Source organism: Streptomyces sp. NPDC045701, assembly GCF_056432045.1.
This window is the reverse complement of the sequence record NZ_JBWKJV010000001.1, coordinates 1-111109: the sequence shown is the minus strand read 5'-3', so window position 1 is coordinate 111109 and position 111109 is coordinate 1. Positions and strand designations below refer to the sequence as shown.

The 111109-nt window shown below is 72.4% G+C and carries 109 protein-coding genes, 4 tRNA genes and 3 pseudogenes; 40 read left to right on the top strand and 76 right to left on the bottom strand.

Annotated elements, in window-relative coordinates:
• Positions 1–106: 106 nt before the first annotated feature.
• The 6 genes from AC07DW_RS00580 to AC07DW_RS00555 all read right to left on the bottom strand — a co-directional run bounded on the left by AC07DW_RS00580 (position 107) and on the right by AC07DW_RS00555 (position 4054).
• Positions 107–1060 (bottom strand): SCO4651 family lipoprotein, encoded by a 954-nt coding sequence (locus tag AC07DW_RS00580; protein ID WP_478855707.1) that lies wholly within the window; start codon positions 1058–1060, stop codon positions 107–109.
• A gap of 152 nt (positions 1061–1212) precedes the next feature.
• Positions 1213–1941, bottom strand: coding sequence for a 50S ribosomal protein L1 (gene rplA, locus AC07DW_RS00575; protein ID WP_336319458.1), 729 nt, complete (start codon positions 1939–1941; stop codon positions 1213–1215).
• An 81-nt stretch (positions 1942–2022) separates the two neighbouring features.
• Entirely contained in the window at positions 2023–2457 is a 435-nt protein-coding gene (gene rplK / locus AC07DW_RS00570; RefSeq protein ID WP_478855427.1) for a 50S ribosomal protein L11, read from the bottom strand.
• Positions 2458–2617: 160 nt separating this feature from the next.
• Positions 2618–3514, bottom strand: a complete 897-nt coding sequence (gene nusG, locus AC07DW_RS00565) for a transcription termination/antitermination protein NusG (protein ID WP_478855426.1) — start codon at positions 3512–3514, stop codon at positions 2618–2620.
• A gap of 77 nt (positions 3515–3591) precedes the next feature.
• The gene (secE, locus tag AC07DW_RS00560) at positions 3592–3879 is read right to left on the bottom strand and encodes a preprotein translocase subunit SecE (RefSeq protein WP_478855425.1); all 288 of its coding nucleotides are present in this window, start codon (positions 3877–3879) and stop codon (positions 3592–3594) included.
• Positions 3880–3981: 102 nt separating this feature from the next.
• Positions 3982–4054, bottom strand: a tRNA-Trp gene (locus AC07DW_RS00555).
• A 193-nt stretch (positions 4055–4247) separates the two neighbouring features.
• Between AC07DW_RS00555 and AC07DW_RS00550 the strand changes: the two genes are divergently transcribed.
• Together AC07DW_RS00550 and AC07DW_RS00545 are read left to right on the top strand one after the other, a co-directional pair.
• Positions 4248–5474 carry a pyridoxal phosphate-dependent aminotransferase gene (locus AC07DW_RS00550; RefSeq protein ID WP_478855424.1) on the top strand — a complete coding sequence of 409 codons (1227 nt, stop codon included), beginning with the start codon at positions 4248–4250 and terminating at the stop codon, positions 5472–5474.
• A 116-nt stretch (positions 5475–5590) separates the two neighbouring features.
• Entirely contained in the window at positions 5591–6622 is a 1032-nt protein-coding gene (locus AC07DW_RS00545; RefSeq protein WP_478855423.1) for an adenosine deaminase, read from the top strand.
• A gap of 122 nt (positions 6623–6744) precedes the next feature.
• Here the strand turns inward: AC07DW_RS00545 and AC07DW_RS00540 are convergent, their stop codons facing one another.
• The 6 genes from AC07DW_RS00540 to AC07DW_RS00515 all read right to left on the bottom strand — a co-directional run bounded on the left by AC07DW_RS00540 (position 6745) and on the right by AC07DW_RS00515 (position 9507).
• The gene (locus tag AC07DW_RS00540) at positions 6745–7800 is read right to left on the bottom strand and encodes a UDP-N-acetylmuramate dehydrogenase (protein WP_478855422.1); all 1056 of its coding nucleotides are present in this window, start codon (positions 7798–7800) and stop codon (positions 6745–6747) included.
• A 290-nt stretch (positions 7801–8090) separates the two neighbouring features.
• The gene (locus AC07DW_RS00535) at positions 8091–8519 is read right to left on the bottom strand and encodes a MaoC family dehydratase (RefSeq protein ID WP_478855421.1); all 429 of its coding nucleotides are present in this window, start codon (positions 8517–8519) and stop codon (positions 8091–8093) included.
• 4 nt (positions 8520–8523) lie between these two features.
• Positions 8524–8979 (bottom strand): FAS1-like dehydratase domain-containing protein, encoded by a 456-nt coding sequence (locus AC07DW_RS00530; protein ID WP_478855420.1) that lies wholly within the window; start codon positions 8977–8979, stop codon positions 8524–8526.
• An 85-nt stretch (positions 8980–9064) separates the two neighbouring features.
• A complete protein-coding gene (rpmG, locus tag AC07DW_RS00525; RefSeq protein WP_003948671.1) occupies positions 9065–9229 on the bottom strand; it encodes a 50S ribosomal protein L33 in 165 nt (54 codons plus the stop codon).
• An 88-nt stretch (positions 9230–9317) separates the two neighbouring features.
• Positions 9318–9390, bottom strand: a tRNA-Met gene (locus AC07DW_RS00520).
• Positions 9391–9434: 44 nt separating this feature from the next.
• Positions 9435–9507: transfer RNA gene (locus AC07DW_RS00515), tRNA-Thr, on the bottom strand.
• Positions 9508–9889: 382 nt separating this feature from the next.
• Here AC07DW_RS00515 and AC07DW_RS00510 point away from each other — a divergent pair.
• Together AC07DW_RS00510 and AC07DW_RS00505 are read left to right on the top strand one after the other, a co-directional pair.
• Positions 9890–11122 (top strand): amidohydrolase family protein, encoded by a 1233-nt coding sequence (locus AC07DW_RS00510; RefSeq protein WP_478855419.1) that lies wholly within the window; start codon positions 9890–9892, stop codon positions 11120–11122.
• Between the two features lie 34 nt (positions 11123–11156).
• Positions 11157–11813, top strand: a complete 657-nt coding sequence (locus AC07DW_RS00505) for an SDR family oxidoreductase (RefSeq protein WP_478855418.1) — start codon at positions 11157–11159, stop codon at positions 11811–11813.
• A gap of 98 nt (positions 11814–11911) precedes the next feature.
• Here AC07DW_RS00505 and AC07DW_RS00500 read toward each other — a convergent pair.
• Positions 11912–11993, bottom strand: a tRNA-Tyr gene (locus AC07DW_RS00500).
• A gap of 203 nt (positions 11994–12196) precedes the next feature.
• Between AC07DW_RS00500 and AC07DW_RS00495 the strand changes: the two genes are divergently transcribed.
• The 3 genes from AC07DW_RS00495 (at position 12197) to AC07DW_RS00485 (ending at position 14053) form a co-directional block, all read left to right on the top strand.
• A complete protein-coding gene (locus AC07DW_RS00495; protein WP_064069978.1) occupies positions 12197–12685 on the top strand; it encodes a YajQ family cyclic di-GMP-binding protein in 489 nt (162 codons plus the stop codon).
• A gap of 187 nt (positions 12686–12872) precedes the next feature.
• Positions 12873–13373: a methylated-DNA--[protein]-cysteine S-methyltransferase gene (locus tag AC07DW_RS00490; protein ID WP_478855417.1), complete on the top strand. Its 501-nt coding sequence runs from the start codon at positions 12873–12875 to the stop codon at positions 13371–13373.
• A gap of 17 nt (positions 13374–13390) precedes the next feature.
• Positions 13391–14053, top strand: a complete 663-nt coding sequence (locus AC07DW_RS00485; protein WP_478855706.1) for an alpha-ketoglutarate-dependent dioxygenase AlkB family protein — start codon at positions 13391–13393, stop codon at positions 14051–14053.
• Here AC07DW_RS00485 and AC07DW_RS00480 read toward each other — a convergent pair.
• On the bottom strand, positions 14045–14314 hold the full coding sequence (locus AC07DW_RS00480; RefSeq protein ID WP_478855416.1) for a GlsB/YeaQ/YmgE family stress response membrane protein: 270 nt from the start codon (positions 14312–14314) through the stop codon (positions 14045–14047). The genes AC07DW_RS00485 and AC07DW_RS00480 overlap by 9 nt on opposite strands.
• Before the next feature lie 86 nt (positions 14315–14400).
• On the opposite strand from AC07DW_RS00480, the gene AC07DW_RS00475 reads away from it, so the two are divergent.
• Positions 14401–15615, top strand: coding sequence for an APC family permease (locus tag AC07DW_RS00475; RefSeq protein ID WP_478855415.1), 1215 nt, complete (start codon positions 14401–14403; stop codon positions 15613–15615).
• A gap of 131 nt (positions 15616–15746) precedes the next feature.
• Here the strand turns inward: AC07DW_RS00475 and AC07DW_RS00470 are convergent, their stop codons facing one another.
• The 13 genes from AC07DW_RS00470 to AC07DW_RS00410 form a co-directional block, all read right to left on the bottom strand.
• The gene (locus tag AC07DW_RS00470) at positions 15747–16139 is read right to left on the bottom strand and encodes a YccF domain-containing protein (RefSeq protein ID WP_478855414.1); all 393 of its coding nucleotides are present in this window, start codon (positions 16137–16139) and stop codon (positions 15747–15749) included.
• Positions 16136–16999: a zinc metalloprotease HtpX gene (gene htpX, locus AC07DW_RS00465; RefSeq protein WP_478855413.1), complete on the bottom strand. Its 864-nt coding sequence runs from the start codon at positions 16997–16999 to the stop codon at positions 16136–16138. The genes AC07DW_RS00470 and htpX overlap by 4 nt, the downstream gene beginning before the upstream one ends.
• 147 nt (positions 17000–17146) lie before the next feature.
• Complete coding sequence (gene mscL / locus AC07DW_RS00460) at positions 17147–17602, bottom strand: large conductance mechanosensitive channel protein MscL (protein ID WP_478855412.1); 456 nt, start codon at positions 17600–17602, stop codon at positions 17147–17149.
• Positions 17603–17637: 35 nt separating this feature from the next.
• The gene (locus AC07DW_RS00455) at positions 17638–19170 is read right to left on the bottom strand and encodes an NADH-quinone oxidoreductase subunit N (RefSeq protein WP_478855411.1); all 1533 of its coding nucleotides are present in this window, start codon (positions 19168–19170) and stop codon (positions 17638–17640) included.
• Complete coding sequence (locus AC07DW_RS00450) at positions 19167–20720, bottom strand: NADH-quinone oxidoreductase subunit M (protein WP_478855705.1); 1554 nt, start codon at positions 20718–20720, stop codon at positions 19167–19169. Before AC07DW_RS00450 ends, AC07DW_RS00455 begins: the two co-directional genes overlap by 4 nt.
• A gap of 27 nt (positions 20721–20747) precedes the next feature.
• A complete protein-coding gene (locus tag AC07DW_RS00445; RefSeq protein WP_478855410.1) occupies positions 20748–22784 on the bottom strand; it encodes an NADH-quinone oxidoreductase subunit 5 family protein in 2037 nt (678 codons plus the stop codon).
• Entirely contained in the window at positions 22781–23170 is a 390-nt protein-coding gene (gene nuoK / locus AC07DW_RS00440; RefSeq protein WP_478855409.1) for an NADH-quinone oxidoreductase subunit NuoK, read from the bottom strand. Before nuoK (AC07DW_RS00440) ends, AC07DW_RS00445 begins: the two co-directional genes overlap by 4 nt.
• Positions 23170–23721, bottom strand: a complete 552-nt coding sequence (locus tag AC07DW_RS00435; protein WP_478855408.1) for an NADH-quinone oxidoreductase subunit J family protein — start codon at positions 23719–23721, stop codon at positions 23170–23172. Before AC07DW_RS00435 ends, nuoK (AC07DW_RS00440) begins: the two co-directional genes overlap by 1 nt.
• Positions 23718–24359, bottom strand: coding sequence for a NuoI/complex I 23 kDa subunit family protein (locus tag AC07DW_RS00430; RefSeq protein ID WP_478855407.1), 642 nt, complete (start codon positions 24357–24359; stop codon positions 23718–23720). Before AC07DW_RS00430 ends, AC07DW_RS00435 begins: the two co-directional genes overlap by 4 nt.
• On the bottom strand, positions 24359–25327 hold the full coding sequence (locus AC07DW_RS00425; RefSeq protein ID WP_478855406.1) for a complex I subunit 1/NuoH family protein: 969 nt from the start codon (positions 25325–25327) through the stop codon (positions 24359–24361). The genes AC07DW_RS00430 and AC07DW_RS00425 overlap by 1 nt, the downstream gene beginning before the upstream one ends.
• Positions 25324–26547: an NADH-quinone oxidoreductase subunit C gene (locus tag AC07DW_RS00420; RefSeq protein WP_478855405.1), complete on the bottom strand. Its 1224-nt coding sequence runs from the start codon at positions 26545–26547 to the stop codon at positions 25324–25326. Before AC07DW_RS00420 ends, AC07DW_RS00425 begins: the two co-directional genes overlap by 4 nt.
• Positions 26544–27119, bottom strand: a complete 576-nt coding sequence (locus AC07DW_RS00415) for an NADH-quinone oxidoreductase subunit B (protein ID WP_478855404.1) — start codon at positions 27117–27119, stop codon at positions 26544–26546. The genes AC07DW_RS00420 and AC07DW_RS00415 overlap by 4 nt, the downstream gene beginning before the upstream one ends.
• Positions 27110–27520, bottom strand: a complete 411-nt coding sequence (locus AC07DW_RS00410; protein ID WP_189550597.1) for an NADH-quinone oxidoreductase subunit A — start codon at positions 27518–27520, stop codon at positions 27110–27112. The genes AC07DW_RS00415 and AC07DW_RS00410 overlap by 10 nt, the downstream gene beginning before the upstream one ends.
• A 181-nt stretch (positions 27521–27701) precedes the next feature.
• Between AC07DW_RS00410 and AC07DW_RS00405 the strand changes: the two genes are divergently transcribed.
• From AC07DW_RS00405 to AC07DW_RS00385, 5 genes are all read left to right on the top strand, one after another.
• Positions 27702–28850 carry a sensor histidine kinase gene (locus AC07DW_RS00405; RefSeq protein ID WP_478855403.1) on the top strand — a complete coding sequence of 383 codons (1149 nt, stop codon included), beginning with the start codon at positions 27702–27704 and terminating at the stop codon, positions 28848–28850.
• 311 nt (positions 28851–29161) lie between these two features.
• On the top strand, positions 29162–30475 hold the full coding sequence (locus AC07DW_RS00400; RefSeq protein WP_478855704.1) for a sensor histidine kinase: 1314 nt from the start codon (positions 29162–29164) through the stop codon (positions 30473–30475).
• A 251-nt stretch (positions 30476–30726) separates the two neighbouring features.
• Positions 30727–31386 (top strand): response regulator transcription factor, encoded by a 660-nt coding sequence (locus tag AC07DW_RS00395; protein WP_478855703.1) that lies wholly within the window; start codon positions 30727–30729, stop codon positions 31384–31386.
• 287 nt (positions 31387–31673) lie between these two features.
• Positions 31674–33647: a 2-oxoacid:acceptor oxidoreductase subunit alpha gene (locus AC07DW_RS00390; protein WP_478855402.1), complete on the top strand. Its 1974-nt coding sequence runs from the start codon at positions 31674–31676 to the stop codon at positions 33645–33647.
• Positions 33640–34689: a 2-oxoacid:ferredoxin oxidoreductase subunit beta gene (locus AC07DW_RS00385; protein WP_478855401.1), complete on the top strand. Its 1050-nt coding sequence runs from the start codon at positions 33640–33642 to the stop codon at positions 34687–34689. Before AC07DW_RS00390 ends, AC07DW_RS00385 begins: the two co-directional genes overlap by 8 nt.
• A 36-nt stretch (positions 34690–34725) precedes the next feature.
• Here AC07DW_RS00385 and AC07DW_RS00380 read toward each other — a convergent pair whose 3' ends face one another.
• Positions 34726–35118: a winged helix-turn-helix transcriptional regulator gene (locus AC07DW_RS00380; protein WP_478855400.1), complete on the bottom strand. Its 393-nt coding sequence runs from the start codon at positions 35116–35118 to the stop codon at positions 34726–34728.
• Positions 35119–35212: 94 nt separating this feature from the next.
• Between AC07DW_RS00380 and AC07DW_RS00375 the strand changes: the two genes are divergently transcribed.
• Both AC07DW_RS00375 and rarD read left to right on the top strand, forming a co-directional pair.
• Positions 35213–36076, top strand: a complete 864-nt coding sequence (locus AC07DW_RS00375) for an SDR family oxidoreductase (RefSeq protein ID WP_478855399.1) — start codon at positions 35213–35215, stop codon at positions 36074–36076.
• Positions 36077–36259: 183 nt separating this feature from the next.
• Positions 36260–37240: an EamA family transporter RarD gene (gene rarD, locus AC07DW_RS00370; protein ID WP_478855702.1), complete on the top strand. Its 981-nt coding sequence runs from the start codon at positions 36260–36262 to the stop codon at positions 37238–37240.
• On the opposite strand, the gene AC07DW_RS00365 is transcribed toward rarD, so the two are convergent.
• Both AC07DW_RS00365 and AC07DW_RS00360 read right to left on the bottom strand, forming a co-directional pair.
• The gene (locus AC07DW_RS00365) at positions 37237–37638 is read right to left on the bottom strand and encodes an SRPBCC family protein (protein WP_478855398.1); all 402 of its coding nucleotides are present in this window, start codon (positions 37636–37638) and stop codon (positions 37237–37239) included. The genes rarD and AC07DW_RS00365 overlap by 4 nt on opposite strands.
• Positions 37623–38234, bottom strand: coding sequence for a CGNR zinc finger domain-containing protein (locus AC07DW_RS00360; RefSeq protein ID WP_478855701.1), 612 nt, complete (start codon positions 38232–38234; stop codon positions 37623–37625). Before AC07DW_RS00360 ends, AC07DW_RS00365 begins: the two co-directional genes overlap by 16 nt.
• Positions 38235–38276: 42 nt before the next feature.
• Between AC07DW_RS00360 and AC07DW_RS00355 the strand changes: the two genes are divergently transcribed.
• On the top strand, positions 38277–38729 hold the full coding sequence (locus tag AC07DW_RS00355; RefSeq protein WP_478855397.1) for a VOC family protein: 453 nt from the start codon (positions 38277–38279) through the stop codon (positions 38727–38729).
• Between the two features lie 379 nt (positions 38730–39108).
• Entirely contained in the window at positions 39109–40473 is a 1365-nt protein-coding gene (locus tag AC07DW_RS00350) for a M28 family metallopeptidase (protein ID WP_478855396.1), read from the top strand.
• Positions 40474–40609: 136 nt separating this feature from the next.
• On the opposite strand, the gene AC07DW_RS00345 is transcribed toward AC07DW_RS00350, so the two are convergent.
• Positions 40610–41797: a LolA family protein gene (locus tag AC07DW_RS00345; protein WP_478855395.1), complete on the bottom strand. Its 1188-nt coding sequence runs from the start codon at positions 41795–41797 to the stop codon at positions 40610–40612.
• 121 nt (positions 41798–41918) lie between these two features.
• Positions 41919–42929, bottom strand: a complete 1011-nt coding sequence (locus AC07DW_RS00340; protein ID WP_478855394.1) for a polyprenyl synthetase family protein — start codon at positions 42927–42929, stop codon at positions 41919–41921.
• A 213-nt stretch (positions 42930–43142) separates the two neighbouring features.
• Between AC07DW_RS00340 and AC07DW_RS00335 the strand changes: the two genes are divergently transcribed.
• The 3 genes from AC07DW_RS00335 to AC07DW_RS00325 all read left to right on the top strand — a co-directional run bounded on the left by AC07DW_RS00335 (position 43143) and on the right by AC07DW_RS00325 (position 47273).
• Positions 43143–45257, top strand: coding sequence for a CocE/NonD family hydrolase (locus AC07DW_RS00335; protein WP_478855393.1), 2115 nt, complete (start codon positions 43143–43145; stop codon positions 45255–45257).
• Positions 45258–45300: 43 nt separating this feature from the next.
• Positions 45301–46527: a fumarylacetoacetase gene (fahA, locus tag AC07DW_RS00330; protein ID WP_478855392.1), complete on the top strand. Its 1227-nt coding sequence runs from the start codon at positions 45301–45303 to the stop codon at positions 46525–46527.
• 134 nt (positions 46528–46661) lie between these two features.
• Entirely contained in the window at positions 46662–47273 is a 612-nt protein-coding gene (locus AC07DW_RS00325) for a hypothetical protein (protein WP_478855391.1), read from the top strand.
• A 3-nt stretch (positions 47274–47276) separates the two neighbouring features.
• On the opposite strand, the gene AC07DW_RS00320 is transcribed toward AC07DW_RS00325, so the two are convergent.
• The 16 genes from AC07DW_RS00320 to AC07DW_RS00245 all read right to left on the bottom strand — a co-directional run bounded on the left by AC07DW_RS00320 (position 47277) and on the right by AC07DW_RS00245 (position 65187).
• On the bottom strand, positions 47277–48086 hold the full coding sequence (locus AC07DW_RS00320) for a dioxygenase family protein (protein ID WP_478855390.1): 810 nt from the start codon (positions 48084–48086) through the stop codon (positions 47277–47279).
• A 41-nt stretch (positions 48087–48127) separates the two neighbouring features.
• Positions 48128–49093, bottom strand: a complete 966-nt coding sequence (locus AC07DW_RS00315) for a helix-turn-helix transcriptional regulator (protein WP_478855389.1) — start codon at positions 49091–49093, stop codon at positions 48128–48130.
• Positions 49094–49205: 112 nt separating this feature from the next.
• Entirely contained in the window at positions 49206–50870 is a 1665-nt protein-coding gene (gene nuoN / locus AC07DW_RS00310) for an NADH-quinone oxidoreductase subunit NuoN (RefSeq protein WP_478855388.1), read from the bottom strand.
• Positions 50867–52438: an NADH-quinone oxidoreductase subunit M gene (locus AC07DW_RS00305; RefSeq protein WP_478855387.1), complete on the bottom strand. Its 1572-nt coding sequence runs from the start codon at positions 52436–52438 to the stop codon at positions 50867–50869. Before AC07DW_RS00305 ends, nuoN begins: the two co-directional genes overlap by 4 nt.
• Before the next feature lie 5 nt (positions 52439–52443).
• The gene (nuoL, locus tag AC07DW_RS00300) at positions 52444–54384 is read right to left on the bottom strand and encodes an NADH-quinone oxidoreductase subunit L (RefSeq protein WP_478855386.1); all 1941 of its coding nucleotides are present in this window, start codon (positions 54382–54384) and stop codon (positions 52444–52446) included.
• Between the two features lie 11 nt (positions 54385–54395).
• Positions 54396–54695: an NADH-quinone oxidoreductase subunit NuoK gene (nuoK, locus tag AC07DW_RS00295; RefSeq protein ID WP_189554133.1), complete on the bottom strand. Its 300-nt coding sequence runs from the start codon at positions 54693–54695 to the stop codon at positions 54396–54398.
• The gene (locus tag AC07DW_RS00290; RefSeq protein WP_478855385.1) at positions 54692–55543 is read right to left on the bottom strand and encodes an NADH-quinone oxidoreductase subunit J; all 852 of its coding nucleotides are present in this window, start codon (positions 55541–55543) and stop codon (positions 54692–54694) included. The genes nuoK (AC07DW_RS00295) and AC07DW_RS00290 overlap by 4 nt, the downstream gene beginning before the upstream one ends.
• A complete protein-coding gene (gene nuoI, locus AC07DW_RS00285) occupies positions 55540–56166 on the bottom strand; it encodes an NADH-quinone oxidoreductase subunit NuoI (protein WP_478855700.1) in 627 nt (208 codons plus the stop codon). Before nuoI ends, AC07DW_RS00290 begins: the two co-directional genes overlap by 4 nt.
• Positions 56153–57514 carry an NADH-quinone oxidoreductase subunit NuoH gene (gene nuoH / locus AC07DW_RS00280; RefSeq protein ID WP_478855384.1) on the bottom strand — a complete coding sequence of 454 codons (1362 nt, stop codon included), beginning with the start codon at positions 57512–57514 and terminating at the stop codon, positions 56153–56155. Before nuoH ends, nuoI begins: the two co-directional genes overlap by 14 nt.
• Positions 57511–60009: an NADH-quinone oxidoreductase subunit G gene (locus AC07DW_RS00275; protein ID WP_478855383.1), complete on the bottom strand. Its 2499-nt coding sequence runs from the start codon at positions 60007–60009 to the stop codon at positions 57511–57513. Before AC07DW_RS00275 ends, nuoH begins: the two co-directional genes overlap by 4 nt.
• The gene (gene nuoF / locus AC07DW_RS00270; RefSeq protein WP_478855382.1) at positions 60006–61349 is read right to left on the bottom strand and encodes an NADH-quinone oxidoreductase subunit NuoF; all 1344 of its coding nucleotides are present in this window, start codon (positions 61347–61349) and stop codon (positions 60006–60008) included. Before nuoF ends, AC07DW_RS00275 begins: the two co-directional genes overlap by 4 nt.
• Complete coding sequence (nuoE, locus tag AC07DW_RS00265) at positions 61349–62191, bottom strand: NADH-quinone oxidoreductase subunit NuoE (protein ID WP_478855699.1); 843 nt, start codon at positions 62189–62191, stop codon at positions 61349–61351. Before nuoE ends, nuoF begins: the two co-directional genes overlap by 1 nt.
• 20 nt (positions 62192–62211) lie before the next feature.
• On the bottom strand, positions 62212–63534 hold the full coding sequence (locus AC07DW_RS00260; protein WP_478855381.1) for an NADH-quinone oxidoreductase subunit D: 1323 nt from the start codon (positions 63532–63534) through the stop codon (positions 62212–62214).
• Complete coding sequence (locus AC07DW_RS00255; RefSeq protein ID WP_478855380.1) at positions 63531–64259, bottom strand: NADH-quinone oxidoreductase subunit C; 729 nt, start codon at positions 64257–64259, stop codon at positions 63531–63533. The genes AC07DW_RS00260 and AC07DW_RS00255 overlap by 4 nt, the downstream gene beginning before the upstream one ends.
• Positions 64256–64810: a NuoB/complex I 20 kDa subunit family protein gene (locus AC07DW_RS00250; protein WP_478855379.1), complete on the bottom strand. Its 555-nt coding sequence runs from the start codon at positions 64808–64810 to the stop codon at positions 64256–64258. Before AC07DW_RS00250 ends, AC07DW_RS00255 begins: the two co-directional genes overlap by 4 nt.
• Positions 64811–64827: 17 nt before the next feature.
• Positions 64828–65187, bottom strand: a complete 360-nt coding sequence (locus AC07DW_RS00245; RefSeq protein ID WP_064070021.1) for an NADH-quinone oxidoreductase subunit A — start codon at positions 65185–65187, stop codon at positions 64828–64830.
• Positions 65188–65879: 692 nt separating this feature from the next.
• Here AC07DW_RS00245 and AC07DW_RS00240 point away from each other — a divergent pair.
• On the top strand, positions 65880–66725 hold the full coding sequence (locus tag AC07DW_RS00240) for a C40 family peptidase (protein ID WP_478855378.1): 846 nt from the start codon (positions 65880–65882) through the stop codon (positions 66723–66725).
• Here AC07DW_RS00240 and AC07DW_RS00235 read toward each other — a convergent pair.
• Both AC07DW_RS00235 and AC07DW_RS00230 read right to left on the bottom strand, forming a co-directional pair.
• A complete protein-coding gene (locus AC07DW_RS00235) occupies positions 66689–67975 on the bottom strand; it encodes a benzoate/H(+) symporter BenE family transporter (RefSeq protein ID WP_478855377.1) in 1287 nt (428 codons plus the stop codon). The two genes, AC07DW_RS00240 and AC07DW_RS00235, sit on opposite strands and share 37 nt — an antisense overlap.
• A 4-nt stretch (positions 67976–67979) precedes the next feature.
• Positions 67980–68888, bottom strand: a complete 909-nt coding sequence (locus AC07DW_RS00230) for an NAD(P)-dependent oxidoreductase (protein WP_478855376.1) — start codon at positions 68886–68888, stop codon at positions 67980–67982.
• 106 nt (positions 68889–68994) lie between these two features.
• Here AC07DW_RS00230 and AC07DW_RS00225 point away from each other — a divergent pair, with 106 nt between their 5' ends.
• A complete protein-coding gene (locus tag AC07DW_RS00225; RefSeq protein WP_478855375.1) occupies positions 68995–70005 on the top strand; it encodes a helix-turn-helix domain-containing protein in 1011 nt (336 codons plus the stop codon).
• On the opposite strand, the gene AC07DW_RS00220 is transcribed toward AC07DW_RS00225, so the two are convergent.
• The gene (locus AC07DW_RS00220; RefSeq protein ID WP_478855374.1) at positions 69971–71263 is read right to left on the bottom strand and encodes a geranylgeranyl reductase family protein; all 1293 of its coding nucleotides are present in this window, start codon (positions 71261–71263) and stop codon (positions 69971–69973) included. The genes AC07DW_RS00225 and AC07DW_RS00220 overlap by 35 nt on opposite strands.
• Before the next feature lie 98 nt (positions 71264–71361).
• On the opposite strand from AC07DW_RS00220, the gene AC07DW_RS00215 reads away from it, so the two are divergent.
• Positions 71362–71892, top strand: coding sequence for a GNAT family N-acetyltransferase (locus AC07DW_RS00215; RefSeq protein WP_478855373.1), 531 nt, complete (start codon positions 71362–71364; stop codon positions 71890–71892).
• A 42-nt stretch (positions 71893–71934) separates the two neighbouring features.
• On the opposite strand, the gene AC07DW_RS00210 is transcribed toward AC07DW_RS00215, so the two are convergent.
• The gene (locus AC07DW_RS00210) at positions 71935–72564 is read right to left on the bottom strand and encodes a TetR/AcrR family transcriptional regulator (RefSeq protein ID WP_478855372.1); all 630 of its coding nucleotides are present in this window, start codon (positions 72562–72564) and stop codon (positions 71935–71937) included.
• 118 nt (positions 72565–72682) lie between these two features.
• On the opposite strand from AC07DW_RS00210, the gene AC07DW_RS00205 reads away from it, so the two are divergent.
• Both AC07DW_RS00205 and AC07DW_RS00200 read left to right on the top strand, forming a co-directional pair.
• Positions 72683–73297 carry a flavodoxin family protein gene (locus AC07DW_RS00205; RefSeq protein ID WP_478855371.1) on the top strand — a complete coding sequence of 205 codons (615 nt, stop codon included), beginning with the start codon at positions 72683–72685 and terminating at the stop codon, positions 73295–73297.
• Positions 73294–74397 carry an NAD(P)H-dependent flavin oxidoreductase gene (locus AC07DW_RS00200; protein ID WP_478855370.1) on the top strand — a complete coding sequence of 368 codons (1104 nt, stop codon included), beginning with the start codon at positions 73294–73296 and terminating at the stop codon, positions 74395–74397. The genes AC07DW_RS00205 and AC07DW_RS00200 overlap by 4 nt, the downstream gene beginning before the upstream one ends.
• A gap of 44 nt (positions 74398–74441) precedes the next feature.
• Here AC07DW_RS00200 and AC07DW_RS00195 read toward each other — a convergent pair whose 3' ends face one another.
• The gene (locus AC07DW_RS00195) at positions 74442–75104 is read right to left on the bottom strand and encodes a hypothetical protein (RefSeq protein ID WP_478855369.1); all 663 of its coding nucleotides are present in this window, start codon (positions 75102–75104) and stop codon (positions 74442–74444) included.
• Positions 75105–75111: 7 nt separating this feature from the next.
• Here AC07DW_RS00195 and AC07DW_RS00190 point away from each other — a divergent pair, with 7 nt between their 5' ends.
• Together AC07DW_RS00190 and AC07DW_RS00185 are read left to right on the top strand one after the other, a co-directional pair.
• The gene (locus tag AC07DW_RS00190; protein ID WP_478855368.1) at positions 75112–76521 is read left to right on the top strand and encodes a hypothetical protein; all 1410 of its coding nucleotides are present in this window, start codon (positions 75112–75114) and stop codon (positions 76519–76521) included.
• Between the two features lie 7 nt (positions 76522–76528).
• Positions 76529–76843, top strand: coding sequence for a hypothetical protein (locus tag AC07DW_RS00185; protein ID WP_478855367.1), 315 nt, complete (start codon positions 76529–76531; stop codon positions 76841–76843).
• A gap of 50 nt (positions 76844–76893) precedes the next feature.
• Here AC07DW_RS00185 and AC07DW_RS00180 read toward each other — a convergent pair whose 3' ends face one another.
• From AC07DW_RS00180 to AC07DW_RS00165, 4 genes are all read right to left on the bottom strand, one after another.
• The gene (locus AC07DW_RS00180) at positions 76894–77589 is read right to left on the bottom strand and encodes a demethylmenaquinone methyltransferase (RefSeq protein WP_478855366.1); all 696 of its coding nucleotides are present in this window, start codon (positions 77587–77589) and stop codon (positions 76894–76896) included.
• 31 nt (positions 77590–77620) lie between these two features.
• Positions 77621–78220 (bottom strand): hypothetical protein, encoded by a 600-nt coding sequence (locus AC07DW_RS00175; protein ID WP_478855365.1) that lies wholly within the window; start codon positions 78218–78220, stop codon positions 77621–77623.
• 7 nt (positions 78221–78227) lie between these two features.
• Positions 78228–79442 carry a cyclic dehypoxanthinyl futalosine synthase gene (gene mqnC, locus AC07DW_RS00170; RefSeq protein ID WP_478855364.1) on the bottom strand — a complete coding sequence of 405 codons (1215 nt, stop codon included), beginning with the start codon at positions 79440–79442 and terminating at the stop codon, positions 78228–78230.
• A 108-nt stretch (positions 79443–79550) separates the two neighbouring features.
• A complete protein-coding gene (locus AC07DW_RS00165) occupies positions 79551–81242 on the bottom strand; it encodes a serine/threonine-protein kinase (protein ID WP_478855363.1) in 1692 nt (563 codons plus the stop codon).
• 287 nt (positions 81243–81529) lie between these two features.
• On the opposite strand from AC07DW_RS00165, the gene AC07DW_RS00160 reads away from it, so the two are divergent.
• A complete protein-coding gene (locus AC07DW_RS00160) occupies positions 81530–82099 on the top strand; it encodes a hypothetical protein (RefSeq protein ID WP_478855362.1) in 570 nt (189 codons plus the stop codon).
• 64 nt (positions 82100–82163) lie between these two features.
• Here the strand turns inward: AC07DW_RS00160 and AC07DW_RS00155 are convergent, their stop codons facing one another.
• A complete protein-coding gene (locus AC07DW_RS00155) occupies positions 82164–83123 on the bottom strand; it encodes a menaquinone biosynthetic enzyme MqnA/MqnD family protein (RefSeq protein WP_478855361.1) in 960 nt (319 codons plus the stop codon).
• A gap of 261 nt (positions 83124–83384) precedes the next feature.
• On the opposite strand from AC07DW_RS00155, the gene AC07DW_RS00150 reads away from it, so the two are divergent.
• From AC07DW_RS00150 to AC07DW_RS00140, 3 genes and pseudogenes are all read left to right on the top strand, one after another.
• Positions 83385–83588, top strand: coding sequence for a cold-shock protein (locus AC07DW_RS00150; protein ID WP_003967102.1), 204 nt, complete (start codon positions 83385–83387; stop codon positions 83586–83588).
• Between the two features lie 209 nt (positions 83589–83797).
• A pseudogene (locus AC07DW_RS00145) lies at positions 83798–84233 on the top strand (DnaJ family domain-containing protein).
• A 121-nt stretch (positions 84234–84354) separates the two neighbouring features.
• Complete coding sequence (locus AC07DW_RS00140; RefSeq protein WP_478855360.1) at positions 84355–85161, top strand: maleylpyruvate isomerase family mycothiol-dependent enzyme; 807 nt, start codon at positions 84355–84357, stop codon at positions 85159–85161.
• A 40-nt stretch (positions 85162–85201) separates the two neighbouring features.
• On the opposite strand, the gene AC07DW_RS00135 is transcribed toward AC07DW_RS00140, so the two are convergent.
• Both AC07DW_RS00135 and AC07DW_RS00130 read right to left on the bottom strand, forming a co-directional pair.
• On the bottom strand, positions 85202–85816 hold the full coding sequence (locus AC07DW_RS00135; protein WP_478855359.1) for a hypothetical protein: 615 nt from the start codon (positions 85814–85816) through the stop codon (positions 85202–85204).
• Between the two features lie 197 nt (positions 85817–86013).
• Positions 86014–87875 (bottom strand): annotated as a pseudogene (locus AC07DW_RS00130) (AMP-dependent synthetase/ligase).
• A 315-nt stretch (positions 87876–88190) separates the two neighbouring features.
• Between AC07DW_RS00130 and AC07DW_RS00125 the strand changes: the two are divergent.
• Positions 88191–89093, top strand: a complete 903-nt coding sequence (locus AC07DW_RS00125) for a MaoC family dehydratase (RefSeq protein WP_478855358.1) — start codon at positions 88191–88193, stop codon at positions 89091–89093.
• Here the strand turns inward: AC07DW_RS00125 and AC07DW_RS00120 are convergent.
• A complete protein-coding gene (locus AC07DW_RS00120; RefSeq protein WP_478855698.1) occupies positions 89059–89691 on the bottom strand; it encodes a TetR/AcrR family transcriptional regulator in 633 nt (210 codons plus the stop codon). The two genes, AC07DW_RS00125 and AC07DW_RS00120, sit on opposite strands and share 35 nt — an antisense overlap.
• 233 nt (positions 89692–89924) lie before the next feature.
• Between AC07DW_RS00120 and AC07DW_RS00115 the strand changes: the two genes are divergently transcribed.
• Entirely contained in the window at positions 89925–91088 is a 1164-nt protein-coding gene (locus AC07DW_RS00115) for a S8 family peptidase (RefSeq protein ID WP_478855357.1), read from the top strand.
• 111 nt (positions 91089–91199) lie between these two features.
• On the opposite strand, the gene AC07DW_RS00110 is transcribed toward AC07DW_RS00115, so the two are convergent.
• The 5 genes from AC07DW_RS00110 to AC07DW_RS00090 form a co-directional block, all read right to left on the bottom strand.
• Positions 91200–92573 (bottom strand): dicarboxylate/amino acid:cation symporter, encoded by a 1374-nt coding sequence (locus AC07DW_RS00110; protein WP_478855356.1) that lies wholly within the window; start codon positions 92571–92573, stop codon positions 91200–91202.
• A gap of 342 nt (positions 92574–92915) precedes the next feature.
• Complete coding sequence (locus tag AC07DW_RS00105; protein ID WP_478855697.1) at positions 92916–93170, bottom strand: DUF4229 domain-containing protein; 255 nt, start codon at positions 93168–93170, stop codon at positions 92916–92918.
• Positions 93171–93292: 122 nt separating this feature from the next.
• Positions 93293–93820, bottom strand: a complete 528-nt coding sequence (locus tag AC07DW_RS00100; RefSeq protein ID WP_478855355.1) for an N-acetyltransferase family protein — start codon at positions 93818–93820, stop codon at positions 93293–93295.
• A gap of 269 nt (positions 93821–94089) precedes the next feature.
• Positions 94090–95253 carry an aminofutalosine synthase MqnE gene (gene mqnE, locus AC07DW_RS00095; RefSeq protein WP_478855354.1) on the bottom strand — a complete coding sequence of 388 codons (1164 nt, stop codon included), beginning with the start codon at positions 95251–95253 and terminating at the stop codon, positions 94090–94092.
• Positions 95254–95375: 122 nt separating this feature from the next.
• Positions 95376–95831, bottom strand: coding sequence for an Lrp/AsnC family transcriptional regulator (locus tag AC07DW_RS00090; RefSeq protein ID WP_478855353.1), 456 nt, complete (start codon positions 95829–95831; stop codon positions 95376–95378).
• A 126-nt stretch (positions 95832–95957) separates the two neighbouring features.
• Here AC07DW_RS00090 and AC07DW_RS00085 point away from each other — a divergent pair, with 126 nt between their 5' ends.
• Positions 95958–96101: a hypothetical protein gene (locus tag AC07DW_RS00085; RefSeq protein ID WP_478855352.1), complete on the top strand. Its 144-nt coding sequence runs from the start codon at positions 95958–95960 to the stop codon at positions 96099–96101.
• Here the strand turns inward: AC07DW_RS00085 and AC07DW_RS00080 are convergent.
• Positions 96098–96769, bottom strand: a complete 672-nt coding sequence (locus AC07DW_RS00080; protein WP_478855351.1) for a UbiX family flavin prenyltransferase — start codon at positions 96767–96769, stop codon at positions 96098–96100. The genes AC07DW_RS00085 and AC07DW_RS00080 overlap by 4 nt on opposite strands.
• A 121-nt stretch (positions 96770–96890) precedes the next feature.
• Here AC07DW_RS00080 and AC07DW_RS00075 point away from each other — a divergent pair, with 121 nt between their 5' ends.
• Positions 96891–97508 (top strand): rhomboid family intramembrane serine protease, encoded by a 618-nt coding sequence (locus AC07DW_RS00075; protein ID WP_478855350.1) that lies wholly within the window; start codon positions 96891–96893, stop codon positions 97506–97508.
• Here the strand turns inward: AC07DW_RS00075 and mqnP are convergent.
• Genes mqnP through AC07DW_RS00060 form a run of 3 tightly spaced genes read right to left on the bottom strand, consistent with a single transcriptional unit; the run spans position 97498 to position 100336 of the window.
• Positions 97498–98418: a menaquinone biosynthesis prenyltransferase MqnP gene (mqnP, locus tag AC07DW_RS00070; RefSeq protein WP_478855349.1), complete on the bottom strand. Its 921-nt coding sequence runs from the start codon at positions 98416–98418 to the stop codon at positions 97498–97500. The genes AC07DW_RS00075 and mqnP overlap by 11 nt on opposite strands.
• Positions 98418–98888, bottom strand: a complete 471-nt coding sequence (locus tag AC07DW_RS00065; protein WP_478855348.1) for a hypothetical protein — start codon at positions 98886–98888, stop codon at positions 98418–98420. The genes mqnP and AC07DW_RS00065 overlap by 1 nt, the downstream gene beginning before the upstream one ends.
• Entirely contained in the window at positions 98885–100336 is a 1452-nt protein-coding gene (locus AC07DW_RS00060; protein ID WP_478855347.1) for a menaquinone biosynthesis decarboxylase, read from the bottom strand. The genes AC07DW_RS00065 and AC07DW_RS00060 overlap by 4 nt, the downstream gene beginning before the upstream one ends.
• 179 nt (positions 100337–100515) lie before the next feature.
• Here AC07DW_RS00060 and AC07DW_RS00055 point away from each other — a divergent pair, with 179 nt between their 5' ends.
• The 5 genes from AC07DW_RS00055 (at position 100516) to AC07DW_RS00035 (ending at position 106043) form a co-directional block, all read left to right on the top strand.
• Positions 100516–100935: a PLD nuclease N-terminal domain-containing protein gene (locus tag AC07DW_RS00055; RefSeq protein ID WP_478855346.1), complete on the top strand. Its 420-nt coding sequence runs from the start codon at positions 100516–100518 to the stop codon at positions 100933–100935.
• A 45-nt stretch (positions 100936–100980) separates the two neighbouring features.
• Positions 100981–101433 (top strand): nucleoside deaminase, encoded by a 453-nt coding sequence (locus AC07DW_RS00050; RefSeq protein ID WP_478855345.1) that lies wholly within the window; start codon positions 100981–100983, stop codon positions 101431–101433.
• Positions 101426–102355, top strand: coding sequence for an isopenicillin N synthase family dioxygenase (locus AC07DW_RS00045; protein ID WP_478855344.1), 930 nt, complete (start codon positions 101426–101428; stop codon positions 102353–102355). Before AC07DW_RS00050 ends, AC07DW_RS00045 begins: the two co-directional genes overlap by 8 nt.
• A 75-nt stretch (positions 102356–102430) precedes the next feature.
• Complete coding sequence (locus AC07DW_RS00040) at positions 102431–104497, top strand: hypothetical protein (protein WP_478855343.1); 2067 nt, start codon at positions 102431–102433, stop codon at positions 104495–104497.
• Position 104498: 1 nt separating this feature from the next.
• On the top strand, positions 104499–106043 hold the full coding sequence (locus AC07DW_RS00035; RefSeq protein ID WP_478855342.1) for a hypothetical protein: 1545 nt from the start codon (positions 104499–104501) through the stop codon (positions 106041–106043).
• 49 nt (positions 106044–106092) lie between these two features.
• Here the strand turns inward: AC07DW_RS00035 and AC07DW_RS00030 are convergent, their stop codons facing one another.
• The 6 genes and pseudogenes from AC07DW_RS00030 to AC07DW_RS00005 form a co-directional block, all read right to left on the bottom strand.
• Complete coding sequence (locus AC07DW_RS00030) at positions 106093–106608, bottom strand: SRPBCC domain-containing protein (RefSeq protein WP_478855341.1); 516 nt, start codon at positions 106606–106608, stop codon at positions 106093–106095.
• A 52-nt stretch (positions 106609–106660) separates the two neighbouring features.
• Positions 106661–107737 carry a c-type cytochrome biogenesis protein CcsB gene (gene ccsB / locus AC07DW_RS00025; protein ID WP_478855340.1) on the bottom strand — a complete coding sequence of 359 codons (1077 nt, stop codon included), beginning with the start codon at positions 107735–107737 and terminating at the stop codon, positions 106661–106663.
• Complete coding sequence (gene resB / locus AC07DW_RS00020; protein WP_478855339.1) at positions 107734–109413, bottom strand: cytochrome c biogenesis protein ResB; 1680 nt, start codon at positions 109411–109413, stop codon at positions 107734–107736. The genes ccsB and resB overlap by 4 nt, the downstream gene beginning before the upstream one ends.
• 4 nt (positions 109414–109417) lie before the next feature.
• Entirely contained in the window at positions 109418–110185 is a 768-nt protein-coding gene (locus AC07DW_RS00015; protein ID WP_478855338.1) for a cytochrome c biogenesis CcdA family protein, read from the bottom strand.
• A 14-nt stretch (positions 110186–110199) separates the two neighbouring features.
• Positions 110200–110805 (bottom strand): TlpA family protein disulfide reductase, encoded by a 606-nt coding sequence (locus tag AC07DW_RS00010; RefSeq protein ID WP_478855337.1) that lies wholly within the window; start codon positions 110803–110805, stop codon positions 110200–110202.
• 67 nt (positions 110806–110872) lie between these two features.
• Positions 110873–111109 (bottom strand): annotated as a pseudogene (locus tag AC07DW_RS00005) (hypothetical protein); the annotation flags it as partial.

The following is a 111109-nucleotide window of genomic DNA, read 5'->3' as shown; positions in this document are numbered from 1 at the left end:
CCGCGCCTCCCGGGCGCCTCGCCCCCGGGAGCGGCGTCCCGGAGGCGCACGCCGAGCGCATCCCCGGGTGGGCCGCCCGGGCCGCCGCCGGCGCGGGGGGCGTCGATCAGATGCCGCTCTCGGTGCCGTCGGCGCCCTGGCCGGCGCCGGCCGCGCCGAGCTCCTCCATCAGCTTCATGAAGTCGAACGTCTCGGCGGCCGGCGGCGCCACCACAGCGGCCCTGACCCCGTAGTCGGAGTAGTTGGCGGTGATCTTCACCGTGCCCTGGGGCATGGTCATGCTGAGGTCCATCTTCACCGGGAAGCCGTCGCCGTCGACCCAGACCTCGGTGTCGTAGCCCTTGATGCCCGACTTCTCGGCCTGGTCCACCAGCTCCTTGCGCTCCTTCTCGGTGAGCACGCCGAGCGATTTGTTGGACTTCACCATGTCCTGGAAGGTCAGGGTGCCCTTGTAATGCTGGGCCTCGACGCCGCCGATCTTCTCGGAGCCGACGTGCTTGAGGTTCGGCGAGTCGAGGAGCAGGGCGAGCTGCTGGGCCGGGGACTGGTTCATGTCCTCCAGGCCACGCGTCATCTGCCTCTGGAGCTGCTTGTCGCCGGACGCCTCGGCCAGCGCGCCCAGGTCCATCTTCATCCAGCGCTTGCCGTCCATCTCCTGGGCGGCCTTGGCGCCCAGGTCCATGTACATGGCGTCGTCGAGCCACCTCATCCGGATCCGGCCGGGCATGTCCGCGTCCGCCCCGGTGCCCGCCATGCCCTTCGGCATCTTCATGGTCATGTCCATGAGCGTGGGGTCCCACCCCATGACGCCCGACATCTCCATGGTGCCGGCGGCCTCGGCCGACCCGGACATCGCCACCGTCATGCGGACCCTGGCGGTCTTGGCCTCCGCCGTCTTCTCGTACGCGGCCCGGACGACCTCGGTCACGGTGTCCCGGGACTGGAGCTCGGGCACCCCCGTGGCTTTCTGGTCCCCCTTGCCGCCGTCCTGACAGCCGGCGATTCCGACCAGAACCGCCGCCACGACCGCCGTGATTCCCGCGCGCTTCCCCACAAACATGTGCACGTCCCCCACCCCTGTGTTCTCCCCTGTGAATGGGAAAACCCTAACGCCCCCCTCTGACAACGTGCCGGAAAACAAGCCGGCCCCCGCGGTTCCGGAGAACTGCGGGGGCCGGCTTCAGCACGCGTGCACCGCGGCTGCCGTCAGGATCAGACGGCGGCCGGGTCCTCCTCGACGAGGAGGTTGCGGGTGCGGTTGGCGTCCAGCGGGATGCCGGGGCCCATCGTGGTGCTCAGGGTCGCCTTCTTGATGTAGCGGCCCTTGGCGGCGGACGGCTTGAGACGGAGGATCTCCTCCAGCGCCGCCGCGTAGTTCTCGACCAGCTTCGTCTCGTCGAAGGAAACCTTGCCGATGATGAAGTGCAGGTTCGAGTGCTTGTCGACGCGGAACTCGATCTTGCCGCCCTTGATCTCGTTGACGGCCTTCGCGACATCCATGGTGACGGTGCCGGTCTTCGGGTTCGGCATCAGACCACGCGGGCCGAGGACGCGGCCGAGACGGCCGACCTTGCCCATGAGGTCCGGGGTGGCGACGACCGCGTCGAACTCGTTCAGGCGGTTGCCCTTGGAGATCTCGTCGATCAGTTCGTCGGAGCCGACGATGTCGGCGCCCGCGGCTTCCGCGGCCGCAGCACGGTCACCGGTCGCGAAGACCAGGACCCGGGCGGTCTTACCGGTGCCGTGCGGAAGGTTCACGGTGCCACGGACCATCTGGTCGGCCTTGCGCGGGTCGACGCCCAGGCGGAAGGCGACCTCGACGGTGCCGTCGAACTTGGTGGCGGCGGTGTCCTTGGCGAGACGGACGGCCTCGAGGGGCGCGTAGTTACGCTCCCGGTCGACCTTGGCGTCCGCGCCGCGGAGTGCCTTGCTGCGCTTCACTGCTTCTCCTGGTGTGGTTCAGGTGTGGAGTTGTGGTCGGGGCCAGCGCGTGGCCCTCCCACAGGTCGGACGGGGGGCTGCTCAGCCCTCGACCGTGATGCCCATGGAACGGGCGGTGCCGGCGATGATCTTCGCGGCGGCGTCCAGGTCGTTGGCGTTCAGGTCGGGCAGCTTGACCGAGGCGATCTCGCGGACCTGGGCGCTCGTGAGCTTGGCGACCTTGGTCTTGTGCGGCTCGCCGGAGCCCTTGTCCACACCCGCGGCCTTGAGGATCAGCTTGGCGGCCGGCGGAGTCTTGGTGATGAAGGTGAAGGAACGGTCGTCGTAGACCGTGATCTCCACCGGCACGACCATGCCACGCTGCGACTCGGTCGCGGCGTTGTAGGCCTTGCAGAACTCCATGATGTTGACGCCGTGCTGACCCAGGGCGGGGCCGACCGGCGGAGCCGGGTTGGCCGCGCCGGCCTGGATCTGGAGCTTGATAAGCCCCGTGACCTTCTTCTTCTTGGGAGGCATTGCTCTCTCCGGGTCCTAGTGAGAGTTTTCAGCCACCATCCGATGTCATCCGGATGGAGGCATACCGCACAACGATAACGGGTATCCATGCGCGGCCAAAAACCGAGCAGGTCAGAGCGGGCGCGAGACCCGGTCTGACCTGTTCGGAAACCTGTGGGGGTTAGTTCTTCTGGATCTGGTCGAAGCTCAGCTCGACCGGGGTCTCGCGGCCGAAGATCTCGACGAGGCCCTTGACCTTCTTCGAGTCGGCGTTGATCTCGTTGATCGTCGCCTGGAGCGTCGCGAACGGCCCGTCGGTGACGGTGACCGAGTCGCCGACCTCGAAGTCCAGCACCTGGACCTCGACCTTGCGGGCCGGAGCCGGCTTGCCCTCGGCCTCGGCGGCCTCGCGGGCGGCCTTCTCCTCGGCCTCGGGAGCGAGCATCTTGACGATCTCGTCCAGGGTCAGCGGGTACGGGTCGTAGGCGTTGCCCACGAAGCCGGTGACACCCGGGGTGTTGCGGACGACGCCCCAGGACTCGTTCGTCAGATCCATGCGGACCAGAACGTAACCGGGCAGCTTGTTCTGCCGGACGTTCTTGCGTTCGCCGTTCTTGATCTGGACGATCTCTTCCTCGGGGACCTCGGCCTGGTAGATGAAGTCCTCGACGTTCAGCGAGACGGCGCGCTGCTCCAGGTTGGCCTTCACGCGCTTCTCGTAGCCCGCGTAGGTGTGGATGACGTACCACTCGCCGGGAAGTCCGCGCAGCTCGTCGCGGAGCGCGGCGATCGGGTCGACCGGAGCCGCCGGCTCCTCCTCGACCTCGGCCTCGGCGGTCTCGCCGTCCGTCTCGTCGGCCTCGTCGACCGTCTCGTCGGCCTCAGCGGTCTCGTCGTCCTCGACCTCGTCCTCGGCCTCGACGAACTCCTCGTCCGCGTCCTCGGCCTCGACGTGGAGCGCGTCCTCGTCGGCGGCCTCGCCGACAGCGGCGTCCGCAGCTTCCGCCTGGTCCTCGTCGGCCGCCTCGACGACGTCGAGCTCGTCCTGGGCGGCCTCGTTCAGGTTCGGGTCAGACACGGTGGCTGCTTCTTCCTGGATACAGATGGGGTGGAACATGCGAAAAGGGGCGCCGGGGTGGGCGCCCTCCGCGGGAATCAGCCGAAGACGGACTTGACTGCTTCCTGGAAGCCGAGGTCAATCACGGTCACCAGACCGATCATGATGACGACGAAGACGATGACGACGGTCGTGTACGTCGTCAGCTGGCTGCGGGTCGGCCAGACGACCTTGCGCAGCTCGGCGACAATCTGACGGTAGAAGAGCGCGAGACGGCCCAGAGGGCCCTTCTTTCCGCGCTTGCCGCCCTTGCGGCCCTTCTTCTTCGACTCCTGTGCTTCGTCCTCGGCATCAGGCATGTCGATGGAGCCTACGGCATCCGTCACGTCTCTCACCTGATTCCGGGTCGGCCGTGCCGCGCCCGGGTGGAGCCGCACGGCGGTGCAATGAAGTACATACCTGCGCACACAACCTGGCGGTGTGTGTAGCAGGGCCGGAGGGACTTGAACCCCCAACCGCCGGTTTTGGAGACCGGTGCTCTACCAATTGAGCTACGACCCTTTGTCGTTCTCCCCCAACCTACCGCATCCCAGGAGGTGGTCGGTGAGGGCCAACGAGCAGAGAGTGTACGTGGTCGGCGCCGCCGCGTCGAACAGATAGCTGCCGACACGGCTCGCACACCGTCCGTCGCCCCGGTGTCCGCTCGGCGAAACCTGTGTGCCGCGCTCTTTCCCGGTCTGGGACGATGGGCCGCATGAGCGCTGCAACCTCTCCCACCGAGCGCCGGGTCTCCGCCCGCATCGGCGCGATCTCCGAGTCCGCGACCCTCGCCGTCGACGCCAAGGCCAAGGCCCTCAAGGCCGCCGGACGTCCGGTGATCGGCTTCGGCGCGGGTGAGCCCGACTTCCCGACGCCGGACTACATCGTCGAGGCCGCGATCGAGGCCTGCCGCAACCCGAAGTACCACCGCTACACGCCGGCCGGCGGTCTGCCCGAGCTGAAGACCGCCATCGCCGCGAAGACGCTGCGGGACTCCGGCTACGAGGTCGACGCCTCCCAGGTGCTGGTGACCAACGGCGGCAAGCAGGCGATCTACGAGGCGTTCGCCGCGATCCTGGACCCGGGCGACGAGGTCATCGTCCCGGCCCCGTACTGGACGACGTACCCGGAGTCGATCCGTCTGGCGGGCGGTGTCCCGGTGGAGGTCGTCGCCGACGAGACCACCGGCTACCGGGTGTCCGTGGAGCAGCTGGAGGCCGCCCGTACGGAGAGGACCAAGGTCGTCCTCTTCGTCTCCCCGTCGAACCCGACCGGCGCCGTCTACAGCGAGGCCGACGCCGAGGCGATCGGCCGCTGGGCCGTCGAGCACGGCCTGTGGGTGCTGACGGACGAGATCTACGAGCACCTGGTCTACGGCGACGCGAAGTTCACCTCGCTGCCGGCGATCCTGCCGGAGCTGCGCGACAAGTGCCTCGTCGTCAACGGCGTGGCCAAGACGTACGCCATGACGGGCTGGCGCGTGGGGTGGATCATCGGCCCGAAGGACGTGGTCAAGGCCGCGACGAACCTGCAGTCCCACGCCACGTCGAACGTGTCGAACGTCGCCCAGGCCGCCGCCCTGGCCGCCGTCTCCGGCAGCCTGGACGCGGTGGCGGAGATGCGGACCGCGTTCGACCGCCGCCGCCAGACCATGGTGCGGATGCTCAACGAGATCGAGGGCGTCTACTGCCCGACCCCGGAGGGCGCGTTCTACGCGTACCCCTCGGTGAAGGGGCTGCTGGGCAAGGAGATCCGCGGCAAGCGCCCGCGGACCTCCGTGGAGCTGGCGGCGCTGATCCTGGACGAGGCCGAGGTGGCGGTCGTCCCGGGCGAGGCCTTCGGCACCCCTGGCTACCTGCGGCTGTCGTACGCGCTGGGCGACCAGGACCTGGTCGAGGGCGTGTCCCGGATGCAGAAGCTGCTGGCGGAGGCGCGCGACTAGCCGTCGCTTCTCCGTGGATGGCGGGTCCCTTCCGGGGGCCCGCTTTTCCGTTCCCCGGAGCACCCGATCGGTGAAAGGGACTCCCGCGCGGGCGGGGGTTTTGGCAAGATCCCCAGATGGAGCACGTACGAGATCTGCGGTTGTTGCCCAAGGCCCATCTGCACCTGCACTTCACCGGGTCGATGCGGCCCGCGACACTGCTGGAGCTCGCCGACAAGTACGGCGTCCATCTGCCCGAGGCGCTGACCGGCGGGGAGCCTCCGCAGCTGCGGGCCACCGACGAGCGGGGCTGGTTCCGCTTCCAGCGGCTGTACGACCTCGCCCGGTCCTGCCTGCGTGAGCCCGAGGACATCCGGCGGCTGGTGCGCGAGGCGGCCGAGGAGGACGTCCGGGACGGGTCCGGGTGGCTGGAGATCCAGGTCGACCCCACCTCGTACGCGCCGCGCCTCGGCGGGCTGATCCCGGCTCTGGAGATCATCCTGGACGCGGTGGGAAGCGCCTCCCGGGAGACGGGCCTCGGCATGCGCGTACTGGTGGCCGCGAACCGCATGAAGCACCCGCTGGACGCCCGCACGCTGGCCCGGCTGGCCGTGCGGTACGCGGACCGGGGAGTGGTCGGGTTCGGGTTGTCGAACGACGAGCGGCGGGGGATGGCGCGGGACTTCGACCGGGCCTTCGCCATCGCCCGCGAGGGCGGTCTGCTGGCGGTGCCGCACGGCGGCGAACTGACCGGGCCCGCGTCCGTACGCGACTGCCTGGACGACCTGCGGGCGGCCCGTATCGGGCACGGCGTGCGGGCGGCGGAGGACCCGCGGCTGCTGCGCAAGCTGGCCGAGAGGGGCGTGACCTGCGAAGTGTGCCCGGCGTCGAACGTGGCGCTGGGCGTGTACGAGAAGCCCGAGGACGTCCCGCTGCGGACGCTGTACGACGCCGGCGTGCCGATGGCGCTCGGCGCGGACGACCCGCTGCTGTTCGGGGCACGGCTCGCGGCACAGTACGAGATCGCGCGCGTGCACCACGGTTTCACCGACGCGGAGCTGGCGGAGCTGGCCCGCCAGTCGGTGCGGGCCTCGGCGGCCCCCGAGGACGTCAGGGCGAAGCTGCTGGCGGGCGTCGACGACTGGCTGGCGGCCGGCCCGGCGGCCTGACGTGCGCGTGCGGCGCGTACGACTGGAAGCCCACGTCCAGCTCGGTACGGCGCCCGGCGCGCTCCGGCGCCAGGGGGCCGGGAGACGCCCTTCCGCCCCCCTCGCGGACGCTGCTCAGACGCTCACAGGGAGACGCCCACCGTCACCGGCTCGTTGACGAGCGTGACGCCGAAGGCGTCGTGTACGCCCGCGACCACCTCCCGTGCCAGGGCCAGGAGGTCCTCGGTGGTGGCCCCGCCGCGGTTGGTGAGGGCCAGGGTGTGCTTGGTGGAGATGCGCGCGGGTCCGGTGCCGTACCCCTTGGTGAAGCCCGCCTTGTCGATCAGCCAGGCCGCCGAGGTCTTGACCCTGCCGTCGCCGGCCGGGAAGGCGGGCGGGGCGGCGTCCGGGCCCAGGCGGTCGCGGACCCGGCCGAGAAACTCCTCGTACCGCGCCTGCTCCAGGATCGGGTTGGTGAAGAACGACCCGGCCGACCAGGTGTCGTGGTCCTCCGGGTCCAGGACCATGCCCTTGCCGGCGCGCAGCTTGAGCACCGTCTCGCGCGCGGTGGCGGCCGGCACGCGGTCGCCGGGCTCCACGCCGAGCGCGCGGGCCGTCTCGGCGTACTTGATGGGCGCGCTCATGCCCCGGGCGTCCTCCAGTGCGAAGCGGACGCGCAGCACGACGTACCGGTCGGGGTCGGCCTTGAAGCGGCTGTGGCGGTACGAGAAGGCGCACTCCGCGTTGGGGACGGTGACCGTCTCGCCGTCGCGGCGGTCATAGGCGACGACCTCGGTGATGGTGGCCGAGACCTCCTGGCCGTACGCCCCGACGTTCTGGATCGGCGTGGCACCCGCCGAACCGGGGATGCCGGCCAGGCACTCGATGCCGGCCAGCCCGGCCTCCACCGTGCGGGCCACGGCGTCCGTCCACACCTCGCCGGCCGCGAGCTCCAGCCGCGTGCCGTCCAGGGTGAAGCCACGGGTCGCGATGCGCAGGGCGGTGCCGTCGAAGCCCTTGTCGCCGATCACCAGGTTGGACCCGCCGCCGATGACCAGCAGCGGCGTCCCGGTCCGGTCCGCCTCGCGGACGGCGGCGACGACCTCGTCGTCGGTCGTGGCGGTGACGAGGCGGGCGGCGGGGCCGCCGAGCCGGAAGGTGGTCAGCGGGGCGAGGGGAGCGTCATGGAGTTCCTGCACGCGCCCAAGCCTACGGTGCGGCCCCGGCGCCCCCGGGAGGCCCGGCCCCGGCCGGCCGGACGCGGCGCTCGGGCGGGCCGGCCGCGTGGTGAAGGTCACCGAGCCGGCGCGCGGGGCGGCCGCTTGCCGCGGGCGCTCGGGGCGCGGGGGCTCGGGGCGCGGGGGCTGGGGCGCTCGGGGCGCGAGGGTGGGGGCGCGCGCGGGGGCAGGGCGCGCGCGGTACGCCGGGGCGCGGGGTGCCGCGCCGGGCGCCGCGGAGCGGGGGGCCGCCGCGGCGCCGGGGCGTCGGGTCAGGCGAGTCGCACGACCGCGCGGGACATGCCCAGCACCTTCTGGCCGGCGCTCATGGCGGTCAGGTCCACGCGCACCCGGTTGTCGTCCAGTTTCGCGGCGACCTTGCCGCTGACCTCGATGAGGGCGCCCGTCTCGTCGTTCGGCACGACGACGGGCTTGGTGAACCGCACCCCGTACTCGACGACCGCACCCGGGTCACCCGCCCAGTCGGTCACCACCCGGATCGCCTCGGCCATCGTGAACATGCCGTGCGCGATGACGTCCGGCAGCCCGACCTCCTTGGCGAACTTCTCGTTCCAGTGGATCGGGTTGAAGTCCCCCGAGGCGCCCGCGTACCGCACCAGCGTGGCGCGCGTCACGGGGAAGGTCCGCGCCGGCAGTTCGGTGCCGACCTCGACCTCGTCGAACGTGATCTTCGCGGTCATCGCCTCACGCCTCCTCTGCCGCCGCACGGGCCACGAGCTTGGTCCACGCGGTCACCACGTGCTCACCGGCCTCGTCCTGGACCTCGCCGCGGATGTCGATGATGTCGTTCCCGGCGAGCGACTTGATCGCCTCGATGGTCGACGTGACCGTCAGCCGGTCCCCCGCCCGTACCGGCCGGGTGTACGCGAACTTCTGGTCGCCGTGCACCACGCGGCTGTAGTCCAGGCCCAGCAGCGGGTCCTGGACGACCTCGCTCGCGGCCCTGAACGTGATGGCGAACACGAAGGTCGGCGGCGCGATCACCTCGGAGTGACCGAGGGCCTTGGCGGCCTCCGGGTCGGTGTACGCCGGATTGGCGTCCCCGACGGCCTCCGCGAATTCGCGGATCTTTTCCCGGCCTACCTCGTACGGCGCGGTGGGCGGGTAGGTCCGCCCCACGAAGGACTGATCGAGCGCCATGAACTCGCTACCTCCTGAGTATGTGTCGTCGAACAACGACACGAGGCCGCCCCCTGACGGGGACGGCCTCGTGTACGAGCCTGATTCAGCGCGTTTCGCGGTGCGCAGTGTGCGCGTTGCAGCGCGGGCAGTGCTTCTTCATCTCAAGACGGTCCGGGTTGTTACGCCGGTTCTTCTTGGTGATGTAGTTCCGCTCCTTGCACTCCACGCAGGCCAGCGTGATCTTCGGGCGGACGTCGGTGGCAGCCACGTGAGTGCTCCTTGGACGGACGTTGGACGGATGAACGCATAAAAGAGTAGCCGATCGAAGGACCGACCCCACAATCGGCTACCGTGTGTAGCGGTGACCGGACTTGAACCGGTGACACAGCGATTATGAGCCGCTTGCTCTACCGACTGAGCTACACCGCTTTGATACGGAGTCCCTCACCCGAAGGTGAGGGCTACCGCACCAGAGCCCCAATACGGAATCGAACCGTAGACCTTCTCCTTACCATGGAGACGCTCTGCCGACTGAGCTATTGGGGCGAGCGATGAAGACATTACACGGTCGGCCGCCGATCGCCCAAATCCGATTCGGGCGGCTACCCGCGGGCGGCCCGGCCACACCTCCGGCCACCCGCCGGCCGCCCTCCGGATCGCCCTTTCGGCCGCCCTCCGGACCCACCTCCGGACCCACCTCCGGCCCCACCTTCGCGCCCGCGCCGGCACTCCGGCCCCGGCGGCCCGTAGGCCACTCGCGCCCCACGCCGGTACGACTATTGCGCTCCTCCTCGATGGCCGACCGGACGGCCCCTAGGCTCGCCTCACGCTGCGTGATCGCACCAGTACACCCGTACACCGCGGAAGCGGCAGCCCCCGCCACGGACCCCGCCCGAGCCACCGAGCCCCCGAGCCCGCCAGGAGCCCGATGTCCTCCGACAGCCAGCAGCCGCAGCCGCCCGAAGGCGCCACCGCCGACGCCACCGCGCTGCTGCTGTGCGGCGCCCGCCTGACCGACGGCCGGACCGTGGACGTCCGGATCGGCGGCGGGCGCATCGAAGCCGTGGGCACCGCGGGCAGCCTGCCCACCCACGGCGCCCGGGTCGACCTCGCCGGCTACCTGCTGCTCCCCGCCGCCGCCGAACCGCACGGCCACGCCGACACCGCGCTCAGCGCCGACTCCCCCGGCCCCGTCTCGTACGCCACCGAGGACGTCCAGCGCCGCGCCACCGAGGCCGCCCTGCTCCAGCTCGGGCACGGCGCGACCGCGCTGCGCGCCCATGTGCGCATCGGTGACGTCCAGGGGCTCGGCCCCCTGGAGGCGGTCCTCCAGGCGCGGCGCTCGCTGCGCGGCCTGGCCGACCTGACGACGGTCGCCGTACCGCGGCTGCTGACCGGCGTGGCGGGCGCGGACGGACTCGCGATGCTGCGGGACGCGGTGAAGATGGGCGCCGGGGTGGTCGGTGGGTGCCCCGACCTGGACCCGGACCCGGCCGGGTACGCGGAGGCGGTCCTGGAGGTGGCTGCGGAGCACGGCTGCCCTGTGGACCTGCACACCGACGGCGACGACCCGGCGCGGCTCGCGCGGCTGGCGGCGATGGCGGGCGGGCTGCGGCCGGGGGTCACCATCGGCCCGTGCGGGGCCCTGGGGCGGCTCCCGGAGGACGTGGCGGGGCGGGCCGCCGACCAGCTCGCGGCGGCCGGTGCGACGGTCGTGTGCCTGCCCCAGGGGGGTTGTGGCGGTACGGAGGTACGGGGCGTCGCACCCGTGCGGCTGCTGCGGGCCGCGGGGGTGCGGGTGGCGGCCGGGAGCGGCGCTCTGCGGGACGTGGCCAACCCGGTGGGGCGGGGCGATCCGCTGGAGGCGGCGTATCTGCTGGCCTCCCAGGGCGGGTTGCGCCCGACGGAGGCGTACCGGGCGGTGAGCGGGGCCGCGCGGGAGGCGATGGGGCTGCCGGCCGTGCGGGTGGAGGCGGGGTTCCCGGCGGAGCTGCTGGCGGTGCGCGGGGAGCGGCTGTCGGGCGTGCTGTCGCTGGCGTACAGCAGGATCGTGGTGCACCGGGGGCGGGTGGTGGCGCGGACGAGTGCGGTGCGGGAGTACTGCGACTCGGCGGCGGCGCTCGAACTGCCGCGCCAGGGGCGGCCGGACGCCCGTCCGTGAGCACTTCGGGCCGCGACGTCGTACGGTCGGGAGCATGCGCATTGTCATCGCTGGAGGACACGGACAGATCGCCCTGCGGCTGGAGAGGCTGCTGTCGGCGGGCGGACACGAGGTCGCGGGCATCATCCGCGATCCCGAACAGGCGGACGCCCTGCGGGAGGCGGGCGCCGAACCGGTCGTGCTGGACCTGGAGTCGGCGACCGTGGAGGAGGTCGCGGAGGTGCTGACGGGCGCCGACGCGGTGGTGTTCGCGGCGGGCGCCGGGCCGGGCAGCGGCGCCGAGCGCAAGGCCTCCGTGGACCGGGGCGCGGCGGTGCTCTGCGCGGACGCGGCGGAGCGGGCGGGGGTGCGGCGCTACCTGGTCGTGTCGTCGATGGGCGCCGACGCGGACCGCGCAGGGGACGAGATCTTCGACGCGTACCTGCGGGCGAAGGGGGCGGCGGACGACCACGTACGGGCCGCGCAGGGCCTGGACTGGACGATCCTCAAGCCCGGCATGCTGACCAACGACGCCGGGACGGGCCTGGTACGGCTGGAGGCGTCGACCGGACGCGGTCCGGTGCCGCGCGACGACGTGGCGGCGGTACTGGCGGAGCTGGTGGAGACGCCGGCCACGGCGGGGCTGACGCTGGAGCTGATCAGTGGCTCGGTGCCGGTGACCGTCGCGGTGAAGGCGGTCGCGGGCGCGTGACGGCCGGCGGAATCCCGGCCCCGCCGACTCGGCCGGGTTCACCTTAACAAGACGGCCCCTGATCGCGTTTCCGCAGATCAGGGGCCGTTCTCATCGCGTGGCGGCGCCAGGATTCGAACCTGGGTAGGCTAAGCCGACGGATTTACAGTCCGCTCCCATTGGCCACTCGGGCACACCGCCATGGGATGTCGCGGAGGGCGACCGCTTTTCGGCGGTGCTCCTCGGCAACGACGTAAACGATACCTGATGTGCGGGGGTGCTTCGCCACCGGATTGATCAGCACTCGTGGCCGGTGGCATGGCTAGGCTTTGTGGTGGCGGTCCGGGGAGTCCGGACGTACCTCTACGCACTCTCTACGCACGCGACCCAAGGAGCCACAGGACATGGCCGACTCCAGTTTCGACATCGTCTCGAAGGTCGAGCGGCAGGAGGTCGACAACGCCCTCAACCAGGCGGCGAAGGAGATCTCGCAGCGCTACGACTTCAAGAACGTCGGGGCCTCCATCGCCTGGTCCGGCGAGAAGATCCTGATGCAGGCGAACTCCGAGGAGCGGGTCAAGGCCATCCTCGACGTGTTCGAGTCCAAGCTGATCAAGCGCGGCATCTCGCTGAAGTCGCTGGACGCCGGTGAGCCGCAGCTGTCCGGCAAGGAGTACAAGATCTTCGCCTCGATCGAGGAGGGCATCTCCCAGGAGAACGCCAAGAAGGTGGCGAAGATCATTCGCGACGAGGGCCCCAAGGGTGTCAAGGCGCAGGTGCAGGGCGACGAGCTGCGGGTCAGCTCGAAGAGCCGCGACGACCTCCAGGCCGTGATCGCGCTGCTGAAGGGGCAGGACTTCGACTTCGCCCTGCAGTTCGTGAACTACCGGTAGGACCCGGCCGCTTACCGCGTCGCCGCACGGCGGCGGGCGTGCCCGGGCGGATCGGGGGCGGACACGGCTCGGCCGGTCCGCCCCCGCCCTGTGCTCCGTGCGCCGTGGGGATCACCGTGTCCGGAAACCGCCAGCTCCCGGGCGGGGTCCGACGGAGACTGGTGGGGACCGAGGAAGGGAACGGATCATGACCGTGTACGCGTACGTCGACGGCCCGCTGGGCGAGATGCTGCTCGTCGGCGAGGAGTCCGCGGACGGTGGCGGCACCGCGCTCGCCTCGCTCTCCGTGCCGGGGCAGAAGGGCGGCGCGGTCGTCGGGGACGGGTGGCGGCACGCCCCCGGGGCGTTCACCGGTGTCGCCGCCCAGCTGCGGGCCTACTTCGCGGGTGGGCTCACCCGCTTCGACCTCGTGTACGCCGACACCGGCACGGACTTCCAGCGGCGGGTGTGGCGGGCGCTGGAGGACATCCCGTACGGCACGACCGTGACGTACGGGGAGATCGCGGCGCGCGTCGGTGCGCCGGGGGCCGGAGTGCGGGCGGTGGGGACCGCGATCGGGCGCAATCCGCTGCTGGTGGTGCGGCCCTGCCACCGGGTGATCGGCGCGGACGGGGCGTTGCGGGGGTACGCGGGCGGGCTGGAGCGCAAGGAGCGGCTGCTGGGGCTGGAAGGCGCGCTCGTCCGGTGACGGACGGGCTGTTCGCGATGGCTCGCGGGCCGGTGGAGGTCGCCCCCGGCGCGGTGCACGTGCCGGGGTGGCTGTCGGTGGAACGGCAGCGCGAGCTGGTCGAGGCGTGCCGCGCGTGGGCGCGGGGGCCGGTGCCGATGCGGCACGCGGTGGTGCCGGGCGGGGGTGTGATGTCGGTGCGGACGGTGTGCCTGGGGTGGCACTGGCAGCCCTACCGGTACTCGCGGACGGCCGGTGACGTGAACGGCGCCCGGGTGGCCCCCTTTCCGGACCGGCTGGCGGAGCTGGGGCGGGCGGCGCTGGTGGCGGCGTACGGGGACGGGGGGCCGGGGAGCTACGCCCCGGACGCGGCGTTGATCAACTTCTACGACGGGGCGGCCCGGATGGGCATGCACCAGGACAAGGAGGAGCGGTCCGATGCCCCGGTGGTGTCGCTGAGCCTCGGGGACCGCTGTGTCTTCCGGTTCGGGAACACCGTGACCCGGAACCGGCCCTATACGGACGTGGAGTTGGTGTCGGGCGACCTGTTCGTCTTCGGGGGTCCGTCGCGCTTCGCGTTCCACGGGGTGCCGAAGGTCTTCCCGGGCACGGCCGATCCGGCGGTCGGGCTGCGCACGGGCCGGCTGAACCTGACGCTGCGGGAGACGGGCCTCGCGTCCGGTCCCGGGCGCTCAGCGTGAGCGTGAGTGGCCGAAAAGGATGCGGTAGGCGATCAGCAGCACGAGCGATCCTCCGACTGCGGCGAGCCAGGTGGGGCCGTCGTAGAACTGGTTGCTGACGGGCCGGTCCAGGAAGCGTGCCGATATCCAGCCGCCGACGAAGGCGCCCGCGACGCCGATGAGCGTCGTGCCGATCAGCCCGCCGGGGTCACGGCCCGGCAGGAGCACCTTGGCGATGACGCCGGCCAGCAGTCCCAGGATGATCCAGCTGAGGATGTCCACGCCGTGAACCTGCCTTTCGTGCGGTGTTGTCCGGGAGGACGCCCGGGGTGCGGAGGGTGGTTGCCCGGATCAGTAGGGTGCGGCGCATGACACATGGGCTGCGGCGGTCGCTGGGCGTCTTCGACGCCGTCGTCATCGGACTGGGCTCGATGGTCGGTGCCGGGATCTTCGTCGCGCTCGGCCCGGCGGCGGGGGCCGCCGGGAGCGGCCTGCTGCCGGCGCTGGCGCTGGCCGGGGCGGTGGCGTACTGCAACGCGATGGCCTCGGCGCGGCTGGCCGCCCGCCACCCGGCCTCCGGCGGGACGTACGTGTACGGGCGTGAACGGCTGGGTCCTTTCTGGGGTTACCTCGCCGGCTGGGGGTTCGTGGTCGGCAAGACGGCTTCCTGCGCGGCGATGGCGCTGACGGTCGGTGCGTATGTGTGGCCGGGGCAGGCGCACGCGGTGGCGGTCGCGTCGGTCGTGGCCGTGACCGCCGTGAACTACGGGGGCGTGCAGAAATCGGCCCTGCTCACGCGGGTGATCGTGGCGGGTGTACTGGCGGTGCTCGTCGCGGTGGTGGTCTCCTCCCTGGGGTCGGGGGCGGCGGATGCCGGGCACCTGGCGCTCGGCGGGGACGCGTCGGCGGGTGGGGTGCTCCAGGCGGCGGGGCTGTTGTTCTTCGCGTTCGCCGGGTACGCGCGGATCGCCACGCTCGGCGAGGAGGTGCGGGATCCGGCGCGCACGATCCCGCGGGCGGTGCCGCTGGCGCTGGGCATCGCGCTGGTGGTGTACGCGGCTGTGGCGGTGTCCGTCCTCTCGGTGCTGGGGGCGCGGGAATTGGGCGGCTCGGTGGCCCCGCTCGCGGACGCGGCGCGGGCGGCCGGTGCGGACTGGCTGGTGCCGGTGGTGCGGGTGGGTGCGGCGGTGGCCGCGCTGGGTGCGCTGCTGGCGCTGGTCCTCGGGGTGTCCCGTACGACGCTGGCGATGGCGCGCGACGGCCACCTGCCCCGTACGCTCGCCGCCGTGCACCCCCGGTTCCGGGTGCCGCACCACGCGGAGCTCGCGGTGGGGCTGGTCGTCGCGGTGGTGGCGGCGACGGTGGACGTGCGCGGGGCGATCGGCTTCTCGTCGTTCGGGGTGCTGGTGTACTACGCGATCGCCAACGCCTCGGCGTGGACGCTCGGTCCGGGGCGGGTCCTCGCCGTGGGCGGGCTGGCGGGCTGCCTGGCGCTGGCGTTCGCGCTGCCCCTGTCGTCGGTCCTGGCGGGCACGGGGGTCCTGGCGGCGGGCGCGGTGATGTACGCGGTGCGGCGGAGCTGACGCACCGTACGCCTCATATTCGCGCGCGCCCCGCGGTCACGGCGCCGAACGCCGGATACTCGTGCTCGGTCATGTGTTCATGGTGCACCACGGCACTGACAATGACGGGGGACGGCCCGGGCGCCCTTCCGTCACCGGGTGGCGAACGGACGGTCGCTGGGCACGATCTCCTTGCCCAGCGGCAGCAGGGAGACGGGAATCAGCTTGAAGTTCGCGATGCCGAGCGGGATGCCGATGACGGTGACGCACAGGGCGATGCCCGTGACGACGTGGCCGAGCGCCAGCCACCAGCCGGCGAGGACCAGCCACAGTACGTTGCCGACGCAGGACGCGGCGCCCGCGTCACGGCGGTCCACGACGGTCCGGCCGAAGGGCCACAGTGCGTAGAGGCCGATGCGGAAGGCGGCCAGGCCGAAGGGGATGCCGAGGATCGTGACGCACAGCAGCAGGCCCGCGGCCATGTAGCCGAGGAAGAGCCAGAAGCCGCTCAGCACGAGCCATATGACGTTCAGTAGTGCTTTCACTGGCGACGACCCGCCATCTGTTCGAGTCGGGCGATGCGTTCCGCCATCGGCGGGTGCGTCGAGAACATCCTGGCGAACCCCTGGCCCGGCCGGAACGGATTCGCGATCATCATGTGGCTCGCGGTCTCGATCCTGGGCTCGGGCGGGAGCGGGAGCTGCTTGGTGCCGGCCTCCAGCTTGCGCAGGGCGCTGGCCAGGGCGAGCGGATCGCCGGTGAGCTGGGCGCCGGAGGCGTCGGCCTCGTACTCGCGGGAGCGGCTGATGGCCAGTTGGATCACCGAGGCGGCGAGCGGGCCCAGCAGCATGATCAGCAGCATGCCGAGCAGGCCCGGGCCGTCGTCGTCGTCCGAGCGGCCGACCGGGATCAGCCAGGCGAAGTTCACCAGGAACATGATCACGGACGCGAGGGCTCCGGCGACCGAAGAGATCAGGATGTCCCGGTTGTAGACGTGGCTCAGTTCGTGGCCGATGACGCCGCGCAGCTCGCGTTCGTCGAGGATCTGGAGGATTCCCTCGGTGCAGCACACCGCGGCGTTGCGCGGGTTGCGGCCGGTGGCGAACGCGTTGGGCGCCTGGGTCGGCGAGATGTAGAGGCGGGGCATCGGCTGGCGGGCCTGCGTGGAGAGCTCCCGGACCATCCGGTACAGCCGGGGCGCCTGGAACTCGCTCACGGGACGGGCCCGCATGGCCCGCAGCGCGATCCTGTCGCTGTTCCAGTACGCGTACGCGTTGGTGCCGATCGCCACGAGAAGCGCGACGACGAGGCCCGTACGGCCGAAGAAGCTGCCGATCAGGATGATGAGTGCGGACAGTCCCCCGAGGAGTACGGCGGTCTTCAGCCCGTTGTGCCGGCGGTGCACGGTACGCCCTCCAAATGGTGCGGCAGGGGGACCCTTTGCCTGGTGCTGGTCCACTGTTCAGTGGACCCTCCCGTACTGGTCAACGCCAGGCGGGCATGGCGGGTTCCCTTGCGCCCCGGGGGCAGGGGGGCGGGCCGTTCGGGTGACTCAGCGCTGCGCGGGCAGTCCGACCTTCTCCAGCGCTTCGGGGACGGGCTCGACCTCGCTGGTGCAGTGGGCGCAGCGGCTGGCGACGGCCGGGATCGCGGAGAAGCAGCGCGGGCAGTCGCGCACCGCCGCCCTGACGTCGGCGGGCTCGTCGCGCTTGAAGCGGGTCTGGATCTTCATCATCGGGAGGACGACGCAGAAGTAGAGCACGGCCGCGGTGATCAGGAACGCCAGAGCGGCGCTGATGAACAGGCCGTAGGGGAACTTGGCGTCGCGGACCGTGAAGTAGGAGTGGCTGAAGTCTCCGACGGTGCCCGTGGCGAGGCCGATGAGCGGGGTGATGAAGGCGTTGCTGAAGGCGGTGACGACCGCCGTGAAGGCCGCGCCGACGGCAAGGCCGATCGCCATGGAAATGATGTTTCCACGAAGGATGAAGTCCTTGAAACCGTTCAGCACGGCCGTGCTCCTCGATGGTGCGTGGGTCGAAGGGGTCAGAAGAGGGTGTCCGCGGCGAAGCGCAGGACGAGCTGGGGATAGCCCGACAGGACCACGCCGGCGGTGGCCGTCACGACGATGGCCACGGCGATGGCCGCGGGGACGGGCTGCTTCGCCGGGGCGGGCCGGTCCGCCGGGGCGCCCTCGGGCGCGCGGAACAGTACGGCCGTCCACTGCAGGTAGTAGTAGAGGGCGATGACCACGTTGACGCCCATCACGACGGCGAGCCAGCCCAGGCCCGCGTCGACCGCCGCCGAGAAGACGGTGACCTTGGCGAAGAGGCCGATGATGCCGGGCGGCAGGCCGGCCAGGCACAGCAGGAAGAAGCCCATGACGAGCGCGGCGCCGGGCCGGGTCGCGTACAGGCCCCGGTAGTCGGAGATCCGGTTCGACGGGTGGGTCCGGGCGACCAGCGCGGCCACAGCGAAGGCGCCGAGGTTCACGACCGCGTACATCAGGGCGTACGCGACGGTGGCGCCGATCTGGTCGTCGCCGGAGTACGCCGCCGCCGCGATCGGCACCAGCAGGTAGCCCGCCTGGCCCACCGAGGACCACGCGAGCAGCCGTACCGCGCTCCACGCGCGCGTGGGGGCCTGCCGGAGCGCGCCGACGTTGCCGACGGTCATGGTGAGCGCGGCGAGCACCGCGAGCGCCGGGCCCCACACGTCCGCGTACGTCGGGAAGGCGATGACGGTCACCAGGATGAGGCCGGTGAAGCCGACCGCCTTGCCGACGACCGAGAGGTACGCGGCGATGGGCAGCGGCGCCCCGACGTAGGTGTCGGGCACCCAGAAGTGGAACGGTACGGCGGCCGTCTTGAAGGCGAACCCGACGAGGGTGAGCGCGACGCCCGCCTTGGCGAGGTTCTCCAGGGGGGCCGGGACGTCGTCCAGGTTCTGGGCGATCTCCGTCAGGTGGAGGCTGCCGGTCGCGGCGTACACGAAGCTGACGCCGAGCAGCATCACGGCCGTGGCGGTGACGGAGGAGAGGAAGAACTTCAGCGCCGCCTCGCCGGACATGCGGTCGCCGCGCTTGAGGCCGACGAGTGCGAAGGCGGGCAGCGAGGCGACCTCCAGGGCGACGACCAGCGTCGCCAGGTCCCGGGAGGCGGGCAGTAGGGCGGCACCGGCGGCGGAGGAGAGCAGCAGGAACCAGAACTCGCCGGCCGGGAGCCTCTCCTTGGTGTCGTGGAGGGAGAGCAGCGCCGTGAGGAGGGCTCCGCCGAGCACCAGGAACTGGATGACCAGCGTGAAGTGGTCGGCGGTGTAGCTGCACGCGTCGGCGCCGGTGGTCAGGCAGAAGGTGCTCCGGTCGCCCTTGCGCAGCGGTACGAGCGTGACGACGGCGGCGACGAGGCCGGCGATCGCGCCCCAGCCGAGGAGCTGCTTGCGCGCCTGCGGCACGAAGAGGTCGGCGACGAGCACGACCAGGGCGACCACGGCGGCGACGGCCGGCGGCGCGACGGCGGCCCAGTCGACGGACTGGACCAGGTTGCCCGCGCCCGTGGCGCTCGTGGCGGCGAGGGTCACGACTTGCCTCCTGCGAGGAGCTTCTGCACGGCCGGGTCGGTCAGGCCGAGGAGGACCGCGGGCCAGAGGCCGGCGATGACGGTGAGGACCGCCAGCGGCGACCAGGCGGCGAACTCGTACCTCTGGATGTCCGGGAGCGCCGGCCCGTCGGCGGCGGGCCCGGCGCCCATGCAGACGCGGCGCACGACGACCAGGAGGTACGCGGCGGTGAGCAGAGTGCCGAACGCGCCGACGGCCATGAAGGTGAGGAAGGCGGGGCGGCTGAGTCCCTCGGCCGGCCGGAACGCGCCGAACAGCGCGAGCATCTCGCCCCAGAACCCGGCGAGGCCGGGCAGTCCGAGGGAGGCGACGGCGGCGAAGGCGAGAAGGCCGCCGAGGCGGGGCGCGCGTCCGTAGAGCGCGGCGCCGGTCGCTCCGGCGAGGGTGTCGAGGTCGGCGGTCCCGTACCGGTCCTTGATGGCGCCGACCAGGAAGAACAGCAGGCCGGTGATGAGGCCGTGGGCGACGTTGGCGAAGAGCGCGCCGTTGACGCCGGTGGGCGTCATGGTCGCGATGCCGAGGAGGACGAAGCCCATGTGGCCCACGGAGGAGTACGCGATCAGGCGCTTGAGGTCGCCCTTGGCGCCGGTGCGGGCGAGGGCGAGGCAGGCGAGCGATCCGTAGACGATGCCGGCGGCCGCGAACGCGGCGAGGTAGGGCGCGAGGGCGTGCATGCCGTCGGGTGCGATCGGCAGGACGATGCGGACGAATCCGTACGTACCCATCTTGAGCAGGACGCCGGCGAGGAGGACGGAGCCGACCGTCGGGGCGGCGGTGTGGGCGTCCGGCAGCCAGCTGTGCAGCGGCCACATCGGGGTCTTCACCGCGAGGCCGATCCCGATCGCGAGAACGGCGATGACCTGCACGGATGTGGTGATGTCGCGGCCGTTGTCAGTGGCGAGTGCCACCATGTCGAAGGTGCCGGCCTTCAGTCCGACGAGGAGCAGGCCGAGCAGCATGACGACCGAGCCGAGCAGCGTGTAGAGGATGAACCGCCAGGCCGCGGCCCGGCGGCCCTCACCGCCCCAGCGGGCGATGAGGAAGTACATCGGGATGAGCACCATCTCGAAGGCCAGGAAGAACAGCAGCAGGTCGAGGACGGCGAAGGTCGCCAGCGTGCCGGACTCGAGGACCAGCAGCAGGGCGACGAATGCCTTCGGGGAGGGGCCCGCGGGCATCTTGAAGTAGCTGTACAGCGCGCACAGGAAGGTCAGCAGCGCGGTCAGGACGAGGAGGGGGAGGGAAATGCCGTCGACACCGAGGTGGATCCGCACGTCGAGTGCGGGGATCCAGCTGATGTCCGTCGTGGCCTGCATCCTGGCCGGCCGGTCGTGGTCGAAGCCGATGGCGAGGACGATCGCCGCGGCGAGGATCACGCCGGTGACGGTCACGCCGTGGCGGAGCACGGCCTGCTCGGGGGACTTCCCCTTCAGCCCGGGCGGGGCGGGCAGGAGGGCTGCCGCGGCGCCGATGAGCGGGCCGGCGACGAGGAACGCGAGAAGGAACTGCATCACGGATTCGCTGATATCGAGCACGGCTCACGCTCCGGCGGCTACGAGGACGGCGGCGATCGCCAGGACGACGGAGCCGGCGAGCAGGGCGCTGAGGTAGGTCTGCACGTTGCCGGTCTGGGCGCGCCGGACGGCCCGGCCCAGCAGCTTGGTGCCGCTGCCCGCTCCGCGGACGTACGTCTCGACGACCTCGCGGTCGAGGAAGCCGACCAGTGAGGCGGCCGCCCTGACGGGGCGGACGAAGAGGGCGGAGTAGACGGCGTCGAGGTGGAAGCCGGCGGCGGCGTGGCGGTGCAGCGGTCCGAGCAGCAGCCGGCCGGGGTCGGCGGGGTCGGGTGCCGTCGACAGGGGCTCGGCGAAGCCGGTCGATGAGGGGTGGCGGCCGGGCGACGGGCGGGCGTCGCCGTACGCGGGCGTGTGCGTGGCGATCGCCTCGGCCTCGGCGGGGGCGGCGTCGGGGTGGGCGGCGACCGCTCCCACCGGATGCCGGCCGGCCATGGCGGTGGTGTGCCGCCAGGTGGCGTAGGTGACGAGCCCGCCGACGAGGGCGATGCCCGTGCCCAGCACGGCGGTGGTGAAGGTCGGGGTCAGGGCGTGGCCGTCGAACCAGCCCCCGAGCACGCCCACGGCCAGGCCGAAGGCGAGGGAGGGGACGGCGAGCACCCACAGCACGGCGTTCATGACGAGCGGCTGCCTGCCGTGCGCGGGGGCCTCGGTGCCCCGGCCGCGGAAGGCCAGCAGCCACAGACGGGTCGCGTACGCGGCGGTGAGGAGGGCGGTGACGAGACCGGACACCAGGATGATCCAGCCCGCCTCGGCGGGGGCGACGGTCCGGTCGCCCAGGGCGGTGTGCTCGGCGGCCACGAGGACGGCTTCCTTGGAGAAGAAGCCGGCGAAGGGCGGGATCGCGGCCAGCGCGAGCAGGGCGACCGTCATCGTCCAGTACGCGTCGGGGATCCGGGCGGCGAGCCCCCGCATGCGGGACATGGTGGCCAGCGAGTTCGTACCGGCGGCGTGGATGATCACGCCGGCGGCGAGGAACAGCAGCGCCTTGAAGGCGCCGTGCGACAGGAGGTGGAAGACGGCCGCGCCCCGGTCCCCCACGGCCAGGGCGCCGGACATGTAGCCCAGTTGCCCGATGGTCGAGTAGGCGAGGACCCGCTTGATGTCGTCCTGCGCGAGGGCGGCGAGTCCGGAGCCGACCATCGTGACCGCGGCCATCACGGCGAGCACGGTCATGGCGGCCGCGGAAGCGGCGAACACGGGAAGGAGCCGGGCCACGAAGTACACACCGGCGGCGACCATCGTCGCGGCGTGGATCAGTGCGGAGACGGGCGTCGGGCCGGCCATGGCGTCCGGGAGCCAGGTGTGCAGCGGGAACTGCGCGGACTTGCCGGCGACACCCGCGAGCAGCAGCAGCGCCACCAGGGTGGGGTGCTCGATGCGGCCGGTGGCGACGGCGCCCAGGATGCCGGTGATCCGGAACGTGCCGGCGTCGGCGGCCAGCGCGAACAGACCGATCAGGAAGGGGACGTCGCCGAGCTTGGTGACCAGGAAGGCCTTGAGGGAGGCGGCCCGCGCCTCGGGCGTCTCCCAGTAGTGGCCGACCAGGAAGTACGAGCAGATGCCCATGATCTCCCAGCCGACCAGCAGCACCATCAGGTCGCCGGAGTAGACGACGAGCAGCATCGCGGAGGTGAACAGGGAGACGAGCGCGGCGTACGAGGGGTAGCGCGGGTCGTCACGGAGGTAGCCCGTGGAGTACAGCTGCACGCACGAGGCGACGACGCCCACCAGGACGGCGGTCAGTACGGCGAAGCCGTCGAGGTGCAGGGCGAGGTCGATCGGCTCGGAGCCGGTCGGGGTGAGCTGGGTCGCCGCGTCGATCGCCTTGCCGCCGCCCTGCCGTACGGCGACCAGGACGGCGAGGACGAGCGCGGCGAGCGTCGGGAGCACGGCCAGCGGGCGCACGAACGCGGGGGCGGTGCGGCCCGACAGCAGCCCGGCGAGGGCGCCGAGGAACGGCAGGAGGGGGACGAGGACGGCGAGGGTCGTGGTGGTCACGCGGCGGCCTCCGCCTTCTCGTCGGGGCCCGCGTCGGGACCCGCGGTCCCGTCGTGACCGGGGGTCTGGTCGGGGCCAGGGGCCTCGGCGTTGTCACGGAGCTTGTCGATGTCCGAGGTGCCGCGGTTGCGGTAAACCATCAGGACGATCGCCAGGCCGATGCCGATCTCGGCGGCGGCGATGGCGATGGTGAACAGGGTCAGCGCCTGGCCCGCGTGCAGGGCGTCGCGCAGCCACACGTCGAAGGCGACCAGGTTGAGGTTGACGGCGTTGAGCATCAGCTCGACGGACATCAGGACCAGGATCGCGTTGCGGCGGGCGAGCACTCCGTACAGACCGGTGCAGAACAGCAGGACGGCGAGGACCGCCGGGTAGGCGAGGTGCATCAGTTGCCGCCCTCCCGCTCGCGGTCCCTGCGGGAGAGGACGATCGCGCCGACGAGCGCGGCCAGGAGGAGGACGGAGAGCGCCTCGAAGGGCAGCACCCAGTGCCGGAAGAGGATGGAGCCCGACACCTTGGTGGAGCCCTGCGCGGGCCCGTCGAGGTCGATCCAGGTGGCGCGGAACGCGTCGACGACCACCCAGATCAGGGCGGCAGCGGCGGCGACGGCCACGGCCAGGGCGGCGGGGCGGTTGCCCGAGTCGGCATCGGGTGAGCGGCCGATGGGTGCCCTGGTGAGCATCAGACCGAAGAGGAGGAGGACGACGACGGAACCGACGTAGATCAGCACCTGGACCCAGGCGATGAACTCCGCGGTGAGGAGGAGGTACTCGACGGCGAGCCCACCGAGCGCCACGACCAGCCACAATGCGGCGTGCACCAGCTGCTTCGTGGTGACGGTGACGACGGCGGCGCCGAGGGTGACGATCCCGACGAGGAGGAAGGCGATCTCGACGCCGGTGGGGGAAAGGAAGCCGTGGGTGGCGGCGAGCGTCACGCGGTCCCTCCCTCGGCCGGGGGCCGCTGCCCGTGCCCGTCGGTGCCGGAGGCGGGGGGTGTGACGTCGCCCGCCGCGGCGGCGGCCGGCTCGGCCCGGTCGGCCTCGGCGGCTTGGGCGGCTGCGAGCTTCTCGGCCGTCTTGCGGGCGGCGGCGATCTCCTTGGGCTCCTCGGCGCCGGGGTCGAGGGCGGGCGGTTCGGGAACCGTCCACATCCACTCGCGGAGCTTGTCCCGCTCGTGGGTCAGCTCGTGGATGTCGGTCTCCGCGTACTCGAACTCCGGCGACCAGAACAGCGCGTCGAAAGGACACACCTCGATGCAGATACCGCAGTACATGCAGAGCGCGAAGTCGATGGCGAACCGGTCGAGGACGTTGCGGCTCCGCTCACGGCCGCCGGGAGCGGCGGCGGGGATCGTCTCCTTGTGGGAGTCGATGTAGATGCACCAGTCGGGGCACTCACGGGCGCAGAGCATGCAGACCGTGCAGTTCTCCTCGAACAGGCCGATGACGCCGCGGGTGCGCGGCGGCAGGTCGGGCTGGGCGTCGGGGTACTGCGCGGTGTGGCTCTTCCTGGTCATCGTGCGGAGGGTGACGGCCAGCCCCTTGGCGAGGCCGGATCCGGGAATCGGAGCCATTACTGGATCACCACCTTGACGATGCCGGTGAGGGCGATCTGGGCGAGGGCGAGGGGGACCAGCGTGGTCCAGGCGAGCTTCTGCAGCTGGTCCTCGCGCAGCCGCGGGTAGCTCACCCGCAGCCAGATCACGATGAAGGCGAGCACGGCGGTCTTGAGCAGGGTCCACACCCAGCCCAGGCCCTCGGCCCCGAACGGGCCGTGCCAGCCGCCGAGGAAGAGGACGGTGGTCAGGCCGCACAGGACGACGATGCCGGCGTACTCGGCCAGCAGGAACAGCGCGAAGCGCAGGCCGGTGTACTCGGTGTACGCGCCGAAGATGATCTCGGAGTCGGCGACCGGCATGTCGAACGGCGGGCGCTGGAGTTCGGCGAGACCGGCGATGAAGAAGACGAGCGCTCCGGTGATCTGCCAGGGCAGCCACCACCACTCGAAGGCGTTGACGATGCCGGGCAGCGACACCGTGCCCGCCGCCATGGCGACGGACGCGGCCGCGAGCAGCATGGGCAGCTCGTAGGCGAGGAGCTGGGCGGCGGTGCGCAGGCCGCCGAGGAGGGAGAACTTGTTGGCGGACGCCCAGCCGGCCATCAGCGAGCCGAGGACGCCCACGCCCATGACGGCGAGCACGAAGAAGATGCCCGCGTCGACGACTTCTCCGACCGCTCCTTCGCTCGGGCCGACGGGGATGGCGACCAGGACGAGGAGGTACGGGAGGAGGGCGACGGCGGGGGCGAGCTGGAAGACGCGCCGGTCGGCGTCGGCCGGGACCACGTCCTCCTTCTGCGCGAACTTCACCCCGTCGGCGACGAGCTGGGCCCAGCCGTGGAACCCCCCGGCGTACATGGGTCCGAGGCGGCCCTGCATGTGGGCCATGACCTTGTGCTCGGTCTGTCCGATCACCAGGGGCAGGACCAGGAACACGGCGAAGACGACGAGCAGCCGGAGGGCGACGTCGAGTACGTCGTTCACGCGTCTCCTTCGGTGTTCGTGCGTCGGGTCGTTCGCGGGGATGTTCCTCCCCGCTCGGCGCCGTCGTCGGTCGTAGCCTCGGCGCCCTGCTCCGGCTTGGGCTCCGGATCCGGTGCCGCGTCCGGGCCGGTTCTCGGCTCCTGCCCCGGTGCCGCCTGGGGCGCGGGTCCGGAACCGGGCGCGGGCGCGGGCTTCGCTTCCGGCGCCGCGGACGGCTCGGGCGCGGGCGCAGCGGGAGCCGGGGCGGTCGCCTCGGGCGCGTCCGGTGCCGGGGCTTCCCGGGCGGGCGCGGGGGCGTCGCCGAAGGCGGGGCGCGGGTTGTTCCACGGGGCGTCCGCGCTGCGTGTGCGGGACGGGGGCGCCGGGGACGTCCCGGCGGCGGGTCCGGTGGCCGGACCGCCCGCGCCCGCACCGGCGGAGCCCGTACGGCGGGGGGCCTCCGGGGCGGCGGACTGGCTCGCCGAGCCGTCCGAGGCGCTGCGCGCGCGGCGCGGCGGGGCCGCCGCGGGTGCGGTGGCCTCCGGGGCCGCGGCGGTGGCCTCCGGGGCCTGGCTCGCCGACCCCTCGCCCGCCGTGCGCGTACGGCGGACCGGGCGGTCGCCGGCCGCCCGCGCGCCGCGGGCGGGGCGGGCCGGGGCGGGCGGGAGCTGGCCCTTCAGCGGGCCCCAGTCGTTCGGGTCGGGGACGCCCGGCGGCAGCATCTGGCGCCGCTTGGGTCCGCCGTGCTCGGACTCCCCGGGTTCCTTGGCCCCCGGCCACGCCTTGGCCACCCGGGCGGCCAGCACGAAGTCCTTGCGCAGCGGGTGGCCCTCGAAGCCCTCCGGCAGCAGCAGCGGCACCAGGTGCGGGTGGCCGGTGAACGTGACGCCGAACATCTCGTACGTCTCGCGCTCGTGCCAGCCCGCGCCCGCGTAGACGCCCACGGCGCTCGGCAGGACCGGGGCGTCGTGCGGGACGGTCGTCCGCAGGAGAAGCCGCCGTACCCCACCGTCTCCCAGGGCGACCACATGGGCGCAGACCCGGAAGCCCGTGGCGGGTTCGTCGACCGCGCTCAGCCAGTCGAAGTACGTGCAGCGCAGCTCGTCCCGGGCGGTCTCCAGCGCGGTGATCCAGGACGCGGCGGGGACGTCGACGGTCAGCAGGTCGTACGTGCGCTCCGCCGTGGCCCCGTCGCCGAAGAGCTCGCCGGCGGCGTCCGGAAGGCGGTCGTAGGCGTTCACGCCGTACCTCCCGGCGGGGGCACCAGGCCGCTGCGCAGCTGGCCGGAGGAGGGGCGTGCGTGGCCGTACCGCTCGCCGAGCGACTCGCGGGCGATCTTCTCCTGGAGCTTGAGGATGCCCTGGAGGAGCGCCTCCGGCCGCGGCGGGCAGCCGGGTACGTACACGTCGACCGGGATGATCTGGTCGACGCCCTTGGTGACGGAGTACGAGTCCCAGTAGGGGCCGCCGCAGTTGGAGCAGGCGCCGAAGGAGATGACGTACTTGGGCTCGGGCATCTGCTCGTACAGCCGCTTCACCGCGGGCGCCATCTTGTCGGTGACCGTCCCCGAGACGACCATGAGGTCGGCCTGGCGGGGGCCGGGGGCGAAGGGGATCACGCCGAGCCGGATGAAGTCGTGCCGCGCCATCGACGCGGCGATGAACTCGATCGCGCAGCAGGCGAGCCCGAAGTTGAAGACCCACAGGCTGTAGCGGCGGCCCCAGTTCAGGACCACCTTCATCGGCTCCGGCGCGAGGCGCGAGAGTGCTCCGAGCCTCTTCGGCTCGGGAAGATCGACAGGGGTCACGTCCATGTCAGGACGCCCTTCTTGTACGCGTAGAGCAGCCCCACGGCCAGGAAGCCGAGGAAGATGAACATCTCGACCAGCGTCGTGGCGCCGTAACCGGGTGCGGCGAAGACGGTCGCCCACGGGAAGAGGAAGATCGAGTCCACCGCGAAGATGACGTACAGAAAAGCGTAGACGTAGTAACGGACCTGCGTGTGGGCCCACCCCTCGCCCACCGGGTCGACGCCGCACTCGTACGTCAGCAGCTTCTCCGGCGTCGGCACGACGGGCCGCAGCAGCCGCCCGGCCCCGAAGGCGACCGCGACGAACAGCACGCCGATCAGGGCGAGCAGGCCGACGACCGAATAGCTCTGGAAGTAGTCGACGGCGAGTACGGCCGGTACGGCCCGTACGGTCGGTTCCGGCACGTCCGTTTCCCTCGCTCCCTGCCCTCGCGGCGATGCTTATGCGATCTGTACGCACGGGAGTCTAGGCCCTGGCTCAGCGCCGGTAATCAGCCGTGCCGCTCTTCAGGTGGGGTTATCCCTACTTCCCCTCCCCCCACGGACCCCATGGCGTGGGCGGGTCCCGCCCGGCAGGCTGGGCGGCATGACCGCACGCATCGCATACGACCGGCACGTCTGGAAGGAAGTGGCCCACCTTCTGGCCGACCTTCCGTTCGCCCTCCTCGGCTTTGTCTACGTGGTGTTCATGGTCGCCGTCGGTGCGGGGCTGTCGGTGACCGTCGTCGGACTGCCGCTGCTCGCGGCCGGTCTGGTCGGAGCGCGCCGGCTGGGCCGGGTGGAGCGGGCGAGGGCGAGGGCGCTGCTCGGTGTACGTGTCGAGGAGCCCAGTCCGCTGCCGCACCGGCCCGGCGGCGGCTTCTTCCCCTGGCTGTGGACGGTCCTGAAGGACTCCGTGGCGTGGCGGGCGGTGCTGTACGGGTTCATACGGCTGCCCTGGGGCGTGCTGACGTTCACCGTGACCCTGGTGGGGCTGCTCGTCCTGTGGCCCGTGCTGCCCTACCTCGCCCGGGCGTTGGGCAACGCCGACCGGGCGATGGTGCGGGGTCTGCTGTCGCCGTCCGACGAGCTGGAGCGGCGGATCGCGGAGCTGGAGTCGGACCGGGGGGTGGTCGTGGACACCGCCGCCGCCGACCTGCGCCGGATCGAGCGGGACCTGCACGACGGCGCCCAGGCCCGTCTCGTCGCCCTCGCCATGGGCCTCGGGCTCGCGAAGGAGAAGCTGCCGGAGGACCCGGAAGCCGCCGCCGCCATGGTCGACGAGGCCCACGGCGAGGTGAAACTCGCCCTCCAGGAGCTCCGCGACCTCGCACGCGGCATCCACCCCGCCGTCCTGACCGACCGGGGACTCGACGCCGCCCTGTCCTCCATCGCCTCCCGCTGCACCGTCCCGGTCGCCGTCAGCGTCGACCTGCCCGAGCGGCCGGCGGAGGCGATCGAGGGCATCGCCTACTTCACCGTCTCGGAGCTGCTCCAGAACGTGTCCAAGCACTCCCGGGCGCGCAAGGCGGCGGTCGATGTCTGGCGGGCGGACGACCGGATGCTGATCCAGGTCACCGACGACGGCCGCGGGGGCGCCCGGCTGGACGGGGGCACGGGCATGTCCGGCCTGGCGGAGCGACTGGGGGCGGTGGACGGCCTGTTCGTCCTGGAGTCCCCGGCCGGCGGACCGACGACGGTGACCGCCGAGTTGCCCTGGCGCCGCCGTGCGGCGTCCCGCCCCACCGCCCGCTAGCGGTGCCGGTTGCGGGCACGCCCCCGCCCGGCAGGGGGGATAACCCCCGGTCGAAGACGGACGCGAGCCTCATGGTGCCGGACCGCCCGGTCCAGCACGCTTGACGCACCGGGCGCATCCCGGCCCACCGCCCTCCTGCGCACTGCCGCGCAGCCCTGCGCACGGACTCCACGCACGGGCTCCACGGACGACCCCACGCATCGCCCCAGGTACGACCCCACGCACGGGGCACCACGCAGTCGGCACGGGCGGCGCACGCACCCCGCGGCTCCCGCGGTCCCGACGACGACGAGAAACGGATGGACGACCCGATGGCCCTGGCCCATGGACCGGAGACCCGGCACCACCGCCTCCCCGCGGCGCTGCGGGCGCCCTTCGAGGCCCGCACGTGGCGCGAGTTCGGCTACCTGGTGGTCGGTCTGCCGCTGAGCATCTTCTATTTCGCCTTGTCCATAGCCATGGTGTCGCTCGGCGCCGGTCTGGTGGTGACCTTCCTGGGCATTCCACTGCTCGCCGCCGCCCTCGTCATGTGCCGCGGCTTCGGCATGCTGGAGCGGGCGCGGGCACGGGGCCTGCTGGGAGTGGAGATAGCCGATCTCCCGCCGGTGCGCCGCCGGTCCGGTGGCGGGCTGATGGGCTGGGTGGGCGGTGTCCTCAAGAGCGGTGAGTCCTGGCGGCATTTCCTCTACTCGGTCCTGCACATGCCGTGGGCGATCTTCGCCTTCACCGTCGCGGTGACGTTCTGGACCTACGGCTGGGGTCTGCTGACGTACCCGCTGTGGCGATGGGTCTTCCCGGTGTACGCCGGGATGGACGGCCTCCAGCTGTACGGGGACGGGACGCACTCGTTCTTCCTGGACTCGCCGGTGGAGACGACCGTCACCAGCCTGTTCGGCCTGTTCTTCGTGCTCGTCACCCCGTGGGTGATCCGGGCTCTGGCGACGGTGGACCGGCTGATGGTGACGGGCCTGCTGAGCCCCTCCCGGCTGGCGACCCGCGTCTCCGAGCTGGAGTCGGACCGGGGGGTGGTCGTGGACACCGCCGCCGCCGACCTGCGCCGGATCGAGCGGGACCTGCACGACGGCGCCCAGGCCCGTCTCGTCGCCCTCGCCATGGGCCTCGGGCTCGCGAAGGAGAAGCTGCCGGAGGACCCGGAAGCCGCCGCCGCCATGGTCGACGAGGCCCACGGCGAGGTGAAACTCGCCCTCCAGGAGCTCCGCGACCTCGCACGCGGCATCCACCCCGCCGTCCTGACCGACCGGGGACTCGACGCCGCCCTGTCCTCCATCGCCTCCCGCTGCACGGTGCCCGTCACGGTGGAGGTGGACCTGCCGGCCCGGCCGATACCGGCGATCGAGGGCATCGCCTACTTCACCGTCTCGGAGCTGCTCCAGAACGTCTCGAAGCACTCACGAGCCAGCCGTGCGACGGTCGACGTATGGCGAGTGGACGACAGGCTGATGCTCCAGGTGACGGACGACGGTCGTGGCGGCGCGGACGTGACCAAGGGCGGCGGCCTTGCGGGGCTGACGGAGCGGCTGGACGCGGTGGACGGCATCGTCGCCGTGCACTCCCCCGTCGGCGGCCCGACGACGATCACCGCCGAGCTGCCCTGGCGGGGCTGACCCCGCCGTCCTCCCGCCGGTCTCGCCGGCACCCGGGCCCGGCCGCCCCCTCCGGAATCCCCGCGCCCCTCCCCGATCACCTCCACGCACCTCCCGACGCCCCTCTCCCGCGCGGCCCGGTGGCCGCGGGCCGGCGAGTTGTCCACAGGCCGGCCCGCCGGCGTACGGCTGCTGGGATGCTGGGGCACAGACGCGGAAATCGCGTGGTGCGGATCGGAGCAGGGGGGATGCGGGTCGTGGTGGAGGACAGGGTGCGCGTGGTCATCGCGGAGGATTCGGTGCTGCTCCGGGAGGGCCTGACCCGGCTGCTGACGGACCGGGGCCATGACGTCGTCGCCGGCGTCGGCGACGGCGACGCGCTGGTCAAGACGGTGGCCGAGCTGGCCGGCGAGGGGGCGCTCCCGGACGTGGTGGTGGCCGACGTACGGATGCCGCCGACCCACACCGACGAGGGGGTGCGGGCGGCGGTACGACTCCGTACGGAGTACCCGGACATAGGGGTGCTGGTGCTGTCGCAGTACGTGGAGGAGCGGTACGCAACCGAGCTGCTGGCGGGCAGCAGCCGGGGGGTGGGCTACCTGCTCAAGGACCGGGTCGCCGAGGTCCGGGAGTTCGTGGACGCGGTGGTGCGGGTCGCCAGGGGCGGCACGGCGCTGGACCCGGAAGTGGTGGCCCAGCTGCTCGGCCGCAGCCGTAAGCAGGACGTGCTGGCGGCGCTGACGCCGCGGGAGCGCGAGGTTCTGGGGCTGATGGCGGAGGGCCGGACGAACTCGGCGATCGCGCGGCAGCTGAAGGTGAGCGAGGGTGCGGTGGAGAAGCACGTGAGCAACATCTTCCTGAAGCTCGGCCTGGCCCCGAGCGACGGGGACCACCGGCGGGTGCTCGCGGTACTGACCTATCTGAACGGCTGACGTGCGGCGCCCGCCGAGCCGGCCGCGCCGGCCGGGGAACCTGCCGCACGGCCCGGACTCGAAGGACGAGTCGGGAGCGTCGTTACCGAACGGCGCGGGGGGAGACAAAGCATGATGATCGAGGGCGTACGGACGTCTCGGAGTGGCGTCCATCATGTGAGCGGTCCAGGGAGGGCGCCCCTTACGGACGTAGGGTGGGCCTTGGGACGGCCGGTGGGCCGGCTGTCTCCCGAGCGTTCCCCCGCCGACGGCGGGGAGGCCCCTTGTCTCGAGGGAGGTCCAGTTCAGTGACCAGCCAGGTCAGTAGCCCAGCCGATCGGGCCGACGGGTCCGGTGGGACCCACACGGCCGATGATGAGACCGTCGTCGGGGAACAGCGTGGCGGCCCCGGCCAGCAGGGTACGGAGAAGGAAGTACGCCGTCTGGACCGGGTGATCATCCGCTTCGCGGGTGACTCGGGCGACGGTATGCAGCTGACGGGTGACCGTTTCACGTCGGAGACGGCGTCGTTCGGGAACGACCTGTCCACCCTGCCGAATTTCCCGGCCGAGATCCGGGCGCCCGCCGGGACCCTGCCGGGTGTCTCGTCCTTCCAGTTGCACTTCGCCGACCACGACATCCTCACGCCGGGTGACGCGCCGAACGTGCTGGTCGCGATGAATCCCGCCGCGCTGAAGGCGAACATCGGGGATGTGCCGCGCGGCAGCGAGATCATCGTCAACACCGACGAGTTCGCCAAGCGGGCCATGGCGAAGGTCGGCTACGAGACCTCCCCCCTGGAGGACGGCTCGCTGGACGGCTACCGGGTCCATCCGGTGCCGCTGACGACGTTGACGATCGAGGCGCTCAAGGACTTCGGCCTGTCCCGCAAGGAGGCCGAGCGCTCCAAGAACATGTTCGCGCTCGGGCTGCTGAGCTGGATGTACCACCGCCCGACCGAGGGTACGGAGAAGTTCCTGCGGCAGAAGTTCGCCAGGAAGCCGGAGATCGCCGAGGCGAACGTGGCGGCCTTCCGGGCGGGGTGGAACTTCGGCGAGACGACCGAGGACTTCGCGGTCTCCTACGAGGTCGCCCCGGCCACCAAGGCGTTCCCCGCCGGCACCTACCGCAACATCTCCGGGAACCTCGCCCTCGCCTACGGTCTGATCGCCGCGGGCCGGCAGGCGGACCTGCCGCTGTACCTGGGCTCGTACCCGATCACCCCGGCGTCCGACATCCTGCACGAGCTGTCCAAGCACAAGAACTTCGGGGTGCGGACCTTCCAGGCCGAGGACGAGATCGCGGGCATCGGCGCGGCACTGGGCGCGGCCTTCGGCGGATCCCTGGCCGTCACCACCACGTCCGGCCCCGGTGTGGCGCTGAAGTCGGAGACGATCGGCCTCGCGGTCTCGCTGGAGCTGCCGCTGCTGATCGTCGACATCCAGCGCGGAGGCCCGTCCACCGGGCTGCCGACCAAGACGGAGCAGGCGGACCTGCTCCAGGCGATGTACGGGCGCAACGGCGAGGCCCCGGTGCCGATCGTGGCGCCGAGGACCCCGGCGGACTGCTTCGACGCGGCGCTGGAGGCGGCGCGGATCGCGCTGACCTACCGCACCCCGGTGTTCCTGCTCTCCGACGGCTATCTCGCCAACGGCTCGGAGCCGTGGCGCGTCCCGGACCTGGAGGAGCTGCCCGACCTGGGCGTACGGTTCGCCACCGGGCCGAACCACACCCTGGACGACGGCACCGAGGTCTTCTGGCCGTACAAGCGCGACCCGGAGACGCTGGCCCGGCCGTGGGCCCTGCCCGGTACACCCGGGCTGGAGCACCGGATCGGCGGCATCGAGAAGCAGGACGGCACGGGCAACATCTCCTACGACCCGGCCAACCACGACTTCATGGTCCGCACCCGTCAGGCCAAGGTCGACGGCATCGACGTCCCCGACCTGGAGATCGACGACCCGGGTTCCGCCGCCCGCACCCTGGTGCTGGGCTGGGGCTCCACGTACGGGCCGATCACGGCCGCCGTGCGGCGGCTTCGGTCGGCCGGCGAATCGATCGCCCAGGCCCACCTGCGCCACCTCAACCCCCTCCCGAAGAACCTCGGAGTGGTGCTGAAGCGGTACGACAAGGTCGTCGTGCCGGAGATGAACCTGGGCCAGCTCGCCACTCTCATCAGGGCGAAGTATCTGGTCGACGCGCACAGCTACAACCAGGTGAACGGCATGCCGTTCAAGGCCGAGCAGCTCGCCACGGCTCTCAAGGAGGCCATCCATGACTGAGGCGCTGAAGCTGGTGCCCAAGGCCGAGGCCAAGCAGTCCATGAAGGACTTCAAGTCCGATCAGGAAGTGCGCTGGTGTCCCGGTTGCGGTGACTACGCCATCCTCGCCGCCGTGCAGGGCTTCATGCCCGAGCTCGGCCTGGCGAAGGAGAACATCGTCTTCGTCTCCGGCATCGGCTGCTCCTCCCGCTTCCCGTACTACATGAACACCTACGGGATGCACTCGATCCACGGCCGCGCGCCCGCGATCGCGACGGGCCTGGCCTCCTCCCGCACCGACCTGTCCGTCTGGGTCGTCACCGGCGACGGCGACGCGCTGTCCATCGGCGGCAACCACCTCATCCACGCCCTGCGGCGCAACGTCAACCTCAAGATCCTGCTGTTCAACAACCGGATCTACGGGCTGACCAAGGGGCAGTACTCACCGACGTCCGAGGTCGGCAAGGTCACCAAGTCGACGCCGATGGGTTCGCTCGACGCGCCGTTCAACCCGGTGTCCCTGGCCATCGGCGCGGAGGCGTCCTTCGTGGCGCGGACCGTCGACTCCGACCGCAAGCACCTCACCGAGGTCCTGCGGCAGGCGGCCGACCACCCCGGCACGGCGTTGGTGGAGATCTACCAGAACTGCAACATCTTCAACGACGGGGCCTTCGACGCCCTGAAGGACAAGGAGAAGGCCGAAGAGGCGGTGATCCGGCTGGAGCACGGGCAGCCGGTCCGCTTCGGTCCGGACGGCGGCAAGGGTGTCGTGCGGGACCCGGCCACCGGCGACCTGCAGGTCGTGACGGTCACCCCCGAGAACGAGGGCCAGGTCATCGTCCACGACGCGCACGGCGCGAGCCCGACCACGGCGTTCGCCCTGTCCCGGCTCGCGGACCCGGACACGCTGCACCACACGCCCATCGGCGTGTTCCGGGCCGTCCGGCGCCCCGTCTACGACACGCAGATGGCCGACCAGCTCGACGCGGCGGTCGAGCAGAACGGCAAGGGCGACCTCGCCGCGCTGCTCGCGGGCAACGACACGTGGACGGTCGTCGGCTGACGTCCGGCGCGACGGCTGTACGGGCCCGGGCCTTTGTCAGGAGGCCCGGGCCTCGTCGTACGCGTCCTGTGCCCGCCGGACGTCGTCGACGTGCCGCTCGGTCCACCGCGCGAGGGCCCACACCTGTTCGGCGGCCTCCCGGCCCAGCGGAGTGAGCGAGTAGTCGACGCGGGGCGGGATGACGGGCTGGGCGTCGCGGTGGACGAACCCGTCGCGCTCCAGGGTCTGGAGCGTCTGGGCGAGCATCTTCTCGCTGACGCCCCCGATGAAGCGGCGCAGTTCGCTGAACCGGTACGGGCGCTCCAGCAGGGCGGCGAGCACCAGGACGCCCCAGCGGCTGGTGACGTGCTCCAGCACGAGACGGGAGGGACACATGGCGTCCATGACGTTCGGCGGGAGCGGCTGGGCCGCCGATGTACTTACGCTCATGCCAGTACCTTACTTCAAAGTGGGTACTTTCTCATAGTTAGCTGGTTCCGTAGGTTGGTGCTCCGATCGCCCGACCGAACGGAGCACCAACCTCATGAGCATCGTCGTCACCGGAGCCACCGGTCGCCTCGGCCGCCTCGTCATCGACGCCCTGACGGCCGGCGGCATCGAGCCGGCCGGCGTCGCCGCCGTCGTGCGCGACAAGGCGAAGGCCGCCGACCTGGCGGAGCGTGGCGTCGAGCTGCGCGTCGCCGACTACGACCGCCCCGAGACGCTGGTCGACGCCTTCGTGGCGGGCGACCGCGTCCTGCTGGTCTCCGGCAGCGAGGTGGGGCGGCGCGTGCCGCAGCACGCAGCGGTGATCAGCGCGGCCAAGGCGGCGGGCGTGGCGCAGCTGGCGTACACCGGCATCCTCGGCGGGCCGGAGGCCGACTTCGACCTGGCCGCCGAGCACCGGGTGACCGAGCGGCTGATCCTGGACTCGGGTCTGCCGTACACCCTGCTGCGCAACGGCTGGTACACCGAGAACTACACCGACCGGCTCGCCGCGGTCCTGGAGCACGGCGCCGTCGTCGCCAACGCCGGCGAGGGGCGCATCGCCTCCGCCACCCGTGCCGATTACGCGGCGGCGGCCGCCGCCGTGCTGACCCAGGAGGGGCACCTGGGCAAGGTGTACGAGCTGAGCGGCGACACCGCCTGGTCGCTGGCCGAGTACGCGGCGGAGGTCGCGCGCCGGTCCGGCAAGACCGTCGCGTACCAGAACGTGCCGGCCGAGGCGCACCTGGCGATCCTCACCGGCGCCGGGGTGCCCGAGCCGTTCGCGGCGATCCTCGTCGACGTCGACAAGGCGATCGAGCGCGGCCGGCTGGCCCGTACCGACGGCGGCCTGTCCCGCCTGACCGGCCGCCCGACGACCCCGCTCGCCGACACGGTGGCACAGGCGCTGGAACGGTTGTGACACAGGCGTCATGACCGTATCGCGGTACGGACATGACAGGCCGCACCGCGCGGCGTTACCTTCGTCCGCAGGGCATGTTCAGGGCATGTGCGGGACAGGGGCGCGGAAGGGCGGCGGCCGGTGGCGGCGAAGAGCGGCGGCGAGCAGCGGGCGGGATTCCTCTACGGCGTGAGCGCCTACGGCATGTGGGGCCTCGTGCCGCTCTTCTGGCCGCTGCTGAAGCCGGCCGGGGCCATCGAGATCCTGGCCCACCGCATGGTCTGGTCCCTGGTCGTCGTGGGCGTCGCGCTCCTCGCGCTGCGCCGCTGGGGCTGGATACGCGAGTTGCTGGGGCAGCCCCGCAAGCTCGGTCTGATCGCGCTCGCCGCGACCGTGATCACCGTGAACTGGGGCCTGTATATCTGGGCCGTGAACGCCGGCCAGGTGGTGGAGGCCTCCCTCGGCTACTTCATCAACCCGCTGGTCACCATCGCCATGGGCGTCCTGCTGCTGAAGGAGCGGCTGCGGCCGGCGCAATGGGCGGCGGTCGGCACCGGCTTCGCGGCGGTGGTGGTCCTCGCGGTGGGGTACGGCCGCCCGCCGTGGATCTCGCTGATCCTCGCCTTCTCCTTCGCCATCTACGGCCTGGTGAAGAAGAAGGTCAACATCGGGGGCCTGGAGTCGCTGGCGGCGGAGACCGCCGTCCAGTTCCTGCCGGCGCTGGCGTACCTGCTGTGGCTGGGCGCACGGGGCTCGGCACACTTCGGCAGCGAGGGGACGGGCCACGCGGCGCTGCTCGCCGCGACCGGTGTGGTCACCGCGGTGCCGCTGGTCTGCTTCGGCGCGGCGGCGATCCGGGTGCCGCTGTCGACCCTGGGCCTGTTGCAGTACCTGGCGCCGGTGTTCCAGTTCCTGCTGGGCGTCGTCTACTTCCACGAGGCGATGCCGCCGGAGCGGTGGGCGGGCTTCTCGCTCGTCTGGCTGGCCCTGACGGTCCTGACCTGGGACGCGCTGCGGACGTCCCACCGTACGAGGGCGGAGGCGGCGGCCCTGCGGCTGTCGGCGGCGGCGGGCGCGGCGACTGCAGCGACGGCCACGGCCGCCGCTGCGGCCGGCAGGGGGGCGGCGGCCGGCCCGGCGGACGGGCCCGGGACCGCCCGGCCGGTGGACGCCCCGAAGGTCTAGCCGGCCCCGGCTCCCAGCTCCTCCACGACCCGGCGCATGACGCCCTGCCAGTGCGTACGGCGCCGCTCCCGCTCGTCCGCGCTCGCGAGGCGCTCCTGGTGGAAGCGGAGGACCGCCTTGCCGGGGCCGGCCGCGGAGACGGTGACCTGGAGCGTCGTGCCGCCGTGGGTGAGGCGTACGCGGTCGCCCGGCCGGTAGCCGCGCACCTCGCCGGTGACGCCGTCCGCCGTTTCGTACGCCGCGCCCCGCTCGGTGGGCAGACCGCCCGGGACGCCGCCGAGCCACAGGGCGACGCCCTCCGGGCCCGCGATGAAGTCCCAGACGGCACCGGCCGGCAGCGGCAGCGTCTTCGAGACGCCGATCTCCCACCCCGCGTCGCGGGTCAGCCCTGTGGGCATCCTTCTTCTCCCTCGCTCTGTGTACGCGCGCGATGGGCGCGCACCTTGTGCCGGTTGCCGCACCGTTCCATCGCGCACCAGCGGCGGCGGCCGGGGCGGGAGGTGTCGACGAAGAGCAGGTAGCAGTTGTGGCCGCCGCACTCGCGGATCCGGCCCGCCGCCGCGTACGGGCCCGTGAACAGCTCGACCGCGTCGCGGGCGACCGTCGACAGCAGCGCGGCGACGCTCGCGCCGGGCGCCCACTCCCGCTCCCCCGCCGCCGTCATCCGCACGACCAGCGGCGGTACGGCCGCCGCGGCGTTCACCACGGACACGTCGGCGGCCCCGAGGGGGCGGCCGTGCGCCCGGGCGGCGGTGAGCCGGTGCAGGGCGTCGCGCACCTCCCGCACCGCGGCGAGGTCGCCCTCGCCCACGGGCGGCAGCCGCAGGCCCGGCGGCTCCAGGCGGCTGGCCGCCACCCAGTCCAGGAGCCCCGCGGGAGTGTCGAGCACCTCGAATCGGGCGAGCGGGCCGGGCCCCCCGGTGAGCAGCAACTCCAGGCACAGGGCGCCCGGGTCGAAGCGGAAGGAGCCGCCATCCGGCGGACACAGGGTCATTCCCGTTGCAGGCTCACTCACCTAACCAATATAAGTGGTTACATGACAACGCTCCACTGGAAGCTCGTGATCGACGCGGCCGACCCGCACGCCCAGGCCGACTTCTGGGCAGACGCCCTGGGTTACCTGGTCGAGGACAACAGCGCCCAGATCGACCGGCTGCTCGGCCTCGGGTACGTGACGGAGGCGGACACCGTCGAGGCGCACGGCCGTCGCGCGTGGCGGAATCTGGTCGCCGTCCGGCATCCGGACGATCCGTACCAGGAGGACACGGGCATCGGGCTCGGCAGGCGGCTGCTCTTCCAGCGCGTACCGGAACCGAAGACCGGGAAGAACCGCCTCCACCTCGACCTGCACGCCCCGCCGGGAGGACGCGACGCGGAGGTGGCACGCCTGGAGGCGCGGGGCGCGTCCGTGCTGCGTCACGTCAAGGAGCCGGGCGGCGAATGGACCGTCCTGAGGGACCCGGAGGGGAACGAGTTCTGCGTGCAGTAGCGGCGGGTCACATCGATGTTCCCCCGCGGAGGGGCGCTCCCGGATACCGGCGGTTCCGCCCGGGTCCGAGCTCACGCCGGCGCGTCCGCGCCTCGTGCCCGCCACAGCGTCCCGGGCGGGCGGTCATGGCCGGAAGGCGAGGTGGTCGTGTTCCTTCCGCGACCACTTCACGTCGAGAGCCTTCCGATATCCGAACACTCGTGACCGGTTTCCGCCCTTGACGTTGAGTCAAACTCTCGCTGAACATTCAGCACGCACGTCGCAGCAGTAGCTGCACCCGCTCCACCGGCTCGACCAGCTCCAACGCCCCGCGCCTCCCCGGCCGCGGGGCGTCTCGCACGTTCCGTCCCATCCCCGTACGGAATCCCGGAGCCCCCACATGAATCTCTCCGCCCACCACCGCATACCCAGACGCACCGCCGCGATCGCCGCGCTCGCCCTGGCCGGCCTCCTGGCCACCGCCGCCCCGGCAGCCACCGCCGCCCCGACAGGCACCGCCACCACGACGGCCACCACCGCAGAGGCCACCGCCGCCGCACTCGCCGCGCCGGACATCCCCCTCGCCAACGTCAAGGGGCACCTCACCCAGTTCCAGTCCATAGCCGGCGCCAACGGCGGCAACCGCGCCCACGGGCGCCCCGGCTACAAGGCGTCGATCGACTACGTGAAGGCGAAGCTGGACGCGGCCGGATACACCACCACCGTCCAGCAGTTCACATACAACGGCACCACCGGCTACAACCTGATCGCCGACTGGCCCGGTGGCGACACCAACAAGGTGATCATGGCGGGCGCCCATCTCGACTCCGTCTCCTCCGGCGCCGGCATCAACGACAACGGCTCCGGCTCGGCCGCCGTGCTGGAGACCGCGCTCGCCGTCTCCCGCGCCCAGCTCAAGCCCACCAAGCACCTGCGCTTCGGCTGGTGGGGCGCGGAGGAGCTCGGCCTGGTCGGCTCGAAGCACTACGTGAGCAGCCTGCCCGCCACCGAACGCGCCAAGGTCTCCGGGTACCTCAACTTCGACATGATCGGTTCGCCGAACCCGGGCTACTTCGTCTACGACGACGACCCGGTCATCGAGAAGACCTTCAAGGACTACTTCGCGGGCCTCGGCATCCCCACCGAGATCGAGACGGAGGGCGACGGCCGCTCCGACCACGCCTCGTTCAAGAACGTCGGCATCCCGGTCGGCGGTCTGTTCACCGGCGCCAGCCGTACGAAGACCAGTGCCCAGGCGCAGAAGTGGGGCGGTACGGCCGGCCAGGCCTTCGACCGCTGCTACCACTCGTCCTGCGACAGCACGTCCAACATCAACGACACGGCTCTCGACCGGAACAGCGACGCGGTCGCACACGCCATCTGGACGCTGTCGGCCGGTACGACCGAACCCCCGACCGGTGACACCTACGAGAACACCACCGACGTGGCCATCCCGGACAACGGCACGGCCGTGACGTCCACGGTCACCGTCGCCGGCCGCACCGGCAACGCGCCGGCCGCGCTGAAGGTGGGCGTCGACATCGTCCACACCTGGCGCGGCGACGTGGTCGTGGACCTCGTCGCGCCCGACGGCACGGCGTACCGCCTGAAGAACTCCAGCAGCAACGACTCGGCGGACAACGTCCAGACCACGTACACGGTCGACGCGTCGAGCGAGGCGGCGAACGGCGCGTGGAAGCTGCGTGTTCAGGACGTGGCGGCCCAGGACACGGGCTACATCAACGCGTTCCGCCTCACGTTCTGAGCCCCTCCCCGGGCCCGGTCCGGCGGCCCCGGCACCCCGACGCCCCGGCGTCCGCACCGCGCAAGCAGGCGCCCCGCCCGGAGAGCGAACACGGCCTCTCCGGGCGGGGCGCCCCCCAACGGCCGGCGCCTGCCGGCTACTTGTCGCCGTTCGCCGCGTCGACCAGCGCCTCGGGGGTGACGGCGCCCACGTAGACCCTGCCGTCATCGGTCATCAGGGCGTTGACCAGACGGGTCTTGAACACCGTGCCGGAGCCGAACTTCCCGGTCACCTTGTCACCGAGCGCGTCCAGGAACTGCTGTGCCTCCGCCGGGGCGTCCTCCGGCAGGTCGGACGGGACACCGCCGGACGGGCCGGCGAGCCGGGCGATGGAGGTCCAGCCCTCGCCGATGACGTTCAGGTCCTCCGTGCCCGCGAAGTCCTCGGGGGCGCCCTTCCCGGTCTTCTCCGGGACGGCGTGCTCCGCTCCGCCGGCCGGCTCCTCGATCACCTTGGCGCCCTTGGGCGGGGTGAAGTCGAACGTCGACGCGTCCGGCTTGGCGAAGTCCACCTTCGTGAACCCCGCGTCGATCGCGGCCTTGCCGCCGCCGCTCGGGGTGAGCGTGAACTTCAGCGGCACGCCGTTGCCCGCGTCCACCGCCACCTTGATCGAACCGATCGTCGAACCGCTCTGCTTCGGCTTGATCACCAGCTGGTACGCGTCGCGCCCGGCGATCCGCGCCGTGCCGTCCACCGTCACCGACGTCGTGGCGTCGACGGCCTTGAGCGCCTCGTCCACGAGGGCCTTGGGCGTCGCCGGGCCGCTCGGGAGGCCGGGCGCGGCGCCGGCGCCGTCCCCGGAGGGAGCCGCCTCCTTCGAGTGCACCGCCTCGTTGGACGCCCCGTCGTACGCCCAGACGTCCTCGCCGTCGCGCACCAGGCTGTACTCGGCGGAGGCGTCGTCCACGACGGTCAGCCGCTGCTTGTCCGGTCCGTCCGCCGCCACACGCAGGGTGTGCGTGCCGGAGGCGAGCTCCATCAGCTTGCCGATGCCCGCGTCGCCGCCCGCGCCGCCGTCCGCCGCGCCCCCGAGGTCACCCCCGAGGCCGGCCAGCGACGGGAGGCCGAGGTCGGTCGTCACCTTCACCGTGCCGGACAGCTGCTGCACGTCCGACGCGGCGATCTTCTCCATCAGTTGCTGTGCCGTGATCTCCGGCAGTTCGGGGTCCCCGGATGCCGCGAGCGCCGGGACGAGCCCGATCGTCGCCGCCGCCACCCCCGCCACCGCGACCGGAACCGCGTACCGTGCCGTCCACCGGCGTCCGGCGCTGTCGTTCGGTGCCATGTGTGCCTACCTCCGTGGTCAGCGATCCATCGGTATCCATCTGACCAAGGCGACACCCCCGGGGGCGTCAGACCGGGGGCTCGACTTCCGTACTGCTCAGGGATGACAACGACCCCGAGCCCTACCCCGCGCGGTGCACCACCAGGTCGCACAGCTCCTCCAGCGCGGCCTTCGCGTAGCAGTCCGGCAGGGGGCCCAGCGTCGCCCGCGCCTCCTGGGCGTACCGGACGGTGTCCCGCCGCGCCTGCTCCAGCGCCGGGTGGGCGCGCAGCCGCCGCAGGGCCTCCGCGTGCCGGGCGTCGTCCGTCAGGTCGCCGTCCAGCAGCGCGACCAGCTCCAGGTCCTCCGCCCGGCCGCCCGAGGCCGCCCTCGCCCGCAGGTGCAGCACCGGCAGGGTGGGGATGCCCTCCCGCAGGTCGGTGCCGGGCGTCTTGCCCGACTCGTGGGAGTCGGAGGCGATGTCCAGGACGTCGTCGGCGAGCTGGAAGGCGACGCCGAGCCGCTCGCCGTACTGCGTGAGGATGTCCACGACCCGCTCGTCGGCGCCCGACATCATCGCGCCGAAGCGCCCCGAGACGGCGATCAGCGAGCCGGTCTTGCCGGCGATGACGTCCAGGTAGTGCTCGACCGGGTCGCGACCGTCGCGCGGGCCGGCCGTCTCCAGGATCTGTCCGGTGACGAGGCGCTCGAAGGCGCCGGCCTGGATGCGCACCGCTTCGGGGCCGAGGTCCGCCAGGATGTGCGAGGCGCGCGCGAAGAGGAAGTCACCCGTGAGGACGGCCACCGAGTTGCCCCACCGGGCGTTGGCGCTCTCCACCCCGCGGCGTACGTCGGCCTCGTCCATGACGTCGTCGTGGTAGAGGGTCGCGAGGTGCGTGAGTTCGACGACGACGGCGGAGGGCACGACGCCCGGGGCGTGCGGGTCGCCGAACTGGGCGGCGAGCATCACCAGCAGCGGACGAAAGCGCTTCCCCCCGGCCCGTACCAGGTGCTGTGCGGCCTCGGTGATGAACGGCACGTCACTCTTGGTGGCATCGAGGAGCCCTGCCTCGACGGCCGCCAATCCGGTCTGGACATCGGCCTCAAGAGCCTGGTCCCGCACGCTCAGCCCGAACGGCCCGACTGCGGTCACGAGGGGGTCTCCTGTCTGGTGACGATCACACGGATTGTCGATGTGTCGCTGGATTCACTCAAGTCAGCGTATCCGGTCCCCTTTCGATCACCGTGGGCGCCTTCCACCCTCCCCCGGTATGTTCAAGAACAGCTCATATGACCGTGAGCGCTCCCTTTGCCCCAGGCTGCCGACGAAACCAGGGAACATCGACGAGACGGGTCCCGAGGCCCCATGAAGATCCGCACCTCCTTCCCGTACGAAACGGTCCACGAGGACGTCCGCGTCCCCCTCGCGGACGGCACGAATCTCTACGCCCGTGTGTGGCGCCCCCTCACCGACGAGCCCGTCCCGGCCCTCCTCGAGTACGACCCGCACCGGCTGACCGACTGGGCCGCGCCCCGCGACAGGCAGCGCCACCCCTGGTATGCGGGCCACGGCTACGCGGCTGTGCGGGTGGACGCGCGCGGACACGGCAACAGCGGCGGGCTGCCCGGCGACCTGCGCTCCGGGGCGGAGCCCTCCGACTGCGCCGAGGTGATCGACTGGCTCGCCGCCCGGCCGTGGTGCACCGGCCACGTCGGCATGTTCGGCATCGGCCGGGGCGGCACCGCCGCGCTGCGGACCGCCGCCCTCGCTCCCGAGCCGCTCCGGGCGGTCGTCGCCGTCGCCTGCCCCGACGGGCGGTACGACGCCGGAACCCCCGACCGGGGAGGCCCGGACCGCCCGGACCGCCCGGACCGCCCGGACGACCCGGAGGACCGCCCGGCCCCGGACCGCCCGGGCGGCCCCACCCCCGCGGCCGGTCCGCCCGCCCCGTCGGCCGCCCTGCTCGCCCGGTCGGCCGCCCTGCTCGCGCTCGCCGCGTGCCCGCCCGACCCCTTGTACGCCGGGGACGCCTGGCGCGCGATGTGGCCGGCCCGCCTCGAAGCGCTGCAACCGCCGGTGCACGCCTGGCTCGCGGACCCGGCCCGCGACGACCACACCGGGAACGACGGCGCGTCCGGCCTCCAGGGCAGCGACCACGGCGTGTACGGCGCCGTCCGGGCGGCCGTCCTCGCGGTGGGCGGGTGGCACGACCCGTACCGCGACACCGTCCTGCGGCTGGTCGAGCACCTGCCGGGCGACCGGGTCCGGGGCATCATCGGGCCCTGGGCACACCAGTACCCGGACCGGGAGCAGTCGCCCGGTCCCGCGATCGGCTTCCTCCAGGAGACGCTGCGCTGGTGGGACCACCACCTGAAGGGCGAGCCCACCGGGGTCATGTCCGAGCCGCTCCTCCGCTCCTGGATCGACGCGCCGCGCCCGCCGGCGAACGCCCTGCCGTCGCCCGGCGCCCGGCCGGGGCCGGGGCCCGCCGGCCGCTGGGTCGGCGACTGCGCCTGGCCGTCCCCGGACGTCACCCCGGTCACGTACGCCCTCCAGGGCCCGCCCGTCCTCGTCCGCTCCCCGCAGCACACCGGCCTGGACGCCGGGCGCCCCGTCCCGGCCGGGGACGCCGCCGGCCTGCCGCCCGACCAGCGCGCCGAGGACGCCCACTCGGCCTGCTTCGACTTCCCCGTCCCGCCGGACGGCCCGCCCGTCGAGGTCCTCGGCCGGCCCCGCGTCGCCCTCACGCTGCACGCCGAGGCCCCCGCCGGGCAGGTCGCGGTCCGCCTCTGCGACGTCGCTCCGGACGGCTCGTCCACCCTCGTCACCCGGGGCGCGGCGCGGTTGGGTGCCGGGACCGGCGGCCCGCGGGAGTACGCCTTCGAGCTGAGCGGCACCGGCCACGCCTTCCCGCCCGGCCACCGGGTCCGGCTCGCGGTCTCCTCCGCGTACTGGCCCTGGATCTGGCCCGGCCCGCGGCCGGCCGGCTTCACCCTCGACCCGGCCGCCTGCTCGCTGCTGCTCCCGGTCCGCCGGCCCACCACCGGCACGGTCGCCTTCGAGGAGCCGGAACAGGCCGAGCCCCTCGGTGTCACCGTCCCCGCCGTCCTGGACGACACCGACACCCGGCCCGCCGCGCGCCTGGTCGTCCGGGACGTCGCCCGGGGCGAGTGGCGCCTGGAGGACCGCCCCCGCCAGGACGGCACGCGCGCCTACCCGGACGGTCTGGAGATCACCGAGGACGCCGTGGAGACCTGTGTGATCACCGAGGGGGAGCCCCTCTCCGCCCGCACCCGCGCGCGGTGGAGGATCCGCCTGCACCGCCCCGACATGTCGTGGAACGTCACCGTCGACACCCGCTCCGAGATCGTCTGCGACGCCACCCACTTCCTCACCACCGACGAGGTGATCTGCGCGGAAGGTACCGAGGTGGTGTTCCACCACACCTGGGAGAAGCGCATCGCCCGCGCGCCGGGCTGATCTAACGTGTCCCCCACACACGTGGAAAGCGAGGCAAGCACCGATGCCCGAGCAGAGCCCGCTCGACCTGACCGAAGGCGATCCCTTCGGCCCGCACAACCTTCCGTACGGCGTCTTCACCACCGCCGACGAACCCGGCCGCCGCCGGCTCGGCGTCCGCATCGGCGACCACGTCCTGGACGCGGGAGCGGCGGCGCACGCGCTGGGCTCCCCGTACGCGGCGCTGTTGGCCCAGCCGAGTCTGAACCCGCTCCTCGCCGCCGGCCGTACCGCCTGGCGCGACGTCCGCCGCGCCCTCACCGCCTGGGTGACCGTTCCGGCGCACCGCCCGGACATAGAGCCGCTGCTGCACCCGCTCGGCGACGTCACCCTGCACCTGCCGTACGAGGTCGCGGACTACGTCGACTTCTACGCCTCCGAGCACCACGCCACCAACGTCGGCAGGATCTTCCGCCCGGACGGGGACGCCCTCACGCCGAACTGGAAGCACCTGCCGATCGGCTACCACGGCCGGGCCGGCACGGTCGTCGTCTCCGGCACCGACATCGCCCGCCCCGCCGGGCAGCGCAAGGCGCCCGCCGACCCGGCGCCCGTCTTCGGGCCGTCGGTGAAGCTCGACATCGAGGCGGAGGTCGGCTTCCTGGTCGGCACGCCGTCCGAGCTCGGCCGGCCGGTCCCGCTCGCCTCGTTCCGCGACCACGTCTTCGGCCTGACGCTGCTCAACGACTGGTCGGCGCGCGACATCCAGGCGTGGGAGTACGTCCCCCTCGGCCCCTTCCTGGGCAAGTCCTTCGCGACCTCGGTGTCCGCCTGGGTGACCCCGCTGGAGGCCCTGGACGCCGCCCGGGTGGCGCCGCCCACCCGTGACTTCCCGCTCCAGCCGTACCTCGACGACGGCTCCGACGAGGAGCCGGGCGGCTTCGACCTCCACATCACGGTGCGCATCAACGGGGAGACGGTCTCCGAGCCGCCGTTCTCGACCATGTACTGGACGGCCGCGCAGCAGCTGGCGCACATGACGGTCAACGGCGCCTCCCTCCGTACCGGCGACCTCTTCGGCTCCGGCACGGTCAGCGGCCCGGAGGTCCACCAGCGCGGCTCGCTCCTGGAGCTCACCTGGAACGGACAGGAGCCGCTGGAACTGTCCACCGGCAAGCGGACGTTCCTGGAGGACGGCGACGAGGTCACGCTGACCGCCTGGGCCCCCGGCCCGGACGGCACCAAGGTCGGCCTCGGCGAGGTCACCGGCCGCATCACCCCGGCGCACTGACCCGCGCCGGCCGCGCGCTGCCGGGCGTCAGCCGAACGGCCCGCCCGGTATGCGCGCTCCCGGCCGGCGGCGCAGGCTGACGAGTGGGCCGTGGGGGGAGCCCGGCCATAGCCCCCGACCACTGGAGCAGCAGCATGCGTCCCCGCCCACTCATGTCCGCGCTCGCCCTCACCTCCCTGGCCGCCCTCGCCCTGGGCGCCGCGCCGGTACCGGCCGGCGACGACGACGTCCGCGCCGACCTGCTCAGGGCCTACCGCGCGACGGCGAAGTACCACTCGCTGGAACGCGCCGTCGCGGACGGGTACAAGCCGATGCGCGGCTGCGTCGCCCGGCCCGAGGGCGGTATGGGCTACCACTACGTCAACACCGCCCTGAACAACTCCACCGACCCGGCGAAGCCCGCCGCGCTGATGTACGAGGAGACGGGGAAGGGGAAGCGGCTGGTCGGCATCGAGTTCTTCGTCGAGGACCGCGACCAGGACCTCACGACGGACGACGACCGCCCGACGATGTTCGGGCAGCCGTTCCTCGGCCCGACGGCCGGCGTGGACGTGGGCGTACCAGCCCACTACGACCTGCACGTCTGGCTCTACAAGCGGAATCCCAAGGGCATGTTCACCGAGTGGAACCCCCATGTCCGCTGCCCCGGGACCGGGTCCGGGACCACGACCGCGACAGCGAGCAGGTCCGGGGCCACGGCCGCGCCCGTCACCGCGACCGCAGCCGGGCCCCGGACCGGGGCCTGACGGTCAGCCGGCCCGCCACAGGGCCGGCGCGCGCGGCGGCTCCCAGCCCGGCTGCGCCGTGTGGCTCTGGAGGCAGACGTACGCCGCTCCCCCGTACGTGACGCGGTCACCGGGGCGGTACGCGGTCCCCGCCGCCCAGGTCGTCCCGCCGGGCGGCGGGGTGGGCCCCGGTCCCGGTGTCTGCGGCACGTCCAGCACGAAGTCGAACGCCGCCTCCCTGCCGCCGCCCGCGCCCCGCACCGTCATCAGCAGCCGGGGGTCGAACAGCGGGTCGGTGTTGTTGCGGGGCTCGCCGGGGAAGTACAGCTGCGTCGTCAGCACCGGGCGGCCGGGCGCCTGCACCTTGACGTGCAGGTGCCGGGTGCGGCCCGGGTACAGCCCCGGCACGATGGTGGTCAGCGTGAACGCCCCTCCCTCGCCGGTGAACTGGTGGCCGCGGAACCGGAAGCCCGCGTTGTCGTAGGCCCCGTTGACGTCCGCCTGCCAGAAGTCCAGCAGCACCCCGCTCAGCGGGCGGCAGGCGAGCCCGAAGACGTAACCGGTGACGGTGAGGCGCACACCCGCGGTGTTGGGCTCCAGCAGCGAGGTGCGCCGGGGCGAGTTCGGCTTGAAGTAGGGGCCTTCCATCTGCGGCGGGGTCGGGTCGTCGCCGTCGTCGCAGGTGGGGGTGGGCTCGGGCGCCGGGCCGTTCGCGGTGCCGTTCGCGGTGACCGTACGGGCCAGCGCCGGCACGCCCATCAGCGCGGCGGGCGTGGTGACGCCGGCGGCGAGCGCGGCGCGCAGCACGGTCTTTCGGCTGGGGTGTCCGTCCATGCCTGCTCCTCATGGGGGGCGGTCGGGGATCGGCACCGAACCTACGCAGCCGGTACCGGGCGGGCGATGGACTCGATCCGGTGGTCGTGGTGAATACCGTCGCCGTGCGCCTCGCCACCCCGCCGGAACGCGCCGGGGCTCAGCCCCGTCTCCCGCCGGAAGAAGCGGCAGAAGTACGCCGGGTCGGTGATCCCCACGCGCGCCGCCACCTGCCGCACCGTCAGTTCCGTGTGCGCCAGCAGGCGCTTGGCCTCGTGGGTGCGGGCCTCCCGGACCAGTTGTCCGGGGGTCCGGCCGGTGGCCGCCTTGACGGCCTCGGTGAGGTAGCCGGCCGTCACACCGATGTGCTCGGCGCAGGCGCGGACCGACCACAGGTCCGGATCGGTACGGGCGAGGAGCCGGGCGAACGCGTCCGCGACCGCACCGGGCCGGGTGGCGCCGGGCGGTGCGGCGGCGGTGGCCCCGGGGTCGGGCAGCCGGGCGGCCCGGACGACGAGGATGTGCAGCAGGGCGCGCAGGACGCTCTGGAACCCGTCGGCGCCGCGCCGGTACTCCTCGTGGAGGTCGGCCATCAGGCGCCCGGTCCGGTCGTGTTCGTGCCCGTCGAGGGTGAACCACGGGCGTTCGGCGAAGCCCCGCAGCACGTCCCGGTCGCCGGGGTGGTCGAGCAGGAAGTCCTCGGTGAACAGCACCACCGTCCCGTCGAGCCCCTCCGCGTCCTCCCAGTGGTGGACCTGGCCCGGCGCGATGACGCACAGGTGGGGCGGGCGCAGCTCCCAGCGGGCCAGGTCCAGTACGTGCGTGCCCGTCCCGGCGGTGACGTGGACGATCTCGTAGAAGGTGTGCCGGTGCGGGAAGGCGGCGCGTGACATCGGGCCGATGGTGTCGAAGGTGCCGATCGCGAAGGGCAGCGCGTTGGGCATCGGCACTTCGAGGCGGTGCATGGGCAGCACGCCCTCCGCGGGTGCGGTGCATGGCGTGCCGGGTAAGACGGTGGTGCCGCGCATCGTCCTGTTCCCTTCCTGGAGAGGTCCAGACCGATTCCCCGGTCACGATGGCACGCGTACGCGGGGCCCGGCACCCCTTTCGGGATGCCGGGCCCCGCGAGGTGCCGCCGGCTCAGCGGACGAAGACCCCCGCCTGTCCGGCCAGGTCGAGGAAGTACTGCGGCGCCACGCCCAGGGCCAGGGTGACCGCGACGCCCACGGCGATCGTCGTCATCGTGAGCGGCGACGGCACGGCGACCGTCGGGCCCTCCGGCTTCGGCTCGCTGAAGAACATCAGGACGATGACCCGGACGTAGAAGAACGCGGCGATCGCCGACGAGATCACGCCGATGACCACCAGCGTCCCAGCGCCGCCCTCCGCCGCCGCCTTGAAGACGGCGAACTTGCCCGAGAACCCGGAGGTGAGCGGGATACCGGCGAAGGCGAGCAGGAACACCGCGAAGACGGCGGCGACGAGGGGCGAACGCCGCCCGAGGCCGGCCCACTGGGACAGGTGCGTCGCCTCGCCGCCGGCGTCCCGCACCAGGGTGACGACCGCGAAGGCCCCCACCGTCACGAACGAGTACGCGCCCAGGTAGAACAGCACGGACGACACCCCGTCGGGCGTGGCCGCGATGACACCGGCGAGGATGAACCCGGCGTGGGCGATCGACGAGTAGGCGAGCAGCCGCTTGATGTCGGTCTGGGTGATCGCGACGATCGCGCCGGCGAGCATGGTGAGGATCGCGACGCCCCACATGACGGGCCGCCAGTCCCAGCGCAGTCCGGGGAGCACCACGTACAGCAGCCGCAGCATCGCGCCGAACGCGGCGACCTTCGTGGCGGCCGCCATGAAGCCGGTGACCGGCGTCGGGGCGCCCTGGTAGACGTCCGGGGTCCACATGTGGAACGGCACCGCGCCGACCTTGAACAGCAGGCCCATCAGCACCATCGCGAAGCCGATGAGCAGCAGCACGTCGTTGCCCATGGTCCCGGCGAGCGCCGGGGTGATGTCGGCGACGGACCCGTCCACCACGTCGGCGATCCGGGCGTACGACACCGAGCCCGCGTACCCGTACATGAGGGCGACGCCGAACAGCAGGAACGCCGACGAGAAGGCGCCCAGCAGGAAGTACTTCACCGCTGCTTCCTGCGACATCAGCCGCTTGCGGCGGGCCACCGCGCACAGCAGGTACAGCGGCAGGGAGAAGACCTCCAGCGCGATGAACAGCGTCAGCAGGTCGTTGGCCGCCGGGAAGACGAGCATGCCGCCCACGGCGAACAGGACCAGCGGGAAGACCTCGGTGGTGGTGAACCCCGCCTTGACGGCGGCCTTCTCCTGGTCGCTGCCCGGTACGGCGGCGGCCTCGGCGGCGAACGAGTCGACCCGGTGCCCGTGGTGGGCGGGGTCCAGCCGCCGCTCGGCGAAGGTGAACACGGCGACCAGCGAGGTCAGCAGGATGGTGCCCTGGAGGAACAGCGCGGGTCCGTCGACGGCGATGGCACCCATCGCGACGATGCCGGCCTTGGTGGTGGCGTGGCCGCCGGCCGCCAGGGCGACGACGGCCGCGAAGGCGGCGGTCAGCGCCACGACGGTCAGGAACACCTGCGCGTGGTAGCGGGCCCGGCGCGGCACGAAGGCCTCCAGCAGCACGCCCACCACCGCGGCGCCCACCACGATCAGCGTGGGTGCCAGCTGGGCGTACTCGATGGCCGGCGCCCCGATCTTGTCGGCGGCGGCCGGTTCGGCCGCCGTCGTCCACAGGCTGTGGACAGCCACTGCGGCTGATGCGCTCACTTGGCCGCCTCCACTTCCGGTCGCGGGTCCTTCTGCTGTACGTCGGACATGGTGTGCCGCACGGCCGGGTCGACGATCTCGGTCAGCGGCTTGGGGTAGACGCCCAGGAAGAGCAGCACGGCGATCAGCGGGGCGACCACCGCCAGCTCACGCGCCTTGAGGTCGGGCATCGCCCGCACCTCCTCCTTCACGGGCCCGGTCATCGTCCGCTGGTACAGGACCAGCGTGTAGAGCGCGGCGAGCACGATGCCGGTGGTCGCGACGACGCCCGCCACCGGGTAGCGGGCGAACGTGCCCACCAGGACCAGGAATTCGGAGACGAACGGCGCGAGGCCGGGCAGCGACAGCGTGGCCAGACCACCCACCAGGAACGTCCCGGCGAGCACCGGAGCCACCTTCTGCACGCCGCCGTAGTCGGCGATGAGCCGCGATCCGCGGCGCGTGATCAGGAATCCGGCCACCAGCATCAGCGCGGCGGTCGAGATCCCGTGGTTGACCATGTACAGGGTGGCCCCGGACTGGCCCTGGCTGGTCATCGCGAAGATGCCCATGACGATGAACCCGAAGTGGGAGATCGACGCGTACGCGATCAGTCGCTTGATGTCGCGCTGGCCGACCGCGAGCAGCGCCCCGTACACGATGCTGATCAGTGCCAGCACGATGATGACGGGCGTGGCCCACTTCGACGCCTCCGGGAACAGCTGGAGGCAGAACCGGAGCATCGCGAAGGTGCCGACCTTGTCGACGACCGCCGTGATGAGCACCGCCACCGGCGCGGTGGCCTCGCCCATCGCGTTGGGCAGCCAGGTGTGCAGTGGCCACAGCGGGGCCTTCACCGCGAAGGCGAAGAAGAACCCGAGGAACAGCAGCCGCTCGGTGTCGGTCGCCATCTCCAGCGACCCGCTGGCGCGGGCCTCGGCGATCTCCGCGAGGGAGAAGTTGCCGGCGACCACGTACAGGCCGATGACGGCGGCCAGCATGATGAGCCCGCCGACCAGGTTGTAGAGCAGGAACTTGACCGCGGCGTACGAGCGCTGGGCCGCCGCGTTCTCGTCGGAGCCCGTGTGGGCCCGGTCCCCGAAGCCGCCGATGAGGAAGTACATCGGGATGAGCATGGCTTCGAAGAGGATGTAGAAGAGGAAGACGTCGGTGGCGGCGAAGGAGAGGATCACCATCGCCTCGACCATCAGGATCAGGGCGAAGAAGCCCTGCGTCGGCCGCCACCGCGTGGACCGCGTCTCCAGGGGGTCGGCGTCGTGCCAGCCCGCCAGGACGATGAACGGGATCAGCAGCGCGGTGAGCGCGATCAGCGCCACCCCGATGCCGTCCACGCCCAGTTCGTACCGGACACCGAAGTCCTTGATCCAGGCGTGCGACTCGGTGAGCTGGTAGCGCGCGCCGTCCGGTTCGAACCGGACGGCCACGAGCGCGGCCAGGACCAGCGTGCCCAGGGAGACCAGCAGCGCCAGCCACTTGGCGGCCGTGCGGCGCGCGGCCGGGACGGCGGCGGTGAGGATCGCACCGGCGGCCGGCAGGGCCGCCGTCACCGTCAGGAGGGGGAACGACATGGTGGTCACACCCCCCTCATCAGCAGGGTCGCGGCGATCAGCACCGCCGTACCTCCGAACATCGAGACCGCGTAGGAGCGGGCGAAGCCGTTCTGCAGCTTGCGCAGCCGGCCGGACAGTCCGCCGACGGAGGCGGCGGTGCCGTTGACCACCCCGTCGACCAGGGTGTGGTCCATGTACACCAGTGAGCGGGTGAGGTGCTCGCCGCCGCGGACCAGGACGACGTGGTTGAAGTCGTCCTGGAGCAGGTCGCGACGGGCGGCGCGGGTGAGCAGCGAGCCGCGCGGGGCGACGACCGGGACGGGCCGGCGGCCGTACTGCGCGTACGCGATGCCGACGCCGATCAGCAGGACGACGACCGTGGAGGCGGTGATCGCGCCGGCGCCGATGGGCGGGTGCCCGTGCTCGAACGCGGTGACCGGCTTCAGCCAGTCGACGAACGCGCTGTTGAGCGAGAAGAGCCCGCCCGCGAAGACCGACCCGAAGGCCAGCAGGATCATCGGGACCGTCATGGACTTCGGCGACTCGTGCGGATGCGGCATCCGGCCGGCGTGGTCCTCGGCGGCCGGTTCGGCGCTGGGCACCGCGTCGGCGTCGGGGGCCGGCTGCCAGCGCTTCTCGCCGAAGAAGGTCATGATCATCACGCGGGTCATGTAGTACGCGGTGATGCCCGCGCCCAGCAGGGTGACCGCGCCGAGGATCCAGCCCTCGGTGCCGCCCTTGGCGAAGGCCGCCTCGATGATCTTGTCCTTGGACCAGAAGCCGGACAACCCCGGGAAGCCGATGATCGCCAGGTACCCGAGCCCGAAGGTCACGAAGGTCACCGGCATGTACCTCCGCAGGCCCCCGTACCTCCTCATGTCGACCTCGTCGTTCATGCCGTGCATGACCGAACCGGCGCCGAGGAACAGCCCGGCCTTGAAGAAACCGTGCGTCACCAGGTGCATGATCGCGAAGGCGTACCCGATCGGGCCGAGCCCGGCCGCCAGGATCATGTAGCCGATCTGCGACATCGTCGAACCGGCCAGCGCCTTCTTGATGTCGTCCTTGGCGCAACCGACGATCGCACCGAACAGGAGCGTGACCGCGCCGACCACCACGACCGCCAGCTGCGCGTCCGGGGCGGCGTTGAACACGGCGCCCGACCTGGTGATCAGGTAGACGCCGGCGGTCACCATCGTGGCCGCGTGGATCAGGGCCGAGACCGGGGTCGGGCCCTCCATCGCGTCACCGAGCCAGGACTGGAGCGGCACCTGCGCGGACTTGCCGCACGCGGCGAGCAGCAGCATCAGCCCGATGGCCGTCAGCATGCCCTCGCTCGTGTCGCCCGTCGCCGCGAGCACCGGCCCGAAGGCGAACGTCCCGAAGGTGGTGAACATCAGCATGATGGCGATCGACAGGCCCATGTCGCCGACCCGGTTGACCAGGAACGCCTTCTTCGCGGCGGTGGCCGCGCTGGGCTTGTGCTGCCAGAAGCCGATCAGGAGGTAGGAGGCGAGGCCGACGCCCTCCCAGCCGAAGTACAGCAGCAGGTAGTTGTCGGCGAGGACCAGCAGCAGCATCGCCGCCAGGAAGAGGTTCAGGTAGCCGAAGAAGCGGCGCCTGCGCTCGTCGTGCTCCATGTACCCGATCGAGTACACGTGGATGAGCGTGCCGACACCGGTGATGAGCAGGACGAAGGTCATCGACAGCTGGTCGAGCTGGAAGGCGATGTCCGCCCGGAAGCTCTCCACCGGCACCCAGCTGAACAGGTGCTGGTGCAGTGCCCGTTCCTCCGCGCCCCTGCCCAGCATGTCGAAGAAGAGCACCGCCCCGATGACGAAGGAGGCGGCGGCGAGCAGGGTGCCGAGCCAGTGCCCGGCCCTGTCCAGCCTCCTCCCGCCGCACAGCAGGACGGCGGCTCCCAGCAGGGGCGCCGCGACGAGCAGCGCGATCAGATTCTCCACGATTCAGCCCCTCACAGCTTCATCAGGCTGGCGTCGTCGACCGAGGCCGAGTGGCGGGAACGGAACAGCGACACGATGATCGCGAGCCCGACCACGACCTCCGCGGCGGCGACGACCATCGTGAAGAAGGCGATGATCTGGCCGTCGAGATTGCCGTGCATCCGGGAGAAGGCGACGAGCGCCAGGTTGCAGGCGTTGAGCATCAGCTCGACGCACATGAAGACGACGATCGCGTTCCGCCGGATCAGCACCCCGGCCGCACCGATGGTGAACAACAGGGAGGCCAGGTACAGGTAGTTGACCGGATTCACTGGGCGTTCTCCTCCTTACGGCCCTGCGGCCGGGACGCCTGCGGCTCCGACGGGCCGCGCCCCAGACGCTCCTCGGCGCGCTGCTCCAGCGCTCTGAGGTCCGCCAGCGCCTGCCGAGACACGTCGCGGACCTGGCCGCGCGCGCGAAGGGTCTTGCTGACGGTGAGTTCGGACGGCGTGCCGTCGGGGAGCAGACCGGCGATGTCCACGGCGTTGTGCCGGGCGTAGACACCGGGCGCCGGCAGCGGCGGCAGGTGCTTGCCCTCCCGTACGCGCCGCTCGGACAGCTCGCGCTGGGTGAGGGCCCGCTCGGTGCGCTCCCGGTGCGTCAGCACCATCGCGCCGACCGCGGCGGTGATCAGCAGCGCGCCGGTGATCTCGAAGGCGAAGACGTACGTGGTGAAGATCAGGGCCGCGAGGCCCTCCACGTTGCCTCCGGCGTTCGCCGTGCCGAGGCCCTCGAACGTGTCCAGCGAGGCCCTGCCGAGTCCGGCGGCCAGCAGGATGCCGAAACCCAGCCCGCAGGCGGCGGCCAGCCAGCGCTGGCCCTTGATGGTCTCCTTCAGCGAGTCGGCGGCGGTGACGCCGACGAGCATCACGACGAAGAGGAAGAGCATCATGATGGCGCCGGTGTAGACGATGATCTGCACGACGCCCAGGAAGTACGCCCCGTTGGCCAGGTAGAACACGGCCAGGATGATCATGGTCGCGGCCAGGCTCAGCGCACTGTGCACGGCCCTCTTCATCAGGATCGTGCCCAGCGCGCCGACGACGGCGATGGTGCCGAGCACCCAGAACTGGACGGCCTCGCCCGTGGAGGCCGCGCCGGCGGCGGCGAGCGCGCTCATGCGCCGATCACCTTCTTCGAGGCGGGCTCGCCCTGCCCGAAGTCCGACGCGCCCTCCTGCGGCTCGTCCCCGCCGTCGGCGGCCTGCCGGACCGTGCCGGGCGCGGCCTCCGTGACCAGGCCCCGGTAGTAGTCCTGCTCGGTCATGCCCGGGAAGATGGCGTGGGGGGAGGCGACCATGCCGTCGTCCAGACCCGCGAGGAGCTGTTCCTTGGTGTAGATCAGGTTCTCGCGGGAGCTGTCGGCCAGCTCGAACTCGTTCGTCATCGTCAGCGCCCGGGTCGGGCACGCCTCGATGCACAGTCCGCACAGGATGCAGCGGGCGTAGTTGATCTGGTAGACGCGGCCGTACCGCTCACCGGGCGAGTAGCGCTCCTCGTCCGTGTTGTCCGCGCCCTCCACGTAGATGGCGTCGGCCGGGCAGGCCCAGGCGCACAGCTCGCAGCCGACGCACTTCTCCAGGCCGTCCGGGTGGCGGTTGAGCTGGTGCCGGCCGTGGAAGCGCGGCGCCGTGGTCTTCTGCTGCTCCGGGTACTGCTCGGTGAGCCGCTTCTTGAACATGGCCTTGAAGGTCACGCCGAAGCCGGCGACCGGATTCTGGAAGTTGCTCTCAGACACCGTCAGCCTCCTTTCCGTCACTGTCAGTATTGACGCCACCACTGACAATCAACTCGCCGTCACGGCGCGGCCGTCGGCGCGGCACGGGCGGCAGGGTCTGACCGGGCAGCGGCGGCACGGGGAATCCGCCGGCCATCGGATCGAACTCGGCGGGCGGCGCCGCGTCGCCCTCCGCCTCCCGACCGGACTTCTTGTCGCGGAAGATGTCGACCACGAAGGAGAGGAGGAGGACCGCGATGACCGCGCCCGCCACGTACAGCACGATCTCCTGGAAGTCGTAGTTCTCGTTGCGCAGCGCCCGCACGGTGGCGACCAGCATCAGCCAGACCACCGAGACGGGGATGAGGACCTTCCAGCCGAGCTTCATCAGCTGGTCGTAGCGGACCCGGGGCAGCGTGCCGCGCAGCCAGATGAAGAAGAACAGCAGCAGCTGCACCTTGATGACGAACCAGAGCATCGGCCACCAGCCGTGGTTCGCGCCCTCCCAGAAGGTGGAGACCGGGTACGGGGCCCGCCAGCCGCCCAGGAAGAGGGTCACCGACACCGCCGAGACGGTCACCATGTTCACGTACTCGGCGAGCATGAACATCGCGAACTTGATGGAGCTGTACTCGGTGTTGAAACCACCGACCAGGTCGCCCTCGGACTCGGGCATGTCGAACGGGGCGCGGTTGGTCTCACCGACCATCGTGACGACGTAGATGATGAACGAGACCGGCAGCAGGATGATGTACCAGCGGTCCGCCTGCGCCTCGACGATCGCCGACGTCGACATCGACCCGGAGTAGAGGAAGACGGAGGCGAAGGCGGCACCCATCGCGATCTCGTAGGAGATCATCTGCGCGCACGACCGCAGCCCGCCGAGCAGCGGATACGTCGAGCCGGACGACCAGCCGGCGAGCACGATGCCGTAGATGCCGACGGAGGCGACCGCGAGGATGTAGAGCATCGCGATCGGCAGGTCGGTCAGCTGCATCGTGGTGCGCTGCCCGAAGATCGAGACCTCGTTGCCGGCCGGGCCGAAGGGGATCACCGCGATCGCCATGAACGCGGGAATCGCGGCCACGATCGGCGCGAGGACGTAGACGACCTTGTCGGCCCGTTTGACGACCAGGTCCTCCTTCAGCATCAGCTTGACGCCGTCCGCGAGGGACTGGAGCAGGCCCCAGGGGCCGTGCCGGTTGGGGCCGATGCGCAGCTGCATCCAGGCGACGACCTTGCGCTCCCACACGATGGAGAAGAGCACGGTGATCATCAGGAAGGCGAAGCAGAAGACCGCCTTGACCACCACGAGCCACCAGGGGTCGCGGCCGAACAGGGACAGGTCCTCCGCTGCCAGGGTGTACGGGATCATGCCTCCACCTCCGTGGCGGCCGCGGACTTCGGGGTCGTCGGGGCGAGGCGGACCAGCTGTCCGGGAGCCGCGCCCGTGGCGGACAGGACGCCGCCGGGGGTCGAGTTAAGCGGCAGCCAGACCACCCGGTCGGGCATGTCGGTGACCTTCAGGGGAAGCTCGACCGAACCGGCCGGGCCGGTCACCGACAGCAGGTCGCCGTCCTTGACGCCCGTCTCCGCCGCCGTGGCCGCCGACAGGCGGGCCGGGGCGGCGTGCCGGGTGCCCGCCAGGGCCTCGTCGCCCTGCTGGAGGACGCCCAGGTCCAGCAGCATCCGGTGCCCGGCCAGCACCGCCTCGCCCTCGCCCGCGCGGGGCAGCGGCACGGCGGACTCCACCGGGTCGCCCGCCCGCGTGCCGTCCCAGGCGCCGAGCCGGTCCATCTCGCGCCGCACGGCCTTCACGTCCGGCAGGGCGAAGCCCACGTCCATCACGTCGGCGAGCATGTGCAGCACCCGCGCGTCCGACGGGGCGAGCGTGCGCGTCATGTGCTCCGGCTTCAGCGCGGCCTCGAACATCCGCACCCTGCCCTCCCAGTTCAGGAAGGTGCCGGACTTCTCCGCGACCGCGGCCACCGGGAGGACCACGTCCGCCCGCTCGGTGACCTCGCCCGGCCGCAGCTCCAGCGACACCACGAACGCCGCGTCCAGGGCCTCACGCGCGCGTGTCGCGTCTGGCAGGTCCGCCACCTCGACGCCGGCGACCACCAGGGCACCCAGCTCGCCGGTGGCCGCGGCCTCCAGGATCTGGCCCGTGTCCCGGCCGTACCGGTGCGGCAGCTCCCGTACGCCCCAGGCGGCGGCGACCTCGTCACGCGCGCGCGGATCGGTCGCGGGGCGCCCGCCCGGCAGCAGCGAGGGGATCGCGCCCGCCCACACCGCGCCGCGCTCACCGGCCCGGCGCGGGATCCACACCAGTTCCGCCCCGGTCGCCGCCGCGGCGCGCACCGCCGCGGTCAGCCCGCCCGGCACTCCCGCCAGCCGCTCACCGACCACGATGACCGCGCCGGGCTCCCGCAGCGCGCCGGAGGCGGCGGTGCCGTCCCCGTCCAGCCCCGTCCCGGCGGCCAGCGCGTCCAGCCACTCGGGCTCCGTCCCGGGCGCGGCCGGCAGCAGGGTGCCGCCCGCCTTCTCCAGGCCCCGGGTCGGGTACGCCGCCAGCGCGTACGTCCGCTGCCCCTTCTTGCGCCACGCCTTGCGCAGCCGCAGGAAGACGCCCGGCGCCTCCTCCTCGGCCTCCAGCCCGACGAGCAGCACCGCCGGGGCCTTCTCCAGGGAGGAGTAGGTGACTCCGCCGCCGTCCAGGTCCCGGCCCCGCCCGGCGACCCGGGCGGCCAGGAAGTCGGCCTCCTCGCCGCTGTGCACGCGGGCGCGGAAGTCGATGTCGTTGGTGTCGAGGGCGACGCGGGCGAACTTGGCGTACGCGTACGCGTCCTCGACGGTCAGCCGCCCGCCGGTCAGGACGCCGGTGCGCCCCCGGACCAGGCCGCGGGCCGCCGCCTCCAGGGCTTCCGGCCAGGAGGCCGGCTCCAGCTCGCCCGTCAAGGCGCTGCGCACCAGCGGCGTGGTGAGCCGGTCACGCGCCTGCGCGTACCGGAACGCGAAGCGCCCCTTGTCGCACACCCACTCCTCGTTGACCTCCGGGTCGTTGGCTGCCAGCCGCCGCATGACCTTGCCGCGCCGGTGGTCGGTGCGGGTGGCGCAGCCGCCCGCGCAGTGCTCGCACACGCTCGGCGAGGAGACCAGGTCGAAGGGGCGGGAGCGGAACCGGTACGCCGCCGAGGTCAGCGCGCCGACCGGGCAGATCTGGATGGTGTTGCCGGAGAAGTACGACTCGAAGGGGTCACCCTCGCCGGTGCCGACCTGCTGGAGCGCGCCCCGCTCGATCAGCTCGATCATCGGGTCGCCGGCGATCTGGTTGGAGAACCGGGTGCAGCGGGCGCACAGCACGCACCGCTCACGGTCGAGCAGCACCTGCGTGGAGATCGGCACGGGCTTCTCGTAGGTGCGCTTGCTGCCCTCGAAGCGGGAGTCGGCCCGCCCGTGCGACATGGCCTGGTTCTGCAGGGGGCACTCGCCGCCCTTGTCGCAGACCGGGCAGTCCAGCGGGTGGTTGATGAGCAGCAGCTCCATCACCCCCACCTGGGCCTTCTCGGCGACGGGCGAGGTGAGCTGGGACTTGACGACCATGCCGTCGGTGCAGGTGATGGTGCAGGAGGCCATCGGCTTGCGCTGGCCCTCCACCTCGACGATGCACTGCCGGCAGGCGCCGGCCGGGTCGAGCAGCGGGTGGTCGCAGAACCGGGGGATCTCGATGCCGAGCTGCTCGGCGGCGCGGATGACGAGCGTCCCCTTGGGGACGGAGGTCTCGATGCCGTCGATGGTCAGGGTGACCAGGTCCTCGGGCGGGACGGCCGCGCCGCCGCCCCCGGCGGGGCCGGATGCCATGACGGTCACGCCGTCACCTCCACGTGGTTGTCCGCCCAGGCGGTCGACTTGGCCGGGTCGAAGGGGCAGCCCTTGCCCGTGATGTGCTGCTCGTACTCGCCGCGGAAGTACTTCAGCGAGGAGAAGATCGGTGAGGCGGCGCCGTCACCGAGGGCGCAGAACGACTTGCCGTTGATGTTGTCGGCGATGTCGTTCAGCTTGTCGAGGTCGCCAAGGGTGCCGGTGCCGCTCTCGATGGCCCGCAGCAGCTGGACGAGCCAGTAGGTGCCTTCACGGCAGGGGGTGCACTTGCCGCAGGACTCGTGGGCGTAGAACTCGGTCCACCGGGTGACCGCCCGCACCACGCACGTCGTCTCGTCGAAGCACTGGAGCGCCTTGGTGCCGAGCATCGAGCCGGCCGCGCCGACGCCCTCGTAGTCGAGGGGGACGTCGAGGTGCTCGTCGGTGAACATCGGCGTGGACGAGCCGCCGGGCGTCCAGAACTTCAGCCGGTGGCCGGGCCGCATCCCGCCGCTCATGTCCAGCAGCTGGCGCAGGGTGATGCCGAGCGGCGCCTCGTACTGGCCGGGCGAGGCGACGTGGCCGCTGAGCGAGTAGAGCGTGAACCCGGGGGACTTCTCGCTGCCCATCGACCTGAACCAGTCCTTGCCCCGGTTGAGGATCGCGGGAACCGACGCGATGGACTCGACGTTGTTCACCACGGTGGGGCACGCGTACAGACCGGCGACCGCGGGGAAGGGGGGACGCAGCCGGGGCTGGCCGCGGCGGCCTTCGAGCGAGTCGAGCAGCGCGGTCTCCTCACCGCAGATGTACGCGCCGGCGCCGGCGTGCACGGTGAGTTCGAGGTCGAGTCCGCTGCCGAGGATGTCCGTGCCGAGGTAGCCCGCCGCGTACGCCTCTCGCACCGCCTCGTGCAGCCTGCGCAGCACGGGGACGACCTCGCCGCGCAGGTAGATGAAGGCGTGGCTGGACCTGATCGCGTAGCAGGCGATCACGATGCCCTCGATGAGGGAGTGCGGATTGGCGAAGAGGAGCGGGATGTCCTTGCAGGTCCCGGGCTCCGACTCGTCGGCGTTGACGACGAGGTAGTGGGGTTTGCCGTCGCCCTGGGGGATGAACTGCCACTTCATCCCGGTGGGGAAGCCGGCGCCGCCGCGGCCGCGGAGGCCGGAGTCCTTCACGTACGCGATGAGGTCGTCGGGCGTCATGGCGAGGGCTTTCTTCAGTCCCTCGTAGCCGTCGTGCCGCTTGTAGGTCTCCAGCGTCCAGGAGTCCGGCTGGTCCCAGAACGCGGACAGGACCGGTGCGAGCAGCTTGTCGGGGCTGGTCGTCTCGGGTGCCAACGTCATCACTCCCCCTCCTCGGTGGCCAGGCCGTCCTGGCCGGCCGGGCCGACCGGCCCCGACGGATGGCGCGGGTCGGAGGCCGAGGTCGGCTGCGGCGCGTCGTGCGAGCTCAGGTGGCCCGAGCCGGGCGCGGGCTCCTCCTGCGGGGCCTCGCCGCGCGGGTGGACCACGCGTGCGCCGGGCGTGGCCTCGCCCTTGGCGAGCTTCAGGCCCACCAGCGAGGCGGGGCCGGCGCCACCGGTCGCCTCGACCGCGCCGGGGCGCTCGTCGGGGAAACCGGCCAGGATGCGGGCGGTCTCCTTGTACGTGCACAGGGGCGCGCCGCGGGTCGGCTCGACGGGGCGGCCGGCGCGCAGGTCGTCGACGAGCCGCTTGGCGGAGTCGGGCGTCTGGTTGTCGAAGAACTCCCAGTTGACCATCACCACGGGGGCGAAGTCGCAGGCGGCGTTGCACTCGATGTGTTCGAGGGTGACCTTGCCGTCCGGGGTGGTCCCGTTGTTGCCGACGCCGAGGTGCTGCTGGAGCTCCTCGAAGATCGCGTCGCCGCCCATGACCGCGCACAGGGTGTTGGTGCACACCCCGACCTGGTAGTCGCCGGACGGCTTGCGCCGGTACATCGTGTAGAAGGTGGCCACCGCGGTGACCTCGGCCGTGGTCAGGCCGAGCACCTCCGCGCAGAACCGCATGCCCGTGCGGGAGACGTATCCCTCCTCGGACTGCACCAGGTGCAGCAGCGGCAGCAGGGCGGAGCGGCTGTCGGGGTAGCGGGCGACGACCTCCCCGGCGTCCGCTTCGAGCCGGGCGCGTACATCGGCCGGGTAATCGGGGGCGGGGAGCTGCGGCATCCCCAAGCTGACGTCTGTCATTACCGGTCGACGCCTCCCATCACGGGGTCGATGGACGCGACGGCGACGATGACGTCGGCGACCTGGCCGCCCTCGCACATCGCCGCCATGGCCTGAAGGTTGGTGAACGACGGGTCGCGGAAGTGGACCCGGTAGGGGCGGGTGCCGCCGTCGCTGACGACGTGGACGCCCAGCTCGCCCTTGGGCGACTCGACCGCCGTGTAGCTCTGGCCGGGCGGTACCCGGAAGCCCTCGGTGACCAGCTTGAAGTGGTGGATCAGGGCCTCCATGGAGGTGCCCATGATCTTCTTGATGTGGTCCAGCGAGTTGCCGAGTCCGTCGGGGCCGAGGGCCAGCTGGGCGGGCCACGCGATCTTCTTGTCGGCGACCATCACCGGGCCCGGCTCCAGCCGCTCCAGGCACTGCTCGACGATCCGCAGCGACTGGCGCATCTCCTCCAGCCGGATCAGGAAGCGGCCGTAGGCGTCGCAGCTGTCGGCGGTCGGGACGTCGAAGTCGTACGTCTCGTAGCCGCAGTACGGGTCGGTCTTGCGCAGGTCGTGCGGGAGGCCCGCCGAGCGCAGGATCGGGCCGGTGGCCCCGAGGGCCATGCAGCCGGCCAGGTCCAGGTAGCCGATGTCCTGCATGCGGGCCTTGAAGATGGGGTTGCCGGTGGCGAGCTTGTCGTACTCCGGCATGTTCTTGTTCATCGTCTTCACGAACTCGCGAAGCTGGTCGACGGCGCCGGGCGGCAGGTCCTGGGCGAGGCCGCCGGGGCGGATGAACGCGTGGTTCATCCGGAGCCCGGTGATCAGTTCGTACAGGTCCAGGATCATCTCGCGGTCCCGGAAGCCGTAGATCATGATCGTGGTGGCGCCCAGCTCCATGCCGCCGGTGGCGATGCACACCAGGTGGGAGGAGAGCCGGTTGAGCTCCATCAGCAGGACGCGGATGACCGTCGCGCGGTCGGGGATCTGGTCCTCGATGCCGAGGAGCTTCTCCACGCCCAGGCAGTACGCCGCCTCGTTGAAGAACGGCGTCAGGTAGTCCATGCGCGTCACGAACGTGGTGCCCTGCGTCCAGGTCCGGTACTCGAGGTTCTTCTCGATGCCGGTGTGGAGGTAGCCGATGCCGCAGCGGGCCTCGGTGACGGTCTCGCCGTCGATCTCCAGGATGAGCCGGAGCACGCCGTGCGTGGACGGGTGCTGCGGGCCCATGTTGACGACGATCCGCTCGTCGTCGGCCTTGGCCGCGGACTGGACGACCTCGTCCCAGTCGCCGCCGGTGACCGTGTAGACGGTGCCCTCCGTGGTCTCGCGGGGGCTGGCAGGTGGAGTGGTCACGAGTACGACCTCCGCTGGTCCGGAGCCGGGATCTGGGCGCCCTTGTACTCGACGGGGATGCCGCCGAGGGGGTAGTCCTTGCGCTGCGGGAAGCCCTGCCAGTCGTCCGGCATCATGATCCGGGTGAGGGCGGGATGGCCGTCGAAGACCAGACCGAAGAAGTCGTACGTCTCGCGCTCGTGCCAGTCGTTGGTGGGGTACACCTCGACTAGCGACGGGACGTGCCGATCGGCGTCCGGGGCGGAGACCTCCAGCCGGATCAGCCGGCCGTGGGTGAGCGAGCGCAGGTGGTACACCGCGTGCAGCTCGCGTCCCTTGTCCCCGGGGTAGTGGACGCCGCTCACTCCCGTACAGAGCTCGAAGCGCAGGGCGGGGTCGTCGCGCAGGGTGCGGGCGACGCGGACGAGGTGTTCGCGGGCGATGTGGAAGGTGAGCTCGCCGCGGTCGACGACGGTCTTCTCGATGGCGTTCTCCGGGAGGAGGCCCTGCTCCTCCAGGGCGCCTTCGAGCTCGTCGGCGACCTCGTCGAACCAGCCGCCGTAGGGGCGGACGGCCGGGCCCGGCAGGCGCACGGAGCGGACGAGGCCGCCGTAGCCGGAGGTGTCGCCGCCGCTGTTCGCGCCGAACATGCCGCGCTGGACCCGGACCTCCTCCCCGTGCGAGCCGCGCTGCCCGGGCAGGTTCTGCGCGCCGAGGTCGTTGTCGGGGTCGGGCCGGTCGCTCATCGGAGCAGCCCCTTCATCTCGATCGTGGGCAGCGCCTTGAGCGCGGCCTCCTCCGCCTCGCGGGCCGCTTCCCGGGCGTTGACGCCGAGCTTGGAGCCCTGGATCTTCTGGTGGAGCTTGAGGATCGCGTCGATCAGCATCTCCGGACGCGGCGGGCAGCCCGGCAAATAGATGTCCACCGGGACGATGTGGTCGACACCCTGGACAATCGCGTAATTGTTGAACATGCCGCCCGATGAGGCGCAAACGCCCATGGAGATGACCCACCTGGGGTTCGGCATCTGGTCGTAGACCTGCCGCAGGACGGGCGCCATCTTCTGGCTCACCCGGCCGGCCACGATCATCAGGTCGGCCTGGCGCGGTGAGCCGCGGAAGACCTCCATGCCGAAGCGCGCCAGGTCGTACCGCCCGGCGCCGGTCGTCATCATCTCGATGGCGCAGCAGGCGAGGCCGAAGGTCGCGGGGAAGACGGACGCCTTGCGCACCCAGCCCGCGGCTTGTTCGACGGTCGTCAGCAGAAAACCGCTCGGCAGTTTCTCTTCGAGTCCCATTGGTGCCCCTCAGCCCCTCAGTCCCATTCCAGGCCGCCGCGCCGCCACACGTACGCGTAGGCGACGAAGACGGTGAGCACGAAGAGCAGCATCTCCACGAGCCCGAAAAGCCCCAGGGCGTCGAAGCTGACGGCCCAGGGGTAGAGGAAGACGATCTCGATGTCGAAGACGATGAAGAGCATCGCCGTCAGGTAGTACTTGATGGGGAAGCGGCCCCCTCCGGCCGGAGTGGGCGTCGGCTCGATACCGCACTCGTATGCCTGCAGCTTCGCCCGGTTGTACCTCTTTGGGCCGATAAGCGTGGCCATGACCACGGAAAAGATCGCAAACCCTGCCCCGAGGGCGCCGAGCACGAGGATGGGCGCGTAGGCATTCACGCTCCTCGCTCCTTCCAGTCGTCCTTGACCGATGGACCGCACCGGGCACCGTCTCGCCGCCTCGCGAAGATCGTGCACATGTGAGGCAGTTCACAAGCCCGACTGCTTCGCATCCTATGCCCGTCGATCTGTGATCTGCGACACGGGGTACGGCAACGCCCTTGTGATCTCCACCACCCGACGAAGGATCATGAATCACCGGCAGAGGTGATCTTCACACCGGGCGTGTCCAGACACTCACAAGACGTGACATTTTCGGGGGTCACGGCAGGTCAGAGGGGCGCGGCTCTATCAAGGGATGGCACGTACAGGCAAATTGGCCCTGGGCCCCCTGGGGTGATAAAGAGCCTCGCTTCACTCACTTGAGGGGCCCGTCGGTACCGAAGTGGACACGTGCGCGCTTTCACGATCTTCCGGGCATCTTCGGCGGTGATCACACCGTGACCTGCGTCACTTCAGGAAGGGCCGGACAAAAGCGGGCTTGGCCACCGGCGTGAAGGGGTGGTAAGCGAGCGGCAATTCGGACGTTTCGCGGAAAATCCATGATCACGGGCCTGATCGCCCTAGTCCGGTTTGTCCGTTACGGCGTCAATAAGGCCCCAAGGGAAGCGGATTCACCGAATCCGCGCGCAACTGTGGCGCAACACACGTTTCTTGATGGGAACCGTGAACCCCTGATAGCGGTTGTACTCATGTCCCACACCGCTCACATACCCAGCCACCGGAAGCCCCGCCGCAGCGCTTCGAAGCTCGCGCTGCGGGCCGGAGTTGCCGGTGGCGTCCTCGGCACCATCGCGGTGGCCGGTGCTGCCGGGCCGGCGAACGCCGAGCCGGTGACCGAGACCATCGAAATGCCCACCCTCAACGCGGACCTGTCCGCGGACCTGTCGAGCGCCGTGGCCGCCTCCGCCGAGGCGACCCAGCAGATCGCGCTCGACCAGGAGCTGCAGGCCCAGGAGGACGCCGCGGCCGCCAAGGCCGCGAAGGACGCCAAGCAGGCCAAGGCCGAGGCGGAGCGCAAGGCCGAGGCCGAGGAGGCCGAGCGCAAGGCCGAGGCGAAGGCCCAGGCCGCCGCCGAGCGCGCCTCCCGCTCCGCCGAGCGCACCACGCTGTCCGCGTCCGCGTCCGCCGACTCCTCCTCCGACGAGGACGGCGGCGGCTCCTCCTACGACTCCGGCCAGGCGACCGGCTCCGCCGCGGCGATCGTGGCCTTCGCCCGCGCCCAGGTCGGCGACGCGTACGTCATGGGCAGCACCGGCCCCAACTCCTGGGACTGCTCCGGGCTCGTCCAGGCCGCCTACCGCCAGGCCGGCATCGAGCTCCCGCGCGTCTCCGGCGACCAGTCGAGCCGCGGCACCTCCGTCTCGCTGGACAACCTCCAGCCCGGCGACATCCTCTACTGGGGCAGCCGGAGCAAGTACCACGTCGCGATCTACGTGGGCGGGGGCATGTTCGTCGGCGCGCAGAACCCCGGCACCGGTGTCGTCGAGCGGTCGCTCGACTACGACATGCCGTCCGGCGCGGTCCGCGTGCTCTGAGGCGTACGCACACGGCGTGAAGGGCCGTCGCTCCCCCGCTCGGGGAGGGAGCGACGGCCCTTCGGCGTGCCCGCGCCCAGCAGGACGTGGGCGGCGACGCCGGCGATCAGGCCCCAGAAGGGCGAGCCGATCCCGGCGATCGTGACGCCCGACGCGGTGGCCAGGAACGTGACGACGGAAGCCTCCCGGTGGCGCTCGTCGGCGACCGTACGGGCCAGGCTCCCCGCGATCGAGCCGAGCAGCGCCACCCCGGCGAGCGTGGCGACCAGGGCGTCCGGCAGCCCGGTGAACAGCGCCACCAGGGTGGAGCCGAAGCAGCCCACCACCAGGTACCCGACCCCGCACGCCACCCCGGCGATCCACCGCTTCGCCGGGTCCCGGTGCGCGTCCGGTCCGGTGCAGATCGCCGCCTTGATGGCGGCCGGGTTCACCGCGTGCGACCCGAACGGCGCGAGGAGCACCGACACCAGGCCCGTCGTCCCGCACACCACCCGGCTGTCCGGCCGGTATCCCGCCGCCTCCAGCACGGCGACGCCCGGCGCGTACTGCCCCGCCAGGGTCGCCACCAGCAGCGGCACACCGATCCCGACGAGCGCGCCGACCGAGAACTGAGGCACCGTGACATGGGGGACGGCGAGCCCCAGTCCGGGCAGATCGACCCGCAGCCCGCCCGTCGCCCCCGCGACCGCCAGCCCGGCCCCCAGCGCGCACACCACGGCGTACGTGGGTACCAGCCGCCGCGCCGCCAGGTACGCCAGCAGCATCCCGCCGGCGAGCAGCGGGGCGGAGCGCACCGAGGTGAAGACGGCCGTGCCGAAGGAGAACAGCGTCCCGGCGAGCATCGCCGCCACCACACCGGCCGGGACGCGGGCCATCACCCGCGCGAAGACCCCCGTCGCCGTGAGCGCGGTGGCGGCCACACCCGCCGCGAGGAACGCGCCGACGGCCTCGGCGTAGCCGTGCTGGGGCAGGGCGGTGACCAGGATCGCCGCGCCGGGCGTGGAGAACGCGGTGATGACGGGGGCGCGGCTCCACCAGCTGAGCCCCACGCAGGTGACGCCCGCGCCGATGGAGACCGCCCACACCCACGACGAGGTCTCCGCCGCCGACAGGCCCGCCGCCGAAGCGGCGGCCAGGACGAGCGCGAGCGGCCCCGCGTACGAGACCACCATGGCGACCGTCCCCGCGGTCACCGCGGTCAGCGGAACGGCTCCACCGGTGCGTATCGGCCCACGCGGTTCACTGGTCATGCGGTCATCGTGCCGCACCCGTTCGGGGCCGGCGGAACGCGTCCACCAGACGGGCATAGCTGTCGCCGCCGTAGCCCCGCGCCACGGCCCCGGCCATCAGCTCCCGGTGGAGCTCCGGCAGCCGCCCGTCGACGCCCCGCGCCCGGCCCGCGTGCAGCAGGTGCTCGACCGCGGCCAGCTGTACGTCGATGGTGGCGTCGTCGCCCGGGTAGGCACCGGCGTCGATCTGGCCGGCGTACCGGTCCATGAAGCCGCTCACGGTCGTCAGCCAGCGGACGGCGACCGGGGTGAACGCGCCCGCCGTCACCCCGTCCGCGCCGACCAGTGCCGTGGCGTGCAGCCAGCCGCCGAACGCCGACCACATCAGCCCCAGCAGCCCCGCGTCGTACAGCGGGGCGAGCCCGGCGTCGGCGCCCAGGCCGACCGGGTCGCCCAGCACGGCGAGGGTCTCCCGGTGCGCGGCGAACACCTCGGGCGACCCGCTGTAGAGGATCATGCTCGTGCGCAGTCCCACGCCCTCCGGGGTCGTCATGATGCCGCCGTCCAGGTAGCCGGCCCCGTGCCCGGCGGCCCAGGACGCCATCTCGCGGGCCTGCTCGGGCGATCCGGACGTCAGGTTGACCAGGGTGCGGCCGGCGAGGGCGCCGGTGACCGGCTCCAGCAGGGCGCGCACCGCCGCGTAGTCCAGGACGCAGACCACGACGAGGCCGCTCGCGGCTACGGCGTCGGCGACCGTGTCCGCGCGGACCGCGCCTTCGGCGGCCAGGGCGTCGGCCTTGGCGGGCGTGCGGTTCCAGACGGTGGTGGGGTGGCCCGCGGCGAGGAGGGCGGCGGCGAGCGCCGAGCCCATGCGGCCCAGGCCCAGGACGGTGACGGGTGCTGCTCCGGTGTGTGTGCCAGGTGCGTCATTCATGATCGTCAGACTCGCAGCGGGCCGCCGGCGCCGACAGCGGCAGGACTGCCCGTCTCCGCAAAATTCCTGCCGCGCGCCCGGCGGCAACGCCGTACGCTCGGGGCCCATGAGCCCCGGGACCGTCGCCATCGCCGTCGTACCCGACCCGGAGCTGGGCGTCTCGCCGTGGGAGATGTACGAACTGTCGATCGCCCTCGCGGTGTTCGGCATCCCGCACGCCGACCTCGCCGCCCCCTGGTACGACCTGCTCCTCTGCGGCTCCGGCGGCCCCACGCCCGGCCCCTACGCGCTGCGCACCGAGCACGGCCTCGACGCCCTCGCCGGCGCGGACACCGTCATCGTGCCGTCCGTGCCGGAACGGGTCGTGGACGACGGCGAGGAGGTCCCCGCCGACCTGGTCGAGGCGCTGCGCGCGGCCGCCGCCTCCGGAGCGCGCATGGTGTCGCTGTGCACCGGCGCCTTCGCGCTCGCCGCGGCCGGGCTCCTCGACGGCCGCCGCGCCACCGCCCACTGGCAGCACACCGCCCAACTGGCCGCCCGTCACCCGTCGGTGACCGTCGACGACTCCGTCCTCTACACCGACGAGGGCACCGTCCTGACCAGCGCGGGCGCCACGGCGGCGCTCGACCTGTGCCTGCACCTGGTGCGCCGCGACCTGGGCGCCCGGGTGGCCAACCAGCTCGCCCGCCGCCTGGTCGTCCACGCCCACCGGGCGGGCGGCCAGGCCCAGTTCATCGACACGCCGGTGCCGCCCGCGGGCGGCGACGGGCTCGGTCCCGTACTCCAGTGGGCCGTCGAGCACCTCTCCGACCCGCTCACCGTCGACGACCTGGCGCGCCGCGCCCGGATGAGCCCGCGCAGCTTCCACCGGCGCCTGCTGGAGACGACCGGGACGACGCCCCTGAAGTGGCTGCTCCAGCAGCGCATCGCCCACGCCCAGCTGCTGCTGGAGTCGACCGACCTGTCCGTCGAGCGGATCGGCGAGAGCAGCGGCCTGGGGACCGCGGCGAACCTGCGGCGCCACTTCGCGCGGTCGGTGGGGGTGCCCCCCACCGACTACCGCAGGGCGTTCCGGGCGGCCGTCAGGCCTTCGGGGCGACCTTCGACAGACCGTTGATGATGCGGTCCATCGCGTCGCCACCGGTCGGGTCGGTGAGGTTCGCCAGCATCTTCAGCGTGAACTTCATCAGCAGCGGGTGGGTCAGACCGCGCTGCGCGGCGATCTTCATGACCTTCGGGTTGCCGATCAGCTTCACGAACGCGCGGCCCAGCGTGTAGTAGCCGCCGTAGGTGTCCTTGAGGATCTTCGGGTAGTTGTGCAGGGCCAGCTCGCGCTGCGCCGGGGTCGCGCGGGCGTGCGCCTGGACGATGACGTCGGCGGCGAGCTGCCCGGACTCCATGGCGTAGGCGATGCCCTCGCCGTTGAAGGGGTTGACCAGACCGCCCGCGTCGCCGACCAGCAGCAGGCCGCGCGTGTAGTGCGGCTGGCGGTTGAAGGCCATGGGCAGGGCGGCTCCGCGGATCGGGCCGGTCATGTTCTCGGGGACGTACCCCCAGTCCTCCGGCATGGAGGCGCACCAGGCCTTCAGCACCTCGCGCCAGTCCAGCTCCTTGAAGGAGTCGGACGTGTTGAGCACGCCGAGGCCGACGTTGGACGTGCCGTCGCCCATGCCGAAGATCCAGCCGTAGCCGGGCAGCAGCCGGTCCTCGCCGGGGCCGCGGCGGTCCCACAGCTCCAGCCAGGACTCCAGGTAGTCGTCCTCGTGGCGCGGACTGGTGAAGTACGTCCGGACGGCCACGCCCATCGGCCGGTCCTCGCGCCGGTGCAGGCCCATGGCCAGGGACAGGCGCGTGGAGTTGCCGTCGGCGGCGACGACGAGCGGGGCGTGGAAGGTGACGGGCGTCTTCTCCTCGCCCAGCTTCGCGTGCACGCCGGTGATCCGGCCGGTGCGGTCGTCGACGACCGGGGCGCCGACGTTGCACCGCTCGTAGAGCCGCGCCCCGGCCTTCTGGGCCTGGCGGGCGAGCTGCTCGTCGAAGTCGTCGCGCTTGCGGACCAGTCCGTAGTCCGGGTAGCTGGCCAGGTCCGGCCAGTCGAGCTGGAGGCGGACACCGCCGCCGATGATGCGCAGGCCCTTGTTGCGGAGCCAGCCGGCCTCCTCGGAGATGTCGATGCCCATGGCCACCAGCTGCTTGGTGGCGCGGGGCGTCAGGCCGTCGCCGCAGACCTTCTCGCGCGGGAAGGCGGTCTTCTCCAGGAGCAGGACGTCCAGGCCGGCCTTGGCGAGGTAGTACGCGGTCGTCGATCCGGCCGGACCGGCCCCGACGACGATCACATCCGCGGTGTGTTCGGAGAGGGGCTGCTGCTCGGTCACGGCGGGGTCTCCCGAATACTCGAAACTGCGTACCGGACGGCACAGGACGTGTGCAGTCTATGGGGACGTACCGATCACCGACCCGAAGGGCCACCCCGATGACCGAGCTGCTCCCCGGCGCCGTCGAGCCCGTCCTCCGGCTGCGCGTACCGACGCACGAGGACGCGTACGCCTGGCACCGGGTCTTCGACGACCCGGAGGTCATGGAGTTCTTCCAGGGCGGCCCGGCCGAGCTGTCCGTCTACCACGAGGTCACCGCCCGTCAGCGCCGGCACGACGCCGAGCTGGGCTTCTGCCTGTGGACGCTGCTGGACGAGGACGGCGAGGTCATCGGCTTCACGGGCGCCCAGCCGTGGCCGCACGCGTGGGGGCCGGCCGGCGAGATCGAGATCGGCTGGCGGCTGGCGCGCTCCGCGTGGGGCAAGGGGTACGCGACGGCCGCCGCCCGCGCCACTGTGGAGCGGCTGCGGGCGGCGGGGGTGGAGCGGGTGGTCGCCATGGTCAACACCCGCAACGAGCGGTCGGTCGCGGTGACGCGGCGGCTGGGGATGACCCGGGCGGAGACGTACGCCATCCCCGGCAGCGGCGGCCAGGAGGGGTACTGCTTCCGCCTGGACCTCGCCACCTGATCCGCCCCCGGTACGGCACCGGTGCGGGTGAGCGCCGGGTGATCAGCCCCCGCGTACGGGCCGGAGACGGCTCTGGCCCGCGGCTCCGAGCAGCAGCACGGTGTGCAGCCACAGGTCGTCGAGGACAGTGGGGTCGTTCTTGAGCTTGGCGAACATGACCAGTCCTTCGAGGTGGGCGACCACGGCTCGCGCGGTGGCCGCCGTGGCCCGCTCGCGGGGGACGGTTCCTTCGTCGGCGGCGTCGCCGAGGGTGGCGGCGACGAGGGCGATCTGTTCGTCGAAGATCTCTTCCAGGCGGGCCCGCACGGCGGGCTCCTGGGTGGACAGCTCCAGTGCCAGGTTGCCGAGGAGGCAGCCCTCGACCGTCCCCGAGGTCTCCTTCATCCGGCGCTGGACCTGCGCCATGCTGTCCAGGAGTCGTCGCAGGCGGTCGAGGGCGGGGCCGGTGGCGGCCAGCTCGCTTGTCCAGCAGTTGCGCTCGGCGTTCCAGTAGGCGTCGACGGCCTCGACCGTCAGCGCCTGCTTGGATGCGAAGAAGTGGTAGAAACTGCCCTTCTTCACCTCTGCCTCGGCGCAGATCTCGGCAACGCCGAGGCTGCTGTAGCCGCGGCTCTGCATCAGTTCACCGGCGGCGTCGATGAGGCGGTCGCGTGCCGTGCTGGTGCGTCCCATGGGGGCGAGTATACGTCCGGTCAACTAACGGGCCTTCGGGCTAGTAAATAGTTGACCGGTCGTCTAGAGTCGCTCCTGTTGATCCGCGCACCCCGTCACCGAGAGCGAAGAGGCACCCATGTCCGCGCCACTTTCCGTCGTCATCGCCCATCACAGCGGCTACGGCCACACGGGGCGCCAAGCCGCCGCCGTCGCGGCCGGCGTCGATTCGGTCCCCGGCGTGTGCGCCGATCCACGGGACGTCGCCACCCTGGACGACAGCCTCTGGGCGGCTCTTGAGGACGCCGACGCCATCGTTTTCGGCTCGCCCACCTACATGGGGTCCACCTCCGCCGTCTTTCAGCGGTTCGCCGAGGCCAGCGGCAAGGTATGGGCCGAGCAGGGATGGCAGGGCAAGCTCGCGGCCGGTTTCACCAACTCCGCCGGCATCAACGGCAACAAGGACAACGCCCTGCTCTCCCTGGCCGTCCTCGCCGCGCAGCACGGCATGACGTGGGTCTCGCTCGGCCTGCTCCCCGGCTGGGCCTACACCTCCACCGGAAGCCCGGACGACCTCAACCGCCTCGGCGGCTTCGTCGGCGCCATGGCCCAGTCCTCCTCCGACCTCGGCCCCGACCAGGCCCCCACCGACTCGGACCTGCGCACCGCCCACCACCTCGGCGCCCGCGTCGCCCGCACCGCGCTGCAGTTCGTCCACGGCCGCGAGGCCGCCGCCCTGGCGGTGACCGCATGAGCGGCCCGGGCAGGCTCGGCGATCTGCTGGGCATCGACCACCCCATCGTCCAAGGCCCCTTCGGCGGCGGACTCTCCTCCGTCGCCCTCGCCGCCGCGGTCAGTGAGGGCGGCGGCCTCGGCTCCTACGGCGCGCACATCCTCACCCCCCAGGCGATCACCGGGCTCGTCACCGAACTGAAGGCCGCCACGAGCCGGCCGTTCGCCGTGAACCTCTGGGTGCCGCTGGAGGGCGAGCGGTCCGCACTGCCGGACCACGCCGAACTCACCGCCCACACCGAGCGGCTCCGTCCCTACTACGACGAACTCGGCGCCGCAGCCCCCGCTTACGAGGACGTCGAAGCCCTGCCCGACTTCGACGACCAGATCGACGCGCTCCTCGCCGCCGCGCCACCCGTCATCAGCTTCGTCATGGGCGTCCCGCCCCGCCGTGTCGTCGACGAGGCGCGCCGCCGGGGCATCGCCCTGATCGGCACGGCGACGACAGTGGACGAGGCCGTCGCCCTCGACGACGCGGGCCTCGACGCGATCGTGGCCTCGGGCAGCGACGCGGGCGGGCACCGCGGGGCGTTCCACGCGCCCGTACGGGAGTCCCTGGTGGGCACCTTCTCGCTGGTGCCGCAGATCGCCGACGCCGTGACCGCGCCGGTCATCGCCGCGGGCGGCATCGCCGACGGCCGCGGCATCCGGGCCGCCCTCGCCCTCGGCGCCGACGCCGTGCAGCTCGGCACCGCGTTCCTCGCCACCCGGGAATCCGGCGCGAGCGACGCCCACAAGCACCGGCTCGGGACCCCAGCGGCCCGGACGACCGTCCTCACCCGGCTCTTCTCCGGCCGCACCGCCCGCGGCATACCCAACCGGTTCGTCCGCGACATGGCGGCGTACGAGGACGCCGTGCCCCCTTACCCCGTTCAGAACGCCCTGATGCAACCCATCCGCCGGGTCGCCGCCGCCCAGGGGAGGCCGGAGTACGTGAACCTGTGGGCCGGACAGGCGGCGGCGCTGGCCGGCGACGACCTGGGGGCAAGGGAGTTCCTGGCCCACCTGGTCGAGGAGCTCTCACGCCAGGGCGCTCCCCCGGGATCACGTGGCAGCCGCTGAAGAAGCCCGCGCCTGCCGCCGTCGCGGATGTCGCCCGCCCGTGATCAACGCAGCTGGCCTACGTCGTCGAGCGTCCACGTCGACAGGGCGACGTCGAACGTCTCGCGGGCGACGGCCCAGCTGTCGTCCTGCACGGTGAAGTAGATGGCGTACTCGGTGCCGTCCTCCGCGATGTACGACTGGTCGACGGCGTGGATCCTCCTGCCGCCCTTGTCCGTGTAGGTGTACTCCCAGACGGCCCCGGGCCGGCCCTGGAAGGTGTTGGCCTCCAGGCGGATGCGCTGGTAACCGGCGTTCCTCTTGCGGGAGTTGGCCTCCAGGGCGGTGAGGTTGTCCAGGGAGGTGTACGGGGCCGCGTGGACGACGCCGACGAGGAGGTGGGACATGCCGGTGGAACCGGCGTAGGTGACCTGTCCCGCCGACTCCTCCTTGACGCTGTCCCAGACGGACGGCACGGCGAGGGAGAACCCGGCGGGGTCGGCCACCATCCGGTACCCCTCGGGCACGTCCGGCCCTTCCTGGGCGGTGTCGCCCGGGCCATTGCCCGGTGAGGGGCTGCCGCCCCGGGCGGGGGTGCCGTCCGATGAGGGGCTCTGCCCCGGGGAGGGCTGCCGGCCGGCGCCGGTGGCCGGTGTCCCGGACACGGTGACGGCCGGTCCGCCGTCCGCCGGGGGCGCGGGCTCGTCGCGGTCCTTCAGCAGGAGCACGCCGGCGGTGCCGCCGCCCCCGACCGCGGCCGCCGCGACGAGGACGACCGCCCAGAGCAGGACGCTCCGCTTCCCCGACCGGGGGGCGGACGGGTGGCCGTCGGGCGCGGTCTCCGGGGCCGGGGCGGAGGCCGGGGCCGCGGGCGGCCACGGGGGGGGCCGGGTACGCGGTGGGGGCCGGGTACGCGGTGCCCGGCTCCGGCGTCCCGTGCGGCGTCGGTGTCCGCTTCGGCGTCCGGCGGGGCAGGGCGCGCAGCAGGTACGGCGCCGCGAAGGCCGCCGCCCCCGTCCACAGCAGCCCGAACAGCAGGGCGTCCGCGAAGCTCGGGGCCAGCTCGGCCCGCCCGTCGCCGCCGAATCCCTCCAGCGCGCCGGTCACCCGGCCCGACACGCCGCTCGCCCCGGTCAGCAGCAGGTACAGCCCGAGGAAGAACCCGGCCGTGGTCAGCCGGCCACTCCGGTCGGCCGCCCGCCGGGCCGCGCACACCCCGACCGCGAGCGCCGCGGCCACGCCCAGCGCGACCAGCCCCGTCACGGTCCAGCCGCCGAGCTCGTCACCGATCTCGGGCAGGCCGAGGCTCCCGCGCTCCCCGCCCGACCCGAGGAACCCGAGCCCGCCCTGGACCTCGTACTCCAGCGGCACGCCCCAGGCCAGCCCGAGCACCGCCACGCCGATGTTCGGCAGGACGGGCAGGACCATCAGCAGGGACGCACCGTCCACCTCCTCCTGGGAGGCGTACCGGAGGAAGCCGATCAGCGCGCACACCGCGACCAGCACGGTCAGCGTCCGCACCGCCGTGCCCAGGGCCCGCACCAGCCCGTGCGCCACCGGCCGGCGCGCCAGGTCGTCGCGCCCGAGAACGGCGGCCGTGACCAGCAGGGCCGCCACCAGGGCACCGAGTGCGGCGAGCAGCGGGGACGACGACACCTCGACGCCGGCGACCCTCGGCTGGGCGAACAGGCCGAGGACCAGCACCGCTCCGGCGACCAGGGCCGCGACCCGTACCGCCGCGTCCGCGCCGGCACCTCGCGCGCGCAGCGTCCGGGCGCCCAGGTACAGCGCCCCGAGGAACAGGGCGGTCACCGTCAGCGGTACGAGGGACAGCTCACCCCCGCCCTGCGCCCACGCGTCGCCCGGCCCGAAGGAGCCGCCCTCCGAGCCGAACCCGCCGCCGGATCCGTACCCGCCGCCACCGCCACCACCGCCGAAGGACGGCCCGGCCGCCGCCGAGAGTTCGAAGTTCCCCCCGAGGCCCTGCAACAGCAGGGCCAGCGCGATCCGCAACCGGTCGGACCAGCCGACGACGACCTCGTCCTCCTGGCCGTACGACGGGACGGCCAGGACCACGGCGAGGACCAGGAGCAGCCCGGCCGGCCAGGCGGCCGCCTTGGCCGCCGGCACCCAGTCGCCCCGTAAGGCCCGCGTGAGGAACACCCCGGCCGCCGACGGCTGCGCCGGCCCCGGCGCGTACGGCGGCGGAGGCGGCCCCACCGGAGCGGGCCCCGCGGAAGGCGGCGCCACCGGAGCGGGCCCCGCGGGAAGCGGCGCCACCGGAAGCGACGCCACGGCGGGCGGTGTCGCGGGAGGCGGTGTCACCGCGGGCGGGGGCGAGGGCGGAGGCGGCGGCGCCGCGAGCCTCGCCCGCCCGCAGGTCATGCAGAAGCGCGCCTCGTCGGGTGAGGGGGTTCCGCAGTGCGGGCAGTTCGACGCCATGGATGCTCCGGGTGACGGGAAGTGATGAACGGTCACATCCTGCCGGTCGGCCGTTTCCCGTCAACCCGGGTCGCGTTATGCCGCTTTGATGCCCCGGTGCAGCGCCACGATGCCACCGGTCAGGTTCCGCCACGCCACCTTCGACCAGCCGGCCTGCTGGAGGCGCCGGGCGAGGGCGGGCTGGTCGGGCCAGCTCTGGATGGACTCGGCGAGGTACACGTACGCGTCCGGGTTGGAGGAGACGGCGCGCGCGACCGGCGGCAGGGCGCGCATCAGGTACTCCTCGTACACGGTCCGGAACGGCGCCCAGGTGGGGTGCGAGAACTCGCAGATCACCACGCGCCCACCGGGCCTCGTCACCCGGTACAGCTCACCCAGCGCGGCGTCGGTGTCCTGGACGTTGCGCAGCCCGAAGGAGATGGTGACCGCGTCGAAGACCCCGTCCCGGAAGGGCAGCCGGGTGGCGTCGCCCGCCGTCAGCGGCAGCCACGCGTGGCGCTTCTTGCCCTCGCGCAGCATGCCGAGGGAGAAGTCGCACGGCACGACGTACGCGCCGGCCGTCGCGAACGGCAGCGAGGACGTGCCGGTGCCTGCCGCCAGGTCGAGGACCTTCTGGCCGGGCCGCGCGTCGACCGCCTTGGCGACCTCCTTGCGCCACCGCCGGTCCTGGCCGAGCGAGAGCACGTCATTGGTGAGGTCGTAGTTCGCGGCGACGTCGTCGAACATCGAGGCGACTTCGTGCGGCTGCTTGTCCAGGGTTGCTCGCGTCACCCGCCCATTGTGGCAGGCGGCCCCGGTCCGGCTACGCGCGCCTGTGGACGAGGCGGCCGGCCACGACGGTGGCCACGCACGTCGAGGCGCCCAGGCGCACGAGCGTGGCCGGGTCGGGCACGTCGAACACCGCGAACCGCGCCGGTCCGCCGACGGTGAGCCCCGGCAGCAGCACCAGCGGCGACGGCGAGAACGACGCCGGCTCCGGCAGCCGGGGCGGGCGCCGGCCGACGGCCAGTCCGGCCCGGCGTACCGCGTCCAGAGCGGCGCGGGAGCGCAGCTCGCCGGCCACGGCGACCGTGCCGTGCGCCAGCATGCGCTGCACCCCGCGCCGGGCGCTCGCGCCCTGCCGGGACGGGTCGGCCCGGAAGAGGGCCCGCGCCCGTTCGCCGGTGATCGGCTCGGTGCCGAGCCGGCCGGCCTCGCGCGGGTCGGGGTGGTACGCCTGCTCCAGGAGCTCGGGGCCGTAGGGGTTGAGCAGCCCGGGGGTCAGGATGCCGGGCCACCGCCGTACCCGTGCGGCGGGGCGGGCGGCGGCCAGGTCCTCGTACGGGCCGAGCGCGGCCACGTACGCGCCCTCGACCAGGACCGCCCTGTCGGGCGAGGCGTCGGCGACGTGGATCGTCAGCACGGCCGGCTCAGGTGGTGGGGAGCAGCGTGAGCTCGGGGTGGGCGGTGCCGCCCACGATGGCGGTGGAGGAGATGTGGGACGCCACGCGCTCGTCGACCGGGTCGTTCGCCGGGTCGTCGTGGACGACGATGTGCTCGTACGTCGTGGTGCGCTGCGCCGGTACGCGGTCGGCGGTGCGGATCATGTCGATCATCTCGCGCAGGTTGGAGCGGTGCTTCGCGCCCGCCGACGACACCACGTTCTCCTCCAGCATGATCGACCCGAGGTCGTCCGCGCCGTAGTGCAGGGTGAGCTGTCCGATCTCCTTGCCGGTGGTGAGCCAGGAGCCCTGGATGTGGGCGATGTTGTCGAAGAACAGCCGCGCGATGGCGATCATGCGCAGGTACTCGAAGATGGTGGCCTGGGTGCGGCCCTTCAGGTGGTTGTTCTCCGGCTGGTACGTGTACGGGATGAACGCGCGGAAGCCGCCCGTGCGGTCCTGGACGTCCCGGATCATCCGCAGGTGCTCGATGCGCTCGGCGTTCGTCTCGCCGGTGCCCATCAGCATCGTGGACGTGGACTCCACGCCCATCCGGTGCGCGGTCTCCATGATCTCCAGCCACCGCTCGCCGGACTCCTTCAGCGGCGCGATCGCCTTGCGCGGACGCTCCGGGAGCAGCTCGGCGCCGGCGCCCGCGAAGGAGTCCAGACCGGCGGCGTGGATGCGGGAGATCGCCTCCTCGACGGAGACGCCCGAGATGCGGGCCATGTGCTCGACCTCGGACGCGCCGAGGGAGTGGATGACCAGCTGCGGGAACTCCTTCTTGATGGCGGCGAAGTGCTTCTCGTAGTACTCGACGCCGTAGTCCGGGTGGTGCCCGCCCTGGAACATGATCTGCGTACCGCCCAGCTCGACCGTCTCCGCGCAGCGGCGCAGGATGTCGTCCAGGTCCCGGGTCCAGCCCTTGGCGGTGTCCTTCGGCGGCGCGTAGAAGGCGCAGAACTTGCACGCCGTGACGCACACGTTCGTGTAGTTGATGTTCCGCTCGATGATGTACGTCGCGATGTGCTCCGTACCGGCGTAGCGCCGCCGCCGCACCGCGTCCGCCGCCGCGCCCAGGGCGTGCAGGGGAGCCGACCGGTACAGGACCAGGGCCTCCTCGGGGCTGATCCGCCCGCCCTCGGCGGCACGGTCGAGCACGGCTGTGACATCAACAGAAGTGAGGTCGGCCTTCTCGGTCACCGGGTGTCCCTTTCGGCGGGGTTGCGGACGGACCGAACCAGCCTACGCCAGCGTTTCGGCCGCCTTCGGGCGCACCCCACCCGCCCCCGGCTCCCCCGCCCCGGTGGCTCAGCCGGTCTTCCGCAGCGTCGCGCGCGGGTTGCCCGCCGCGGCCTCCTGGGAGGTGTAGCGCAGGGTGCCGTCGGCACCGAGGGTGTACGTCACCGGGGCGGTGCCCTTGGTGCACAGCAGCTCGCTCGACGGGCGGCCGGGGTCGGTGCGCTCGGTGACGCGCAGTTCGCCGGCCGTCGCGGAGACCAGCCGGCCGACGCCGTTGCACCGGAAGGAGCTGAGGACCGTGGAGGTTCGCACCACGTCCTCGCCCCGGCGACCCCGGGTGATCACCACGGTGATCCGGCCGCCCGTCCAGCCGCTGTCCTGGGTCAGCTCGCCCTCCCAGGTGCCGACGAAGTCCGGGGGTACGGCGGCGGGGGCCGTCTCCCCGGCGCTCGGGGCGCCGCTGGTCTTGCCCGGCGGTGGTTTCGGGCCGGCCGTGTCGTTGTGCGCGCCGCGGTCGAAGAGGCCGAGGAGGGAGGCGCCGCCGACCGTGACGGCGGCCAGCGCGCCCGCCACCGCGAGGGCGACCGTGCAGCTGAGGCGGCGGCCCGTGCCCGAGGGCGTGGGCTCCGAGGCCGTGGACACCGAGAGGGACACGGGCGTACGGGGCCGGGGCACCGCGTCGGCGGTCGGGGCGGGATCGACGGGCGGCCCGAAGACCCCGAGTGCCCCGGAGTGTTCGGGCGCCGGGGGGTGCCCGGGGGGCGGGGGCGCTCCGACCGCCGGGAGGTGCCCCGGGGGCGGGGGCGGTCCGACCGCCGGGCTGCTGAACGGCACGGGGCCCGACCGGGACGGGTCCGCCGCCGCCGGTTCCAGGTCCAGCAGCCGTACCGCCTCCCGGCTGACCCGCTGCACCAGGGGCCCCGGCAACCACCCGCCCGCCACGAGCGCGGACGCCCCGCCCGGCGCCAGCCGCCCGGCCACCTCACCGGGGGCGGGCCGGGCCGCGGGGTCCTTGGCCAGGCACGCGGCGACCAGGTCCCGCAGCTCGCCGGTGAGGGTGCCGCCCAGCTCCGGCTCCTCGTGGACCACCTTGTAGAGGAGGGCCGCCGACGAGTCGCCGGGGAAGGGCGCCGCGCCGGTCGCCGCGTACGCCAGGACCGCGCCCAGCGAGAAGACGTCGGCGGCACCGGTCACGCCCTTGCCGAGGATCTGCTCGGGCGCCATGTAGCCGGGTGAGCCGACCGAGACGCCGGTGGACGTCAGCGACGCGGTGCCGTCCGTCGCGCGGGCGATCCCGAAGTCGATGAGCCGGGGCCCGTCCAGGGCCAGCAGCACGTTCGAGGGCTTGACGTCCCGGTGGACGAGCCCGAGGGCGTGCACGGCCGTCAGCGCCTCGGCCAGCCCGGCGCCCAGCACCCGCACCGTGTGGTGCGGCAGCGGCCCGTGGTCGGCGACGGCCCGGCCGAGCGGCGGCCCCGTGACGTACCCCGTCGCCACCCAGGGGACCGGCGCGTCGGGATCGGCGTCGAGCACCGGGGCCGTCCAGTGCCCCCCGACCCGCCGCGCCGACTCGACCTCCCGGCGGAACCGCGCCCGGAACTCCTCGTCCAGCGCGAAGTGCGGGTGCACCACCTTCACCGCGACGGTCCGGCCGCCCTCGCTGCGGGCCAGGTAGACCCGGCCCATGCCGCCCGCCCCGAGTCTGCCGAGGAGCCGGTACGGACCGATGGCTGCCGGTTCGCCAACTTCCAGCGGCTGCATGCGCCTTCCCCCCGTACGTCGTCGCGTACAGCAGCGTAGAGGGGCGGGGGCGGAACCGGTCGGCGCGTCCCGTCATCCAGCACGCCGTACCCGCCGTGAATGCCCGGAAGACCCGGAGTGCTCCATGCAACGTGCCGCCCAGGCGCTCATAGCCGCCGTCGCCCTCGGCTCCCTCAGCGCGGTCACGGGCCGCTCCGGCGAGGGGGAGCCGATGACCTTCGACGGCCCGAGCGCCCCGGCCCCCGCCCCCGCTCCCGCCGCTCCCCGGGGCGCCGAACAATTACTGGATGGGCACCGATCCCAAGCTGCGGAGCGGCATCAGCGAATGGTCGAAACAGGGCAAGAGCCTGCCCTTCGTCGTGGTCATGCCGGTTATCAACCCGGACAAGGAGCACTACTACGACGGAAGCGATATCCCGGAGCGGCCGAGAATGGGCACCTGGATGACGGACGACGTTCCCGATTTCGTCAGCGCGAATTTCCGTACGTTCACCTCACGGGACGGCTGGGCGTTCGTGGGCTCCTCGTCCGGCGGGTTCGTCGGCCTGAAGTCCGTGCTGGAAACGCCGGCAGGTTCAAGGGGGTCATCGCGTCCGGCCCGGACACCGTTCCGGATTCGCCGCTGTGGGCCGGACACGAGAAGGAGAGGCGGGCGAACGACCCGGAGCGGCTCGCCGCGTTCCTGGGTGCGAAGCCGGACGCCGGGAACCGCGCGGTGTACCTGGCGTTCCGGATCGGCAGCAGGGAATCCGGCGCGGCGAACGTGCCGGTCCTTCGTCAGGAAGTACACCGAGGGGCCGGTCAAGAGCCGCCTCCAGGTGATCCCGGACGGCGGGCACAAGCCAGGACCTATGTGAAGGGCATGGGGGACGGCTCGATCCAGTGGATCGGCGCGCACATGCAGGGCCCCGCGCCCGCCTCCTAGGGAGTGTCCGGGAAGCACCGGCGTCCGCCCGAAGGGCGGGGGTCGCGGGCCGGGCGGGACTCTCCGGACATGACCTGGGCCCCCGGCCCCGGGGACAGCAGCTCGACCGTCACGTCCGCCGGGAACCCGGTCGTCGGACCGGTCCGGCGGGCGAACTCGCGGACGCCGGCGAGCTGGTCGGGGCCGAAGCGGAAGTCCAGCGTCGTGAAGTACTTCTCCAGCAGCACCGCGTCGAACGCCTCCCAGCGGGCGGCCTGCTCGGCGACCTTCGCGACCTCCTCCAGCGACACGTCGCGGGAGGCGAGGAACGCCTCGTGGACCAGGCGCACGACACGCGGCTCGCGCGCCAGGTACTCCTTGCGGACGGCCCACACCGCGAAGACGAACGGCAGGCCCGTCCACTCCTTCCACATCTGCCCCAGGTCGTGGACCTGGAGGCCCAGTCGCGGGGCGTCGTGCAGGGAGGCGCGCAGCGCGGCGTCGCCGATCAGGACGGCCGCCTCGGCCTCCTGCATCATCACGCCCAGGTCGGGCGGGCAGGTGTAGTAGTCCGGGGCGACCCCGTACCGCTCGGCGAGCAGCAGCTGCGCGAGCCGTACCGAGGTGCGGGAGGTGGAGCCGAGCGCGACGCGCGCGCCGTCCAGGTCCTCCAGCGGCCGCTGCGAGACGATCACGCACGACATGACGGGACCGTCGCAGCCGACCGCCAGGTCGGGGAAGGCGACGAGGTCGTCGGCGGCGCGCAGGAACTCGACGAGGGTGATCGGCGCGATGTCGAGGTCGCCCCGGACGAGCCGGTCGCTGAGCTTCTCCGGGGTGTCCTTGGTGAGCTCCAGGTCCAGGAGGGTGCCGGTGCGGGCCAGTCCCCAGTAAAGGGGGAGGCAGTTCAGGAACTGGATGTGTCCGACGCGGGGCCGGCTCGGCAGCTGGTGGGGATCGTCGGTTGAATTGTCCACAACGCGAGGCTAGCCCCGTCTCGCACGGCGGGTCCCGGCGGGTCCGGCGTCAGCCCGAACGGCCTCCGTCAAACATCCGAGTGACGTGATCTTTCCCTCTACCCATGCGCGCGGGCTGCGTGCTAGGCTCAACGCAAGTTGCAGTTTGGTTTCCCTTGCAGTACAGAGCCTGCGGAGCATGTGACCCGCAGGCTTTTGTAGTTTTCAGACTTGTTTGGCAGGTTCTGGAGCAGGGCAACCCTTTGGCCCATGGGAGGGCTTATGGCTACCGGAACCGTCAAGTGGTTCAACGCTGAAAAGGGCTTCGGCTTCATCGCCCAGGACGGCGGCGGCCCGGATGTCTTCGTCCACTACTCCGCGATCAACGCGTCCGGTTTCCGCTCCCTCGAGGAGAACCAGGTCGTGAACTTCGACGTCACCCAGGGCCCGAAGGGCCCGCAGGCGGAGAACGTCACCCCGGCCTAGTTGCCCGGGTCGGCGATCGCGCACGACTTTCAGTAACAGCTAGAGCAGTACCCAAGGAGCCCTTTCCGTCCGGCCGCACGGCCGCACGGAAAGGGCTCCTGCCTTTTGCGCGGTTCCGGACCCGCCCGGCCGGCGGCGGCCGGAGCGGCGGTGGACCGCTTCGCCGGGAATCCCCCGTCCGGCGGCTTCCGCGTCGTACGCTCGAAGGCATGACCGAGCGCAAGCCGCCAGGTGTGGACTTCGAGTCGTTCGTCGACAAGCAGATCCGCGAGGCCACGGAACGCGGTGACTTCCGGAACCTCTCCGGCTTCGGCAAGCCCCTGCCGGACGACTCCGCCCCGTACGACGAGCTGTGGTGGGTGAAGGGCAAGATGCACCGCGAGGGCATCGCCCCGGTGCTGCCTCCCGCGCTCGCCCTGCGCAAGGAGGCGGAGGACGCGCTGGAGGCGGCGGGACGGGCGGGGAGCGAGGCGGAAGTGCGCCGGATCGTCGCCGGGATCAACGAGAAGATCGCCGAAGCGGTCCGCCGCCCGCCGGCGGGCCCGCCACTGCGGCTGGGCCCCGTTCGATCCCGAGGAGCTCGTACGCCGGTGGCGGGCGCGCCGTGGCGACGTCCGGGGCCCGGGGTCCGCGGCCGGGTCCTGACCCTGCCCGCGTAGTCCCGCCCGGCCCGCGGGGGTGGATGACCGGCGGCGGGAAAACCCGCGCCGACCGGCGTAGCGTGAGTCGTGTCTCGGGGAGAACGCCGTCCCCCAGGAGGCCGACCATGGTCACCACCGCACCGCCCTCCGCCCTCAGCATCCCCCGGACCCACCCCCTGCGGGCGCGGGCGGTGAACGCCGCGGAGCTCAGGGCGATGATCGCGACGCTGGAGGAGCTGGACCCCGGCGACTGGTCGCTCCGCACCGCGTGCGACGGCTGGACCGTGCGGGACCTCGCCACCCATGTGGTGGGGCAGTACGAGGAGCTCGCCCGGCCGTGGCTGCTGGCCGGCCGGACGCTGCTCGGCCGTCGGCGCCACCCGCGGCTGACGCCGTTGCACGCGCACAACGAGTGCCAGGTGGAGGCCCGGCGGTCGGTGCCGCCCGACTCGGTGGCCGGGCTGCTCGACCGGTTCGGTCCGCGGGCTCTGCGGGCGGTGGAGCGCGTGCCGGGCGGGGTGCGGCGGCGGATCCCGCTGAGCCCGCTGTTCCCCGAGTCCAAGGAGCTGGCCGAGGACTCGATGGACTTCCTGGCGAGGGTGCTGATCACCCGCGACACCTGGATGCACCGGGTGGACATCTGCGACGCCACCGGCCGGGACCCGGTGCTGCGCGAGCACGACAAGGAGGTCGTCGGGCAGGTGCTGCTGGACCTGGCGCTGGACTGGAGCGGCCCTCCGGTGTTCCTGGACCTGTCCGGGCCGGCCGGTGGCCGCTGGACGCTGGGGCGCGGCGCCCCGGCCGTGGTGGTGCAGACGGACGCGGTGACGCTGATGCGCCACCTCTCGGGCCGTTCCCCGCTCGGCGGCGTCGACTACGACGGGGACCCCGCCGCGGCGGCCGCGGTCGGGGCGGCTCGGGTCCCCTTCTGACCCGGGGCCCGGTCAGGGCCCGGACTTGAGGAGCGGGGGGTCAGGACGGGGGCCGGGACTCGACCAGGACGACCTCGAACTCCTCCAAGGACCGTACGGTCGTCCGTGCCCTGCTGGTGGCTTCGCCGCGCACGGCGGCGACGGGGCCCCGGGATGCCGCCAGGCTGTCCTGGTCGGCGTAGAGCGCGCCGACCGTGGCCCGCCCTCCGGCGCGGTCGAGGAGCAGCGACCCGCCGAGGAAGCCGTCCATGGCCCGGAGCTTGGGCAGGGCGCCGTTCTCGTAGGCGTCGACCAGGGCGTCGGCGTCGGACGGGGCGACATCCATCCGGACCATCCGGAAGCGGGCGCCCTCACCGGCCGCCTCCGGCCGCGTGGCCACCGCCGCCTCCCAGACGTCGACCGTCACGGTGGTCGCGAACCCGGCCAGCATCCGGGCGCGCACCTCGCCCATGCGCTCCGCGCTCGCGCGGAGCGCCTCCTCGCCGTCCCACCAGGTGCCCATCATCAGCTTGCCGACCTCGCGGTCGACGAACGCGCCGGCGCCGCGGAAGCCCGGCTCACGAACCAGTTGGTCCCGGCCTTCGGTGGTCAGGGCGCGCAGGGCCTGGTCGAGCCCGGCCGGATCGCCTGTCGCATAGGTGGTACGAACGAACATGGCAGCCTCTCGCGCCGGACGGATGTCCCTGTCCATGCCACGGCCCGCACGGGCGGGCGGCAAGGCGGCGCGGGCGTTCGAGTGACATCCCGGCCGCGCGGCGGCCACCGGGGTCACGGCCCGAGGGTGCGAGCGGGCCGTACCGGGGCTCGGCCCGTGGCAGCCCGCCGGCCGGGCGGGCGCCCACCGAGGCGGGGTCAGCGCCGGTCACCGGCGTACAGCGCCTCTATGTCCGCCGCGAAGTCCCGTACGATCGCCGCCCGTTTGAGCTTCAGCGACGGCGTCAGGTGGCCGCTCTCCTCGGTGAAGTCGGTCGTGAGGACGCGGAAGCGGCGGATGGACTCGGCGCGCGAGACCAGGCGGTTGGCCTCGTCCACGGCCCGCTGGAGGGCGGCTCGCAGGTCCTCGTCCGTCACGAGGTCCCGCAGCGGGACGTCGTCCTTCTTCCTCATGCGGCGCCAGTGCGCCAGGCCGTCCGGTTCCAGGGTGATCAGGGCGGTGACGTAGGGACGGTCGTCGCCGACCACCATGCACTGGGACACCAGAGGGTGGGCGCGGAGCCAGTCCTCCAGGGGGGCGGGCGTGACGTTCTTGCCGCCCGAGGTGATGATGATGTCCTTCTTCCGGCCCGTGATGGTGAGGTAGCCGTCCTCGTCCAGCGCGCCCAGGTCGCCCGTGGCGAACCAGCCGTCGGTGACCGCGGGCACCGCCCCGCCGCGTTCCGCGTCCCAGTAGCCGGCGAAGACGTGGCCGCCCCGCAGCAGGACCTCGCCGTCACCGGCGATCCGGACCGCCGTCCCCGGCAGCGGCCGGCCCACCGTGCCGAGCTTGGGCCTGAGCGGCGGCGTCACGGTGGAGGCGGCGGTGGTCTCCGTCAGGCCGTACCCCTCGAACACGTCGACGCCCGCGCCCGCGTAGAACGACGCCAGGCGCCGCCCCAGCGGGGAGCCGCCGCAGATCGCGTACCGCACCCGGCCGCCGAGCGCCGCCCGGACGCGGCGGTAGACCAGCGGGTCGTACAGGGCGCGGGCGGCCCGCAGGCCGAGCGACGGGCCGGGTCCGGTGCCGTGCTGCGCGGCCTCCACCGCCTCGCCGTACCGCCGGGCGATCGCCGCCGCCCGGTCGAAGGAGGCGGCGCGGCCCATCCCCTCGGCGGTGGCGCGGCCGGTGTTGAAGACCTTCTCCAGGACGTACGGGATGGCCAGCAGGAACGTCGGCCGGAAGCCCGCCAGGTCGGCGAGCAGGTCCTCGGTCCGGATGGACGGCGCGTGCCCGAGGCGCACCCGGGCGCGGAGGCAGCCGATGGCGACCATCCGGCCGAACACGTGGGACAGGGGCAGGAAGAGGAGGGTGGAGGCGGGCTCCTTGCTGACGGACCGGAAGACCGGGTGCAGCAGTTCGACCGCGTTGTCCACCTCCGCGAAGAAGTTGGCGTGGGTGAGGACGCAGCCCTTGGGGCGGCCGGTGGTGCCGGAGGTGTAGATCAGGGTGGCGATCGTGTCCGGCGACAGGCCGGCCCGCCGGGCGGTGATCACCTCGTCGGGTATCGGGTGGCCCGCCTGCCGCAGGGTGCCGATCGCGCCGTGCCGAGGACCCACAGGTGCCGCAGCCCCGGCATCCGCTGCCGCTCGCCGCTGATCAGCCGGGCCTGGTCCATGGTCTCCACGGCGCAGGCCACCGCCCCGGAGTCCTGGAGGATCCAGCGGGCCTGGAAGGCGGAGGACGTCGGGTAGACGGGGACGGTGATCAGCCCGGCGGCCCACGCGGCGAAGTCCAGCAGGGTCCACTCGTACGTCGTGCGGGCCATGACGGCCAGCCGGTCGCCCGGCCGCAGCCCCTCGGCGACGAGTCCCTTGGCCACCGCGAGGACTTCGGCGGCGAAGCCGGCGGCGGACACGTCGCGCCACACGCCCTCGGCGTCCTTGCGGCCGAGGACCGGATCGGCGGGCGCCTCACGGGCGTTGTCGAAGGGGATGTCGGCGAGGGAGCCGTTCGTCACGGGCGGGACGAGGGGCGGTACGGAGACTTCGTGCGGCGGCTGGGTCGGGGCGGCTGTCACGTGCGGCTCCTTCGTCGGGCCGGGGCCGGGGCGCCGCTCGCGGCGGCGGGGCCTCGACCGGATCCTGACCTCTGAGTAACCTTACTCGGGAGTAAATCTAGGGCCGAGCAGGGAGTCCGGACAATGGCCGACCGCTTTCCGCACCTCACCGCCACCGCACCCGGCCGTCCGCTCGGCCTTCCGCGACCGGTCGCCCGGCGCCCCGGCCCCCCGCGACCGGCCGCCCCGCACCGCCGGCCGCCAGGGCCGCCGTGCCCGGACGGCCACCTGCCGCACCTCGTGGTGCCGGCCGAGTCGGCACCGGGGGCGTGACGGATGAACCTGCCGCTCACGCTCGCCGCCGGCGCCCTCCGCTCGCCGTTCAAGCGGCCCGGACGCGGCGGCCCTTGTACCGGCTCCGGCCCCGACGCCGCGCCCGGCCGGCGGCTCGTCGCCGCGGACGTACGGATCGACCCGGCGCGTCTCGGGGCGTACGCCCGCGTGTGCGGGTTTCCCAGGTCGGGGCCGGTGCCGCTGCCGTACCCGCACGTCCTGGCGTTCCCGCTCACCATGCGGCTGATGGCCTCGCGGGACTTCCCGCTGCCGCTGCTCGGGCTGGTCCACACCTGGATCGAGGTCACCCGGCGCCGGCCGCTGAGCCCCTCCGAACACCTGGAGCTCACCGTCGGGGTGACCGGGCGAGCCCCGCACCGGCGGGGTACCGAGGTCACCGTCACGACCGAGGCGCGAGTGGCGGGCGAGCGGGTCTGGGAGTCCCGCAGCGGCTACCTGGCCCGCCACCGCACGCCCGGCCCGGCACCGGAACGCCCCGCCGGACGCCCCGCCCCGGACCAGCCCGACCAGCGGCGTCCCGCTCGGGAACGCCCGGCCCCGGAGCACCCCGCGGTTCTCCCCGCCCGCGCCGAGTGGTACCTCGGCCCCGGGCTGGGCCGCCGCTACGGCGGCGTGTCCGGCGACCGCAACCCGATCCACCTGTACCCGCTCACCGCCCGCCTCTTCGGCTACCCCCGGCCCCTCGCCCACGGCATGTGGACCTTTGCCCGCTGTCTGGCCGAGCAGGACCCGACGCCCCACCACGTGCGCGTCCGCGCCGACTTCAGGGCGCCCGTCCTGCTCCCGGCCCGCCTGACGTACGCCGCCGGGGGCACCGCGTTCCAGCTCCGCGACGGCGACCGGGTCCACCTCACCGGGACGGTGACCAGCGCCGCCCGTCCATGAGGCCGCCCAGGCCCGTCCAGGCGAAGTTCATCAGGGTCGCGGCCGCCTCCTTGGCGGACACCCCGGGCGTCTCGTTGGCCCACTGCGCCAGCGACTCGGCCGCGCCCACCAGCGCCTGGGCGAGCCCGGACACGTCCCGGTCGCCGAACTCCGGGTCCTGGTGCGCCTCCCGGGCCGCCTCGCCGATCAGACCGGTCACGAACGCCGCGATCTCGTCCCGCATGGCCGCCGCTTCCGCCGCGAACGGCTCACCGTGCGTACGGGCCTGCTGGTGCAGCACCGCCCAGCCCTCCGGGTTCTCGGCGGTGTGCGTGAAGAAGGCGGTGAGCCCCGCCCACAGTTGCCGGTCGGCCGGCATCCCCGGCCCGGCGGCGTCCCGCTCCACCGCGTCGCGCACGGCCGCGACCAGCGCTGCGGCCTCGCGGCGGATGCAGGCGGTGAAGAGCTCCTCCTTGGAGTTGAGGTAGAGGTAGACCAACGGCTTGGACACGCCCGCGAGTTCGGCGATCTCGTCCATCGACGCGGCACGGTAGCCCCGCTGTCCGAAGGTCCGCACGGCCGCGTCCAGCATCTGCTGCTCGCGCACGGCGCGCGGCATGCGCTTCGCCCTCGCACCCGGGCTCTTCACGGCAACCGTCCTCCTACTACTCGGTAGTCGGTAAGCCTACGGCCCACCGGCAGGGCGCGTGCCGCGCACATAACCCGGTGACACATGCGCCGTTCACCACCGAAAGCACCCGCGTCACTCCGCCAGGTGATGTCTCCTGGTGCCCGGGGGCTGCTTCGCTACAGATGTCGCCCTTCGCCGGACACTCCCGATCGGAGTTCTGCATGAGGTTGTCCGCTCGCCGCGCCTGCGTCGCGCTGCTCCTGCTGCTTCCCCTCGCCGCGACCCCCACCACCGCCGCCGCCGCCGACCCCGCACCGCTGCGGACCACCGCCGTGCCGGTACCCGACCAGTACATCGTCGTCCTGAAGCCGGGCACGACACCGGCGGTCCGGATCACCCAACAGCTCGGTGTCACCCCGCTCCACGAGTACTCCAGCGTGTTGCGCGGCTTCACGGCCAGACTGAGCGCCTCCCAGCTGACGACCGTGCGCGGCCTGCCGGAGGTGGCGGCCGTCGAGCAGGACGCGGTGGTCACCGCCGGCCCGCCGCGCGCGATCCGCGCCCCGGCCGCCAGTTGGGGCCTGGACCGCATCGACCAGCCGTACCTGCCGCTCAACCAGCAGTTCAACGTCAACAGCACCGGCGCCGGCGCCACCGCCTACGTCCTCGACACCGGGATCGACCACGGGCACCCGGAGTTCGGCGGCCGGGCGAGGCCCGGCTTCGACGCGGTGGGCGACGGCCGCAACGGCCAGGACTGCAACGGCCACGGCACCCACGTCGCGGGCACCGTCGGCGGGGCCACCTTCGGGGTCGCCCGACAGGCCAACCTGGTCAGCGTGCGCGTCCTCGGGTGCGACGGGCGGGGCACCCTGGGCGGGATGATCGCCGGCATGGACTGGGTGGCCAGGAACGCCAGGCAGCCCGCGGTCCTCAACGGGTCCCTCGGCGGCCCGCGCAGCGACGCGGTCAACCAGGCCGCCACCGCCCTGTCCGACAGCGGCGTCCTGCCGGTGGTCGCCGCCGGCAACGACGCGGCCGGCGCGTGCACCGTCTCCCCCGCGAGCGCGACCCGGGTCCTGACCGTCGGGGCCACCAACCATCTGGACCAGGAGACCGACTTCTCCAACTACGGCACCTGCCTGGACATCTACGCCCCCGGGGCCGCGATCCTGTCGGCGAGGCTCGGCGGCGGCAGCGTGGCGCTGAACGGCACGTCCATGGCCAGCCCGCACGTCGCGGGCGTGGCCACCCTCCTCAAGGCGCGGTACCCCTCGGCGACGCCCGCGCAGGTGTACACCTGGATCGTCGACCAGTCGGTCAAGGACATCCTCACCGTGAGCAAGTCCTCCCCCAACCGGCTGCTCCAGACCGGCGGCCTCTGACCCACGCGCGAAGCGCCCCCGCCGGCCCGTAGGGCGGTGGGGGCGCTTCGCGTGGCGGTGCGGAGGGAGAACGACGGCGCGCCAGTAAGCGCGACACGTCGTGGCGGAGCGTCAGGCGGTGGCCGGGACGGAGACCTTCTGCCCGGCCTCGCGCACGCCGGACCCCTCGCGCTCGTCGTCCTCGTCGATCGGGGACGCCGACGCCGCGTTGTACGCGTCGAGGTCGAGGATCTTCTCGCGGGCGGCGACGACCACCGGGACGAGCGCCTGGCCGGCGACGTTGGTGGCGGTGCGCATCATGTCCAGGATCGGGTCGATCGCCATGAGCAGGCCGACGCCCTCCAGCGGGAGGCCCAGCGTGGAGAGGGTCAGCGTCAGCATGACCGTGGCGCCGGTCAGACCCGCGGTGGCCGCCGAGCCGATCACCGAGACGAAGGCGATCAGCAGGTAGTCACCGATGCCCAGCTGCACGTCGAAGATCTGGGCGATGAAGATCGCGGCGAGCGCGGGGTAGATCGCGGCGCAGCCGTCCATCTTCGTGGTGGCGCCGAACGGGACGGCGAAGGAGGTGTACTCCTTCGGCACGCCGAGGCGCTCGGTGACCTTGACCGTGACCGGCATGGTGCCGACGGACGAGCGGGAGACGAAGGCCAGCTGGATGGCGGGCCAGGCGCCCTTGAAGAACTGGATCGGGTTGACCTTGGCGACGGTCACCAGCAGCAGCGGGTAGACGCCGAAGAGGACCAGGGCGCAGCCGATGTAGACGTCGGCGGTGAAGGTGGCGTACTTGCCGATCAGGTCCCAGCCGTAGTCGGCGATGGCGTAGCCGATGAGGCCGACGGTGCCGAGCGGCGCCAGGCGGATGACCCACCACAGGGCCTTCTGCAGCAGCTCCAGGACCGACTCGCTGAGGGTGAGGATCGGCTGGGCCTTATCGCCGAGCTTCAGGGCGGCGATGCCGGCGACGGCGGCCATGAACACGATCTGCAGCACGTTCAGCTCGGTGAACGGCGTGATGACGTCGGTGGGGATGATGCCGGTGAGGAAGTCCAGCCAGGAACCGGCGTTCTCGGGCTTCTCGCCGTCCTTCGGGGTGAGGCCGGTGCCGGCGCCGGGGTTGGTGAGCAGGCCGATCGCGAGGCCGATGGCGACGGCGATCAGCGACGTGATCATGAACCAGAGCAGGGTGCGGGTCGCCAGCCGGGCGGCGTTGTTGACCTTGCGGAGGTTGGTGATGGACACCAGGATCGCGAAGAAGACGAGCGGTGCCACGGCCAGCTTCAGCAGCTGGACGAAGATGTGGCCGACCTTGTCGAGGGTGGTGTGGAGCCACTGCACGTCATAGGTGCGGGTGACCCAGCCGAGGAAGACGCCGAGCACGAGGCCGGCGACGATCTGGGCCCAGAAGGGCACCTGGGGTATGCGGCGGGTGGGCCGGGCTTCGGGGCTCGCGGAATTGTTCGCGGTGCTCGCGGACGCGGACACGGACACACTCCAGTGGTACGTATCGGGGAATACGGGACGAGGGGTGCGGCGCACGCGCCTTTCGGCGGCGCCGCTGCATGATGCCGGGTCAGACTGCGCGGCAACAGACCGCGGACATACAGCGGCAGAGATCGACATGCAGGCGCGCCACGAGCGGGATGCCCATGGCGTCGGTTCGGAGGCGCACTGCTGTCGTCACGTCGAACACGTTAACACTTGAACTTTGAGTACCTCAAAGCACTTCTTTGAGGCGTTCGCGCGGCCCGGAACGCCAACACCCCCGTGCGAAGCGACGCTTCGGCACGGGGGTGCGGACGACGGGTGGGCCGCGGGTGAGCTACCTCACTGGGCGGCGCTGTCCTCGCGGGTGCGGTTGGCCTCCAGGCGGGCCTTCGCGGTGTCGACCTTCTCGACGATCTGCGCGGACATCGCGTCGCGCTGCTTGCGCAGCAGGACGAAGCTGAGGGGCGCCGAGATCACGATGGACAGGAGCAGTACCCACAGGAGGTTGGAGTCCCCGAGGCCACGCGGCAGCGCGCCGACGTACACGAGCCCCCACAGGACGAGGAAGCAGCCGGCGAAGACGCCGAGACGCATGAGGGTGTACCGGATCGTGGCGCTCGTGCTGGCAGCAGCGGACACGGCGGGGCCTTCTTCCTTCGTTTTCCTTCGTACGACGTTCCTGCCCGTCTAGTGAAGCACGTGACGATTCGATCGATTCAGGGGGTGAGCGGCAGATACATGATGATGTCGTCGCGGTCGTCGCCGTCGGCTACGCGGATCGCTTCCGGGACCCGCCCGACCTCCTTGTAGCCGCACGAGGCGTAGAACCGGTCGACGCCGGTGCCGCCGCGGCAGGTGAGCCGGATCGCGTCGATGCCCTCGATGCCGCGTACCGCCGCCTCCGTCGCGGCCATGAGGTCGCGCCCGTACCCCTTGCCCTGGTGGCGGGGGTGCACCATCACGGTGTAGAGCCACACCCAGTGCTTCATGAGGCGGTGGGAGTTGTACGCGATGAAGGCCGTGGCCGCGACGGCCCCGTCCTGGTCGCGGCCGACGAGGAGGCGGGTGCGGCCCTCGGCCAGGGCGGTGAGGTGCCTGACCCACTCCGGGCGGATGTCCTCGGGGGTCACGGGCGGGACGAAGCCGACGGAGCCGCCCGCGTTGGAGACGTCCGTCCACAGGGCGAGGACGCCGTCGCGGAGGGCGGAGTCGATCCACGGATCCAGTTCGAAATTCAACGGCATGCGTTCGACGATAAACGGCTCCGCGCAGGGCCCGCGCCACCATCCGCAGGTCGGACACCGGGCCCGCGTAGGCCGCCTCGCGGTCCTCGGCGCGCAGCACCGCCGGGGGTGGACGGCGGCGAACAGGCACTCGCCGCCTCGACGCCACCGCGCCGGGGCACCAAGGGCTCGGCGGTGTACGCGTCCGGGGGCTGCGGCCCCCTCGCGGCCGGTCACGCGCCCCGGGTACCCGCCCGGGGCGCGGCCGAAGGGGCCGGGGCCCCGGCGGGTCAGACCCGCATCGGCTGGGGCGACTCGCGGCGGTCCTGCTCCGGGCCCGGGTACTCGCGGATGATCTCGTAGCGGGTGTTGCGCTCCACGGGGCGGAAGCCGGCGTCCCGGATCAGCTCCAGCAGGTCCTCGCGGCCCAGCTTGTTGGGCGTGCCGTAGTTGTCCGCGTCGTGCGTGATCTTGTACTCGACGACCGAGCCGTCCATGTCGTCCGCGCCGTGCTGGAGCGCCAGCTGGGCGGTCTGCACGCCGTGCATGACCCAGAACACCTTGACGTGCTGGACGTTGTCGAACAGCAGCCGCGAGACCGCGAAGGTCTTCAGCGCCTCGGCACCCGTCGCCATCGTCGTCCGCGCCTGGAGCCGGTTGCGGATCTTGCCGTCCTGCATGTCCACGAAGTCGTGCTGGTAACGCAGCGGGATGAAGACCTGGAAGCCGCCGGTCTCGTCCTGGAGCTCCCGCAGCCGCAGCACGTGGTCCACGCGGTGGCGCGGCTCCTCGATGTGGCCGTACAGCATCGTGCAGGGGGTCTTCAGACCCTTCTCGTGCGCGAGGCGGTGGATGCGGGACCAGTCCTCCCAGTGGGTCCGGTGGTCCACGATGTGCTGCCGGACCTCCCAGTCGAAGATCTCCGCGCCGCCGCCGGTCAGCGACTCCAGACCGGCCTCGATCAGCTCGTCGAGGATCTCGGAGGCGGACATCCCGGAGATCGTCTCGAAGTGGTGGATCTCGGTGGCCGTGAAGGCCTTGAGGGAGACGTTCGGCAGCGCCTTCTTCAGCTCGCTCAGCGAACGCGGGTAGTAGCGCCACGGCAGGTTGGGGTGGAGCCCGTTGACGATGTGCAGCTCGGTGAGGTTCTCGTTCTCCATCGCCTTGGCGAGGCGGACGGCCTCCTCGATGCGCATGGTGTACGCGTCCTTCTCGCCCGGCTTGCGCTGGAACGAGCAGTACGCGCACGACGCCGTGCACACGTTGGTCATGTTCAGGTGCCGGTTGACGTTGAAGTGGACGACGTCACCGTTCTTGCGCGTCCGCACCTCGTGGGCGAGGCCGCCGAGCCATGCCAGGTCGTCCGACGCGTAGAGGGCGATGCCGTCCTCGCGGGTCAGCCGCTCCCCGGACCGGACCTTCTCCTCCAGCTCGCGCTTGAGCCCCGCGTCCATGTGGCCGCCTCCCATACGTGTGTCAATCGGGCTCCCCCACGGTACTCCCCCGCACTTCACGGGCGGGGGGACCCCCGTCGGCGCCGGGCGTCACGCCTCGTCCGGCGGGTCGCCGGCCCGGGTCACGCCTCCTCCGGCAGGTCGCCGACCCGGTTCTCCCACTTCGTGGACAGCACGATGGTCGTCCGCGTACGGGAGACGCCCTTGGTGCCGGACAGCCGGCGGATGGTCTTCTCCAGGCTGTCCACGTCGCCCGCCCGCACCTTGAGCATGAACGAGTCGTCACCCGCGATGAACCAGCAGTCCTCGATCTCGGCCAGGTCCCGCAGCCGGCGCGCCACGTCCTCGTGGTCGGCGGCGTCGGAGAGGGAGATGCCGATCAGCGCCGTGACGCCGAGGCCGAGGGAGGGGGAGTCGACGGTGGCGCGGTAGCCGGTGATGACGCCCGCCGCCTCCAGACGGTTGATCCGGTCGGTCACGGAGGGCCCGGAGAGCCCGACCAGCCGGCCGAGCTCGGCGTACGACGCCCTGCCGTTCTCCCGCAGGGCCTGGATGAGCTGCCTGTCCACGGCGTCCATTTATCTGAAGCCTTCCATTGTTCAGCAACACAGCACGTTTAATTGTAAAAACAAAGGCACACAGGGCCAGTGCCCTGTGAAACTTTCAGACGATCAAAGGTGATCCGTCAGGAGACGACACTCATCGTGTACACGATCGAGACGGCCCACGCCCACATGCGCGCTCTGCGGGAGCCGGGCAACCGCTCGCGTGCCCACCAGCCGGCAGCCGCCGCGTACCGGGTCGACCGCGTGTCCGCACCCCGCCGGCGCCACGCCGAGAAGCGCTAGTCGCCCCGGGAGCCACCCAGCTCCCCCTTCCAGCGGCGGTACAGCCGGTGCGGCACCCCCGCCGCGTCCAGCACCCGCCCCGCGACGAAGTCCACCAGGTCCTGGATGTGCGTCGCGCCCGCGTAGAAGGCCGGCGATGCGGGCAGCACCACCGCGCCCGCCTCGTCCAGCGCCACCAGCTGCCTGAGGGTCTGGCCGTTCAGCGGGGTCTCGCGGACGGCCACCACCAGCGGACGCCGTTCCTTCAGCGTGACGCTCGCCGCCCGCTGCAGCAGGTCCTTCGACAGCCCGAGCGCCACCCCCGCCACGCACGCGGTGGACGCGGGCACGATCAGCATCCCCTTGACCGGGTACGAACCCGACGACGGCCCGGCCGCGAGGTCGCCGGCCGCCCAGTGGCGTACGTCCGACACGTCCACCCGGTACGCGCCGGGCTTGCCGTCCGCGCCCCGCGCCAGCCACTCGGCGAGGTCCTCGCGCCAGTGCGCGTCCCGGAACGCGATCCCGGTCTCGTCCAGCAGCGTCAGCCGCGACGCCCGCGACACCACCAGATCGACGCTCTCCCCGGCAGCGAGCAGCCCGCGCAGCACGGCGGCGGCGTACGGGGTCCCTGACGCCCCCGACACCCCGACGACCCACGGACGACGCTGCGTTTCTCCCGGCTGCACGCAGCTGAGCCTATCCGGCCGGACCCGTACCGAACCGGCCGGTACGGAACCGAGCGGGGCCCCCGGGCGTTTCCCGGGGGAGACGCGCGACACCGGAGGCGCGACACCCCAGGGGGCCGCCATGGCGGGTACGACGAGCAGCGGGACCACCGGCCGGACCGGCGCCGGGCGGGTGAGGGCCGCCGCCGCGCTGATGGGCGCGTGGGTGGCCCTGCTGTGGCTGCTGGAGGCTGTCGACCTGCTCAGCGGGCACGCCCTCGACGCGCACGGCCTCTCGCCGCGCGAGGCGGCCGAGCTGCGCGACCTCGTCCCCGCCGCGTTCCTGCACTTCGGGTTCGGTCACGTGGCGGCGAACACCGTGCCGCTGCTGGTGTTCGGCTTCCTCGCCGCCCTCGGCGGCATCCGCCGCTTCCTGGCCGTCGCCGCGCTGATCGTGGTCGTCGACGGCCTCGGCGTCTGGCTGGTTTCCCCCGCGCACAGCGTCACGGCGGGCGCCTCGGGTCTGGTCTTCGGCCTCTTCGGCTACCTGCTGGTGCGCGGCTTCGTCGACCGCAGACCGGCCGGCATCGTGGTGGGCCTGCTGATCGGCGCCGTCTGGGGCGGCACCATCCTCCTGGGCGTATCGCCCGCCCAGGCGGGCGTCAGCTGGCAGGGCCACCTGTTCGGCCTGCTCGCGGGCGTGGCGGCGGCGTTCGTCTTCCGCCGACGCCCGCGCGGGACGGCCGCCCTCACGGCGTGAGGCCGCGCACCACCAGGTCGGTCAGCGCGCACACGAAGAGCGCGACACCGATGAAGCCGTTCGTGGTGAAGAACGCCCGGTTCAGCCGCGAGAGGTCGTGCGGGCGCACGATCGTGTGCTCGTAGACGAAGGCCACGGCCACGACGGCCAGCCCCGCCCAGAAGAACGCGCCCGCGCCGGTGAGGACGGCGTACCAGACCAGCAGCGCCGTGGTGACGGCGTGGCAGGCGCGGGCGCCGTGGAGCGCCGCCGGGATGCCGAAGCGGGCGGGCACGGACTTCACGCCGTGGGCGCGGTCGGCCCGGACGTCCTGGCAGGCGAAGATCAGGTCGAAGCCGCCGATCCAGATTCCCACCGCGAGTCCCAGGACCACCGCGTCCCACGACCACGCCCCGGTCACCGCGATCCACGCGCCGACCGGGCCCATCGCCTGCGCCAGCCCCAGGATGGCGTGCGGGAAGTTGGTGAACCGCTTGCCGTACGGATAGACCACCATCGGTACGACGGCGAGCGGCGCGAGCGCCAGGCACAGCGGGTTCAGCAGGGCGGCGGCGCCGAGGAACGCGACCAGCGCCACCAGCGCCCCGGTCCAGGCGGTGCGGACCGACACCGCGCCGGTGACCAGTTCGCGGCCGGCGGTGCGCGGGTTCCGCGCGTCGATCTCGCGGTCGATGATCCGGTTGCAGGCCATCGCGAAGGTGCGCAGGCCCACCATCGCGACGGTCACCAGGAGCAGCTCCACCCAGTGGACGGAACGGTCGTCCCGGTACATCGCGGTGAGCGAGGCGATGTACGCGAAGGGCAGCGCGAACACGGAGTGCTCGATGAGCACCAGGCGCAGGAAGGCCTTCACCCTCCCGGCCGGCCTCGGCGCCGGGGCGGCGCCCGCGACCTCGTCGGCGGTGGTCATCACGCGAGGCTCCCGAGGAACGCGTCGAGGTCCGCCAGCAGCTCCGCGACGGGCACGGGGCCCGTCTCCACGATCCGCGCGGCCTCCGGGTCGTCGGGCGGGGTGACGTGCGCCGTGAAGGCGTACGCGGCCTCCCCGGCCGGGCGGGCGTCCAGCCGCAGCACGGCGCCGCCGTCGACGGTGAACGGTCCGGACGCCGCCGCGAGCTCGGCGCGCAGCCGCTCGGCGAAGCCGGCCGGCTCGCTGTCCCGCACGCCCGGCAGTTCGAAGCCGTCGCCCTCGCCGTCGCTCTCGACCAGCACCGCCCACAGGTCCCCGGGGCCGGCGAACTCCTCGGCGGAGACGCCCGCCTCGGCGGCGGCGCGGCGCACACCGTCGTCGGACGGGTCGAGCGCGGGGCGCACCAGGGCCACGTAGCGGGTGCCGGTGCCGATGAAGAGGGCCGGGCCGCCCTCGGCGTCGGGGCTCACAGGCCGTACTCCTTCCAGCGGCGGTCGACCAGTGCCGCCGTCGCGGGGTCTGACTCCACCATGTCCGGCCAGCCGCCGTCGCGGGTGTAGCCCTCCTCGGGCCACTTCCTGGTGGCGTCGATGCCCGCCTTGCCGCCCCAGAACTGCTGGTAGGAGGCGTGGTCCAGGTGGTCGACCGGGCCCTCGACGACCGTGAGGTCGCGGGCGTAGTCGGTGTTGCCCAGCGCCCGCCAGGACACCTCGTGCAGGTTGCGGACGTCGCAGTCGGCGTCGACGATCACGATCAGCTTGGTCAGCGACATCATGTGCGCGCCCCAGATCGCGTGCATGACCTTCTGCGCGTGCTTGGGGTACTTCTTCTCGATCGAGACGATCGCGCAGTTGTGGAAGCCGCCCGACTCCGGCAGGTGGTAGTCCACGATGTCCGGCACGATGATCTTGAGCAGCGGCAGGAAGAAGCGTTCCGTCGCACGCCCGAGCGGACCGTCCTCCGTGGGCGGGCGGCCCACCACGATCGACTGGAGCAGTGGCCGCCTGCGCATGGTCACGCAGTCGATCGTCAGCGCCGGGAACGGCTCCTGCGGGGTGTAGAAGCCCGTGTGGTCGCCGAACGGCCCCTCGGGCAGCATCTCGCCCGGCTCCAGCCAGCCCTCCAGCACGACCTCGGCCTGCGCCGGGACCTGGAGCGGCACGGTCTTGCAGTCCACCATCTCGATCCGCTTGCCCTGGAGGAAGCCCGCGAACATGTACTCGTCGATGTCCTCCGGCAGCGGGGCCGTCGAGGCGTACGTCACGGCCGGCGGCGCCCCGAACGCGATGGCGACCGGCAGCCGCTCCCCGCGCCGGGCGGCGACCTGGTAGTGGTTGCGGCTGTCCTTGTGGATCTGCCAGTGCATGCCGATGGTGCGCTTGTCGTGGCGCTGGAGCCGGTACAGCCCGAGGTTGCGGATGCCGTTCTCGGGGTGCCTGGTGTGCGTGAGGCCCAGGTTGAAGAAGGTCCCGCCGTCCTTCGGCCAGGTGAAGAGCGCGGGGAGCTTCTCCAGGTCGACGTCGTCGCCGGTGAGGACGACCTCCTGGACCGGCGCATCCTTGACCTTCTTCGGCGGTACGTGGGTCATCGCGCCCAACTTGCCGAAAGCCTCCCGCACGCCCACGAAGCCGTGCGGCAGCTCCGGCTTCAGCAGCCCGCCGATCTTGGCGCTGATCTCGTCGTACGACTTCAGGCCCAGCGCCTTCAGCAGCCGCCGGTCGGTGCCGAAGACGTTCATCGCGAGCGGCATCGACGAGCCGCGTACGTTCTCGAAGAGGAGCGCCGGGCCACCGGCCTTCTGGACCCGGTCGACGATCTCCCCGACCTCCAGGTACGGGTCGACTTCGGGCTTGATGCGCTTGAGGTCGCCCTCGCGCTCCAGCGCCCTGAGCAGCGAGCGAAGATCGTCGTAAGCCATGCGGTCAAGTATGTCCGAACCGCACCGGCCGGCCCGCCCCGGGGCGGGCGGCCGGGCCCCGGCGCGGCCGCCGTGAGGCACGGCGTCCCCCGGGATGACACGGCCGCCACCGGCTACGCTGGGCTTGTCACCGGGGCCGGCGCAACGCCCCCCGCCAATGCTTCAGGGGGCTGTCCCACATGCTCAGGGCACTGCTGTACATCCTGCCGCTGGCGCTGACGATCTACGCGTTCATCGACTGCCTGAACACCCCGGAGGACGAGACCAGGCACCTGCCGAAGATCGCCTGGATCTTCATCATCCTGCTCTTCTGGGTCGTCGGCCCGATCGTCTGGCTCGCCGCCGGGAAGCTGCGCCACGCCCCGGCGGGCGGCCGCGCCCCCTCCCCCTTCTCGAAGGGCTACCGCGCCCCCCGCACCCAGTGGATCGCCCCGGACGACAACCCCGAGTTCCTGAAGTCGCTCCGCGACGAGAACCAGAAGGACGAGCCGCTCCACGACGACGGGGAGGAAGACCTGCGCCGCCGCGAGGAGGAGCTGAAGAAGAAGGACGGGGACGAGCGGCAGGACGGCGGCGAGGGCGGCCCCGACAAGCCCTGACCCACCGCGCGGGAGAACGGCCGCCCGGCGGGGAAGGTACCCGCCATGGACCATCAACAGGTACGGCGGTGGCTGGAGACGGCCGCCGCCGAGGCACGGGCCGGCCTCGCCGAGGGCGGCATCCCCGTCGGCGCCGCCCTGTACGGGGCCGACGGCACCCTCCTGGGCAAGGGGCGCAACCGCCGCGTCCAGGACGGCGACCCCTCCACGCACGCGGAGACGGCCGCGTTCCGGGCTGCCGGGCGGCAGCGGTCGTACCGGGGCACGACCATGGTCACCACGCTGTCGCCCTGCTGGTACTGCTCCGGGCTCGTGCGCCAGTTCGGGATCTCCCGGGTCGTGGTCGGCGAGGCGGAGACGTTCCGGGGCGGCCACGACTGGCTCGCGGAGCACGGCGTGGAGGTCGTCCTGCTCGACGACCCGGCGTGCGTCGCGATGATGCGCGGCTTCATCGCCGGGAACCCGGCGCTGTGGAACGAGGACATCGGCGATGAGTGAGCCCCTGATCCCGGTGATCGACCTGGCCCCCTGGCGGTCCGGGGACCCCGACGCCCGCGCCGCGACCGCCCGCCGTGTCGACCGGGCGCTGCGCACCGCCGGGTTCCTGCTGGTCACCGGGCACGGCGTGGAGCCGGAGCTCCGGGCGGCGATCCGGCGGGAGGCGCGGAGGTTCTTCCACCTGGACCCCCGGGTGAAGCGGCCGTACGCCGTGCGGGTCGGCGGGCGCGGCTGGCTCGGGCCGGGCGCGGAGGCCAACGCGTACGCGGAGGGCCGCCAGAGCCCGCCGGACCTGAAGGAGTCGCTGTCGTTCGCCGCCGACGAGCCGACCGGCGACCCGGCGGTGGACGCGGAGTGGTTCCTGCCCAACACCTGGCCGGACGAGGTGCCGGGGCTGCGGCCCCTGGTGGCGGAGTACCTGGCGCGGACGCGGGAGCTGACCGGCCGGCTGCTGGAGCTGCTGGGCGTGGCGCTCGGCGAGGGCGAGGACTTCTTCACCCGGCACAGCACCCACCCCACCTGGGGCTTCAACATCAACTGGTATCCGGGCCGGGACGTGCTCGGCGAGCCGGAGCCCGGCCAGTTCCGGATCGGGGCGCACACCGACTTCGGCACGGTGACCGTGCTGGACCGGCAGGCGGGCAGGGGCGGGCTCCAGGTGTTCACCGACGGGGGCGGCTGGCAGGACGCCCCGTACGACCCGGACGCCCTCACCGTGAACATCGGCGACCTGATGGCCCGCTGGACGGACGGGCGGTGGCGCCCGGGCCGGCACCGGGTGCTGCCGCCGCCCGCCGACGCCCCGTCCGAGGAGCTGATGTCGCTGGTGTACTTCCACGAGTGCGATCCCGGCACCGACGTCCGGGGCGTCGACTCGCACGCGTACCTGCGCGCACAACTGGACGCGATCACGACTGAATGACGGTTGGCCCGACCCCCCGCGCGGCCGGCGGAACGAAAGTAACCTTGTCTTGACGCTGAGTCACGGGGGGTGGCGGTGGACAGAGAGCTGTACGGCCGCGACGCGGTGCTGGACGAGTCGGGTCTGGCCGCGCGGCTGACCGGACTCACACCGTACGGCTTCGCCGCCGCGGGGTACGAGCACGGTGACGACCCACCCGTCACCGTCTTCACCGGCGGCCGGGGCATGGGCAAGACCGCGCTGCTCAAGCAGGTGCGCAACGCCTACCGGGGCGGCACCCCGCTCGCACTGCTGGACTGCGCGCGCGTCGAGCCGCCCCTCGACCACGGGCCCGGCTGGAACCCGCTCACCGGGGCGCTCGCGGAGCTCGCCGTGCAGCTGTCGCCCAGGGTGCTGTCGGCGAGGCCGGTGGAGTTCCCGCGCCTGTCCCTGGGCCTGGCGGCCATCGCGGTCACCGGCTGGTCGCAGGAGGACGACGACCGGGCGCGCCGCGACCTCCAGCGCCTCGGCCCGGTCCTCGCGACCGTCGACGAGGCCAAGGGCGCGGCCGGTACGTGGGTCTCCAAGGTGCTCGCCAAACTGGCCGCGACGGCCGCCGAGGCGACGGCGCCGCTCGCCGGGGTGCTGGCCGAGGCGACCGTGGAGACCCTCCTGGAGGAGGTGTTCGGCCGCTACCAGCGCAAGTCCAAGGGCTGGTACGGCGCCTACCGCAACGCGGGCGGCCGGGGCGAGCTGGGGCTGCACCAGCTCGCCGTCGACTTCGAGCGGGGCGGGCGCCGCCGCGAGGAGGCCGAGGGCTTCCTGGTCGGCGCGCTGGTGGAGGACGTGCGCCGGGCCTACGTCGGCCTCACCCGGCGCGGCACCCGCCGCGGCCGCCCGGTCGTCCTGCTCGACAACGCCCACCTGCCGCTCGGCCGGCGCCTGGTCGAGCCGATCCTGCGGGACCGCAGCGCCGGGCGCCGCGACCAGTTGGTGATCGTCGCCTCGTCCCGGGACCGCGACCACGAGGGGTTGCGCCGGGCGACCCGGGCACGGCTGCCGGAGGTCGCGCACCGGGCGCCGTGCCCGCGGGGCGCGGACATCACGTCGGGCATCCTCGCCGTGGAGCTGACCCCGCTGAGCGCCGCACACGCGCAGGCCCTGTTCGACCGGTACGACGCGGCCGGGCGCACCCCGGCCGGCCTGCCGCGGGCGGTCCACCGGCTGACGGGCGGCCGGCCGCTGGCGGTGGCGCTGCTCGGGCGGGCGGCCGGCGGGGCGCCGGCGGCGGACCGCGGGGCGCTCACGCCGGGCGCGCTGCTGGACCTGACGGTGGAGCTGCGCGAGGACACCGCCCCCGTGCCGGTGGCCGGCACCCTGCTGGACGAGCTGCTGCCGCGCGGGCTGCGCCCGGACGTGGCCGCCGTGCTGGCCGCCGCCCACGACGAGGAGTCGGCCCGCGTGCTGGCCCGCACGCGGCTGCGCGGCGCGTCGGTGGACGGCGACATGGCGCTGCTGGTGCGGGACGCGCTGCGGGAGGACGGCTGGCCCGGCGGCGGCGGGCACTTCGTGGCCGACCCGCTGCTGCGGGCCCTGCTGCTGCACCGGCTGCGGTTCCACGACGCCGGCGCCCCCGAGTACGCCGCGTGGCGCGCCGTCCACGAGACGCTGCACCGCCACTACGGGCCGGAGCCGACTCCGTACCGGCTCCGGCAGGAGCTGGCGCTCGGCCGCACCGAGGAGACGGTGACCGAGCTGCGGCTGGCGTTCCCGGAGCCGGACGTCCTGGGCTGGCTGGAGCGCCTGCGGTTCGTCGCCTCCGCCCCGTACCCCCGCGAACACCGGCGCTCCGGCCCCGATCCGCGCCGCGCGGTGGCGCTGGGCGGGGATCCGGGCGGCCCGCTGCCGGACGGGCTGGACCCGGACGCGACGGCACTGCACCTGTGCCTGCGGCGGCTGCTGCACGCGGTGTGGCTGCTGACCGACCCGCTGGCCCTGCCGGACGACGACGTGGTGGAGAAGCTGGCGCACGAGCTGAGGCAGCTGTCCGGCCGGCACCTGACCGGCACCAGCCCGCTGTGGGACGCGGCCACCCACTGGCCGAGGGACATCCGCGCCTGGCGGGGGCTCAGCGTCCCGCCGGGGCGGGAGGACGGAGTCTGAAGTGCCCCATCCCCTCCGCTACCGGGTCTTCTACACCACCCGGCAGAAGATCGTCACCAGCGTGCTGGTGCTGGCGCTGCTCGCCTGGGGGACGGTGTACGCCGTCGGCCGGCTGACCACGCCCGAGGACCGCTCGTGCGCCCCGGGCGTCGCACGGCCCGCGGGCAGCGACGAGTGCGTCGGGGTGTCCGGCGACGGCTTCGACTTCCGGGTCCCGGCGCTGAGCCCGGTCGCGCGGGCGATCGACCGGGAGAACGACCGGCTCGAACCCGGGCGGTACGCGACGGTGGCGCTGCTGCTGCCGCTGACCTCCACCAGCCCGTCGATGCGGACCAAGATCCTGCACGAGGTGCAGGGCGCGTTCGCCCAGCAGTACGCGGCGAACAACCGCTCCAACAACCAGGTCCCCAAGATCCGGCTGGTCCTCGCCAACACCGGCAACGGCAACGTCCACTGGCGGACGTCGGTGGCCGCCCTGAAGACGATGACCGGCGCGCCCCACCACCTGCGGGCGGTCTCCGGCATAGCGACCAGCAGCGCGCCCGTCCGGCAGGCGGTGACCGAGCTGACCGGCGCGGACATCGCGGTCGTCGGCACCACCATCACCGCCGACGACCTCACCAACGGCCCGGGCCGGAAACCGTTCCCCGGCCTCGCGCGGGTCTCCCCCACCAACAGCGACGAGGCGAGGGCGCTCGCCCACTTCGGGCGGGTCGACGCGGCGAAGGCCATCCTGGTGCACGACGCCCGGGAGGGCGACCACTACACGGACACCCTGGAGAGCGCCTTCTCGGCATCGCTGGCCAGGTCCCCGTACCAGCCGCAGCTGTTCACCTCGCCCGAGGACCCCAACGACGAGGGCACCACCGCCAACACCTTCCGGCAGATCGCCCACCTGCTGTGCACCACCCGAGCGAACACCGTCTTCTTCGCCGGGCGCCACACCCAGCTGCGGCAGTTCATCAACGCCCTGGGCGCGCGCGGCTGCACCCACCGGCCGTTCACCGTCCTGACCGGTGACGAGGGCTCCTACCTGGGGGCGGACCCCCAGCTCGACCGGAGCGCGCTCGGCAAGGGGCTGACCGTCCGCTACGCCGCGCTGGCCCACCCCGACGCCTGGCGGGCGGGCACCGGCAGGACGCTCCCGAAGGCGGGCGGGTCGCCGGCGGCGTACGAGCGGTTCCGCTCGATGATGGACGCGGTGAGTACGGCGGAGGTGGGACCGGTCGGGCCGGTCGAGCTCTCCGACGGGCAGTCGATCATCGCGTACGACGCGATGGCCACCGCCGTGCACGCGATCCGGCAGGCGACGGTCGACGGCCGGCGCCCCGCGCCGGAGGACGTGGGGCTCCAGTGGCCGCAGGTCACCGGCGACCTGCGGATGGAGGGCGCGAGCGGCTGGATCTGCCTGGACAACCACGGCAACCCGTACGACAAGGCGGTGCCGGTGGTGGAGCTCACCCGGGACAAGCCCCGCTTCGTGCAGATCGCCTGGCCCGACGGCAAGCCCCCGACCGCCGAGTGCATGCCGCCGCGCAGGCGGTAGCGGGCAGGCGGAAGGCAGCGGCTTCGCGGACACGCCCCCGGGCGCGGGCTCACGTCGCGTCGAAGTCCCGGGCCTCGTACCGGTCGCGGAGGTCCTGCCGGCGGACCGCCGACCAGGACGCCCAGTCGGCGGGCCGGCCGTCGAGGGAGTCGGCGAGGTACAGGAAGTGGTCGTGCCAGCCGGCCAGGCGGTCCAGCCGCAGGTCCTCCGTGCCGGGGAACTCATGGCCGAACCGCAGCACGGCCGCCTCCGGCCCGCCGGGCTCCAGGTGGAACCGCATCCGGCCGTACTCCTCGACCGTGTACTCCACGACCCGTTCCACGTCCCACGCGGTGACCGTCCCGGACACCACGGCCGGGGGCCGCGTGGTCGGCAGGCGCAGGACGACCTCGCCGCCGAGCCGGCTCTGCAGCACCTCGGGCTCGGCGAGCCACCCCCGCAGCCCGCCGGGGGTGGTCAGGGCGAGCCAGACGCGCTCCTCGGGGTGGGGCAGGGGGACGACGAACCGCACGGTGTGGGTGTCGCCGTGGCTCTCGCTGGTGCCGGGAGGGATCTGTTCGGCCATGCGTCCAGCGTCGCGCGGTCGCCCGCCCGCCGCTACCTCGGGGCCGTGGGCCTCACACGCCCGCGTACGAGTGGAGGCTGTTCACGAAGATGTTGACCCCGTAGTAGTTGAAGAGCCAGCAGGCGAAGGCGATCAGTGCCACGTACGCCGCCCTGCGGCCCTTCCACCCGGCGGTCGCACGCGCGTGCAGGTACGCGGCGTAGGCGACCCACGTGATGAACGACCAGACCTCCTTGGCGTCCCAGCCCCAGTAGCGGCCCCACGCGTCACCGGCCCAGATGGCGCCCGCGATGATCGTGAAGGTCCACAGCGGGAAGACCGCCGCGTTGACGCGGTAGGCGAACTTGTCCAGCGTCGCCGCCGCCGGCAGCCGCTCAAGCACCGAGCGGGCGAAACCGCTCGGCGTGCCTCCGGACGCCAGCTTGTTCTCGTACCCGTCCCGGAAGAGGTACAGCAGCGTGGCGACCGCGCCCAGGTAGAAGACCGCGCCGCAGAAGATCGCGGTGGAGACGTGGATCCACAGCCAGTACGAGTGCAGGGCCGGGACGAGCTGGTCGCTGTCGGTGTAGAGCCAGGTCGTGGCGACGCCGAGGTCGAGCAGCACGGTGGTGACCAGGAGCAGGCCCATCCACCGGACGTTCCTGCCCGCGACCAGGAAGGCGAGGTACGCGCCGACCGCCACCGTGGAGAAGGTGAGGGAGAACTCGTACATGTTGCCCCAGGGGGCCCGCTGCACGGACAGCGCGCGGGCGACCACGGCGGAGGCCTCGACGAGGAACGCCAGGGTGGTCAGCGAGACGGCGATGCGCCCGTACAGGTCGCCCTTCTCGTCCCCGCCGGCCGCGCCCGGCCCGTCCGGCACGTCGCGGGCGCCGGCCGCCGAGCGGGTGACGACCTTCGGCTTGTCGAGGACGGTGGTGCCTCCGCCCTGCCCGGCGGTGCGCACCTGGACCTTCGGCGTCGCCGGGGTGGTCAGGGCCGCCGCCGTGCGGCCGACCTTGCTGCGGCTGCCGAGGACCCACTCCGCGATGTGCGCGAGGAAGGCCAGGGTGTAGACGGCCATGGAGGAGTAGACGAGCACGTTGCTCATCTCCGCCAGGCTCTCGTTGGTCGCGGCGGCGAGATTCACTTCTCAGCCCTTTCATCGGCTTCGTCGGCCTCGGGCGCGGTCGGCGCCACGGAATGGAGCGCGGCCGCCAGGTCGGCCAGTTCCTCGGGGAGCTTCGCGGACTCGCTCCGCCCCAGCCCCGCCATCTCGACGACGGTCAGCCCCCCGGTGGAGGCGTCCCCTCGTACGGCTCGCACCCAGACCCGGCGGCGCTGGATGAACAGCGAGCCGGCCAGACCGGCGATCGCGGCGATCGCTCCGGCGAGGGCGAGACCGTTGCCGGGCTGCTGTGCGATCTTGAAGCTGGCCCACTCCTTGATCTCCTTCTCGAAGGTGATCGAGCCCGCTCCGTCCGGCAGCGTCATGGTCTCGCCCGGGATCAGCGTCTTCTTGAAGATCTGGCCGCTCGCGTCGGTGAACGGCTTCATCTTGCTGGTGTCGAGCTGGTACACGTTCTGCGGCAGGCCGCCGTCGACGCGCAGGTCGCCCCGGTAGGCGCTGAGGTTGAGGGCGGGGAACACGAGGCCGGGGAACTGGCTGAACATCTGGCCCTTGCCCTTGCCCGCGTACGTCGGCACGAAGAAGGCCGGGAAGCCCAGCTGGACCTTCTTGCCGTTCTTGTCGCGGTAGCCGTCCATCACCTTGATCACGCCGGTGGAGGTGACGTTGTTGTCGATCGGCAGCAGCGGGACGGCGCCGCGGAAGACGGTGTCGCCCTTGCCGTCCTTGACGGTGACGACCGGGGCGTACCCGTGGGAGATCAGGTACACCTTGGAGCCGCCGACCTCCAGCGGCTCGTTGACCCGCATGACGCTCCGCTTCCGGTCGCCGCCGTTCTCGGAGTACGTGACGTCCGCCTCGAAGGTGCGCGGGGTGCCGCGCTGCGGGCCGCCGGTCTCGTACGTACCGGTGAACTGGTTCAGCTTGAAACTGAACGGCGCCAGCTCGTCGGTGGAGAACAGCGAGCCGGAGCTGAAGTCGTCGTACTGGGTGAGGGTGTTGGCGAAGCCGCCGCCCTCGATGATCAGCTTGCCGCCCTCGGACTTGAACAGCTGTCCCGTGGCGAACGCCACCAGCATCACGATCAGCGCGATGTGGAAGAGCAGGTTGCCGACCTCGCGCAGGTACCCCTTCTCGGCGGCGACGGCGTCCCCCGCCCCATGGACCCGGAAGCGCCGCTTACGCAGCATCGCCAGCGCCGCCTCGCGCACCGCCTCGGGCGTGGCCTCGGTGCGCCAGGTGGTGTACGCGGGCAGCCGGGTGAGCCGCTTCGGCGCGGCCGGCGGCCGGCCGCGCAGCTGGCCGGTGAACTGCCAGGTGCGCGGGACGATGCAGCCGATCAGCGAGACGAACAGCAGGATGTAGATCGCGGAGAACCACACCGAGCTGTAGACGTCGAAGAGCTGGAGCCGGTCGTAGATCGGCGCCAGGACGTCGTGCTGCTCCTTGAAGGAGCGGACCTTCAGGTCGTCCACGCTGTTCTGCGGGATCAGCGAGCCGGGGATGGCGCCGAGGGAGAGCAGGAAGAGCAGGATCAGCGCGACCCGCATGGAGGTCAGCTGGCGCCAGAACCAGCGGATCCAGCCGATGACGCCGAGCGCCGGCCCGCCGCCCCCGGTGAGGTCTTCCCTGGGGGCGGTGGACAGCTGCTCGCCGGCCTCCGCCATGTCCCGCTCGGTCGTGTCTGTTTCGCTCATGGATCTAGATCCCCACCTGGAAGCCTGCGGACCACCCTTGCATCTCCTGCACCAGGCTGTCCCACGCACCTGTGAGCAGCAGCAGGCCGGTGAGGATCATCATGCCGCCGCCGATCCTCATCACCCACGCGTAGTGCCGCTTCACCCACGAGAAGGCGCCGAGCGCCTTGCGGAACGCGACGGCGGCGAGCACGAACGGCACCCCGAGACCGAGGCAGTACGCGAGGGTCAGCAGCGCCCCGCGCCCCGCGCTGGCCTCACTCGCGGCGAGGGCCTGGACGGAGGCGAGCGTCGGTCCGATGCACGGCGTCCAGCCGATGCCGAAGAGCGCCCCCAGCAGCGGCGCTCCGGCCAGCCCGGACGCCGGCCGCTTGTGGAGGCGGAACTCGCGCTGGGTGAACCAGGGCATGAGCCCCAGGAAGAAGATCCCCATCAGGACCATCAGGACGCCGAGGACGGTGGTGAGTGTCTCGCGGTGGGCCTGGAGGGTCCAGCCGAAGTAGCCGAAGAGGGCGCCGCCGGAGACGAAGACGGCGGAGAAGCCGAGCACGAAGAGGGCGGCCCCGGCGGCCATCCGGCCCCGCCGGGCCTCGGCCAGGTCGGTGCCGGCGACGCCGGTCACGTACGAGAGGTAGCCGGGGACGAGCGGCAGGACGCAGGGTGAGAAGAAGGAGACCAGCCCGCCGAGCAGGGCGACGGGCAGGGCCAGCAGGAGGGCCCCGCTGAGGACCGTCTCGTTGCGGCCCAGGGCCTCGGCGGCGAGGAGGATCACAGGATCTGCCCCGGTCACTTCTCGGCCAGCAGCGGGTCGATCATCTTGCGCAGCCGGGTGTCGTCCAGCGCCGTGAGCGAGCGCGCGGCGATCTTCCCTTCCCGGTCGAGCACGACGGTGGAGGGGATGCCCTGCGGGTTGAGGGTGCCCTTGGGGAAGCCGTAGAGGACGAGCTCGCCGTCCGGGTCGTACAGGCTCGGGTAGGGGACCTTGTAGTCCTTCTCGAAGGCGAGGGCGGGCTGCTTGTTGGGGTCGCGGGTGTTGATGCCGACGAACTCCACGCCCTTGGCCTTGAGGTCGCCCGCCACCTTGGCGAAGTGCTTGGCCTCGGCCCGGCAGGGCCCGCACCAGGAGCCCCAGACGTTCAGCACGACGACCTTGCCCTCGAGGTCGGCGACGTCGAGCCGCTTGCCGTCGAGGGTCTCGCCCGCGAGCTTGCCCGGCGCCGTGCGCTCGCCCTTGGCGACCGTGTCGACACCGCCGGTGTTGGTGACGAAGTTGGTGTTGCCGCCACCGCCGGAGGTGCCGTTGGAGCCGCCGCTGCACGCGGTCAGCGTGAGCGCGGCCGCGAGGGCGGCGGCGGTGAGCAGGGGGCCTCGGGGGGCGCGGCTGAAGCTCATGTGAAAAGTTTCGCATGTGCGTTCCGGGGATCTTGCGCGCCCCCCTCGCTGCCCGTGCAGACCGATGTCAGACGGACTTGAGGAAGGCGTTCCAGCCGCCTGCCGGGGATTGGCCGACCTCCAGTGTGCGGAGCCTGTCGAGAATCTTCGGATCCTGCACGTCGAGCCAGTCGGTGAACTGTTTGAAGGAAACCAGTCGCACGTCCTTCTTCCCGGCCATGCCCTTGAGCGCCTCTTCGACGGCGTCCATGTAGATGCCGCCGTTCCACTGCTCGAAGTGGTTGCCGATGTAGAAGGGCGCGCG

Excerpts from the sequence above, each read along its gene's own strand:
- AC07DW_RS00580 (WP_478855707.1), bottom strand. The coding sequence starts at position 1,060 with ATGTTTGTGGGGAAGCGCGCGGGAATCACGGCGGTCGTGGCGGCGGTT.
- rplK (WP_478855427.1), bottom strand. The coding sequence starts at position 2,457 with ATGCCTCCCAAGAAGAAGAAGGTCACGGGGCTTATCAAGCTCCAGATC.
- AC07DW_RS00550 (WP_478855424.1), top strand. The coding sequence starts at position 4,248 with ATGAGCGCTGCAACCTCTCCCACCGAGCGCCGGGTCTCCGCCCGCATC.
- AC07DW_RS00545 (WP_478855423.1), top strand. The coding sequence starts at position 5,591 with ATGGAGCACGTACGAGATCTGCGGTTGTTGCCCAAGGCCCATCTGCAC.
- AC07DW_RS00535 (WP_478855421.1), bottom strand. The coding sequence starts at position 8,519 with ATGACCGCGAAGATCACGTTCGACGAGGTCGAGGTCGGCACCGAACTG.
- AC07DW_RS00530 (WP_478855420.1), bottom strand. The coding sequence starts at position 8,979 with ATGGCGCTCGATCAGTCCTTCGTGGGGCGGACCTACCCGCCCACCGCG.
- AC07DW_RS00510 (WP_478855419.1), top strand. The coding sequence starts at position 9,890 with ATGTCCTCCGACAGCCAGCAGCCGCAGCCGCCCGAAGGCGCCACCGCC.
- AC07DW_RS00505 (WP_478855418.1), top strand. The coding sequence starts at position 11,157 with ATGCGCATTGTCATCGCTGGAGGACACGGACAGATCGCCCTGCGGCTG.
- AC07DW_RS00495 (WP_064069978.1), top strand. The coding sequence starts at position 12,197 with ATGGCCGACTCCAGTTTCGACATCGTCTCGAAGGTCGAGCGGCAGGAG.
- AC07DW_RS00490 (WP_478855417.1), top strand. The coding sequence starts at position 12,873 with ATGACCGTGTACGCGTACGTCGACGGCCCGCTGGGCGAGATGCTGCTC.
- AC07DW_RS00485 (WP_478855706.1), top strand. The coding sequence starts at position 13,391 with ATGGCTCGCGGGCCGGTGGAGGTCGCCCCCGGCGCGGTGCACGTGCCG.
- AC07DW_RS00475 (WP_478855415.1), top strand. The coding sequence starts at position 14,401 with ATGACACATGGGCTGCGGCGGTCGCTGGGCGTCTTCGACGCCGTCGTC.
- AC07DW_RS00450 (WP_478855705.1), bottom strand. The coding sequence starts at position 20,720 with ATGCAGTTCCTTCTCGCGTTCCTCGTCGCCGGCCCGCTCATCGGCGCC.
- nuoK (WP_478855409.1), bottom strand. The coding sequence starts at position 23,170 with ATGCACCTCGCCTACCCGGCGGTCCTCGCCGTCCTGCTGTTCTGCACC.
- AC07DW_RS00430 (WP_478855407.1), bottom strand. The coding sequence starts at position 24,359 with ATGGCTCCGATTCCCGGATCCGGCCTCGCCAAGGGGCTGGCCGTCACC.
- AC07DW_RS00415 (WP_478855404.1), bottom strand. The coding sequence starts at position 27,119 with ATGGACGTGACCCCTGTCGATCTTCCCGAGCCGAAGAGGCTCGGAGCA.
- AC07DW_RS00405 (WP_478855403.1), top strand. The coding sequence starts at position 27,702 with ATGACCGCACGCATCGCATACGACCGGCACGTCTGGAAGGAAGTGGCC.
- AC07DW_RS00400 (WP_478855704.1), top strand. The coding sequence starts at position 29,162 with ATGGCCCTGGCCCATGGACCGGAGACCCGGCACCACCGCCTCCCCGCG.
- AC07DW_RS00385 (WP_478855401.1), top strand. The coding sequence starts at position 33,640 with ATGACTGAGGCGCTGAAGCTGGTGCCCAAGGCCGAGGCCAAGCAGTCC.
- AC07DW_RS00380 (WP_478855400.1), bottom strand. The coding sequence starts at position 35,118 with ATGAGCGTAAGTACATCGGCGGCCCAGCCGCTCCCGCCGAACGTCATG.
- AC07DW_RS00375 (WP_478855399.1), top strand. The coding sequence starts at position 35,213 with ATGAGCATCGTCGTCACCGGAGCCACCGGTCGCCTCGGCCGCCTCGTC.
- rarD (WP_478855702.1), top strand. The coding sequence starts at position 36,260 with ATGTGGGGCCTCGTGCCGCTCTTCTGGCCGCTGCTGAAGCCGGCCGGG.
- AC07DW_RS00365 (WP_478855398.1), bottom strand. The coding sequence starts at position 37,638 with ATGCCCACAGGGCTGACCCGCGACGCGGGGTGGGAGATCGGCGTCTCG.
- AC07DW_RS00360 (WP_478855701.1), bottom strand. The coding sequence starts at position 38,234 with ATGACCCTGTGTCCGCCGGATGGCGGCTCCTTCCGCTTCGACCCGGGC.
- AC07DW_RS00355 (WP_478855397.1), top strand. The coding sequence starts at position 38,277 with ATGACAACGCTCCACTGGAAGCTCGTGATCGACGCGGCCGACCCGCAC.
- AC07DW_RS00350 (WP_478855396.1), top strand. The coding sequence starts at position 39,109 with ATGAATCTCTCCGCCCACCACCGCATACCCAGACGCACCGCCGCGATC.
- AC07DW_RS00345 (WP_478855395.1), bottom strand. The coding sequence starts at position 41,797 with ATGGCACCGAACGACAGCGCCGGACGCCGGTGGACGGCACGGTACGCG.
- AC07DW_RS00335 (WP_478855393.1), top strand. The coding sequence starts at position 43,143 with ATGAAGATCCGCACCTCCTTCCCGTACGAAACGGTCCACGAGGACGTC.
- fahA (WP_478855392.1), top strand. The coding sequence starts at position 45,301 with ATGCCCGAGCAGAGCCCGCTCGACCTGACCGAAGGCGATCCCTTCGGC.
- AC07DW_RS00325 (WP_478855391.1), top strand. The coding sequence starts at position 46,662 with ATGCGTCCCCGCCCACTCATGTCCGCGCTCGCCCTCACCTCCCTGGCC.
- AC07DW_RS00320 (WP_478855390.1), bottom strand. The coding sequence starts at position 48,086 with ATGGACGGACACCCCAGCCGAAAGACCGTGCTGCGCGCCGCGCTCGCC.
- AC07DW_RS00315 (WP_478855389.1), bottom strand. The coding sequence starts at position 49,093 with ATGCGCGGCACCACCGTCTTACCCGGCACGCCATGCACCGCACCCGCG.
- AC07DW_RS00305 (WP_478855387.1), bottom strand. The coding sequence starts at position 52,438 with ATGTCGTTCCCCCTCCTGACGGTGACGGCGGCCCTGCCGGCCGCCGGT.
- AC07DW_RS00290 (WP_478855385.1), bottom strand. The coding sequence starts at position 55,543 with ATGAGCGCGCTCGCCGCCGCCGGCGCGGCCTCCACGGGCGAGGCCGTC.
- nuoH (WP_478855384.1), bottom strand. The coding sequence starts at position 57,514 with ATGATCCCGTACACCCTGGCAGCGGAGGACCTGTCCCTGTTCGGCCGC.
- nuoF (WP_478855382.1), bottom strand. The coding sequence starts at position 61,349 with ATGACGTTGGCACCCGAGACGACCAGCCCCGACAAGCTGCTCGCACCG.
- nuoE (WP_478855699.1), bottom strand. The coding sequence starts at position 62,191 with ATGCCGCAGCTCCCCGCCCCCGATTACCCGGCCGATGTACGCGCCCGG.
- AC07DW_RS00255 (WP_478855380.1), bottom strand. The coding sequence starts at position 64,259 with ATGAGCGACCGGCCCGACCCCGACAACGACCTCGGCGCGCAGAACCTG.
- AC07DW_RS00250 (WP_478855379.1), bottom strand. The coding sequence starts at position 64,810 with ATGGGACTCGAAGAGAAACTGCCGAGCGGTTTTCTGCTGACGACCGTC.
- AC07DW_RS00240 (WP_478855378.1), top strand. The coding sequence starts at position 65,880 with ATGTCCCACACCGCTCACATACCCAGCCACCGGAAGCCCCGCCGCAGC.
- AC07DW_RS00235 (WP_478855377.1), bottom strand. The coding sequence starts at position 67,975 with ATGACCAGTGAACCGCGTGGGCCGATACGCACCGGTGGAGCCGTTCCG.
- AC07DW_RS00230 (WP_478855376.1), bottom strand. The coding sequence starts at position 68,888 with ATGAATGACGCACCTGGCACACACACCGGAGCAGCACCCGTCACCGTC.
- AC07DW_RS00225 (WP_478855375.1), top strand. The coding sequence starts at position 68,995 with ATGAGCCCCGGGACCGTCGCCATCGCCGTCGTACCCGACCCGGAGCTG.
- AC07DW_RS00215 (WP_478855373.1), top strand. The coding sequence starts at position 71,362 with ATGACCGAGCTGCTCCCCGGCGCCGTCGAGCCCGTCCTCCGGCTGCGC.
- AC07DW_RS00210 (WP_478855372.1), bottom strand. The coding sequence starts at position 72,564 with ATGGGACGCACCAGCACGGCACGCGACCGCCTCATCGACGCCGCCGGT.
- AC07DW_RS00205 (WP_478855371.1), top strand. The coding sequence starts at position 72,683 with ATGTCCGCGCCACTTTCCGTCGTCATCGCCCATCACAGCGGCTACGGC.
- AC07DW_RS00200 (WP_478855370.1), top strand. The coding sequence starts at position 73,294 with ATGAGCGGCCCGGGCAGGCTCGGCGATCTGCTGGGCATCGACCACCCC.
- AC07DW_RS00165 (WP_478855363.1), bottom strand. The coding sequence starts at position 81,242 with ATGCAGCCGCTGGAAGTTGGCGAACCGGCAGCCATCGGTCCGTACCGG.
- AC07DW_RS00160 (WP_478855362.1), top strand. The coding sequence starts at position 81,530 with ATGGGCACCGATCCCAAGCTGCGGAGCGGCATCAGCGAATGGTCGAAA.
- AC07DW_RS00150 (WP_003967102.1), top strand. The coding sequence starts at position 83,385 with ATGGCTACCGGAACCGTCAAGTGGTTCAACGCTGAAAAGGGCTTCGGC.
- AC07DW_RS00140 (WP_478855360.1), top strand. The coding sequence starts at position 84,355 with ATGGTCACCACCGCACCGCCCTCCGCCCTCAGCATCCCCCGGACCCAC.
- AC07DW_RS00135 (WP_478855359.1), bottom strand. The coding sequence starts at position 85,816 with ATGTTCGTTCGTACCACCTATGCGACAGGCGATCCGGCCGGGCTCGAC.
- AC07DW_RS00125 (WP_478855358.1), top strand. The coding sequence starts at position 88,191 with ATGAACCTGCCGCTCACGCTCGCCGCCGGCGCCCTCCGCTCGCCGTTC.
- AC07DW_RS00120 (WP_478855698.1), bottom strand. The coding sequence starts at position 89,691 with ATGCCGCGCGCCGTGCGCGAGCAGCAGATGCTGGACGCGGCCGTGCGG.
- AC07DW_RS00115 (WP_478855357.1), top strand. The coding sequence starts at position 89,925 with ATGAGGTTGTCCGCTCGCCGCGCCTGCGTCGCGCTGCTCCTGCTGCTT.
- AC07DW_RS00105 (WP_478855697.1), bottom strand. The coding sequence starts at position 93,170 with ATGCGTCTCGGCGTCTTCGCCGGCTGCTTCCTCGTCCTGTGGGGGCTC.
- AC07DW_RS00100 (WP_478855355.1), bottom strand. The coding sequence starts at position 93,820 with ATGCCGTTGAATTTCGAACTGGATCCGTGGATCGACTCCGCCCTCCGC.
- mqnE (WP_478855354.1), bottom strand. The coding sequence starts at position 95,253 with ATGGACGCGGGGCTCAAGCGCGAGCTGGAGGAGAAGGTCCGGTCCGGG.
- AC07DW_RS00090 (WP_478855353.1), bottom strand. The coding sequence starts at position 95,831 with ATGGACGCCGTGGACAGGCAGCTCATCCAGGCCCTGCGGGAGAACGGC.
- AC07DW_RS00075 (WP_478855350.1), top strand. The coding sequence starts at position 96,891 with ATGGCGGGTACGACGAGCAGCGGGACCACCGGCCGGACCGGCGCCGGG.
- mqnP (WP_478855349.1), bottom strand. The coding sequence starts at position 98,418 with ATGACCACCGCCGACGAGGTCGCGGGCGCCGCCCCGGCGCCGAGGCCG.
- AC07DW_RS00060 (WP_478855347.1), bottom strand. The coding sequence starts at position 100,336 with ATGGCTTACGACGATCTTCGCTCGCTGCTCAGGGCGCTGGAGCGCGAG.
- AC07DW_RS00055 (WP_478855346.1), top strand. The coding sequence starts at position 100,516 with ATGCTCAGGGCACTGCTGTACATCCTGCCGCTGGCGCTGACGATCTAC.
- AC07DW_RS00050 (WP_478855345.1), top strand. The coding sequence starts at position 100,981 with ATGGACCATCAACAGGTACGGCGGTGGCTGGAGACGGCCGCCGCCGAG.
- AC07DW_RS00045 (WP_478855344.1), top strand. The coding sequence starts at position 101,426 with ATGAGTGAGCCCCTGATCCCGGTGATCGACCTGGCCCCCTGGCGGTCC.
- AC07DW_RS00030 (WP_478855341.1), bottom strand. The coding sequence starts at position 106,608 with ATGGCCGAACAGATCCCTCCCGGCACCAGCGAGAGCCACGGCGACACC.
- resB (WP_478855339.1), bottom strand. The coding sequence starts at position 109,413 with ATGAGCGAAACAGACACGACCGAGCGGGACATGGCGGAGGCCGGCGAG.
- AC07DW_RS00010 (WP_478855337.1), bottom strand. The coding sequence starts at position 110,805 with ATGAGCTTCAGCCGCGCCCCCCGAGGCCCCCTGCTCACCGCCGCCGCC.